80 protein-coding genes (1 of these 80 running past the window's edge) are annotated in these 91,486 nt (G+C 68.6%); 36 read left to right on the forward strand and 44 right to left on the reverse strand.

What is annotated here, in order from left to right:
* The 3 genes from QHF84_RS35230 to QHF84_RS35240 form a co-directional block, all read right to left on the reverse strand.
* Positions 1 to 1,271, reverse strand: partial view of a DUF6029 family protein gene (locus tag QHF84_RS35230; protein ID WP_281317905.1) — the 5' portion only. The gene continues 820 nt to the left of window position 1, outside the view; the window shows 1,271 of its 2,091 coding nt (coding positions 1–1,271); it begins with the start codon at positions 1,269 to 1,271; its stop codon lies beyond the left edge, outside the window.
* A gap of 34 nt (positions 1,272 to 1,305) precedes the next feature.
* Positions 1,306 to 1,833 (reverse strand): TlpA disulfide reductase family protein, encoded by a 528-nt coding sequence (locus QHF84_RS35235; protein ID WP_281317906.1) that lies wholly within the window; start codon positions 1,831 to 1,833, stop codon positions 1,306 to 1,308.
* A 91-nt stretch (positions 1,834 to 1,924) separates the two neighbouring features.
* Complete coding sequence (locus tag QHF84_RS35240; RefSeq protein ID WP_281317907.1) at positions 1,925 to 2,542, reverse strand: TlpA disulfide reductase family protein; 618 nt, start codon at positions 2,540 to 2,542, stop codon at positions 1,925 to 1,927.
* Positions 2,543 to 2,822: 280 nt separating this feature from the next.
* Between QHF84_RS35240 and QHF84_RS35245 the strand changes: the two genes are divergently transcribed.
* The 4 genes from QHF84_RS35245 (at position 2,823) to QHF84_RS35260 (ending at position 8,863) form a co-directional block, all read left to right on the forward strand.
* Positions 2,823 to 4,148, forward strand: coding sequence for a hypothetical protein (locus QHF84_RS35245; protein ID WP_281317908.1), 1,326 nt, complete (start codon positions 2,823 to 2,825; stop codon positions 4,146 to 4,148).
* Between the two features lie 155 nt (positions 4,149 to 4,303).
* A complete protein-coding gene (locus tag QHF84_RS35250) occupies positions 4,304 to 5,548 on the forward strand; it encodes a hypothetical protein (RefSeq protein WP_281317909.1) in 1,245 nt (414 codons plus the stop codon).
* A gap of 176 nt (positions 5,549 to 5,724) precedes the next feature.
* The gene (locus tag QHF84_RS35255; RefSeq protein WP_281317910.1) at positions 5,725 to 6,834 is read left to right on the forward strand and encodes an Mrp/NBP35 family ATP-binding protein; all 1,110 of its coding nucleotides are present in this window, start codon (positions 5,725 to 5,727) and stop codon (positions 6,832 to 6,834) included.
* Positions 6,835 to 6,982: 148 nt separating this feature from the next.
* Positions 6,983 to 8,863, forward strand: coding sequence for a S1 RNA-binding domain-containing protein (locus QHF84_RS35260; protein ID WP_281317911.1), 1,881 nt, complete (start codon positions 6,983 to 6,985; stop codon positions 8,861 to 8,863).
* A 128-nt stretch (positions 8,864 to 8,991) separates the two neighbouring features.
* On the opposite strand, the gene QHF84_RS35265 is transcribed toward QHF84_RS35260, so the two are convergent.
* Genes QHF84_RS35265 through QHF84_RS35280 form a run of 4 tightly spaced genes read right to left on the reverse strand, consistent with a single transcriptional unit; the run spans position 8,992 to position 13,522 of the window.
* Positions 8,992 to 10,221, reverse strand: coding sequence for an ABC transporter permease (locus tag QHF84_RS35265; protein WP_281317912.1), 1,230 nt, complete (start codon positions 10,219 to 10,221; stop codon positions 8,992 to 8,994).
* Positions 10,218 to 11,438 carry an ABC transporter permease gene (locus QHF84_RS35270; RefSeq protein WP_281317913.1) on the reverse strand — a complete coding sequence of 407 codons (1,221 nt, stop codon included), beginning with the start codon at positions 11,436 to 11,438 and terminating at the stop codon, positions 10,218 to 10,220. The genes QHF84_RS35265 and QHF84_RS35270 overlap by 4 nt, the downstream gene beginning before the upstream one ends.
* On the reverse strand, positions 11,435 to 12,199 hold the full coding sequence (locus QHF84_RS35275; protein ID WP_281317980.1) for an ABC transporter ATP-binding protein: 765 nt from the start codon (positions 12,197 to 12,199) through the stop codon (positions 11,435 to 11,437). Before QHF84_RS35275 ends, QHF84_RS35270 begins: the two co-directional genes overlap by 4 nt.
* A gap of 12 nt (positions 12,200 to 12,211) precedes the next feature.
* Complete coding sequence (locus QHF84_RS35280; protein WP_281317914.1) at positions 12,212 to 13,522, reverse strand: efflux RND transporter periplasmic adaptor subunit; 1,311 nt, start codon at positions 13,520 to 13,522, stop codon at positions 12,212 to 12,214.
* A 104-nt stretch (positions 13,523 to 13,626) separates the two neighbouring features.
* On the opposite strand from QHF84_RS35280, the gene QHF84_RS35285 reads away from it, so the two are divergent.
* The 8 genes from QHF84_RS35285 to QHF84_RS35320 are packed head-to-tail and all read left to right on the forward strand — an operon-like array spanning position 13,627 to position 18,847.
* Positions 13,627 to 14,226, forward strand: coding sequence for a peptidylprolyl isomerase (locus QHF84_RS35285; RefSeq protein ID WP_281317915.1), 600 nt, complete (start codon positions 13,627 to 13,629; stop codon positions 14,224 to 14,226).
* A gap of 53 nt (positions 14,227 to 14,279) precedes the next feature.
* Entirely contained in the window at positions 14,280 to 14,591 is a 312-nt protein-coding gene (locus tag QHF84_RS35290; protein WP_281317916.1) for a hypothetical protein, read from the forward strand.
* Positions 14,588 to 14,875, forward strand: a complete 288-nt coding sequence (locus tag QHF84_RS35295) for a DUF1844 domain-containing protein (RefSeq protein WP_281317917.1) — start codon at positions 14,588 to 14,590, stop codon at positions 14,873 to 14,875. The genes QHF84_RS35290 and QHF84_RS35295 overlap by 4 nt, the downstream gene beginning before the upstream one ends.
* Entirely contained in the window at positions 14,872 to 16,065 is a 1,194-nt protein-coding gene (locus tag QHF84_RS35300; protein WP_281317918.1) for a trypsin-like peptidase domain-containing protein, read from the forward strand. Before QHF84_RS35295 ends, QHF84_RS35300 begins: the two co-directional genes overlap by 4 nt.
* Positions 16,066 to 16,107: 42 nt before the next feature.
* Positions 16,108 to 16,944, forward strand: a complete 837-nt coding sequence (locus tag QHF84_RS35305; RefSeq protein WP_281317919.1) for a sigma-70 family RNA polymerase sigma factor — start codon at positions 16,108 to 16,110, stop codon at positions 16,942 to 16,944.
* Positions 16,941 to 17,681 (forward strand): hypothetical protein, encoded by a 741-nt coding sequence (locus tag QHF84_RS35310; protein ID WP_281317920.1) that lies wholly within the window; start codon positions 16,941 to 16,943, stop codon positions 17,679 to 17,681. Before QHF84_RS35305 ends, QHF84_RS35310 begins: the two co-directional genes overlap by 4 nt.
* On the forward strand, positions 17,678 to 18,181 hold the full coding sequence (locus tag QHF84_RS35315) for a hypothetical protein (RefSeq protein WP_281317921.1): 504 nt from the start codon (positions 17,678 to 17,680) through the stop codon (positions 18,179 to 18,181). The genes QHF84_RS35310 and QHF84_RS35315 overlap by 4 nt, the downstream gene beginning before the upstream one ends.
* Positions 18,182 to 18,202: 21 nt before the next feature.
* A complete protein-coding gene (locus QHF84_RS35320; RefSeq protein ID WP_281317922.1) occupies positions 18,203 to 18,847 on the forward strand; it encodes a M23 family metallopeptidase in 645 nt (214 codons plus the stop codon).
* 9 nt (positions 18,848 to 18,856) lie between these two features.
* Here QHF84_RS35320 and QHF84_RS35325 read toward each other — a convergent pair whose 3' ends face one another.
* From QHF84_RS35325 to QHF84_RS35355, 7 genes are all read right to left on the reverse strand, one after another.
* Positions 18,857 to 20,023 carry an ATP-binding protein gene (locus QHF84_RS35325; protein WP_281317923.1) on the reverse strand — a complete coding sequence of 389 codons (1,167 nt, stop codon included), beginning with the start codon at positions 20,021 to 20,023 and terminating at the stop codon, positions 18,857 to 18,859.
* Between the two features lie 69 nt (positions 20,024 to 20,092).
* Positions 20,093 to 22,123 carry a PAS domain S-box protein gene (locus tag QHF84_RS35330; protein ID WP_281317924.1) on the reverse strand — a complete coding sequence of 677 codons (2,031 nt, stop codon included), beginning with the start codon at positions 22,121 to 22,123 and terminating at the stop codon, positions 20,093 to 20,095.
* Between the two features lie 57 nt (positions 22,124 to 22,180).
* Positions 22,181 to 23,209, reverse strand: a complete 1,029-nt coding sequence (gene ruvB / locus QHF84_RS35335) for a Holliday junction branch migration DNA helicase RuvB (protein ID WP_281317925.1) — start codon at positions 23,207 to 23,209, stop codon at positions 22,181 to 22,183.
* Positions 23,210 to 23,253: 44 nt separating this feature from the next.
* Positions 23,254 to 25,158: a HAMP domain-containing sensor histidine kinase gene (locus QHF84_RS35340; protein WP_281317926.1), complete on the reverse strand. Its 1,905-nt coding sequence runs from the start codon at positions 25,156 to 25,158 to the stop codon at positions 23,254 to 23,256.
* Positions 25,155 to 26,735, reverse strand: coding sequence for a HAMP domain-containing sensor histidine kinase (locus QHF84_RS35345; protein ID WP_281317927.1), 1,581 nt, complete (start codon positions 26,733 to 26,735; stop codon positions 25,155 to 25,157). The genes QHF84_RS35340 and QHF84_RS35345 overlap by 4 nt, the downstream gene beginning before the upstream one ends.
* A gap of 58 nt (positions 26,736 to 26,793) precedes the next feature.
* Positions 26,794 to 27,375: a GNAT family protein gene (locus QHF84_RS35350; protein ID WP_272418437.1), complete on the reverse strand. Its 582-nt coding sequence runs from the start codon at positions 27,373 to 27,375 to the stop codon at positions 26,794 to 26,796.
* A gap of 5 nt (positions 27,376 to 27,380) precedes the next feature.
* Positions 27,381 to 30,107 (reverse strand): serine/threonine-protein kinase, encoded by a 2,727-nt coding sequence (locus QHF84_RS35355; RefSeq protein ID WP_281317928.1) that lies wholly within the window; start codon positions 30,105 to 30,107, stop codon positions 27,381 to 27,383.
* 308 nt (positions 30,108 to 30,415) lie between these two features.
* On the opposite strand from QHF84_RS35355, the gene QHF84_RS35360 reads away from it, so the two are divergent.
* The 3 genes from QHF84_RS35360 (at position 30,416) to QHF84_RS35370 (ending at position 33,354) form a co-directional block, all read left to right on the forward strand.
* Positions 30,416 to 30,754, forward strand: coding sequence for a P-II family nitrogen regulator (locus tag QHF84_RS35360; RefSeq protein ID WP_136930265.1), 339 nt, complete (start codon positions 30,416 to 30,418; stop codon positions 30,752 to 30,754).
* Between the two features lie 13 nt (positions 30,755 to 30,767).
* Positions 30,768 to 32,180, forward strand: a complete 1,413-nt coding sequence (gene glnA, locus QHF84_RS35365; protein WP_281317929.1) for a type I glutamate--ammonia ligase — start codon at positions 30,768 to 30,770, stop codon at positions 32,178 to 32,180.
* Positions 32,181 to 32,256: 76 nt separating this feature from the next.
* Positions 32,257 to 33,354: a serine/threonine-protein kinase gene (locus QHF84_RS35370; protein WP_281317930.1), complete on the forward strand. Its 1,098-nt coding sequence runs from the start codon at positions 32,257 to 32,259 to the stop codon at positions 33,352 to 33,354.
* Here the strand turns inward: QHF84_RS35370 and QHF84_RS35375 are convergent.
* Positions 33,332 to 34,315, reverse strand: a complete 984-nt coding sequence (locus QHF84_RS35375; RefSeq protein ID WP_281317981.1) for an STAS domain-containing protein — start codon at positions 34,313 to 34,315, stop codon at positions 33,332 to 33,334. The genes QHF84_RS35370 and QHF84_RS35375 overlap by 23 nt on opposite strands.
* The gene (locus QHF84_RS35380; protein ID WP_281317931.1) at positions 34,312 to 35,085 is read right to left on the reverse strand and encodes a hypothetical protein; all 774 of its coding nucleotides are present in this window, start codon (positions 35,083 to 35,085) and stop codon (positions 34,312 to 34,314) included. Before QHF84_RS35380 ends, QHF84_RS35375 begins: the two co-directional genes overlap by 4 nt.
* A 278-nt stretch (positions 35,086 to 35,363) precedes the next feature.
* Between QHF84_RS35380 and QHF84_RS35385 the strand changes: the two genes are divergently transcribed.
* The 3 genes from QHF84_RS35385 (at position 35,364) to QHF84_RS35395 (ending at position 38,888) form a co-directional block, all read left to right on the forward strand.
* Positions 35,364 to 37,259 carry a myxococcus cysteine-rich repeat containing protein gene (locus QHF84_RS35385; RefSeq protein WP_281317932.1) on the forward strand — a complete coding sequence of 632 codons (1,896 nt, stop codon included), beginning with the start codon at positions 35,364 to 35,366 and terminating at the stop codon, positions 37,257 to 37,259.
* A gap of 120 nt (positions 37,260 to 37,379) precedes the next feature.
* On the forward strand, positions 37,380 to 37,997 hold the full coding sequence (locus QHF84_RS35390; protein WP_281317933.1) for a glutathione S-transferase N-terminal domain-containing protein: 618 nt from the start codon (positions 37,380 to 37,382) through the stop codon (positions 37,995 to 37,997).
* A 108-nt stretch (positions 37,998 to 38,105) separates the two neighbouring features.
* Positions 38,106 to 38,888, forward strand: a complete 783-nt coding sequence (locus QHF84_RS35395; RefSeq protein ID WP_281317934.1) for a hypothetical protein — start codon at positions 38,106 to 38,108, stop codon at positions 38,886 to 38,888.
* A 16-nt stretch (positions 38,889 to 38,904) separates the two neighbouring features.
* Here QHF84_RS35395 and QHF84_RS35400 read toward each other — a convergent pair whose 3' ends face one another.
* The 4 genes from QHF84_RS35400 to QHF84_RS35415 are packed head-to-tail and all read right to left on the reverse strand — an operon-like array spanning position 38,905 to position 43,621.
* Positions 38,905 to 39,453, reverse strand: coding sequence for a peptidylprolyl isomerase (locus QHF84_RS35400; protein ID WP_281317935.1), 549 nt, complete (start codon positions 39,451 to 39,453; stop codon positions 38,905 to 38,907).
* Entirely contained in the window at positions 39,450 to 41,633 is a 2,184-nt protein-coding gene (locus QHF84_RS35405) for a hypothetical protein (RefSeq protein WP_281317936.1), read from the reverse strand. Before QHF84_RS35405 ends, QHF84_RS35400 begins: the two co-directional genes overlap by 4 nt.
* Entirely contained in the window at positions 41,630 to 42,496 is an 867-nt protein-coding gene (locus QHF84_RS35410; RefSeq protein WP_281317937.1) for a PHP domain-containing protein, read from the reverse strand. Before QHF84_RS35410 ends, QHF84_RS35405 begins: the two co-directional genes overlap by 4 nt.
* Positions 42,497 to 43,621, reverse strand: a complete 1,125-nt coding sequence (locus QHF84_RS35415; protein WP_281317938.1) for a hypothetical protein — start codon at positions 43,619 to 43,621, stop codon at positions 42,497 to 42,499.
* A gap of 24 nt (positions 43,622 to 43,645) precedes the next feature.
* On the opposite strand from QHF84_RS35415, the gene QHF84_RS35420 reads away from it, so the two are divergent.
* The 4 genes from QHF84_RS35420 to QHF84_RS35435 all read left to right on the forward strand — a co-directional run bounded on the left by QHF84_RS35420 (position 43,646) and on the right by QHF84_RS35435 (position 48,203).
* Entirely contained in the window at positions 43,646 to 45,619 is a 1,974-nt protein-coding gene (locus QHF84_RS35420; RefSeq protein WP_281317939.1) for an alpha-amylase family glycosyl hydrolase, read from the forward strand.
* A gap of 75 nt (positions 45,620 to 45,694) precedes the next feature.
* Positions 45,695 to 46,330 (forward strand): hypothetical protein, encoded by a 636-nt coding sequence (locus QHF84_RS35425; RefSeq protein WP_281317940.1) that lies wholly within the window; start codon positions 45,695 to 45,697, stop codon positions 46,328 to 46,330.
* On the forward strand, positions 46,327 to 47,553 hold the full coding sequence (locus tag QHF84_RS35430) for a YncE family protein (RefSeq protein ID WP_281317941.1): 1,227 nt from the start codon (positions 46,327 to 46,329) through the stop codon (positions 47,551 to 47,553). Before QHF84_RS35425 ends, QHF84_RS35430 begins: the two co-directional genes overlap by 4 nt.
* Positions 47,554 to 47,648: 95 nt before the next feature.
* Positions 47,649 to 48,203, forward strand: coding sequence for a hypothetical protein (locus QHF84_RS35435; protein ID WP_281317942.1), 555 nt, complete (start codon positions 47,649 to 47,651; stop codon positions 48,201 to 48,203).
* On the opposite strand, the gene QHF84_RS35440 is transcribed toward QHF84_RS35435, so the two are convergent.
* Together QHF84_RS35440 and QHF84_RS35445 are read right to left on the reverse strand one after the other, a co-directional pair.
* Positions 48,143 to 49,018 (reverse strand): methyltransferase domain-containing protein, encoded by an 876-nt coding sequence (locus QHF84_RS35440; RefSeq protein ID WP_281317943.1) that lies wholly within the window; start codon positions 49,016 to 49,018, stop codon positions 48,143 to 48,145. The two genes, QHF84_RS35435 and QHF84_RS35440, sit on opposite strands and share 61 nt — an antisense overlap.
* A 35-nt stretch (positions 49,019 to 49,053) precedes the next feature.
* On the reverse strand, positions 49,054 to 49,794 hold the full coding sequence (locus tag QHF84_RS35445; RefSeq protein WP_281317944.1) for a c-type cytochrome: 741 nt from the start codon (positions 49,792 to 49,794) through the stop codon (positions 49,054 to 49,056).
* A gap of 74 nt (positions 49,795 to 49,868) precedes the next feature.
* Between QHF84_RS35445 and QHF84_RS35450 the strand changes: the two genes are divergently transcribed.
* Complete coding sequence (locus QHF84_RS35450) at positions 49,869 to 50,663, forward strand: methyltransferase (protein ID WP_281317945.1); 795 nt, start codon at positions 49,869 to 49,871, stop codon at positions 50,661 to 50,663.
* Here the strand turns inward: QHF84_RS35450 and QHF84_RS35455 are convergent.
* From QHF84_RS35455 to QHF84_RS35465, 3 genes are all read right to left on the reverse strand, one after another.
* Positions 50,653 to 52,017 carry an NAD(P)/FAD-dependent oxidoreductase gene (locus tag QHF84_RS35455; RefSeq protein ID WP_281317946.1) on the reverse strand — a complete coding sequence of 455 codons (1,365 nt, stop codon included), beginning with the start codon at positions 52,015 to 52,017 and terminating at the stop codon, positions 50,653 to 50,655. The two genes, QHF84_RS35450 and QHF84_RS35455, sit on opposite strands and share 11 nt — an antisense overlap.
* On the reverse strand, positions 52,014 to 53,957 hold the full coding sequence (locus QHF84_RS35460; RefSeq protein WP_281317947.1) for a LodA/GoxA family CTQ-dependent oxidase: 1,944 nt from the start codon (positions 53,955 to 53,957) through the stop codon (positions 52,014 to 52,016). The genes QHF84_RS35455 and QHF84_RS35460 overlap by 4 nt, the downstream gene beginning before the upstream one ends.
* A gap of 204 nt (positions 53,958 to 54,161) precedes the next feature.
* The gene (locus tag QHF84_RS35465; RefSeq protein ID WP_281317948.1) at positions 54,162 to 54,830 is read right to left on the reverse strand and encodes a hypothetical protein; all 669 of its coding nucleotides are present in this window, start codon (positions 54,828 to 54,830) and stop codon (positions 54,162 to 54,164) included.
* A 351-nt stretch (positions 54,831 to 55,181) separates the two neighbouring features.
* Here QHF84_RS35465 and QHF84_RS35470 point away from each other — a divergent pair, with 351 nt between their 5' ends.
* From QHF84_RS35470 to QHF84_RS35480, 3 genes are all read left to right on the forward strand, one after another.
* Positions 55,182 to 57,371 (forward strand): S9 family peptidase, encoded by a 2,190-nt coding sequence (locus QHF84_RS35470; protein WP_281317949.1) that lies wholly within the window; start codon positions 55,182 to 55,184, stop codon positions 57,369 to 57,371.
* A gap of 112 nt (positions 57,372 to 57,483) precedes the next feature.
* Entirely contained in the window at positions 57,484 to 59,484 is a 2,001-nt protein-coding gene (locus QHF84_RS35475; protein ID WP_281317950.1) for a TonB-dependent receptor, read from the forward strand.
* Positions 59,481 to 60,587 (forward strand): HmuY family protein, encoded by a 1,107-nt coding sequence (locus tag QHF84_RS35480; RefSeq protein WP_281317951.1) that lies wholly within the window; start codon positions 59,481 to 59,483, stop codon positions 60,585 to 60,587. The genes QHF84_RS35475 and QHF84_RS35480 overlap by 4 nt, the downstream gene beginning before the upstream one ends.
* A gap of 15 nt (positions 60,588 to 60,602) precedes the next feature.
* On the opposite strand, the gene QHF84_RS35485 is transcribed toward QHF84_RS35480, so the two are convergent.
* Positions 60,603 to 62,507 carry a serine hydrolase domain-containing protein gene (locus QHF84_RS35485; protein ID WP_281317982.1) on the reverse strand — a complete coding sequence of 635 codons (1,905 nt, stop codon included), beginning with the start codon at positions 62,505 to 62,507 and terminating at the stop codon, positions 60,603 to 60,605.
* An 83-nt stretch (positions 62,508 to 62,590) separates the two neighbouring features.
* On the opposite strand from QHF84_RS35485, the gene QHF84_RS35490 reads away from it, so the two are divergent.
* On the forward strand, positions 62,591 to 64,186 hold the full coding sequence (locus QHF84_RS35490; protein WP_281317952.1) for a tetratricopeptide repeat protein: 1,596 nt from the start codon (positions 62,591 to 62,593) through the stop codon (positions 64,184 to 64,186).
* Here QHF84_RS35490 and QHF84_RS35495 read toward each other — a convergent pair.
* Positions 64,175 to 64,822: a hypothetical protein gene (locus QHF84_RS35495; protein ID WP_281317953.1), complete on the reverse strand. Its 648-nt coding sequence runs from the start codon at positions 64,820 to 64,822 to the stop codon at positions 64,175 to 64,177. The two genes, QHF84_RS35490 and QHF84_RS35495, sit on opposite strands and share 12 nt — an antisense overlap.
* A 63-nt stretch (positions 64,823 to 64,885) precedes the next feature.
* Entirely contained in the window at positions 64,886 to 65,707 is an 822-nt protein-coding gene (locus QHF84_RS35500) for a hypothetical protein (protein WP_281317954.1), read from the reverse strand.
* A gap of 71 nt (positions 65,708 to 65,778) precedes the next feature.
* Between QHF84_RS35500 and QHF84_RS35505 the strand changes: the two genes are divergently transcribed.
* Positions 65,779 to 66,309: a mismatch-specific DNA-glycosylase gene (locus QHF84_RS35505; RefSeq protein ID WP_281317955.1), complete on the forward strand. Its 531-nt coding sequence runs from the start codon at positions 65,779 to 65,781 to the stop codon at positions 66,307 to 66,309.
* Here the strand turns inward: QHF84_RS35505 and QHF84_RS35510 are convergent.
* The 3 genes from QHF84_RS35510 to QHF84_RS35520 all read right to left on the reverse strand — a co-directional run bounded on the left by QHF84_RS35510 (position 66,306) and on the right by QHF84_RS35520 (position 71,606).
* Complete coding sequence (locus tag QHF84_RS35510; protein WP_281317956.1) at positions 66,306 to 67,106, reverse strand: DNA alkylation repair protein; 801 nt, start codon at positions 67,104 to 67,106, stop codon at positions 66,306 to 66,308. The genes QHF84_RS35505 and QHF84_RS35510 overlap by 4 nt on opposite strands.
* A gap of 78 nt (positions 67,107 to 67,184) precedes the next feature.
* Positions 67,185 to 69,869, reverse strand: coding sequence for a hypothetical protein (locus QHF84_RS35515; protein ID WP_281317957.1), 2,685 nt, complete (start codon positions 69,867 to 69,869; stop codon positions 67,185 to 67,187).
* Positions 69,870 to 69,941: 72 nt separating this feature from the next.
* Positions 69,942 to 71,606, reverse strand: coding sequence for a nitrite/sulfite reductase (locus QHF84_RS35520; protein ID WP_281317958.1), 1,665 nt, complete (start codon positions 71,604 to 71,606; stop codon positions 69,942 to 69,944).
* Between the two features lie 120 nt (positions 71,607 to 71,726).
* Here QHF84_RS35520 and QHF84_RS35525 point away from each other — a divergent pair, with 120 nt between their 5' ends.
* Positions 71,727 to 72,923, forward strand: a complete 1,197-nt coding sequence (locus QHF84_RS35525; RefSeq protein ID WP_281317959.1) for a PLP-dependent aspartate aminotransferase family protein — start codon at positions 71,727 to 71,729, stop codon at positions 72,921 to 72,923.
* On the opposite strand, the gene QHF84_RS35530 is transcribed toward QHF84_RS35525, so the two are convergent.
* The 4 genes from QHF84_RS35530 to QHF84_RS35545 form a co-directional block, all read right to left on the reverse strand.
* On the reverse strand, positions 72,924 to 74,492 hold the full coding sequence (locus QHF84_RS35530) for a serine/threonine-protein kinase (RefSeq protein WP_281317960.1): 1,569 nt from the start codon (positions 74,490 to 74,492) through the stop codon (positions 72,924 to 72,926).
* A 107-nt stretch (positions 74,493 to 74,599) separates the two neighbouring features.
* The gene (locus QHF84_RS35535; RefSeq protein WP_281317961.1) at positions 74,600 to 76,381 is read right to left on the reverse strand and encodes a radical SAM protein; all 1,782 of its coding nucleotides are present in this window, start codon (positions 76,379 to 76,381) and stop codon (positions 74,600 to 74,602) included.
* Complete coding sequence (locus QHF84_RS35540; protein ID WP_281317962.1) at positions 76,378 to 76,746, reverse strand: hypothetical protein; 369 nt, start codon at positions 76,744 to 76,746, stop codon at positions 76,378 to 76,380. The genes QHF84_RS35535 and QHF84_RS35540 overlap by 4 nt, the downstream gene beginning before the upstream one ends.
* 5 nt (positions 76,747 to 76,751) lie before the next feature.
* Positions 76,752 to 77,459, reverse strand: coding sequence for a hypothetical protein (locus QHF84_RS35545; protein ID WP_281317963.1), 708 nt, complete (start codon positions 77,457 to 77,459; stop codon positions 76,752 to 76,754).
* Between the two features lie 141 nt (positions 77,460 to 77,600).
* Here QHF84_RS35545 and QHF84_RS35550 point away from each other — a divergent pair, with 141 nt between their 5' ends.
* The 5 genes from QHF84_RS35550 to QHF84_RS35570 all read left to right on the forward strand — a co-directional run bounded on the left by QHF84_RS35550 (position 77,601) and on the right by QHF84_RS35570 (position 82,117).
* The gene (locus QHF84_RS35550) at positions 77,601 to 79,280 is read left to right on the forward strand and encodes a hypothetical protein (RefSeq protein WP_281317964.1); all 1,680 of its coding nucleotides are present in this window, start codon (positions 77,601 to 77,603) and stop codon (positions 79,278 to 79,280) included.
* 74 nt (positions 79,281 to 79,354) lie between these two features.
* The gene (locus tag QHF84_RS35555) at positions 79,355 to 80,341 is read left to right on the forward strand and encodes a hypothetical protein (RefSeq protein WP_281317965.1); all 987 of its coding nucleotides are present in this window, start codon (positions 79,355 to 79,357) and stop codon (positions 80,339 to 80,341) included.
* 1 nt (position 80,342) lies between these two features.
* Positions 80,343 to 81,122, forward strand: coding sequence for a protein phosphatase 2C domain-containing protein (locus QHF84_RS35560; RefSeq protein ID WP_281317966.1), 780 nt, complete (start codon positions 80,343 to 80,345; stop codon positions 81,120 to 81,122).
* Between the two features lie 55 nt (positions 81,123 to 81,177).
* Positions 81,178 to 81,420 (forward strand): hypothetical protein, encoded by a 243-nt coding sequence (locus QHF84_RS35565; protein ID WP_281317967.1) that lies wholly within the window; start codon positions 81,178 to 81,180, stop codon positions 81,418 to 81,420.
* Between the two features lie 226 nt (positions 81,421 to 81,646).
* Positions 81,647 to 82,117: a hypothetical protein gene (locus QHF84_RS35570; protein WP_281317968.1), complete on the forward strand. Its 471-nt coding sequence runs from the start codon at positions 81,647 to 81,649 to the stop codon at positions 82,115 to 82,117.
* 12 nt (positions 82,118 to 82,129) lie between these two features.
* Here QHF84_RS35570 and QHF84_RS35575 read toward each other — a convergent pair whose 3' ends face one another.
* The 5 genes from QHF84_RS35575 to QHF84_RS35595 form a co-directional block, all read right to left on the reverse strand.
* A complete protein-coding gene (locus tag QHF84_RS35575) occupies positions 82,130 to 83,260 on the reverse strand; it encodes an alpha/beta fold hydrolase (RefSeq protein ID WP_281317969.1) in 1,131 nt (376 codons plus the stop codon).
* A 21-nt stretch (positions 83,261 to 83,281) separates the two neighbouring features.
* A complete protein-coding gene (locus QHF84_RS35580; protein ID WP_281317970.1) occupies positions 83,282 to 83,752 on the reverse strand; it encodes a hypothetical protein in 471 nt (156 codons plus the stop codon).
* Positions 83,753 to 83,775: 23 nt separating this feature from the next.
* The gene (locus tag QHF84_RS35585) at positions 83,776 to 85,317 is read right to left on the reverse strand and encodes a long-chain fatty acid--CoA ligase (RefSeq protein ID WP_281317971.1); all 1,542 of its coding nucleotides are present in this window, start codon (positions 85,315 to 85,317) and stop codon (positions 83,776 to 83,778) included.
* Between the two features lie 90 nt (positions 85,318 to 85,407).
* Entirely contained in the window at positions 85,408 to 85,665 is a 258-nt protein-coding gene (locus QHF84_RS35590) for a hypothetical protein (RefSeq protein ID WP_281317972.1), read from the reverse strand.
* Positions 85,666 to 85,785: 120 nt separating this feature from the next.
* A complete protein-coding gene (locus QHF84_RS35595; RefSeq protein WP_281317973.1) occupies positions 85,786 to 86,319 on the reverse strand; it encodes a polyhydroxyalkanoate synthesis regulator DNA-binding domain-containing protein in 534 nt (177 codons plus the stop codon).
* A gap of 106 nt (positions 86,320 to 86,425) precedes the next feature.
* On the opposite strand from QHF84_RS35595, the gene QHF84_RS35600 reads away from it, so the two are divergent.
* Positions 86,426 to 87,958: a long-chain fatty acid--CoA ligase gene (locus QHF84_RS35600; RefSeq protein WP_348652910.1), complete on the forward strand. Its 1,533-nt coding sequence runs from the start codon at positions 86,426 to 86,428 to the stop codon at positions 87,956 to 87,958.
* A gap of 13 nt (positions 87,959 to 87,971) precedes the next feature.
* On the opposite strand, the gene QHF84_RS35605 is transcribed toward QHF84_RS35600, so the two are convergent.
* Positions 87,972 to 88,349, reverse strand: coding sequence for a response regulator (locus QHF84_RS35605; protein ID WP_281317975.1), 378 nt, complete (start codon positions 88,347 to 88,349; stop codon positions 87,972 to 87,974).
* 418 nt (positions 88,350 to 88,767) lie between these two features.
* On the opposite strand from QHF84_RS35605, the gene glyQ reads away from it, so the two are divergent.
* A complete protein-coding gene (glyQ, locus tag QHF84_RS35610; RefSeq protein ID WP_281317976.1) occupies positions 88,768 to 89,712 on the forward strand; it encodes a glycine--tRNA ligase subunit alpha in 945 nt (314 codons plus the stop codon).
* 28 nt (positions 89,713 to 89,740) lie between these two features.
* Here glyQ and QHF84_RS35615 read toward each other — a convergent pair whose 3' ends face one another.
* From QHF84_RS35615 to QHF84_RS35625, 3 genes are all read right to left on the reverse strand, one after another.
* Positions 89,741 to 90,574, reverse strand: a complete 834-nt coding sequence (locus QHF84_RS35615) for a Uma2 family endonuclease (RefSeq protein WP_281317977.1) — start codon at positions 90,572 to 90,574, stop codon at positions 89,741 to 89,743.
* A gap of 65 nt (positions 90,575 to 90,639) precedes the next feature.
* Positions 90,640 to 91,200 carry an orotate phosphoribosyltransferase gene (gene pyrE, locus QHF84_RS35620; protein ID WP_281317978.1) on the reverse strand — a complete coding sequence of 187 codons (561 nt, stop codon included), beginning with the start codon at positions 91,198 to 91,200 and terminating at the stop codon, positions 90,640 to 90,642.
* Positions 91,197 to 91,486: hypothetical protein (locus QHF84_RS35625; RefSeq protein ID WP_281317979.1), on the reverse strand; the 290-nt coding region annotated here is incomplete at its 5' end. The genes QHF84_RS35625 and pyrE, both read right to left, overlap by 4 nt.

Below are 91,486 nucleotides of genomic sequence, written 5' to 3' on the forward strand. Positions count from 1 at the left end.
TCGATGTTCGAGCCGAGCGGAAAAAACTTCCGATTATGTTTGGCCTCCAAGGAAAGCTGGAGCTTGCCGAGGCCGAAGTTCGCGTTCGCGTAGACCGCGTACCCCGACACGTCGGCCTGCCGCTCCGTGGCCATGCCTTGCGCGTCGATCGCGCCCACGTGGCCGTCCCGGAGCTGCTGCCCCGCGACCTCCACGTAGAGGTCGCCGATCCCCGCGATCGACGGCACGTTCACCGATCCGCTGAACGTGCGGATCTGGTTGTGCGAGCGCCCTCCGGGCAGGACCGTGAACTCGGGGAACTGCGCGTAGCAGCGATCCACGCACGTCGAGTCGCCCGTGGGGCAGGCGTTCTTGCACGCGAGGTTCTCCTCGGTGAAGGACTTGCGCATCAGCACCGACGCGTTCGCGGCGAACTGGACGGCGTCGATCCCGCCCTCGACGCGGCCGCCGAAGATCGTGTCCTCGAGGTAGCTCGGCCTCGGTTCGGCCACGATCGGCTGCCCGTTGATGGCGTAGGTCGTCGCGGGCTTCGCGTCCGGAAAGCCGAAAAACAAGGGCGAACCTGCGCCGTGCAGGCGCCGGCCGCTCACCTCGTCGAAGCGCAGCGGGTTCATCTGCCCCGCGAGCAAGGTCGCGCCGATCCGCGCGGGCCCGAGCTTCTTGTCGAAGACGACCTTGCCGCCGCGGATCGTCGTGTCGATCGCGAGCTCGTCGATCTTGCGCACGCTGAGCACGAGACCGCGGCCGAGCTGCGCGTAGAAATCGCCGATCGTGACGTCGAGGCCCGGCTGGTTGTATCCGACGTAGAGTTTGGCCGGGTAGATGCTGTTCAGAAACCGCGTGTTGAGCTCGTTGTAGAAGCGATTCGCGTAGTCGATCGTCTGCGGGACCTGGGCGTTCGGATCCGCCTGCTTCACCGCGTCGATCTGCTTCTGCGCGATCACCTGCGCTTCGGTCCGCGTCGTCGTCAGGTAGTAGAGCGCCGAGTCGAGCCGCACGCCCACGCGGAAGCGCCACCACGTGGCCTGCACGTTGAGGCGGTTGATCCACTCGCCGTAGTCGTCGTCGACGATCGGCCGCGGGTTGAACGCCCTTGGATCGTGGTTGCGGTTGTCCCAGCGGTAGTCGACGACCGTGGTGTTGGTGACGTCGAGACCGATCGGCTCACCAGCCGGCCCGGGCAGGTCGAGGGCGCTCGCCGCGGGCGCGATCGCGAGGCTTCCGAGGGTGACGGCCAGCGCGGCTGCGGCGCGACGCGAGGAGGAGCTCACGCGCGCCTTCTACCATGGCGCGCGCGCCGCCCGATCACTCCGCGAGGGCCTTCTCGACCTCAGCGGACAGGGTTTTCTCGTCACCCGCGGTGTATCCGCCGCGCTTGTGCACGATCGAACCATCCTTGCTGATGAGCACGGTGAAGGGCAGCTCGCGCTTCGGGTTGTAGCGTGCCGTCACCACGGTCTCCTCGTCGAGCAGCACCGGGAAGATCATGTCCTTCGAGCGCACCACGCTGCTCACTTGCGCGCGCGACTCCGGCCCGTCGGCGGAGACGGCGAGCACGACGAACCCGCGATCCTTGTGCTTTTTGTAAAGGTCGACGAGGTGCGGCATCTCGATCATGCAGGGGTCGCAGGTGGTCGACCAGAAGTCGATCAGCACCACGCTGTTCCCCTTGTAGTCCGAGAGCCGGACTTGCTTGCCGTCGAGCGACGGCAGCGTGAAGTCGGGCGCCGTCGCGCCGCCGCCGGCCTTCGCGGAAGGCATTTCGCCACCACACGAACTGAGGAGGAGGCCGGCGATCGCGGCGCCGAAGACGTGAGCTTTTCGCGCGTTCATCCGCGCATCATGCCGCAAACGGGGAAAGGGAGCACGCAGGCGGGCTTTGCCCGGCCGAGAGGGGGACGCGAGGCGTCCCCCTCGGGACTGACTAGAGCGTCCCCTTGATGACCTTCTCGAAGGTGTTCCAGTACGTCGCGGGAGGAGGACCCGCGTACGTGTGGACGATCTCCATCGTGCGCGTGTCGATGATGATGTTCGCCGGGAACGAATCGCTCTCCCAGAGCGCCGCGAGCTTGCCGCCCGGATCGGTCACGGCCGGGTAGTCGATGGCGAACTTCTTCACCCACTTCGACAGATCGTCGGGCGTCGCCGGCGAACCGGAGATTCCTTCCGCGAGCGCGAGGAGGAACTCGCCGCCCATCGGGTTGTACTTCGCGCGCAGGCCCGGGAGCACCTCGGCCGCCTCGTACTGGCAAGGGCCGCACCACGAAGCGGAGATGATGATCGCGAGCGCCTTCGGCTTCGGCGTGTCCTTGGGGAACACGGAGTTTTCCGGAAAAACTCCGTCACCCGTCGGATTGTAGAACTCGGCAAAGGAGATGAATCGCACGCCGTCGCCGATATTTTCCTTCGCGTTCGGAAAACCGATCAGCTCGTAATTCTGCGCTATCGAGCCCTTGCTGATGCCGTAAGGACCTGCGGGATACGGGAGAGACCACGATCCACGCGGGAGCTGCCCCGTTTGATCGGGGAACCCCGGTGTCACGTTGGCTTCGCCCTCGTCACCGCCGCAGCCGATCAAACCGAAAGCTGCCGTCAGACCGAGAACCAAGCACCGAAAGAGCACGTCGTTTCGCATGATGCCACCGCGCCTGGAATGAGGTAGGTCGGAATGGTCCTCGCGGGGGTGCGGCGCGTCAAGCGCCCTCCTTGGCAAAAGGCCTCGCCTGGACCCGATCCTTACCCAGGCAAGATGCGTGGAACACGGCACCGTCCCATGCATACCCACATCCACGGAGGGACGGCCCTCCGAGGTCGAGGTCACCATGCAGCATTCTCCCGTTCTCCGTCCGCGGCAGCCCGCGCGCCTTCGATTCGCCGCCGCCCTTTCGCTCCTCTCGCTCCTTTTCAGTGGCGCGCTCGGCGCCTGCTCCGAAGAAGAGGTGCCGTTCTGCTTCGGCGGCTTCGTCACCGCAGACGGTAAATGCGAGGGAAAGTGCACTCCCGACAAGTGCCTGCCCGGCAACACTTGCGTGGGGAACCGCTGCGTCCTCGAGTGCGCCGCGCACAGTGATTGCCTCGCGGATGGAACGCAGGACTGCGTTGCCGCGGTCGAGGACGATACGAACCGCGAACTTTTCGCCTGCCAGCCGAACGACAAGCCCTACGGCTTCGGCTTCAAATGCCCGTTCGGCGACGAGTGCAGCAAAACCCTCTCCTGCCCGGAGACGGGCACGCCTTGCTTCCTCGACCAGTGCGGCGGCGCGCCCGACACCTGCCAGCTCGACACCGACTTCTGTTACGGACGCGCGAACTGCCTCGTCGGGAAATGCCCCGACAAGACGCCGTGCACCGTGCTCACGTGCGCGCCGGGCGAGTGCAAGGCGCCGCTCTCGTGCCTCTCGGCGGCCGAGGGTGACGCCAATGCTTTCTGCACCAAGCAAGATTGCCAGAGCGACGCCGAGTGCCCCGGCGGCTTCTACTGCGGCACGACCCGCGAGGCGCGCGAGCTCTGCGGCAGCATGAATCCGACGAAGGGCAACAACGGCCTCTGCGGCGAGTCGTCCGACCCGTGCATCGAGCCGAGCTCGCTCGGGCAGGGCAACACGATGTTCGAGGGCCAGCTCTGTGTACTCCGGAAGACGTGCATCCAGCGCGACACGTGCGCCCCGTGCAACACTGATCTGGACTGCTCGCAGGTCCCGAACAGCCACTGCATCTCGCTCCCCAAGGACACGACGAAGCGCTGCGCCTCCGAGTGCGTGAAGGACTCCGACTGCGGCCGCTCCTACGAGTGCAAGCCCGTCGACGAGACCAAGCCCGAGGGTCCGAAGGCCTGCTTCCACCGCTTCGGCGCCTGCGTCGGCGAGGGCAACTACTGCGAGCCGTGCGTGACCGACGAGGACTGCGGCCCGCTCACCGGCCTCTCCGTCTGCTTCCAGGCCACCGACGGCAGCCGCGGCTGCGTCGATCTCGCCACCTCCGGCGGAGCCTGCATGTCGAACGACGACTGCCCGCTCGCGCCGAGCGGCAAGCACGCCGAGTGCGATCTCAACCCGGGCTCGCAGAACTACCAGAAGTGCCAGCTCTTCCCCTACACGCTCGCCAACCCGTCGAACCCGGATCAGGGCGGCGAGTCGAGCTGCTGGTAAGTCGCGCTGGTCTGTTTCCGTCTCGATCGATCGCTCCTTGCCGCGCAAACCTTTTCGCGGAGCGCGGCGCGTCTCTTTCGCACCTTCCCCTCCTGAGCCGGCATTTCCGCGAGGGCCCCGGCGATGGACGGGAGGGTGCTCACCTCGCACGTCGCATGGCGCAGAAGCTGCACGTGCGCTTCAACGTTCGTTACTCGCTTCTTCAACAAGGAGAGCTTCGCATGTCGCAGAAAAACAAGTGGATCCGCTTCGCCGCCGCGCCCGCCTTCGTGCTCGGAGTCGGCCTCACCGCAGGCCTCGGTTGCAGCGACGTCGCCGACATCGTCGAGGGGTGCGACGAGTTCAGGGCCGACGCGCAGTGGGGCGCGAACCTCGACGTCGACTTCCGCGTGAAGTCCTTCATGGGCGCCTCGGGCGCGTTCATCACGCTCGCCGATCAGATGATCGCCGACGTCACGGCGGCCTGCGAGGGCATCGCCAAGGCGACGAACCGCGACTCCGCGAAGTGGGATCGGATGGAGGGCTCGGCTCGCCTCGAGGCCGTGTGCAAGGAGGCCGAGGCCGGGTTCGACGAGGTGATCAAGGCGAACGCGAACGTGCAGCTCGTCGCGCTCGTCGAGGGCGGCAAGTGCGAGGCGAGCCTCGACGCGGCCGCCGAGTGCAACGCGCGCTGCGACGTGAGCGGCAAGTGCACGCCGGCGCAGCTCGAAGCCAAGTGCGAGCCCGGCAAGCTCGCGGGCTCGTGCACCGCCGAGTGCAGGGGCTCGTGTACGGCCGACGTCGGCGCCACGGTCGAGTGCAAGGGCTCGTGCAGCGCCGTCTGCAACGGCAAGTGCAACGGCACGTGCTCCACGGGCGACGCGAACAACTGCAACGGCCGCTGCGACGGCACGTGCGAGGGCACCTGCTCGGGCTCGTGCGAGCTCGAGGCCAACGCCGCCGTGCAGTGCGACGGCACCTGCCGCGGCGAGTGCTCCGTCGACTTCCAGGCCCCGCACTGCGAGGGCAAGATCACGCCGCCCGAGTGCGAGCTCGACGCCGACTGCCAGGCGAGCTGCAACGCCGAGATCCAGGCGGAGGCCTCGTGCACGCCGCCCAAGGTCACGATCGAGATCCAGGGCGGCGCGACCGCGGATCTCGAGGCGCTCGCCGCCGCGCTCGAGGAGCACCTGCCGAAGCTCATCGTGAACGGCGTCGAGCGTGGTCAGGCCGCGCTCGACGCGGGCCAGGTCCTCGTCGAGGTCGGCGGCAACCTGAAGGGCGCGCTCACGTCGAGCGGCAAGGCCCTCGTCTGCGCGACGACCGCGGCGAGCGCCGCGCTCAACGCGAGCGTCGAGGTGCAGGTCTCCGTCGAGGCCAGCGCCAGCATCGGCGGCAAGGCTGCCGGCTCCGTCAACTGAGCGCCTGATCGACGCGCCGCCCGGCCGCTCGTCGTGCCGGGCGGCGCGTTTTCTTTTTGTTTCGCCCCGGCCGTTTTTCTCGGCGGCAGCACGCTCGTGCGACGGTGGAACGGGTTGACGACACCCGTGGCTGGTCCTAACAGACCGGCTGCCCCGCGCCTGCCCCGAAGGAAATCATGGCAATCACGGTCGAATCCGCGAAATCTGCGCTCGGAAAGGTCGAGGACCCCGAGCTCTCTCGTCCCCTCGTCGACGTCGGCATGCTGGGCGACGTCAACGTCGAGGGTGACAACGTCACCGTCGGCGTCACGCTCACGACGCCGGCGTGCCCTTACAAGGCGCGGATCCAGGACGACGTGACGGCGGCGCTCAAGGCCGCCGGCGCCGCGAACGTCACGATTCATTGGAGCTCCAACGTTCCCGAGCGCAACATCATGGCCGACGACCCTTGCCCCGGTGTGAAGAACATCGTGCTCGTCATGAGCGGCAAGGGCGGCGTCGGAAAGAGCACGGTCGCCGCGAACCTGACGCTCGCGCTGAACCGCCTCGGTTGCCGCGTGGGCCTACTCGACGCCGACATGTACGGGCCCAGCGTGCCCACGATGCTCGGCGTGATGGGCCGACCGACCTCGGCCGACGGGCAGCACTTCCTGCCGCTCGAGCGCTTCGGCGTGAAGCTCATGTCGATCGGCTTCTTGCTCGAAGACGCGCGTCAAGCCGTCGTGTGGCGCGGGCCGATGATCCAGAACGCGCTGCTCCAGTTCATGAAGGACGTCGACTGGGGCACGCTCGACTACCTCATCCTCGACCTGCCCCCCGGCACGGGCGACATCGTGCTCACGATCTCGCAAAAGCTGCGCACCACGGGCGCGGTGGTCGTGACGACGCCGCAGGAAGTCGCGCTCCAGGACGTTTACAAATCGGTCTCGATGGCGCAGAAGGTGGGCATCCCCATCCTCGGCGTCGTCGAGAACGAGAGTTATTTCATCTGTGACGGTTGTTCCGCGCGTCACGAGCTCTTCGGCTCGGGCGGCGGTCAGAAGATCGCCGAGTTCGCGGGCGCTCCGCTGCTCGGTCAGATCCCGCTCGATCCTTCGGTGCGGGAGTGGGGCGACGCAGGCACGCCCGTCGTGCAGGCGGCGCCCGACAGCTCGGTCGGCCGGGCGTTCCTCGAGGTGGCGCAGCGGCTGGCGGCCAAGGTGAGCGTGCACGACCTCGGTCGCGGGGGCTCCCTCCGCATCGACCGAAGCGGCGGTCAGCAGCGGTTTTTACCCATCGTACGTTGAAAAAGCGTCTCGAAGTTCGAGCGCTGTGCGCGGAGACCTCGCGCCTGTGCGCGAGGTACGTTATGTTTTCCGTCCCCTTCCGAGCTACGCGTCTGCGCGAAGGTCGTCCCCCGACGACGCGCGCCGCGCTCGGGGCCCGAGATCCCGGATGAACACGGACAACAACACCACCGAGGCGGCAGAGGTCCAGAAGGACGCCGCGGCGCCCGAGGCGCAGCCGCAGAATCAAACGCCCGAGGCGAGCACCGAGGCCCAGGCCACCTCGCCCACCGCCGCTCCATCCCGCGAAGAGTGGGAGGAAGAGCAGCCGGGAGACGACATTGGCAACCGCTTGCCGGGTCCCGGCGGCCGTCCGCAAGCGACCCCTGCTGCGGCGAAGGCCGAAGGCCCGGGCGGCGACGCGAAGAAGCGCAAGCGCCGCAGGAAGCGCAAGGGTCCCCCGGGCGCGCAAGGCCCGGGAGCGGAGGGCGCGGCCGAAGGGGCCGAAGGCGCTGAAGGCGCCGAGGCGAGCGGCGAGGAAGCGGAAGGCGAGGACACGGAGGCCGGCGAGGCTTCCGAGGCCCAGGCCGGAGGCGAAGCGCCGCAAGGCAAGCGCAAGGATCGGCGCAAGGACAAACAGGCCGCAGCAGCGGCCGCGGCCCAGCGCGAGCGTCCTGCGTTCAGCGTGGGCGAAGAGGTCTTCGGCAAGGTCTGCAAGGTGACGGACCAGGCGATCTGGATCGACATCGCAGGCAAGGCGACGGGCCTTTTCGATCGGCAGGAGCTCGGCGACGAGGAAGTGCCGGCCGAGGGTGATCAGTTCATCGCGAGCGTGCAAAGCACGGGCGTTCGCGGCGGCATGCTGGTGCTCTGCAAGGGGCAGCCGAAGCCGCTCGACGAGCTGAAGAAGCAGCTCGAAGCCGCGTCGCAGAGCGGCGAGCCGGTCTTCGGCTTCGTGACCGGCGCGGTGAAGGGCGGCCTCGAGATCGATCTCGGGGGCCTGCGCGCGTTCGCTCCGGCATCACACGTCGACCTGCGCCACGGCGCGGATCTCTCGCACCTCGTCGGTCAGAAGCTCGACTTCGTGGTGGCGCAGTACGCGAAGAAGGGCCGCGACATCGTGGTCTCGCGCAAGCGCATGCTCGAAGAGGACGCGCGCCGCGTGCGCACCGAAGCGCTCAGCAAGGTGACGCCGGGCAGCGTGCACAAGGGCATCGTGCGCAAGGTCGTGGCGTGGGGCGTCTTCGTCGCGCTGCCCGAAGCGGGCAACGTCGAGGGCCTCATCCACATGACCGAGGCGAGCCACGATCGCAGCGCGCGCCTCAGCGACCTCTTCCGTCCCGGCGCGGAGATCGACGTCAAGATCATCCGCATCGACGACAAGGGCAAGCTGTGGCTCAGCCACAAGGCCACGACCGCGGATCCGTGGGACACGGTGAAGGAGAAGTACGCGGTCGGCACGAAGCACAAGGGCAAGATCGCGCGCCTGCAGCCGTTCGGCGCGTTCATCGAGCTTGAGCCCGGGATCGACGGCCTCTGCCACACGGCGGACATTTCGTTCAAGCAGGTCGAGCACCCGAGCGAGGTGGTGAAGGTCGGCGACGAGATCGACGTCGTGGTCGCGAGCTGCGATCCGGGCGCGCACAAGATCGGCCTGCACCCCGCGCTGCCGAGCGGCGACGAGGAAGAGCCGCGTCAGCGCGTGCAGCAGTACAAGGCCGTGAAGGTCGCCGTCGTGCAGGCCGTCGAGGGAGGCCTCTCGGTCCGCATCCTCGGCGTGACCGGTCGCGCGGCGCGTGGCTTCATCCCGGCGGGTCACACGGGTACGGCGCGCGGCACGGATCTCCGCAAGGAGTTCCCCGTGGGCACGAAGCTCGACGCGAAGGTGCTCGAGGTCGATCCGCGTCGCGGCGAGGCGAAGCTCTCGATCCGCGCCCTCAAGGAGGACGCCGAGAAGCAGGCCTACCAGTCGTACCGCGCGGGCGTCGCTCGCGAGGCGAAGTTCGGCACGTTCGCCGACCTCATGAAGAAGAGCCAGTCCAGCCATTAGTCGACGCTTGGGGGCTCCGCTTTGACAAGCAGAGCTGCGCCCCCAAACCCCCGGCCCGACTGGCCAAACGATCACGCGCCCCGCGGCCGAGAGGCCGGGGGCGCGTGGCCTTTTGTGGTCCAATCATTTCACTCGCGGCCGAGCGCCTGCACCGGATCCATGCGCGCGGCCCTTCGTGCCGGGAAAAACCCGAAGACGAGCCCGATCGCCGTGCTCGTCCCGAGCGCGACCCCGAGCGCCTGCGGCGCGAGCTTCATCGGCAGATCGAGCGCAGCGCCGAGGCCGACGATCGCGCCGTAGCCGAGCGTCGTCCCCACGATCCCGCCGAGCGTCGCGAGCACGAGCGACTCGACGAGGAACTGCACGAGGATGTCCATCTCGCGCGCGCCGATCGCCATGCGGATGCCGATCTCGCGGGTCCGTTCGGTCACGCTGACGAGCATGATGTTCATGACGCCGATGCCGCCGACGACGAGCGACACGGCCGCGATCCCGACGAGCAGGAGCGACAGGACCCCGTAGATGCTGTCCTGCATCTGCTGGAACTCGGCCTGCGTGCGAATGAGAAAGTCGTCCTCGTCTCCCTCGCGGATGTGATGCCGCTGGCGAAGGATCTCCTCGGCTTGTTTCTTCGCGCGGTCCGTCGTCTCTGGGCTCGTGGCGCTCATCATGATCGCGTCCGTCTCGCCCGGTCGCGTGAAGCGCACGTGAGAGCGCATCGTGGTGATCGGCATGATCACCACGTCGTCCTGGCTCCGACCGAACGGCGACGGGCCCTTCTCTTCGAGTACGCCGAGCACGCGGTACGGATGTCGGCCGATCCGGATCCATCGCCCCACGGGATCGGCCGCGCCGAAGAGATCCTTCGCCGTTCCTGCGCCGATGACGGCGATCTTCTCGGAGACGTTCTCGGCCGAGACCGTCCACGGCTCGCCTGTCTGGAGCTTCCAATTGCGCACCTGGAGGTACGCGATGCGCGAGCCGATCACCTCGGCCTTCGCGTTCTGCCCTTCGTAGACGACCTGCGCCGACGCACGCAGGAACGGCACGGCGGCCTTGATGCTCGTCGACTCGCGTTCGAGCGCCTGACAGTCGGACTCCGAGAGCTTCGAGCCTCCCGTCGTGCGCGCGCCCGAGGCCCGCGCCGATTGCGGAAAGACAATCAGCGCGTTCGAGCCCATGTTCGTGATCTGCCCGTTGATCTTGGCGCGCGCGCCGTCACCGAGCGCGGTCATCGTCACGACGGCCGCGATGCCGATCGTGATGCCGAGGATCGTCAGCGCCGCGCGCAGCTTGTTGCGGAGCACCGCCCGCATGGCGATCGCGATCGCGGAGAAGACGCGAAAGAGCCCGTTCACTCTTGCCGCAGCGCGACGATGGGATCCATCAGCGCCGCCCTCCTCGCGGGGAAGAACCCGAACACGACCCCGATCACCGTGCTCGTCGCCATCGCCGCGATCACCGCGGGCATCGGGAGCTGTAGCGACCACCCGAGCGCGCCGCCGAGCAACTTGATCACACCCGCGCCGATGCCGAGCCCGAAGACGCCGCCGATCACGCTGAGCACGATCGCCTCGACGAGGAACTGCGTCATGATGTCCGCCGCCGAAGCGCCGATCGCCATGCGGATGCCGATCTCGCGCGTCCGCTCGGTCACGCTGACGAGCATGATGTTCATCACGCCGATGCCGCCGACGAGCAGCGAGACGGCGGCGATCGACGAGAGGAGCACGGTCAACGTGCCCACGATCTCCTCGGAGGATTTGCGGAACTCGGCCTGCGTGCGGATCGCGAAGTCCGGTTCTCCGTCGGGCGCGATCCCGTGCCTCTGCCGCAGAATCGCGTTGATCTGCGTGACGGCGCGATCGACGGTCCGCTCGTCCGTCGCGGAGGCGATGAGCTGCTGCACGCGCCCCGGCGGGCTCGGCACCACGCGCGCGCGGAAGCTGCCGATGGGCATGAGCACGCGATCGTCCTGATCCTCGCCGAAGGGTGATTGCCCCTTCGACGTGAGCAGTCCGACGACGCGATACGGATAGCGACCGATGCGAACGTACTGGCCGATCGGATCACCGGCGCCGAAGAGTTTTTCGCGGACCGTCTCGCCGATGATGACGACCTTGGCTTTGAGCAGCTCCTCCGACTCCGTGAACATCTGGCCCTTGCCCACGGAGAAGCCACGCACCGGGAAGTAGCTGCGCGAGACGCCCATCACCTGCGTCACGGCGTTGCGATCGCCCGCGATCACCTGCGCGCCCGTGGAGCTGAAGGGCGCGACGTTCGCGATGCTCGTCGCCTCCATGAGGAGCGCGCGGCCATCGGCCTCCGTGAGGCGATTGACGTCGTTGCTGCGTACGCCCGAGGTCTGCGTCGACTGCGGGAAGATGAAGATGACGTTCGCGCCGAGGTTCGAGATCTGCCCGACGACCTGCGCCTGCACGCCCGTGCCGAGCGCGACCACGATCACCACGGCCGCGACACCGATGAGGATGCCGAGGACCGTCAAGGTCGATCGCAGCTTCGAGCGCACGATGGCGCGCAGCGCGAGCCGGATCGCGGCGAGGATCGCCGTCACGAAGCGGCTCCGTGCTCGTCCTGGACCGGCAGCTCCGCGAGCGCGCGCGCCGCGTCCGTCGGCCTCTCGTTGATGATGTCACGCCGCACCGAGCCGTCGCGCATCTCGATCACGCGGCCTGCGCAGTCGGCGATGTCGCGCTCGTGCGTGACGAGCACGATCGTGATGCCCTGCTCGCGGTTCAGGCGCTGCAAGAGATCGAGCACCTCGTAGCTCGTGCGCGTATCGAGGTTGCCCGTGGGCTCGTCGGCGAGCAGGAGCGGCGGCTGCGTCACGAGGGCGCGCGCGATCGCGACGCGCTGCTGTTGACCGCCGGAGAGCTGGTTCGGCGTGTGATGCAGGCGCGCGCCGAGGCCGACGGCGTTGAGCGAGGCGAGCGCGCGTTTCCTTCGCTCCGCCGCGCTGACGCCTCGGTACACGAGAGGCAGCTCGACGTTCTCGAGCGCAGTCGTGCGGGGCAGCAGGTTGAAGCCCTGGAACACGAACCCGATGAGGTGGTTTCGCACGATGGCGCGCGCGTCGTTGCTCCGCGAGCCGACGTCGATCCCATCGAGGATGTACTTGCCGCGCGTCGGCCGATCGAGGCAGCCGATGATGTTCATCATCGTGCTCTTGCCCGAGCCGCTCTGCCCGATGATCGCGACGAACTCGCCCCTCTGGATCGTCAGGTTCACGCCGCGGAGCGCGCGTACGACGACGGCCTCCGTGACGTAGTCCTTGTGGATCTCGACGAACTCGATGATCGGCGGGGCGTCCTTCATCACGTCCCCCGCCTAGAACGGCCTGCGGCCGCCGCGCCCGCCTGCGGCCCCCGCGTCGGTCTCTTCGGTCACGACCTTCAGGGTGCCGATGTCCGTGCGCAGGACCGTGTACACGCCGTCCGTGATGCCGATGTCGACCTCGCGCATCTCGATCTGCTCGGCGCCCGGCGTCTCGTTCGTGAGCACGTAGATGCGCCCTTTGCCCGCGGGCAGCGGCGGCAGCGGATCCTGCGGTATCGGCTTGCCTTCCTTCGTCATCGGCGGCGACGGCTTGAAGCGCAGCGCCGCGTTCGGCAGGCGCTTGATGCCCTTGGCCTCGGCCGAGTGGATCGTCGCCGTCGCCGTCATCCCGGGGCGCAGCTTGATGTCGGGGTTGTCGACCTCGATCACCGCGGCGTACGTCACGACGCCCGCCTGGTTGACGGGGCTGAAGCGCACCTGGCTCACGAGCCCCTTGAACGACTCGCCGGGGAACGCGTCGACGCGGATGTCCGCGGTCATGCCTTCCTTCAAGCGCCCCACGTCCGCCTCGTCGATGTCCGCGAGCACGCGCATCTTGCGGAGATCCTGGGCGATCACGAAGAGCGTCGGCGTCTGGAAGCTCGCCGCCACGGTCTGGCCGGGATCGACCGCGCGGTTGATCACGACGCCCTCGATGGGCGAGTAGATCTTGGTGAACGCGAGGTTCGTGTTCGATCGCCGCAGCGTGGCGTTGAGCTGCGCGACCTGCGCCTTGGAGGCCGCGACGTCGGCGAGCGCGATGTCGTAGCTGCCTTGCGCGGCATCCAGATCCGCCTGCGATCCAACGCCTTCCTTGAACACCTTGCGCGCCCGCTCGAGCCGCACCTTCGCCGTCTCGAGGTTCGCGTCGGCTCGCTTGACGCTCGCGTTCGCGGCCGCGACCTGCGCCGCGTTCGCGTCGATCTCCGCGCCGAGGAGCTGCGTATCGATCTCCGCGAGCAGATCGCCGGCCTTCACGTGGCTGTTGAAGTCGACGTGGACCTTCGTGATGCGCCCGGAGACCTGCGCGCCGATCTGCACCTCGGTGACCGGCTTGACCTGCCCCGTCGACTGGATCGTCTCGAAAACGTCGCCTTGCGTGAGGGCCGTGCTCACATAACGCGCGGGCGGCGGCGGCTTCGTCTTCTGCAGATAGAACATCCCGCCTGCGACGATGCCTGCGAGGACGAGCAGGATGACGAGCCAGCGGAGCCATTTGCCTCGGCCTTCGACGCGCGACAGCGCTTTGTTCAGGTCGGGCCGCTCGGCCGCGTTGTTCCGAGCCGGTCCGCCCGCGTCGAGGTGCACTCCCGGATTGGCCATGACGGACCCCGTGATAGCACGGAGAAGCCTCCGAGCGCGGCCGTGGCGAAGGATCTTACGCAGGGCTTGATGGGGCGACACCTACGTGGCACATCCACGGGCCCATGCCCCAGCCCGCCATTGGCCCCGATACGCGCGTCTCGCTCTCGTACGTCCTCTTCGACGAGGACGGGGATACGGTCGATCGCGCCACCGAAAGCGAGCCGCTCGAGTATGTCCACGGCTACGCGCAGATCCTCCCGGGCCTCGAGCGAGCGGTCGAGGGCATGCACGCGGGCGAGCGCCGCGAGATCACCGTCGAGCCCGCCGACGCGTTCGGCGAGCACGACGACGAAGGCGTCTTCGAGGTCGACAAGGCCGACTTCCCCGACAGCGAGCACGTGACGCCCGGCGACGAGTTCATCGCGCAGGCCCCCGACGGCGAGTCCATCGCGATGCGCGTGGTCGAGGTGCTCCCCGACGCGTTCGTCGTGGATACGAACCACCCGCTCGCGGGCCAGAAGATCCGCTTCGAGGTCGTCGTGCACGACGTGCGCGCGGCGAGCGAGGAGGAGATCGCGGAGGCGCAGGCCGAGCTCGAAGAGCGCGCCCTCGGCGACGGCGGCGGCTGCTGCGACCACGACCACGACCATGATCACGACCACGATCATGGCCACGCGGCCGAGGGCGGTGGACACCTCGTCCAGCTCTCGCGCAAGCGCTGAAGACGTTTGCACCCGGGGGGGAGCAAGTCCGACCAAGGGAGACACGACGACCGATGAAAGCTGCTTCCGATCAGGGTTACTTCTCCGCGCTTGCCCATGATCTTCGGGTGCGCGAGCGCCTCCTCGCCGCGGGCGTGATCACGCAGGCGGACATCGACCGTTACCTCACCGAGCTCCCCGAGCTCGAGACGCAAGCCGAGGGCCTCGGCATCCCGCAGCCCGCGCTCGTCTCTGCGAGCTCCGCTCCGGCCCCCGCGCCGCAGCCCGCGGCGGCGGCGCCTGCTCCCGCCCCGGCTGCGAGCAGCGCGGCCATCGCGGAGGACGACGACGACGACGCAGCCGACGACGAGGCAGGCGAGGCGTGAGCAGCCAGGGCGATCGTGACGCGGCGCCGGGACAGCTTCCGAAGCTCGACTTCTCGATCTTCGTGATGTCCATCATCGGCTCGGCGCACGTCCACCTCGGCGATATGCCCGGCCCGGATGGGCATTCGGAGCGGAACCTCGACCTCGCGCAGCAGGACATCGAGCTCCTCACGCTGCTCGAGGAAAAGACGAAGGGGAACCTCACGGGCGAAGAGGAGCGGCTCCTCACGCAGGCCCTCGACGAGTTGCGCGAGCGCCTCGCAGAGGTATCCAAAGAGACGTGAGCTCACGTCGTCCGCCGCTTTCGCTCATCGTCCTGATCTCGTGGCTCCTCGTGGCCGCGTCGGCGTGCGGCAAGGGCGGCGGATCGCCGGGCGGTTCGTCCCAAACGGGTGAGCCGACCTCGTCGCTCCCGCCCGGCGCGATCCCGCTCCCGAGCGGCGCTGCGCCCACCGCTCCGCCTTCGGGTCTCGCGCAGACCGCGCCTTCCGGACCGGCGATCGTGACGGCCGAGGGCACGCCGATCTCCTTCGCGCCTCTCGCGAAGAAGGCCGATCCGGCCGTGGCGACGGTGAAAGCGCGCGTCGAAAAAGAGACCTCGTCGGGCCGAAGGCGCGCCGTCTCCGAAGGCCTCGGCACTGCGTTCGTCTACGACCCCGAGGGGTTCATGCTGACGAACAATCACGTCATCGAGGACGCGACGGACATCGTCGTCGGCTTCGTCGATGGCCGTGAAATGCGGGCGACGGTCGTCGGTCGGGACAAGCACACGGACATCGCGGTCCTGCGCGTCGACGAGCGAGGGCTGCCCTCGCTTTCGCTCGGCGACTCGGACGTGATCGACGTGGGCGACTGGGTCGTCGCGATTGGCAACCCGTTCGGCCTCTCGCACACCGTCTCGGCGGGCATCCTCTCGGCGAAGGGCCGCACGCGCGACGACGTGAAGGGCCTCGATCCCAGCGGTTACTTCAACTTCCTGCAGACGGACGCGAGCATCAACCCGGGCAACTCGGGTGGCCCGCTGCTCAACATGCGCGGCGAGGTCGTGGGCATCAACGCGGCCGTCCGCGCGAATGCGAACAACATCGGCTTCGCGATCCCGATCAACATGGTCAAGCAGCTCCTGCCCATGTTGCTCCGGGACGGCAAGATCCGGCGCAGCGCGCTCGGGGTCTTCGTCGACGCGCTGAACCCGATCGAGGCGGGTCGCCTCCGCCGCCCGGATCGCAAGGGCGCGTGGGTGCAGAAGGTGATCGCGGGGGGGCCGGCCGATCGAGCGGGGCTCTCGCCCGACGACGTCATCGTCACCTTCGACGGCAAGCCCGTCTCCGATCCGAACGAGCTCCGGTGGCTCGCGAGCATCGCGGGCGTCAACAAGACGGTGACCTTGCGGATCGCGCGTCTCGAGCGAGTCTTCGACGTCCGCGTGACGCTCGGCGAGCTCGAGCCGATCGACGACCGTGAGGAGCCTTGACCTTCCGGCCGGAAGGCCGATCGCCTAGAGTACCACCTCGCCGTGCCCCCCATTCCCACGCCCCCGGACGAGTCCCTCCGGCCCGAGCCGGCCGACCCGACGGACGACCAGACTGAAGGCGCCCTGGGGCTGCCGGACGATCTCCCTGACGCCCCGCCCCCGCCCGAAGCCGCGATCGGCCGTCTCGGCCGCGTGAATAGGTCTTCGCAGGAGGCGTCCAACAAAGAGGCCCGAAGGCGGGAGGCAGAGGAAGATCGTGAGCTCATCCTTCGGGCACAGAAGGGGGACCAGGCGGCGTTCAGGCGGCTCGTGGAGCGCCACCAACGCCGTGCCTTCGCGATCGCGATGGGGCTCGTCCGGGACGAGAACGACGCACGCGAGCTGGTGCAGGATGCTTTCTTGCGGGTTTACCGCAACCTCAACTCCTTCCAGGGTGGATCGTCGTTTTTCACCTGGCTCTACCGGATCGTCACGAACTTGGCGATCGACCTCATGCGCAAGCCTGGGCGTCGGGATGCCGAGCTCGTCGACGGGCAAGCAGCTTCGGATGAGCCGACGGAGTTTCCGCTGGTCTCTCGCATCGATGGCGCCGACCCGATCGACGTCATGCGCCGCCGGGAGATCGCGGGCCGCATCCAGGCCGCCCTCGATGCCCTGCCCCCCTACCACCGAGGCGTGATTCTGATGCGTGAGGTCGAAGGCATGTCGTACGAAGAAATGGCCGTGGCCATGGGCGTCTCGAAGGGGACGATCATGAGCCGGCTGTTCCACGCCCGGCAGAAGCTCCAGCGCGCGCTCGCGGATTGCTACGCGGAGGAAGGGCGTTCGCGGAGCGGCAATACTGACGAGATCGCAGCCGAGCCGGAGGAGGCGCCGTGACCACGAAGACGATGAACGGAGAAGCGCACGAGACGCGCACGAAGCGGCCGCCGACGGACCTCGAGCTGATGATGTACGTGGACGGCGAGCTCGAAGGCGAGCGCCTCCGCGAGGTTCGTCTAGCTCTCTCGCGCGACAGCGTGCTGCGAAGCAAGGTCGCCGCGCTGTCGCTCACGTCCTCGATCGTCCGGGAGAACGCCGAGAGCGACATCGATCTGGCCGACGGGATCATGGCTCGGATCGCGGCCGACAAGAGCACGACGCATGACGCGCGGGATGCCGCGCCCGCGCCGCTCGATGCGCCGGTCGAGCGCAAGGACGCCGAAGTGAAGCCGCTGCTCCGGCCGGGCCTCGGCAAGACGGCTGCGAAGTCGGCTCCCTCGAACGACAACTCGCGTGGGATCTTCGCGCTCGCGGCCGTCGCGGTCGCGGCTGCGGCGGGCCTCATGATCTGGGGGCGGATGGATGTCGGTACGCCGCATCCGCAAGGCGCGCCAGTGGCCGCGGTCACGACGCCCGCAGAGCTGCCCGCGGCTCCGGCCCCGACGCCGTCGGAGGCGCCTCGCGCGGCCTCGGACGCGGACGACGGTGATGCCGAGCCGGGCGTGGCCGTCGCGGCTGTCGACTTCGGCGCCAAAATCGGCACGATCTTTTACGTGCCGACGGAGGCTGCCACGTCGAACCACACCACCACCGTCGTGTGGTTGGCCGACGATTCCGCTGGAGGAGAACAATGAGGCTCCCGCTGATTGCTTTGATCGTGGCCGCGTTCGGGCTCTCGCTCGGGCACGGCCCCTCCGTGGCGCATGCCCAGGACGCCGCCGCGCAGGCGGACACGTCCGTTTCGATGGAGATCGTGGTCCTCCACGGCACGAACGACGGCACGGGGATCGACCCCAAGATCGGCAAGATGCCCGAGCTCGCGAAGCCGCCGTTCTCCTCGTACAACAGCTACAAGCTGCTCGATCGCTCGAAGCAGACCTCGTCGAAGGCGAGCCCCTCCACGCTGAAGCTCCCGAACGATCGGGTGCTCAAGGTCTCGCTGAAGGACGTGGTTCAGCCGAGCAAAAAGGGCGAACCGAAGCGCTACGTGATCAGCGCCAGCATCCAGAAGCCCGGCGGCAGCGACTTTCTCCCGCTGCTCGAGGTCAACGCGAAGGCCGGCGAGACCTTCTTCGTGGCCGGCCAGAACCACAAGGGCGGCGTCCTCGTCATCGGGATCAAGGTCAATCCCTGAACTCGGTATAGTGAAGGGCGGATGCTCCCCCGCTCGTCTTTCTTCGCTCCTCTCCTCATCGCCGGAAGCCTCCTGATCTCGGCCTGCGGCGGAAGCGCTCCTCCTCCGAACATGCCGCGGTACGCGCCCGGGACGGTGCTCTACAGGCTCCCGGTCGTCGGGAAGTGGCGCGTCTACCGCACGCACTACGGCGCGAACAACGACCAGGCCTACGCGCTCGATCTCGTGATCGACGACGACATGCCGCGGTCGCAGCGCAACGAGGACCATCCCTCGTACAACCAGCCGATCGTCGCGGATGCGCCGGGCGTCGTGGTGGTCGCGGTCGACGGCGTGCCCGACAACGTCCCGGGGCGCGCGAACAAGTACGACATGCACGGCAACTTCGTCGTGCTCGACCATCAGAACGGCGAGTACTCGCTCTTCGCGCACTTCATCCCGGGCACCGTGCGCGTGCGCAAAGGCATGTTCGTCCCGGCTGGCACCGAGCTCGGTCGATGCGGCAACTCGGGGCACTCGTTCGCGCCGCACTTGCACTGGCAGATCATGACGGACGCGGACGCGAGCTCCGCGCGCGGCGTGCCGCCGCGGTACACGCCCTACGAGCGCAACGGCGCGATGTCGGTCGAGCTCCCGCAGAAGGGCGATCGATTGCTCGCGAAGTAGCGCGCGCCGTCAGCGCTGCGGGGGCTCGCTCGGAGACGCGGCGAGCGGGAGAGCGAGCTCGAAGATCGTGCCCTTCTCCGGGTGCGCGTGTGCGCGGATCTTGCCGCCGTGCGACGCCACGATGTTCCGCACGATGCTGAGGCCGAGGCCCGAGCCCGTGCCGTCGGTCTTCGTCGTGAAGAACGGCTCGAAGATCTTCTCGAGGTGCGCAGCGTCGATGCCGTGGCCTTCGTCCTGGATCGTGATGCGTACCGCGTCGCCTGCCTCGGACATCGCGGTCTTGATGATCAAGCGTCCGCCGCTCTCGCGCATCGCGTGCGCGGCGTTCGTGAACAGGTTGACGAAGACCTGCGTGAGTTGACCCGCGACGCCGCGAACGAGACGCACGTCGCCGAACGCGCGCTCGACGACGACGTTCATCTCGCCGAGCACGTGATCGCAGAAGACGAGCGCGCGCTCGATCGTGTCGTGAATGGCGACGGGCGCGGGCACGGACGCGGTGGGTCGCGAGTACGCCATGAGGTCGCGCGAGAAACGCAGGATGCGCTCGGCGGCCTCGTTGATGCGCGCGAGGCGCTCGACGTCGGCGGGATCCGCCTCCGTGCGCAGGGCCTTTTTGTGGAGGTAGTCCGAGTACGCGACGATCGACGTGAGCGGGTTGTTGAGCTCGTGCACGATGCCGGCGGCGATCTGACCGAGCGAGGCGAGCTTGCCGGCCTGGATGACCTGCGCTTCGAGCTCCTTCACCTCGCTGTCGTGCGCGCGCGCCGCGCGATGCACGCGCGCGTTGCGCAGAGCCGCGCCGAGCGCGAGCGCGAGGCGATCGACGAATGCATCCATCGAGCCCGTGCCCGAGAAGCGCGCCTCGTCGTCGGAGGCGAGGTGCAACGTCGAGCCCTCATCGCCGTTGATGACGACGACACGCTCGAACGTGTACTCCGGAAAGAGCCGCGTCGGATCGGGGGATTCGGCGCCGTCGCTGCGCGCCCCGCGTCGCACGACGACCTGCCCTTCGCTGCCGCCGGGCACGCACACGCCAATCGCCGCGTCGGACAGCACTTCGAAGGCTGCGGCGACGAGCGACGTGGCTGCTTCCTCCGCGCTCGCGTCGGGCGGGATTTCGCACGAAGCGACGAGCAGAGCGTCGATCCACTCGACGGGGAGATCGCGACGCATCGCCTTCCTTTGCGTGATCGGGATCTGAGATTCCCGTATCGGAGCTTCGAGACCTTCAGCACCCATCTCTCACCCGAGCGCTTGGTTGGGGTCCTCTTCGCTGGACCGGTCCAGGTCGATGATCTTCGCCGCCCCCACGTACGCCTTGGTTTCGTAGCGCGTGATCTTGCCGATTTTCCGGACGATCTCGGCCATTCGTTCGGCCTCCCCGAGGATCGTCGACGCCGCAGAGCGGACGGACGCCGGGTCCTCCGCCCTCCGGTTGATGAGCTCCGCATAACCGAGCACGCTCGTGAGCGGCTGGTTGAGCTCGTGCGCGGCCGCGCCCGCCAGCTCCGCGATGAGCGCCTGTTTTTCGCGCGCGCGGAGCTCGTCTTGCGCCTTCGTCAGTTTCGCCTCCATGCGCAGGCGCTCACGTAGATCGGTGAAGAGACCGACCGAGCCGACGGGTCGATCGTCCTCGACGATCAGCGCGGCCGAGAGGAGCACCGGGATCAGCGTGCCGTCCTTGGCGAGCGCGTCCGTCCGGTAGCCTTCGAGCCTCCCGGGGCCTCCGTGCTCCGGCGACTTGATGAGCCGCATGATCTGCGAGGCGCGGTTCGGCGCGTAGAGATCACGCACGTTCATCACGCCGATGACCTCGTTCGCGCGGTAGCCGTAGATGCGCTCCGCGGCGCGGTTGAAGAGACGGATCACGCCCTCGTTGTCGGCCGAGATGATCGCGTCGACCGAGCTCTCGATGACGCGCTCCAAGAACTCCTTCGTCTTCTTCAGCTCGGCCGCCGTCGCGCGATCGTCGGTCACGTCGCGCAGGCTCACGAGGATCGCGCCGCCGTCTTCGCGGAGCACCGAGCTCGAGCTCACGCTGATGATGCGGCGCTCGCAGGCGATCTCGCTCGAACGGCGGATCGTGATGTCGACCATGTGCGTGAAGATGTTCCGTTTGAAGCTCTTGCGGATCCGAGCAAGCGTCGGGAGGTCCTTCGGATCGATGACGTCGGCGAGGCTGCTCGCGGCGAGCTGCTCCTCCGTGAGGCCCGTGATCTCCCGCGCGCGCGGGTTCGAAAAGAGGATCCGACCGTCGACGTCGAAGACCAGGATGCCGTCCGCGGCCGAGTGGAAGAAGTCGGCGTAACGTTCGAGCGCGGCGAGGCGGCGCTCGGCCTCGAAGCGGGCGACGTTGATCTCCTGCGTCTGATCGCGGAGCGACTGGAGGATCTTCGCGTTGCGCAGCGCGATGGCCGTCGCGTTCGCCACGGTGCGCGCGAGGGAGAGCTCGTGCTCGCGCATCGTCCCCGGCTGCCGGGCGCGCAGGAAGAGCACGCCCATGGGTTTGTCGTCGTAGACGATCGGGACGAGCGCGAGCGAGCGGAACGAGTTCTGCGGCAGATCGGCGCGGACGACCTCGAAGAGCGGGTGCGTCGCGGCGTCCTCGATCACGAGGACCTCGCCCGTTTCGAGGGTCCTTCGGATCTCGGGGTACTTGTCGAGGACGATGGGCAGGTCGCGTAGATCCCGATCGTCGCTCGCGGCCACGACATAACCCGTGTCGACGTTGTCGCCGACGAGCACGATGCTGCATCGATCGACCCGCGCGACCTCGGCGATACGGCGCACGACCGTGAAGAGGATGTCGCGGAAGTCGAGCGTCGACGAGAGCGCCTGCGTGAGCTCGAGGACGACACGCGCGTCCCGCTCGCGACGCCAGAGCGCGTCGACGTACTCGCGCATGCGGAGCTGGCCGCGGATACGCGCGAGGAGCTCTGCGGGGCGGAACGGCTTGCGTACGAAGTCGTCGGCGCCTGCGTCGAAGGCGCGCGTGATGTCGTCGTCGGTGTCGAGCGCCGTCAGCACCACGACGGGGACGTCGCCGATGCGCGTGTCTTCGCGCAGATGACGGAGCACCTCGAAGCCGTCGGGCGGCGGCATGACGAGGTCGAGCAAGACGAGCGACGCGTCTCGCTCGGCGAGCCATGCGAGCGCCTCGGTGCCGGACGCCGCCGTGGCCACGGGGATGCCGGCGCCCGCGAGCGCCTGCGTCAGCACGTGTCGGCTGACGGCGTCGTCGTCGACGACGAGCACGGGGAGCGCGGGGAGCACGGAACGAGATTATCCGCGGTCGCGCGGGAAGGGAAACGTGCAGCGGCTGCTTCCGCCTCAGGAGAACAGATCGCCCTGCGGTGTACCTTTTGCGGGCATCGGCTTACCCAGGTGCTCGTAGGCCTTTCGCGTGGCGATACGCCCGCGCGGCGTGCGGCCGAGGAAACCCTGCTGGAGGAGGTACGGCTCGTAGACATCCTCGATCGTGTCGCGCGGCTCGCTCAGCGCGGCCGCAATCGTGTCGATGCCGACCGGTCCTCCGTCGTAGTGATCGATGATCACCATGAGCAGCCGCCGATCCATCTCGTCGAGGCCCGCGGCGTCGATCTCGAGGCGCTCGGCGGTCATGCTGGCGATCTTCGCGGTGATGCGGCCGGTGCCGAGGACCTCGGCGAAGTCACGCGCGCGGCGCAGGAGGCGGTTCGCCACGCGCGGCGTGCCGCGTGCGCGCGCGGCGAGCTCACGAGCGCCCGCGTCGTCGATGGGCACCTCGATGAGGCGCGCGCTGCGCGTGATGATGCGCTGGAGGTCCTCGACGGGATAGAAGTCGAGCCGCACGACGTAACCGAAGCGCGAGAGCAGCGGCGCCGTGAGCAGGCCCGTGCGGGTCGTCGCGCCGATCAGCGTGAAGGGCTTGAGCGCGAGCTGGATCGTCGTCGCGTACGGGCCGTCGCCCGTCATGATGTCGATCTTGAACGCCTCGATCGCGGGGTAGAGGCTCTCCTCGACGGCCGGCGTGAGCCTGTGGATCTCGTCGATGAAGAGCACGTCGCGCGCTTCGAGCTTCGTGAGCAGGCCGGCGAGCGCGCCCTTGTGCTCGATCGCCGGGCCGCTCGTGGCGTGCAGGTTCACGCCCATCTCACGCGCGACGATGTGCGCGAGCGTCGTCTTGCCGAGGCCGGGCGGGCCGCAGAAGAGCGTGTGATCGACCGGCTCGCGCCTGCGCTTGGCGGCCTCGACGAAAACCTTGAGGTTCTGCCGGTGTTTGTCCTGCCCGACGTACTCGTCGAGCGAGTCCGGCCGGAAGAGCCGATCGAAGCGGTCGTCGTCCGCAGTGGACGCCGGAGAGATCACGCGCTCGGACATGCGCAGGACGTAGCCCGTACGAAGGGAGGAGGGAAGGCGCCGGTTCAGCCGAGAGCAGGCTTCGAAGAGAGCCGCGGGCGGCTGCCCGGGATCACGAGGGGGAGCCAGCACTGTATGACGGGTGCGCCGTCGGGGGTGTCTTCCACCCTCACGGAGCCGCCGTGCAGCTCCATGATCGACTGCGCGAGGCTCAAGCCGAGGGTGAGGCCGCGGCCACGCGAGGTGGCGCGACGTGCGAAGAGCGCTTCGAGCTCGGCGCGTGTGGTGTTGCGGCTGCCGAGCTCGACGTCGATCCGCACGGCCTGGCCCGGTTCGGCAGGACGGAGGGCGCGCACACGAACCGCGCGGGAGGCCGTGTCGGCCGCGGACGTCCGGATCGCGTGCGCCACGACGACGGCGATCGCGCGCGCGGCGTAGGCCGGATCCACGGGGATCGTCGGCAGCCCTTCCGCGACCTCGAGGACGACGTCGCTCTGCGTGTCGCCCGCGAGTTCGCGCGCCTTGCGCACGGCCTCCGTCGCGAGGAGCGCGACCTCGGTCACGCGAGGCATCAGCGTGAGCTGACCGGCCTCGACGCGCGCGGTGTCCAGGATCGACTCGATGAGGCCGAGCAGCTCGCGGCCACGGTTCGCGATGAGCGCAAGGCTCTCGCGCTGGCTCACGGTGAGCTCCTCGCGGCCGACGAGATCCGCGAAGCCGAGGATCGCGTTGAGCGGGCTCTTCAGGTCGTGGCTCACGCTCGCGAAGAGCAGGCCTCGCATGCGTTGCGCGGCCTCCTGCGCTTCGAGCGCGCGCTCTTGCGCGCCCGCGAAGATGCGGAAGCGCTCGGCGAGCACCTCGATCGCGCGACCGAGCCGCGCGACGAGCTCGAAGCGCGCGGGCCGCGCGATCTGCGTCACGCCGCGCAGCACGCTCTCCGTGCCGAGCAAGCGCACGCGGTGCGTCGCGAGCTTGAGGTCGTCCGCGAGGGCCCGGCCGATGAGCACGCCGAGCAGCGCCGCGAGGAGGACGAACGCGAGGGCGATCGCCACGCCCTCGGTCGTCACGGCGGGATTGAGCTCGGCCGTGAAGCGCACGTCGGCCTGGCCCTCTTCGAGCGGCACGCTGAGCACGAGCTCGCCGTCGACCTCGCGCCGGAACGTAGGATCTCCGTCGCGCCGCGGGCCTGTGATCCGCGCGAGGAACCCGTGCTCCGCGGCCGCGGCCACCGCGTCCTCCCGCGCGTTCTTGTTGCCCTGCACCGGCCCTGGATCGAGCGCGATCTTCGCGAGGAGCAGCGCCGTGTTTTTCCGGCTCTGCTCGGTGAGCGTGCGCATGTGCGCGTGCGTCGTGAGCACCGCGCCCACGCCGACGAGCGCGACGGGCGCGACGACCGCGATCAAGAACTTCTGCAAGAGCCTGCGTCGCGGGATCTGGTGCAGCTCCTGCGATTCGAGCAGCGTCGTGATGGGCTCGATCGGGACGAGCTCGAGCAGACGCACCGTGGCCGCGCGGATGAACACGTACTGGATGAGCGACGCGGCGCCGACGATGGTGATCGTGAGGCAGAGCAGGCTGATGGCGCGGCCCTGATCGAGTTTGTCCGGGCGGACGCCGGGCGCGAGGCCGATGATGGAGACGACCGCGCCGACGACGAAGGTCCGCATCGTGATCGCGCTCGGCAGCGAGGCGAGGTCGCCGAAGTCCTGCGCGCGTACGGTCGCGGTGCCGCCCGAGAGCACGCGGAGGAGCGCGCGATGCTTGCGGACCCGGAGCAGCGTCACGAGCAGGCACAGGCCAAACGCGACGACCGCGAGCGCGGCGCCGATGACGAGGACGTTCTTCGTCATCGACCAGTCGAGCACGATGAGGTTCGGCGCGAGCAGCGCGATCGCGAAGAAGCCCCCGAGGCCCGTGAGGAGCTGGCGGCCCAGGATGTTGCGCGTGAAGGTGCGGGCGACGTCGCTCATTGATCACCCTCCTTGGGCGGGCGCGGAAGCGGCATCGGCGGCGGCGTCATCGAGTCGAGCAGGCGCGCGGGGCGCGGCGGCGGATCCGAGGACAGATCGATCACGCGCGAGTCGCTCGGCGACTCCACGATCGTGCCCGGATCCGCGAGGTACGGCAGCGTCGCGGTGAACGTCGAGCCGCGCCCCATCTCGCTGCTCACGTCGATCGTGCCGCCGTGCATGTGCACGAGCCGCTTGGTGATCGCGAGGCCGAGGCCCGTACCTCGGCGGCGCGACTGCGCGTCGCCGAGCTGCCGGTACTCCTCGAAGATCGCCGCCGTCTGCTCGCGCGGAATGCCCGGCCCCGTGTCGCGCACGACGATCGCGACGAACGAACCGCGCGCCTCGATGGTCACCGTGACGGATCCACGGGCCGTGAACTTCAACGCGTTCGAGACGAGGTTCGTGATGATCTGCCGGACCCGCCGTTTGTCCGCGTACGCGTAGAGGCGGCTCTCGCCCATGACTTCGAGCCTGAGCGGTTTGTCCTTGATGGTCGCGGTCGACTCGCGCGCGACCTGCTCGGCGATCTGACGGACATCCACCGGACCACGCGAGAGCTGCAGCGTGCCCGTCTCCAGCGCGGAGAGCTCGAGGATGTCGTCGATGAGCTGCCGCAGGTGCTCGCCGCTCGTCCGGATCACGGCGAGCGACTCGCGCGCCTCGTCGCTGAGCGGGCCGTCGACCTCGCTCTCGAGCACGTGCGCGAAGCCGAGGATCGCGTTCAGCGGCGTGCGCAGCTCGTGGCTGAGGCCCGCGAGGAACGCCGAGCGGTCCTTGTCCATCTCCGAGGCCTGGAGCAGATCCGCGCGATAGCTGCGCTCGGCGGCCGCGAAACGCGTGACGAGCAGGTTGAACGCAGCCGTCAGCACGCCGACTTGATCGAGCGAGCGGATCGGGATCGGCTCGCCCGTCGGCGCCGCGTCGGGTCGCGCCATGTCGACGATGCGCTCACGCACGTACTCGACGTCGTCGCTGAGCTGTTTGGTGAAGGCGACCGCGACGGAGACGGCCACGCCGAGCAGGAGCACGGTCAGCGCCGCGACCGCGTTCACGAGCGGCACGTAGCCCGGCGGCGGGCTCGGCGCCGAGACGAACGCGAGCACCGCGATCCCGTCGAGCGGCGGATCCAGCGGACGCGCGGCGAACCGCACGCGGCCGAGCGCCGTGCGTGTCTCGCCGCTGCCGGCCGCGAGCAGCCGCTGCACCTCGGCCTTGTTCGGCGGGCCGAAGCTCTCGTCCACGAGGATCTGCCCACCTTGCTCGACGAGCAAAAGCTCCGTGCCGCTGCGCCTCGCCGCGCGCCCCACGATCTCGGGTCGCTCTTCCACCGTCGCGACACGCATCCGCGCGGCGAGCGTTCCCGCGATCGCCGCGGCGCGCAGCGATGACGCGTCGTCGCTGATCCGGCGTAGCTGCGCGATCCCGAGCAGCGCGATGGCGAACGCCGTCGCGATGCCGATCACCAGCACGAGCACCGGCGCCACCGGCAAGAGCGGGAGGCTGCCGCGGAACAGTCGAAACGGGATGCGCCGCACGTTCGTCCTCCCCGCGGACGAGCATCGTCCGCCCGCGTACGACCTTCAAGGGGAAGGCTCAGGTCGGACGCGGATCGGTCGCGAGGAGCGCGAAGACCGCGTGATCGAGCCAGCGGTTTTCGCACCACTCGGCCTGCCGCGCGATGCCCTCGAAGCGAAAACCGAGCCGCCCGATCACCCGCAGCGAGGCGTGGTTGTCCGTCGCGGCCGCGACACGCACGCGATGCGCGCCCATGTACCGGAACGCGAACTCCACCGCCGCGCGCGCCGCCTCCGTCATGAGCCCGCGACGCATGCTCTCCTTGCGCAGCCAGTACCCGAGCTCGCACGAGCGGTGCATGTGCACGCACGACTCGAGCCCCACCACGCCCGCGAACGTACGCCCCGCGCGCTCCCGGATCGCGAAGCGCACCGCGCGCCCTTGATCCCAGTCGGCCACGCACGCCTCCGTGAAGCGCACGCTCGACGCAGGCTCCGTGTAGTACTGCACCCACGGCAGCCACTTCGAGAGCATCGGCCGCGAGCCGTTCACCGCGAGCCACACCTCGGGCGAGTCCGAAGGATCGACGGGCGCGAGCAAGAGGCGCGGCGTCTCGATGGGCTGGGCACGTAGGTCGGCGCGCGGCGGGATGACCAGCATGCGCGTCACTTGCAGACGAAGCGCGCCGCGTAGGGTTCGAGCTGCCCCGCTTCGAAGTCGAGCCACGCGATGAACCACTCGCCCGGCGCCTTGCCGGCGATGATCGCGGGGCTCGGCTGCGCGCCGCTCACGCGCGCGATCTTCGTGGAAGGACCGACGCCGTCGCGGCTGATCGGCGCGGTCATCACGCCGCCCTTCTCGAACCACACGATGCGCGCGTTGCCCGAGGCGTCCACGCCGACCGACGGGTGACCGCCCACCTTGCTGAAGCGTTTGTCGCGCCAGAGCGGCTGCGCGTTCGCCGCGTCGAGGTACGCCGCCGACACGCCCGAGCTGCTCTCGCCGTCCCACACGAGGAAACACGCGTCCTTGCTGCACGCGATCCCCGTCATGTCGGCCTTCGACTTGTCGGTGTTCACCACGATCGTGTCGCCGATCCAGAGATCGTTGCGGTCGCCCTTCTTGCGCGGCGCGACGCCCTTGCCCACGTCGGCGAGCGGCAGGCGCATGTGGTACGCGACCTGGTTCGGCGTGCGCTCGAGCCGGAACGACACGTGCGCGGCGTCGCCCGCGATGCCGACCATCGGCGAACGCACGCGCGGCTTCTGCGGGCCCGCGGGCACGAAGTCCGTCGCGCGCACCGCCTCGCCTTGGGGTTCGAGCTTCGCCGAGAGGCGCCGCAAAAAGAGCTCGTCGTTGCCCGTGTCGGTCTCGGCCGTCCAGGCGACGACGAACGTGCCGTCCGGCGCGCGCTGCATCGACGTGCCCGAGCTCGGCCCGCGCAGCGGCGCGATGTTCACCATCGGCCCGCCGATCCGACCGTCGGGATCGAGCAAACGCGCGTGCACGCCCGCCTCCGTCCCGTGCCCGTCCGCGTAGAGCAGCACGAGCTGATCGTCGAACGACATCACCACCGGCCGCGTCACCGCGCCGCCCTCCGGCGTCACGTCGATCGGATCCGAGAGCGGCCGCAGCGCTTCATCGAGCGCGACCGCGAACGCGTGCTCCGGGCCCTCGTGCGTGTCGGTCCAGACCATGATCGGTCCGCGCGGACCGAGCGCGATCCAGGGCCGACCCGCGGCGACGCGACGCGGCTGCGCTGTTCCGAGATCGTACGATCGCGGCCGCGCGAGGCCCGTGAGCGAGCACGGCGACTTCGCCGCGTCGCCCGAGATCGCCACCTGCACGTGCTCGAGCATCGTGCGCGGCACGCCGTGGCCGCCCTTGTCGAACGCGTCCTTGAGGAGCTTCAGCGCGCCCTTGTGATCACCCTTCGCGAGCGTCGCTTGTGCGTCTCCGACGATCGGCCTCCACGGCAGCGTCGACGCGGACGTCGAGGGCTCCGTCGACGCCGGGCGCACGCTCGACGACGACGGCGGTTGCGGCGCCGCGACGCTCGCGCTCCCGCTCGCCATGGCCGACGACGCGGTCCCGACCTCGCCGCCCTTCGAGCTCGGACCGAACTTCGACCAGGCCGCGTATCCGCCGCCCACGAGCGCGACCAGCACGATCGCCGTCACGATGCCGAGCGCCGCGGTCCTCGGCTTCGGAGGCACCTGCGACAAACCCGGGCCGAGCGGCTCCAGCGTGCCCGGCGGCGCTTCGAACGTCGACTTCGTGTGGCGCGGCGATGCGCCATCCGACGGCGGCCCTCCGCGCACCGACGGCGGGATCGACGGGAACGGGTTCGGCATCGTCGACGACGGCGGCGACATCGACACCATCGGCAAGTCGCTCCCCGTCGCGGTCAGGCCCGACTTCGAGGGCGGCGGCGCGGGGACGGTCCTGCCCATCGAGTTGAGCTGATCGGCGGGGAAGAGCCCGGAGAACTCGGGCCGCGCCGTTTCGAACGCGGCCGAGAGCTCCTCGGCGAACTCGCGCGCCGTCTGGAAGCGATGATCGATCTTTCGATCGAGCGCCTTGTCGAACCACGCCTTGAACGTCGGCGGCAGGTCGGGCCGGTAGACGAGCGGATCGGGCGGCTGTGCGCTCGCGATCTGCGCGAACGTCATCGCCACGCCTTGCTCCGTTTGCCACACGGTCCGTCCCGTGAAGCACTCGTAGACGATGCACGCGAGCGCCCAGAGATCGGCGCGATGATCCACGGCGCCTTGCCCGCGCACCTGCTCGGGGCTCATGTACGCGGGTGTTCCGAACACCGCGCCTTCACGCGTGAGCCGCGCTTGTTGCGCCCCGCCCGATCCGTCGAGCGGCGTGTAGAACTTGGCGAGACCGAAATCGAGGATCTTCGCGAGGAGCTGCCCGTCCTCGTCCTTGCCGAGGAAGATGTTCTCGGGCTTGAGATCACGGTGGACGATGTTCGCGGCGTGCGCCTTCGTGAGGCCGCGACAGACCTGCGTGACGATCGCGAGTGTCGTCGGCACGTCGAAGTAGCGGACCTTCGTCATCCGCTCGTAGAGCGACTCGCCTTCGAGCAGCTCGAGCACGAGGAACGGCGGACCGTTCTCCAGACGACCCGAGTCGTACACGTCACAGATGTACGGGCTGCGGATCGCGGCGGCGGCGCGCGCTTCGCGGAAGAAGCGCTCGACCACCACCATCGAGGTGGTCAGCTCCTGCGCGAGGACTTTGATCGCGATCCGCTTGCCGATGTCGATGTTCTCGGCCTCGTAGACGGCCGCCATCCCACCACGGCCGATCTCGCGGGTGATCTTGTACTTCCCCGACAGGATGGTACCTACCGGTAGCTTCGTCGAGGTCGGTGAGGCCATCAGGTCATCGGCGACGAACGGAAAAGGGCGAACTCGCCCGCGAGGGTAGGCGAGGTGGAACCCGCCGACAACTCTACGACGTAGGCGGATGCGGATTGCCCTCGGAATGCGTGGAAGAGCGGGCCTCGGCCGAACGCCTCCACGTGGGCTCTTGTACTCCGAGGCCGTGTGTTGGCGACGAAGGTCACCAAATTTCCGTCCTCCATGCGGGGGGCGCTGAAATTCTCGCCCCTGGCGTGGCCTGAAACATTCCCGAAACGGAGGGGGCCGTAGACCACGTCCGGCCCCCCGAGCGAGAGGTCCGAGAGATGAAGAAGGTCGAGGCGATCATCAAGCCGTTCAAGCTCGACGAGGTCAAGGATGCCCTCGCAGAGGTCGGCATCCAGGGCATGACCGTGACCGAGGTGAAGGGCTTCGGTCGCACCGGCGGCAAGAAAGAGGTCTACCGCGGCTCGGCGTACGTCGTCGACTTCGTCCCCAAGGTGAAGCTCGACATCGTCGTCCCGGACCACATGGTCCAGAGCGTCATCGACGCCATCGAGAAGAGCGCGAAGACCGGTCGCATCGGCGATGGAAAAATCTTCGTCGTCCCGGTCGACGAAGCCGTCCGCATCCGCACCGGGGAGCGCGGCGAGGACGCGATCTGACGGAGAACAAATCATGAAGCCGAAAGACGTCATTCAATTCGCGAAAGATCACGACTGCAAGTTCGTCGACCTCAAGTTCATCGACCTGCCGGGCATCTGGCAGCACACGACGATCCCGGCGAGTCGGCTGACCGAGGACATGTTCGAGGAGGGCATCGGCTTCGACGGCTCCTCTGTGCGCGGCTGGCAGCCCATCAACGCGTCGGACATGTCGATGACGCCCGATCCGACGACGGCGAAGATCGACCCGTTCCACGCGCAGAAGACGCTCTCGCTCATCTGCAAGATCTCCGACCCGGTCACGGGCCAGCCCTACGGCCGCGACCCGCGGTACATCGCGCAGAAGGCGGAGAACCACGTCCGCGCGACGGGCATCGCCGACACGACGTTCTTCGGCCCCGAGGCGGAGTTCTTCGTCTTCGACTCGGTCCGCTACGAGAGCTCGCCGCGCGGCGCCTTCTACGAGATCGACTCGGACGAGGCCGTGTGGAACACGAGCAAGGCGGGCCCGAACCTCGGCCACAAGCTGCGCTCGAAGGAGGGCTACTTCCCGGTCTCGCCGAGCGACTCGCTCGGCGACGTGCGCGGCGACATGATGACCACGCTCATCGAGAGCGGCGTCTCCGTCGAGGTCGGCCACCACGAGGTCGCGAGCGCGGGCCAGTGTGAGATCGGCGTGCGCTTCGACAAGCTCACGACGATGGCCGACACGCTCATGTGGTTCAAGTACGTCGTGAAGAACGTGGCCAAGCGCCACAACAAGACCGCGACGTTCATGCCGAAGCCGCTCTTCGGCGACAACGGCAGCGGCATGCACTGCCATCAGTCGCTCTGGAAGGACGGCAAGCCCCTCTTCGCGGGCGACGGTTACGCGGGCCTGTCGGACATCGGCCTCTGGTACATCGGCGGCATCCTCAAGCACGCGAAGGCGCTCGCGGCCCTCACGAACCCGACGACGAACAGCTACCGCAGGCTCGTCCCCGGCTACGAGGCGCCCGTGAACCTCGCGTACTCGAGCCGCAACCGCTCGGCCGCGATCCGCATCCCGGTCGCCGCCGGCAACTCGCCGAAGGGCCGCCGCATCGAGGTCCGCTTCCCGGACGCCTCGTGCAACCCCTACCTCGCCTTCGCCGCGATGATGATGGCGGGCCTCGACGGCATCCAGAACCGCATCGATCCCGGTGATCCGCTCGACAAGGACATCTACGCGCTCTCGCCGGAGGAGCTCAAGGAGGTGCCGAAGTGCCCTGGCTCGCTCGACGAGGCGCTCACGGCCCTCGAGCGCGACCACGAGTTCCTGCTCCGGGGCGACGTCTTCACGCGGGACATCATCCACACGTGGATCGAGTACAAGCGCGAGCGCGAGCTCGACGCCGTGCGCCTCCGCCCCGTCCCCTACGAGTTCTTCCTCTACTACGACACCTGAACCGTAGGACGACAACGCCCGCCGCGCGTCTCTCGGCTACGCCGGCGGGCCGAGCTTTGGTATCCTCCCCAGCCGGTTGAACCCTGGCGATCTCATCCAGTCACGGTACCGCCTCGTCCGGATGCTCGGATCCGGCGCGAGCGGCACCGTTTGGGCTGCAAAGAACGAGCTCATCGACCGCGAGGTCGCGCTCAAAATCCTGCACCCCGACGTCGCGGCCGACGCCGTGTCGCTGCAGCGCTTCTTCAACGAAGCGAAGGCAAGCGGCCGCGTGCGCAGCCCGAGCATCGTCGAGATCCTCGATCTCGGGCAGGCCGAGGATGGATCGCCCTTCCTCGTCTTCGAGCTGCTCCACGGCGAAGGGCTCGATGCGTGGATCGCGCGTGAGCGCATGCTCGACCCGGCGATGCTCACCGAGCTCTTCGTCGGCGTGGTCCGCGCGCTCGACAGCGCGCACCAGCAAGGCATCATCCACCGCGACCTCAAGCCCGCGAACCTCTACGCGCATCGCGCGCAGACCGGCGAGCTCGTCCTGAAGATCCTCGACTTCGGCATCAGCAAGATGCTCGAAGGCAACCCCGAGCATCTCACGCTCACGCGCACGGGCACCGTCGTCGGCTCACCCGCGTACATGAGCCCCGAGCAGGCCGCGGGACGCGACGACATCGACGGTCGCGCCGACGTCTGGTCGCTCGGCGTCGTCATGCACGAGGCGCTCACGGCGACGCTCCCGCACGAGGCGCCGAACTACAACGCGCTCATGGTCCGCATCATGACGCGCGACGCCGACCCCGTGGCCTCGCGCCGTCCGGACCTTCCGCCCGCGCTCGCCTCGATCATCGACGACTGCCTGCGCCGTGATCGTGACCGCCGCCCGACGGCCGGCGTGCTCGCGGCGCGCCTCGAAGCGGCCCTCCACGAGATGCAGCCGATGCGTTACGCCTCGCAGGCGAGCACGCACGGCGGCATGCGCCTGCCGAGCGTGCCGCAGAGCATGCCGCGCCCGAACCTGCCGTCAGCGCCGGCGCCGCACGCGGCGCCGATGCCGATGGATCCGATGGTCGCGCCGAACGCGCAATCGAGCGGCCGCGGCGTCTTGTTCCTCGCGGCGGGCATCGGCGTCGCGCTCGGGATGATCGCGCTGTTCGTGCTCAGCCGGTTCCTCTTGCACTAGCCGCGTCCCCCTCCTTCCACCGCATGCACGCCTTGAGGCCGTGCTTCAGGTTGCGAAGCGTCACCAGTTTGCCGAACGAAACCCCGAGTTCGACCAGCGTCTGCGCGACCGACGGACGCACCCCGCTCAGCACGCAGCGCGTCCCGAGCAGCTCCACCGCGCGTACGATCTTGAGCAGGTGATCGGCCGTCGCCGTATCGAGCACGTCCACGCCGGTCACGTCGAGGATCACGTACCGGCCCTTCATCCGCACCACCGACTCCAGAAGCGTCTCCATCACCTGGGCCGACCGCTTCGAGTCGACGACCCCGATCAGCGGAAGCGCCAGCACGCCGTCCCAGACCTCGAGGATCGGCGTCGACAGCTCGTGCACGGCGGTCCGCAGACGCTCGAGCGTCTCGTTTTTCTCTCGCTCGGCCACGAGCTGCTGCGCCATCTCCCGCTCGTGCCGCTTGCGCTCGGTGATGTCGCGGAAGACCACCACGGCGCCGATCCGCTCGCCTCGCTCGTCGCGGATGGTCCGCGCGGTCGTCTCGATCAGGATCCCTTCCGGCTTGTGAGGGCTTCGGACGATCATCTCCACGCTGTCGACCGCTTCGCCGCGCGTCGCGCGATAGAGCGGAATGTTCTCCCTCGGGTACGGCGTCACGCCGTCCGCGCAGAAGATTCCGTACTTGTTCTCCCAGTCCTCGGCGGGAGCGACGTCCGCCCCGGTCCACCCCATGATCAACGCCGCGGCCCGGTTCACGTGCGTGATACGCCCCGACGTGTCGCACACGACCACCCCGTCGACGATGCTCCGCAGCGTCGCCTCGAAGACCTGCGCGCGCGCCGACAGATCCGCGACGAGCTGCTCCATCCGCTGCACGCGCTCCCCCGCGGCGCGCTCGTGCTCCGCGAGCAGCGCTTCGAGCGTCGCGACCCGGGCCCTGAGGACCGCGGTCTCGTTGTCGAGCGTCACGGGGCGCAAGAGACCACCTCCTCCCGGACGCGCCGCGCCTCGCTCGTCGCGGGGTCCTCTTGCTCGGCGAACGACCACGGCAGGATCGCGAGCTTGATCGCGAGCGCGAGCGGCCGGAAGAGCTGCGCCGTCGCCGGCGCCACGTGCACCTTCGAGAACAAGAGCACGGCGAACATCTGCCCGCTCGGCAGCACGCCCCCGCAGCCGATGACCGAGCGGATCCCGTGACGCTCCACGAAGCTCGCCTTCGCCGGCACGTAGGGGCTCTCTGCGGCGTGCTCCACGTGGAACACGTCGTACGTCCGCTCCGCGAGCTCCGTGAACCGCGCGGGCTTGAGCACCGAGCTCGTCGCGATCCCGAGCTGCGCGCAGAGCCGCGCCATCATCGGCATGCGCGCGATCGCCTCCTCGCTCGGCAGCGGAATCGCGAGGTGCGCGGCCGACGCCGTCGGATCGTTCCAGGCCGGCTCGTCGCCTGCGCTCGCCAGCAATTGCATGCACGTCGTGTCCGGCGCGAGCGCGGCTCCAGCGGCCATCCGCAGCGCGAATCTCCGCTGCTCTGCCGGCAGCGCGTCGAATCGTTGGGTCTCGAAGAATCTCACGAGCGCGCACGAGCGCGCGCCCGCCTGTGGGCACGCGAGGTTCTCGTAAAGCGCGCGAACGACCCGCCCGGCCGTGTCTTCCATGCTCCGGGCGCCCTCTCCGAGGCCGCGCAGCATTGCGCCGGCGCTGATCATGTCGTCGAGCGAGAACGTCGAAAGGTCGTGCATCGAAACCTCCCCCCGGAGTCTCCGCACTCGTCGCGTATCGTTCGTCCGTGAAAATCCTGCTATCGCGCGGACAAAAAGCGACATGTCGAGATTGATTCGAACACCAACGGAGGACAACGAGTGAAGGCCACGGTTCGTGGCTCCGGCGAGGGCGCGCATGGCCTGCGTGCTTTCCCGACGGCGATCGGCGTTTCTCCCGATCCGCGCCGTTCGTGACGCAAAGCGGGCTCCAAATTCCCCGTTCGCCATGCTTTCATCCCGCCTCGAACGGAGGATTCATGGCCCACGCCCGCGACGCTTTTTTTGCCTGCATGTTCGCCTCGACCGTGGCGCTCGCCGCGTGTGGAGACGAAGGCGGATCCACAGCCACGTCGAGCTCGAGCAGCGGCACGGCGGGCGCAGGAGGACAAGGCGGCATTGGCGGCGTCGGCGGCAGCGCTGGCGCGGGCGGCGTCGGAGGCGAAGGCGGCGCGGGCGGCAGCGGCGGTGTCGGAGGCGCTGGCGGTAGCGGTGGTGCTGGCGGTAGCGGTGGCGCAGGCGGTAGCGGCGGCGTCGGCGGCAACGGTGGCGCAGGCGGTAGCGGCGGTGTCGGCGGCATGGGTGGCACCGGCGGCATGGGCGGCGCGGGAAATGGCGGCGCCGGTGGCCAAGGCGGTGCCTCCTTCGTTTGCGGCAACGACGTCATCGAGCCGGGCGAGACCTGCGACGACGGCAACGCCATGCCGGCCGATGGTTGCTCCTCCCAATGTCTCCTCGAGCCCGGCACCATCTGCGGCGACGCCGTCGATCTGCTCGCCAAGGGCCAAAAGCAGGGCGATACGCTCGTCTATGCCGGCACCACGATGGGCTCGCCCGTCGTCGGGTTCGGCACGCCGACCTGCTCGGCCGGCGGCACCATGGCGCCTTCCATCGTGCACCGTTACATCACGGGCGCGTCGCCCTCGCGCGTCACCTTCGAGACCACCGACATCGGCGGCGCGCTCGCCGATACCGTCGCCTGGGCTTACCTCGACTGCCTCGACACCAGCGCCGAGCACGCTTGCGACGACGACAGCGGCGACGGCCCCCTCGCGCGCCTCGAAACCGCGGTCTTGCCGCCCGAGACGCCCGTTTTCCTCGTCGTCTCCGGTTATGCGGCGGCGAACGTCGGCCCCTACGAGCTCCGCGTCACCGAGCAGCCTTTCGCCCTCGCCGCAGCCTCGGGCACCTGCGGCATGCCCTCTGCCATCGGCGGGGGCAACCAAGCCGGCACCACGCTCGACACGGACGGCGCCGTCCTCTCCGCGAGCTGCACCGGCGGCGGCCCCGAGGCCGTTTATGCGCTCACGCTCCCCGGCCCGGCGGATCTCTCGGTCCGCGTCGCGCCCTCCTCGCCCCTCTTCGACGTCGGCGTCTACCTGCTCGACGCTTGCTCCATGAATGCGAGCGAACTCGCCTGCGCCGACACCCAGCTCGGCGGCCATCCCGAGTCGTTTGACCTGACGAACCTCGCGGCCGGCACGTATTACGTCGTCGTCGACGGCTTCAGCGCCATGGATTTCGGCGCGTATGGCCTCGAAGCCGTGGTCCGCCCCGTCCTCGCCCCGGGCCTCGCCTGCGATCCGTCTGGAAAGACAAACCGCTGCGACACCGGCGCCGCCTGCGTCGATCTCGGCATGGGCCCGAAATGCGCCATGGTGACGAGCCTCCTCGTGCAGGACTTTTCCACCGGCTTCGAGCCGTTCGTCGTCGTCGACGCCGGCAGCGACGGCAAGGGCTTCTACCGCTGTGATCCGCTCCTCGGCTGCCCCCAGGACAACACCACGGGCAGCGCCTCGGGCGGCGCGTACATGCTCGTCAAGGACGAGAGCAACGTCGCGCTCGACGGCGAGATCCTCGCGACGCCGACCCTCGACGCGGGCCCCTTCACGCGCGTCTTCCTCGAATTCGATCACGCCTTCGACCACTGGACCTCGGCCACGGACCGCGCCAGCGTCGAAATCTCCGTCATGGGCACGGTCAGCCCCGTCGCCACGTACACGCTCGACGCCTCGGGCCACGTCCGCCTCGACCTCTCGGCGCTCGTCGCGGGCAAGCCCTTCGTCGTCCGCTTCCATTACGACGACCAGACGGCCGGGGGAGACGCCTTGGCCGAGGAATGGCGAATCGACGACGTCCGCGTTTACGGATTGTGACGCTCGCGCCCGACGCACCGCACAATCACGCGCGGTCTTGCGCGACGGTGGACGGCGCTATCCAGGGGGAGTATGCAGCGGGGCGAAACGTCCCGTTGCGTGACGGGGAGGAGGATTCTCATGAAGGTCTACGGTCATCCGGCGAGCACGTGTACGCGCAAGGTTCTTTGTGCTCTGGCAGAGAAGGGCGTGAATTACGAGTTCGTGCTCGTCGACATCATGAAGGGCGAGCAGAAGAGCCCCGAGCACCTCGCCCGTCAGCCCTTCGGCGTCGTGCCCGTCCTCGAGGACGACGGCTTCGTGCTCTACGAGTCGCGCGCGATCCTGCGTTACCTCAACGCGAAGCTCGGCGGCCTCGCGCCGACGGACGCGAAGGACCTCGGGATCATGGAGCAGTGGATCAGCGTCGAGCAGTCGTACTTCAGCCCGCCCGCAATGAAGGCGATCCTCGAGATCTTCTTCTCGCCGATGAAGGGCACGACGCCGGATCAGGACGTCGTGGCGAAGGGCAAGGCGGACGCGGCGAAGGCCCTCGACGTGCTCGAGCGCGCGCTCGTCGGCAAGGAGTTCATCGCGGGTTCGTTCTCGATCGCGGAGATCACCTACGCGCCGTACTTCCAGTACCTCTTCGACACGGGCCTCGGCGACATCGTCAAGGAGCGCCCGAACGTCGCGGCGTGGTGGAACCGCATCAGCGAGCGCCCGTCCTGGCAGAAGGCGATCGGCAAGGCCCGCTGAGCATTCTCTCGCGCCGGTGAACGAGGGCGCGTCTCCCTGCGCGGACGACGCGCCCTCCCCATTTTCATCCCGAGGAACCAGATCCTGATGAGATTCGATGCACGTGGCATGGCGCCCCTCCTGGGCGTCCTCGTCTCCGGCTGCGCGATGCTGGGCGGACAGCCCGAGGCGCCGGAGCAGCAGACGCCGGAGCAGCAGGAGGCGCAGATCCGCGCCCAGTACGGCGACCAGATGCTGGAGGACGTCAAGGCCCTCCAGGCGCTCGGCAAAGGCCCGCAGACGTCCGGCGTGGCGAGCTGCCTCAAGATGTACGGGCAGGCCGTCGACATGGAAAAACGCGCGCAAGGGGACGCGAACCCGGAGCGCCTCGAGAGCGGCGTGGCCCAGCAATACCGCGCCTGCGCGAGTCATTGCGGCGAATCCCACCTCCCGATCGGGACGGCCGACGCCGCGCGCCCCATCGCCGCGCGCTACGAGGCCATTTGCAAGGAGAAGTCCGGCAAGATGGACTCGGTCGGTCACATCGAACGCTTCCACGCCGCCATGGACAAGCTCCCGACGACCGTCGGCGCCTTGAACATCCGCCAGGTGATGAGCGAGGCGCGCGGCGCGCTCGAGCAGGCCAAGGAGGGCGCCGGGGAATCGGCGTTCCTGGCCGAGCAGCAAGAATTCGATGCGGCCGAGGCGAAGCACAAGGACGCCGTGCAGAAGGCCTCCGCCTTCCTGCAGCGGCCCGACGTGAAAGAGCTCGAGGACCGCAGGAGGACGTTGATGGCGCAGATCGCCGATTACGAGCGCATGGGCATGAAGGCCCAGGCCGAGAAGGCCAAGGGCGACCTGCGCGGCGTCGAGGCGAAGTGGTCCTTCCTGGTGAAGGAAGCGGGCCTGTAGCAGGCCCTCCCGAGGTTCACTCCGTCCGGACGATCAGGTGGAACCCGAATTCGGTCTCCACGATATCGCTCATCTGGTTGACGGATAACTCGAACGCCGCGTCCGCGAACGGCTTGACGACCTGGGAACGCTCGATGGCCCCCACGGAGCCGCTGCGCGTCGCCGCCCCCGGCTCCTCGCTGTACTCCTTCACCACCTCGTCGAAATCCGCGCCCTCGCGCAGCTTGTCGCGCGCCTCCATCGCCCGCAGGCACGCCTCCTCGCGCGTGCGCTTCAGGGACGCGTCGGCGTTCTTCGACCCGGCGTACTTCACCAGGATGTGCTTGACGGTCACCTTCGGCGGCTCGCCGCTGAACTTCGCGCGCTGCGCGTTTGCCGTAGCAATACATAACGCGACCTTCTCCGCGTCCGGCCCGGCCGGCGCCGCTTCGGGCTTCGGCGCCTCGACGACCTTCTCGGGCGCCTTCTCCGCGGGCGTCACGGGCTCCGGGGCTGCGCCGCCACACGCCACGAAGAGCGTCGCGGCGAGGAGCGACACGAAACCGCCTTTGCTTGCCTTCATCATCCCTCTTCTCCTTCCTTGTCCTTCGGCGCCTCGACGTTCGCCGCCTTCGCCTCGGCCGGCGGCGGCGCCGCCGCGCGGTCGATCCGCTCGCGCAGCCGCCGATATCCGTCCTTCATGCGCCCTCGATGCGCGCTCACCACGATCGCCAGACCCACGAGCCAGAGCACCGCGATCGGCGCGACAGCCGTGTCCGTCACGTACACGAGCATCGGCCGGAATGGCCGATCCTTCGTCACGAGCTCGCGGCTCGCGCTCATCGAATGCCGATAATCCGGCAGCGGCAGCGGCACCGGCGTCACGCCCTCCAGCACCCCGCCGCCTTTGTCTACCCACCCATTGCCCGCTCGATCCTCGTCGAGTTTTCCGCCGCCCAGCGTCGACGCCGGCGCGGCGGCCCGCTGCGGCGGCGGCTCGTAGCTGATGTCCGACGATTTCACCGGCGACCGCGAGCTCATGGCCGCGAGGCCGATGAGCCCCACGAGCCCGAGCCCGCCGATGAGCACGACCGTCGCCGCCGCCCGCGCCGCTCCCTTCGCGAACACGCCCACGAGCCAGATGAGCCCCCAGAGCCCGAGCGCGATGAGCGAAAGAATGAACCCCGGCTCCCACAGGAACCAGAGCGACGCGAGCACGATTCCCCCGAGAATGCGCAGCGTCCGCAATCGCGACGGGCTCGTCCCCTGCCCCGGCCGCACCGCGGCCCACCCGGCCGCGAAGCCGATGCCCGACACCAGGAGATCACTGCCCTCCACCGCCCATTTCGGCCGATCTCCGCCGAGCAGCGCCAGCGGGAACACCCCCGCGGGCAATCCCACGGTCAGATGCACGCGGCTCGCCGTCAATGCATACGACGGCATCGGCACCGTCACCGTCCCGAAGAGCGGCTTCAGCCCCGTCTGCGAGAGCGATTGCACCTGCACCGTCTGGCTGCCCGTCCGGAGCGGCACCAGGATCTCCTCCGCATCCGCACCCTGCCGCATGATCCGCTCGGCCTTGCCCGACGTCGACAGGAAGATCGGCCGGCCCGAGGGCGCATACGCGAGGTAATCAACGCCGTTGTTCTCGTAGTTCACGTGATCCTGCGAGACCACGTCTCCACGCGCCGTCACCACCACCGTCCGCTGATGCGATTGCACCACCGCCGCGAGCGCATCGACGGCCGCGAGCGGCGTCACGGTCGCCTCCATCTTCTGGCCTTTTTGCATCAGAAACAGCCGCGACGTCGATTGCGACCGCGGAATGGGCGACTCCGCCGAGTCCACCTGCCGCGCGTCCCCGGTCACGGCCACGCGATGCTCCGGATCACTCTCGATGAGCCACCACTCGTAACCCGAGCGCGCGTCCGGCGCCATCGCCGCGAGCTTCGCGAGCGTGCCCGTGATCGTCATCTCCGCCGTCCGCCCCGACGTCGGCAGGACGAGCTCATTTCCCTCGACGCGGAACCCCGTCGCGCCCGTCACGTCGAGCACCTTCTCGTCGAGCGTGAGCGGCAATCGCACGACCCCGAGGTCCGTCCCCGAGCGCATCACGAGCCGATATTCGAAGCTGATCTCCCGCCCCACCCGCACCGCGCGCGAGAGCTGAAACACCGTGGGCCCGGCCTCGGCCGCCTTGTCCTGCCGATTTAGGTGGATCGTCGTCCCCACGATTCCGGACAAACGCGCTCCTTCGACCACCGCGCCCGACGCGAGATCCGCCTCCAGCGTGTTCAAGGGCCCGGGGATTTGAAGCGTCAAATCACTCCCGAGCGTCATCTTTCCTTTGAGCACGAACCGTTTCGCGGCCGTGTGCAGGAAGTACCGATCGCCCTCGAACCCGATCGCCGCTTCCTTGTCGTTCTCCGTGACCGCTTCGAGCCGCACCTCTTTTGGTGGCCCGAACAGCGGCACGTCGACGGCCCCGTCCGCGAGCACCCGGCCCACGAGCTCGAATTCGAGCGGCCCCTCCCCGACCCGACCCGAGAGCTTCAGCCGTTCGAGCGTGTAACACCGCGCCGCGCACGAAGTCCCCTTGCCGCGGTCGGCGATCCATTTCGACAGCGCATCGAGCTCGCCCGCCCATCCGCCCGGGGTCGGCGCGGTCTGGATCGGACCCGGCGCCGCCGGCGGATCGGCCGCGAGCGCCGCGCCCGGCGCGAGCATCAGCGCCGCTGACAGGAGCCCGAGCGAGCGCCGCTTCAAGCCGAGAGAATCGCCTCGATCGGCAGCGCTCGCCCCAGGATCCGCTCGATCGTCGCGACCGGCGTCCCCGCGGCGGGCCTCACGTACCGTGCATTCTGGTGATCGTCCGACGATGCCGTCCAGCATTTTTTGTGCTCCTCCGCGAATGCGCGGAACGACTCGGCCACCTCCGACTTGTGGCGCGACGTGTAAACTTCGATCCCGCTCGCCCTCCGCAAAACCGCGTGTGTCCGCTCCTTGTCGCGGTACCGGCCCGGGTGGGCCACCACGTCGAGCGCGCCGTCCTGCCGGATGCAATCGATCGCCTCCTCCGGCGTCCAGCCGAAGAGCTCTCGATCCTCCTCCCAGAACCGCACGTGATGATCACGGAACGCCGGAAACAGCGTCGTCCGCGAGGCGACCCGATCCAGCATCGATTGCAGCGCCGGAAAATCGGCCGGCGCGAGCGCCTCGAATGCGCCTTCCGGATCGATCGCGCGCCGCGCCTCCTCCGTGATCCCTTCCATCCACGCCAGCACGAACGCCTTCCATTTCGCCTGCACCCGCTCGCCCCGCCGGAACAGCGCCGTCTGCCGGAGGAGCGGCAGCACCGAGAAGCGCGGCGGAAAATAGGCGAGCACGTGAAACTGCTCGGCCCGGCCCGTCCCGAAATGCAGGAAGGAGGTCACCTCCAGGGCCGGCAAGAACATGAGCCCCACGTCCGCCGCCGCCCGCGCGGCGCGCGGCACGGCGGCGAGCACGTCGTGATCCGCCACGGCGATCACACGCATCCCGATCTCGCGACGGAAATCCACGTACGCCTCCGGCGTCGCGCGGCCGTCCGAGAACAACGTGTGCCCGTGCAGGTCCGTCGGGAGGAGCATTCAGGGCAAGAGCGAGTTCGCGATCGAGAACGAATAATTCGTGAAGGCCCCGTTCGGATTGTCGTACTTGTCGGCCTTCAGCATCTTCTCATTATCGGGGTACCACTTCTCCGTGATGTTCGCGATGCCCGTGTAATCGGCGACGAGGTACGTCTTCACGTGCGTGTACATCATCATCCGCCGCGCCTTCGCGGGCACCTGGATCGCCCCCTCGTACGTCGTGCGACCCGATCCCAGGAAGCGCGAATTCGGTTTCTCCGTGAGCATCACCTCGGGCCGCCAGTCGAGCCCGTCGTCGAAATGCACCCCGTAGGAGACCTCGTGCACGATCTTGCCGTAAATCGGGATCGTCACCCAGCCGAACCGGCTCGCGCTCTGCGCCTTGCCGATCTGCGTGTCGATCAGCGATTTGTCCACGATCACGTCGGCCCGCCAGTCCGACACCGCGAGCAAGAGCTCCGCCCCCGCGATCGGATCGTCGCCCTCGATGATCCGGTTTCGCTTCGTCGCCTGCGCCCAATCCATGAACAGGCTCTTGTTCGGCAGCTCCCCGCCGAAGATCGCGAGCGTCGAAAGCTCCGCCGCCGTGATGCTGGCGCTCGAACCCCCGGGCGCGAGGTCCGTGATCGTGATCGCGAAGTTGATCCAGTCGGCCTTCGACGGCACGATGAACGTCTTCGTGATCGCTTTGAACCCATACGAATCCATGCCGCTGTAGGTCTGCACCGGGACCTTCAGCGCGGAGATCGTCGTTGCTTTGTCGATCGCGCTCACGGTCACGGTCGCCGTGATCTTCTGGAGCCGCGCGAGATCGGTCGGCAGCGGCGACCCCGGATAGAGCTTGTCCCAGAGCATCCACACGGGCAGCTCGATCGTGAGCGCCTGACCGGCGCGCAGGAACTCGTCCGTGTTCGCGTTGACGAGCTTCACGTTGAAGCTCCCCGGGAAGCCGTCGAGCGCGAGCGTGCCCGTGCCCGGCGAGAGCTCGTCTTCGGCCTCGGCGATGGACTCGTCGCCCGGCTCGATCGGCTCGGCCACGCACCCCGTTTGCGCCCCGGAAAGGGCGATGAGCCCCGACGCCGCGGCGACGCCCGTCCCCGCCTTTCGCACCCTCACCTTGATCATTGGCCGAGGGTAAGATGAAGCCGCGTGCCGCGACAAGACCCGACCACACCCCCGCCGCTCGATCCCGCCTCTCGGCCCGATCTACGTTCCGTCCACCTGCGCGCGCGCGGCGCCTTCCCCGGCGCGAAGCCCGGCGCGACCGTGGAGATGCTCGGCGAGGTCTGCGACTGGCAAACGGGGATCCCCCTCGACGCGGCGCCGGCGAAAACGCCCGGCGAACGAATCGCCGAGGCCACGCTCGACCTCCCCGTCGGCATGTATTCGTACAAGCTCCGCGCCGGCGACCGCTGGTCGCTCGACCTCGACAATCCGCGGACGCGCTCGCGGGATCACATTCGGAACAGCGTCCTCTCCGTCGGCGGCGCGCCCGAGCCGCTGCTCTTCGCCCCCGCGCCGCCTTTCGTCGTGCGCGCGCCCGAAGCCGACCATTTCATCCTCAGCGCCGGCCTGCGCCGCGGCCACGGGGAGCACTTGCGCATCTCGTGGGAAGGTGGCGACATCGAAATGACCCGCGTCGCGGAAGAGGACGAACACGTCTTTTTCCGCGCCGAGCTTCCGGGCCCGACGAGGCCCCTTCGAATCCGATTCGATCCCGGCCCAACCGAAGCTTTTTCCATCGCCCCCGCCCCCGCGGACGATCTCCCCGCCTGGTGGAAAGACGCCGTCCTCTACACCATCTTCGTCGACCGTTTCGCCCCGCGCCCCGGCGCCTCGTGGGGCCACGATCCCGGCCGCGATCGCCCTGCCGGCGGCCACCTCGACGGCATTCGCGTGGTTTTGCCTCGCCTCGCCGACCTCGGCGTCACCGTCCTCTACCTCACCCCCACGATCGTCGCCACCTCCTGCCATCGCTACGACCTCGTCGATCCCCTCCGGATCGACCCCGCCGTCGGCGGCGAACCCGCCTTCGAACGCCTCGTCGCGGAGGCCCGCGCCCGCGGAATCCGCATCCTCGTCGACCTCGCCTTCTCCCACGCCGGCCGCGGCTTTCCGCCCTACGAGGACGTCCGCGCCCGCGGCCTCGACTCCCCGTTCGCCGCCTGGTTTCACTGGACAACCCCCTCCCGAGGCGCCCCCAAGCTCCGCCATTACGGCCGGCGCAAGGACGCCCCATTGCTCGACCTCGATCACCCCGAAGTCCGGGCCCTCGTCCTCGCCGCCACCTCCCGCTGGGCGAAACGTGGCGCCTCCGGCCTGCGGCTCGACATGGCCGCCGAGGTCCCGCACGACCTCGCCGTCGCCATTCGCGACACCTTCCGCCGCGAAAATCCCGACAGCGTCGTCCTCGGCGAGCTCGTGCCCGCGCACGCCCACCGCTGGACGAGCCGCGGCGCCCTCGATTGCGCAACCGATTTCGGCTTCCACGATGTCCTCGTCGATTTCCTCGCGAAACGCGCCGTCCCCGCCGAGCTCGCGGCCCAGCGCCTCGCCCTCCTCGATCTCGACCGCGGCGCGCCCGGCGCCCGCTCGCTCCGGTTCGTCTCGACACACGACCACCCCCGCTTCGCCAGCATCGCCCGCAAGCACGGCGGCCCCTCGCGCCATGGCCTCCTCGGTCTTTTCGTCCTCCTCGCGTGGCCCGGCGTCCCTTCGCTTCTTTATGGCGAGGAATACGACCTCTTCGCCGAGACGCCCGTCGCCGAGCCCGAGGACGTCTGGCCCGATCGAATGCCCCTACCCCTCCGCCCCGACCCCGCCGGCGAGCGCGCATTCTCGATCGTCCGCTCGCTCCTCGCCCTCCGCGCCGCACACCCCGCGCTCCGCCGCGGCGGCCTCGAAATCCTCTTCGCCGAAGGCAGCCTCTTCATCTTCCGCCGCACGCATGGGGGCGAAGTTTTCGATGTCGCCGTCAATCTCGGCGCCCCCGTCGACGTCGACCTCGAAGACGACGAATTCCCCGCGGCGTCGCTCCTTTTCTCCCTCGGCGAGGCTCGCCTCTCGCGCCAGACGCTCACGCTCGCCGCGGACGCGGCGGCCCTCGTCCTTCGTGCCCGCTGAAGGCCGCGCTGGCCCCGGGCGCTCGATGCGCTACGCTCCGAGGAGCCACGGGCCGCGCGCCGAACGGAGCTTGCCATGAAAAACCTATTTCATCTCGCCCTTTTGATCCCGCTCGCCTCGGTATCCCTTTATGCCTGCGATCACGAGGAGGAGGAGGGCGTCCCCGCGGGATACGAGGACGTCGTCTACGGCGGCACCACCACGGACGAAGCGCTCGCCGCCTTCCTCGCCGCCACCGAAGCGAGCCCGCCCGCGAACGTCGCCTCCCAGGCGCCCACGCTGATCTCGCCCGCGGCCGGCACAATGCTCTCGGCCTCCACCATTCCCACATTTTCCTGGCTCGTCGGCGGCACCTCACGCCTCACGCCGCCCGGGCCACCGTCCTTGCTCCCCGCCGAGCCGCACGCCGAGCCCCTCCTCGCCCCGCTCGCCGCGCTCCTCGGCCCCGTCCGCGCGGCGCACGCCCACGGCACGCCGTTCACGGGATATGCGACCTGGCTCGTCGTCTCTTCCGACGCCGATCCCAAGCTCGCCCGCGTCTTCACGAGCGAGACCTCGTGGAAACCCACGGACGCGATCTGGGCACGTATCACCGCGGCCAAGGCGCCCATCACGGTCGAGCTCCAGGGCGCGCAGCTCGTCGACAATCGCATCGACATGGATGGCGGCCCCTTCCAGGGCAGCAAAACCACCTTTACGATCACGCCATGAGCGCTCCTCACTTTCGCGCCCTCGCCGGCGCCGCCCTGCTTTTCGCCCTGCCTGCGTGCGGAGAAGCCCCCGTCGAGTATCGCTACGATGCGTACACGGGCGAAGCCTTCCCCGATCGCCGCGAGCCCGTCGCCGTCCCTCCGGGCGGACTCGGAATCGTCACGGACAGCCTCTCGGATACGCTCTCGCTCGTCGACCTCGGCACCGGCGCGAGAATCGGGCACGTCCCGGTCGGCCGTGATCCCGTCGGCCTCGACGGCCCCCACCACATCGCCGTCGATCGAACCGGCGGATTCGTCTACATCGGCCTCTCGTACCCCGTCGTCGCGACCGGCGGCCCGCACGCCTCGCACGGCAGCAGCGTCCAGCCGGGTTACGTGCAAAAGCTCGCGCTCGACGATTTCCGCATCCTCGGCCAGGTCCGCGTCGACGCGAATCCCGGCGAAATCGTGGCCTCGGACGACGGCCGCCGTGTCGTCGTCTCCCATTACGATCTCCAGCGCGCCATCAAGAACGCGGGCAACCTCGACAAGGCGCGCGCCACGATCGCCCTCGTCGACCCCGAGGGCGTCCTTCTCACCGGCTCGGCCGATCCGCCGCGGATCACCACCTGCGTCGCGCCGCACGGCATGGCCCTCTCGCGCCCCGACGGCGCCCGCGCCTACGTCGCCTGTTATGGCGAAGACTCCGTCGCCGTGGTCGACCTCGACAAACGCGAGGTGCTCGATCGCATCCCCGTCGACGCCGCCGGCGGCTCGATCGGCGATCCGCAATATGGCCCCTATTCAGCCATCCTCTCCCCCGACGGAAAAACCCTGGCGCTCGGCAACACGGTCTCGAAGGACGTCCGTTTCTTCGACATCGAGGCGAATGCGATGGATCCGGACCGCCAGATCGACACGCTCGGCGCGCCCTTCTTCCCGGCCTTCTCCGCGGACGGCAAGCGCCTCTGGATCCCCATGCAATCCCCCGACGCGCTCGTCCTCTGGGACCTCGAAAACAACCAGGAGATCACCCGCCGCGATTTCATGGGCGACGAATGCAAATGGCCGCACGTCGTCGATCGTCTCGACGACACGCGCATGATCCTCATCTGCGAGGGTGATCACGTGGCGACAGGCAAAATCCTCGTGCTCGACGCGGAGACACTCGCGACGAAGAGCGAGGCGATCGCCGGCGTGTATCCCGACGGCATCGCGCAGATCCCGGGCGCGGGGCCCTGAGCCGACGCTGCCACCGGAGGTGCTGCCGGACGCCCGCATGGATCGGCAATTGACACCCTGCCCATGGCCGTGATACCGGCCACCACATGCCCCAAATGACGGAATTTCTCGAGCGCAGGCTCGCACGACGCTTTCGCGCTCACGACCATGATCTCAATGGTTTTTTGCAGCGCTCTGACTTCGAGATATCGGCCGTGCGTATGGCCGAGGAGTTCGGCCACGGGCCCGAGTCTGCCGCCCGGCAACGGCTCGTCGAGATCAGCTTGGGCTTGTGGGAGCACCTGCGGAAGGTCGCCGACTTCGACGCGGACGACCGCATCAGCTTGGCCGAGTACAAGGCCGCGTTCGCGGCGGGCATGCTCGAGACGCCCGAATCGTTTGATCAGAGCTATGTCCCCTACATCAACGCGGTGATGGATGTCGTCGATCTGGATCGCGACGGGAAGCTCACCGTTTCCGACGAGGTTCGCTGGATGGGATCGTTGATGCGCGTGCCCGAAGACATCGTTCGAGCTGCGTTCCACCGCATCGACAAGGATAACGACGGCTTCATCACCGTCAGCGATCTGGTCGAGACCATTCGTGGTTATTACTTCGACGAATCGCCCGACTCCCCCGGCCACTGGCTCCTCGGCCCGCTCGAAGTCTGACCTCCCGGTTTGCGGCCCCAAACCTGAAAGAACAGGTGCGAAACGACCAGTGTATCGGGGTCGTCGCAATGGCGCTTCAGGTCTTGCGTGAGCGCGTTCAGCTCCTCGTCACTGGCGAAGCCATCCCTGACGAGCTCGTCGCGGACATTCTGGACGAAGTCGAGGAAGATGCTCCGGCGGTTATGGCCGTGCGGGTAGACGTGGATCACTGGATTTACTTGAATGCCCACGATCCCGGCGTCACGCAGCATCCGGTGGACTCTCCGCCCGACGAACAGGTCGACGCCCTTTGCGCGCGTATATGCCTGAAAAATCTCGCGCAGACGATCCCAGGCAGGAGAAGGTGGGTCGCACATGTGCGGTAGATAGTCCGCCTCGTGGCTCGCAATGACGCCTCCCGGACGCAGCAAGGAGACCATCTCTTCGACGACTCGTTCTGGCTGAGGAACGTTCACGAGCAGCAACCGACAGAACACCACGTCGAACGATTCTTTGGGGAGGTTCGTGGCCCTCGCGTCCCCTTGCACGACCTCGACGTTGGTTCTCCGTTGCTCCGCCATGTGCTTGCGCGCCGAAGCGACGAAGGCCTCGTTCTTATCCAGCCCGACCACGGTCCCAGACGGCCCCACGCGCTCGGAGAGCAGCTCGAGCACCCCCTGCGGCCCGCAGCCGAGCTCGATGGCCCTTGTGCCCGGGCGAATCTCGAATTGATCGAGCAACCACCGGGCCTCACCCGCGAGCTCCTGGATCTGCTTGCGGAGACGCTCTTCCTCCCGCGCGCTGCTCCCGAGCAGATAGAGGTCGGATTCCGACATCGTGAATGCCATCTCCTGAACGGGTGTCGGGTCTGTCAAGGAACCCCGAGAAACGCGAGCAGATCCCCCATCTGCTCGTCCGAAAGCACTTCCATCGAGAACGGCGGCATCTGCCCGCCATACCCTAGAAACCCGCCGTGCCGCGTCTTCTGCACGAAGACGAGCCTGCGTTGCTCCGGCGTGTACGTGCCGAGCGGGTGATCGGCGAGCGTCTGGTCGGGCAGGATCGGCGCCCGCGCCACGAGGCGGCCCTCGCCCGTCTTCACGGTGCCGTGACAGCTCTCGCAGGCGCGCCTGTAGACGGACGCGCCCGCGGTCGCGTCGCCCGCGGACGGCGCGGTGATCTGCACGGGCACCGTGAACGGCCATTCCTGCTCGTCCTCCGGCCCGGCGGGCAAAGCGTCGAGGTACGCATAAAGCGCGCGGCCCCGCTCGTCCTCGGCCGACCAGGATTTGCTCGACAGCATGAAATAATAAAGGCAATGGTTCATCGAGCGGAGCAGCTCGCGCTCCATTCCGCCCCAGTACGAGGCCCGACGCGTCACCCCCGCGAGCGGCGCGCCGGGCAGGATGGGCCCGTCCGCGGCGGGCTTCGACGTCGGGTGGCACGTCGCGCAGGAGAACGCATTCGCCTGGGTCTCGGTGATCGTCGGGTCCGAAAAAAGCGCCTTGCCGTGGTCCTCCGCCGAGCCCTCCACGATCTCGGGCTCCGGCTCGCACGCGCAAAGGAGCCCCGAAAGGAGCGAGGCTCCGGCCAGAAATGACATCCATCGCATAGAGCCCATCGTAGCAGCCGCCCCTCGAGCTGGCTTGTGCACGGCGCGCAGGCTGTAGTATCACCCCGGAAACCGTGCTCACGTACACTGGCGACGCCACCTACGACCTCGCCCTCTCGATCGCGCTCGGCTTTGCTCTGTTCGTCGCGATCGCCGCGTGGTTCGTCCCCTCGCCGTATGGCCGCTTCGCGAGCCCGCGCTTCGGCGTCGCGCTCGATCCGCGCCTCGGCTGGTTCCTCATGGAGCTGCCCGCGACGCTCTCGTTCCTGTACTTTTACATTCGTGGCCCGCACCGCGGCGAGCTCGTCCCGCTCGTCTTCCTCGGGATGTGGCTCCTCCATTACGGCAACCGCGGCTTTTATTTCCCGCTCTCGATGCGCGTCCCGAAGGGCCAGCGCTCGAGCTTCGGGCTCCTCGTCGTGGGCACGGGCGTCCTCGTCACCACGATGCACGGCTATCTCCACGCCGATTTCATCACGCGCCTCGGACCCCACTACGGCCCCGAATGGCTCACGGACCCGCGTTTCCTCGTGGGTTTCGTGATCTATTACATTTCGCTCGGCCTCACCCTGCACTCGGACTCGATCCTCAGGAACCTGCGCACCCGCGAGGAAATCGACAGCGGCGAGCGGATCTACCGCATCCCCCGCGGCGGTCTCTTCAAGTGGGTGACGAATCCGAGTTACCTGACCGAGCTCACGGGCTGGGCCGGGTTTGCCCTCTGCACGTGGTCGCTCGCCGGCGTGTTCATCTTCGCCATCAGCGCGGCGAACCTCGTGCCACGCGCGTTCGCCACGCACACCTGGTACCGCCAGAAATTCCCCGAGTATCCGGCCGAGCGCCGCGCCCTGATCCCGTTCATCCTGTAGGAACGACGATCCCGCGCTCCACGAGCGCCTGCAATCCGACGAGCAAGCGTCGATCGCCGAGCGGCGCGATCACCTTCAGCGCCGAGAGCGCCTCGTGCGCGGGCCGCGGGCTCCGGAGGAATTCGAGCACCCGCTCGATGGCCAGGATCGGCAAAACCCCTTCGATCGGCGCGATCAACCGCCGATCCGGCTTGCTCCCGTCCCAGCAGAGCGGCTCCGTCGGATCCAGCCCGATCGGCTCGTTTTGCCAGTCCAAACCATGGCGCCGCATCCAGAAGAGCGAATCGGGCCATCGCTGCTCCGCGCGATAATACTGCAAACGTCGATCGAGGTGGCCCGCGAGCCACGAAGGCGCATCCGCCGCCCCCGCCGGCGCCACGTCTTCCGCGCCCTCTGCGAGCGCGCGGTCGATGTCCGCGGCCGCTGCGAGCGCCGATCGCAGCCCCCGCGTGACCCCATCCCCGGCGAGCGGATCGCCGGCGACCGACGCATCACCGACCGCGCGAAAACCCGGGCCTCGATCCGGCAGCATCATTCCAGGACAGGCCAGCACGATCCGCGGCGCGTCCTCGAACGTCCCTCCATCGGCGAGGGCCCGCGCGTGCCTCGTCCGCGCGAGCGCCTCCTGCAATCGTGTCGCGAGCACGGCCGGGCTCCGTCCGGATGCCATGATCTCGTCGTCGCCGTCCGTGAGCAGCACGAAGAGCAGGTTTCCCTCGGGCTGCGGCGCGACGTACCACCAGCCCTCCTCCACCGATTCGAGGAAGAGCCCGGGCTCGACCTCTCGCCCCGCGGGGAGCGAAAGCCGCCACAGAATGCCCACGGTCCGATCACACGGGATCCATTGCCGCGTGATGGGGCCCAGCGAGCCCACGGGCGCATAACGGCCGGCCGCGATCACGAGGAATCGACACGAGATCGGGTCGCCCCCTCGCACGAGCAATTGCCACGGGCCCGGGCCCCCCTGCACCTGCGTGACGCCCACGTCCTCGAGAATCGTCACGCCCGCCCGTTTTGCGGCGGCCACGAGCATTGCGTCGAACCGCGCGCGATCCACGTGAAACCCTTCGCCGAGCGGGTTCACGATGGACGAGCGCTCGACGATCTCGTCCGAGCCCCAGGCCGAACGCACGCCGCGATACGCCACGGACGCCACGGCCCGAAAATCGTCCCAGACCCCGAGCGTGCCGAGGGGCGCCGCGATCTCGGGCCCGAACGTCTCGCCGACGCGCGGACGCGTGAGCGGGAATCGTTCGAGGACGACCACGCGATGTCCGCGCGCGGCGAGCGCAATGGCGGCGGCGAGCCCGGAAGGCCCGCCGCCGAGCACGACCACATCGTAGGTTTGCGTCACGGGATTTGCTGCGACCGTTCGGTCTCGATTTGCGCGCCGCCCTGCTCCACGACGAACCCGAATTTGTACCAGTGCTCTGCCATGTCGGCCTTCGTCGATTCGCGATTGCCGCCGGCGAACCGGTCCGTCGGCCGGGCCCAGGGCACCTTCTTCGTCGCGCTCGCCGTGGGGTACACGTCATCGGGCCGCGTCGCGGGCCACCAGGCATATTGACCCTCGTTCGCGCACTCGTTGAAATCGGCTTGCCAGGGCAGCGCCATCTGCCGCGTGAAATGCCCGGGGCCGATCTTCTGGTTTTCCCCGACGTACTGGCTCATCGCGTTCAGGTCGAGCCGGAACGGCTCGATGTAGAGCGCGGCATTGCGGATCTGCCAGCTCACCTCCATCCCCGGGAAAAACGCGCCGCCGCTCACCGCCTCCAGGCTCGCCCGATCGAGCCCGTGCGGCGTGATCACCACCGCCTGCGACGCCGGCGGCCCCGAGGCGAACTTCCCCTGGCACCAGTTGCGGAGCAGCCCGTATTGCGTCCGCGTCACGGCCAGGCGATAAACCGCCTCGGCGGATTGCGGGTTGTACGGGTCGTCGCCGAGCATCCGCGGCATCGAGCCCGTGCCCGAGGGCGCCTGCGCGCCGAGCGCCGGCCGCATGCTCTGGAAAAACGTGCTGCGCGTCTTCGCGAACTTCGGGCTCGGATCCGAGAGCGTCGGCGACACGAGCGAGTCGTGCTTGCTGTTGTTCACGAGCGCCGTCACCCAGCGATACTCGAACCCGCGCTCGAAGATCGGCCGGATCTCCTTGTCGTAATCGGGCCGGTAGGACGGGAACTCCACGGGGCCGAGCGGATCGAACTGCGACGCGAGGATCGTGAGCCGCGCGAGCTCGCCGCCATTCGTGTAGAGGGCGTTGTCCTCCGGAATGGGGAGCTGCCGCACGGCGAGGTCGTAGAGCACGTCGTACAGCGTGACCGCGCTGAACACGCCCGGCGCGAAATCGGGCGGGCCCACGATCACCCACGCGCCTCCGGCCTCGTCCACGGGCACGTCGATCGTCCCGCCATTGCCGTCGTCGATCGTCACCACGGCCGTGACCGGGCCGTCCGACACGTCGTCGAACCAGTTGTCGTTGTTCGCATAGGAGACGAGCTCGGGCTTCGCCGGCGTGCTGTAATTCGCCCGGCCCTGCCCGCCGATCACGATGAGCCGCCCCTCGGCGTCCGTGCGGAGCTGACCGAGGTAATCGATCACGGGCTGACCGTTCGCGCCGATCGGATAAGCCTCGGCCGCGGGATTGCTGCTCGACCCGACCCGGAACTCCGACGGGCCCTGCGACGAGCCGCCGATCGTGCGGGGGCCGAAGTCGATCTCCAGCGAGCGCCGGTTTTGCACCGCCGCATTACGCAAGGCCCCCGGTGGCGTGGACTCGCCCGCCGGCCCCTGGAACCTATGGAACGACGCCTTCTTGTTGGCGAGGTGCGTGGTCCACTTGATCCCGACCACGCCGGGCGTGTCCAGGTTCACCTCCCGCACGGGCGTCAGGCGACCATTGATCGACTGGTATTCGTAGATGCGGAACCGCGCGGCCTGGGGCTTGATCTTCCCGTTCACCTTGTAGGGGGGCGCGCTCGTACCGGGCGGCGAGCCGAGCGGCGGCAGGCCTGGCACCTCGGGGCCAATGAAGAAGGTGTCGGGGTCGGCATTCCCGACGCGGGCGATTCCGATCGCCGGGTGGATCCGGTAAACCGGGGTACCACCGCCGCCGGCGGCGAGCGCGCGGCGCCCGAACACCGCGGCGATCATGCCCATGCTGCCGGCGAGGAAGCCTCGCCGTGTCGGGTTCGCGGCCGCGTCGATCTGGTAAAGCTCGTCTTGCGAGCCGTTCACCCCCAGCGTCCCCGCTTCGAGGGTCCCCCCGACGACAAACCCTTCGGGGATCCCTCGCACGCCCCTTTCGGTCGTGGGAGCCTCGCTCGTTGGAGGTAGATCGGTGGAGCGAACGGAGTCGACGCTGGGTTCGGCCATTCCAATAGGCTACCGGCCTCCTCTCTTACCCGTCAATCCGGGATCGAGAGCGGTGGCCGCGCCAATCTCGTGACACCATTGCGTGTGCCTGGGAGGGCACCGCTCGGTGTGGAATTTTGCGACGCCTCAAAAATACGGCCGGAAGAGCACCATGCCGTACGGCGCGGCGGTGTAGGCGCCGCTGCCGAAGGCCTGCGCCTGGGCGCCGGCTTCGAGGGCGAGGCCGAGGATGTCGGCGATCCGCACGCGATAGCCGACGCGCCCCGCGCCGCCGAAACCGTAGATCGAGTCGACGCCCCAGAGGAACGCGAGCCCGGCCGTCGCGCCGAGGTAAAGGCCGTCCTTGCCAAAGGGCGAAAACTCGACGCGTGGCCCGAGCGTGCCGAAGACCGCCGTCGTGTTCTTCACCCAGCCGCCGAACGGAGGCGGCTCGCAGTTGTTGCACCCCGCTTGCGGCGCGAGCCCCGGATCGAACGACTGGAAGGGCCCGTTGCGCCCCATGTTTTTCTCGATCGTCGTCACCTCGAAGCCAATCGAGAGCCGCTCGGTCACGTTGTAGCCCGCGTGCAGGCCGAGCGTCGCGGCCGCGTACTCCGTGGGGATCACCATCGGCACGCGCACGGTGTGGTAGGCGACGCCGCCCGAGATGCCCACGTGGAACAGGCGGGGCTTCTCGGGCACGATCGGCGCGTCCGCAGGCGCGTCCGCAGGCACGTCGGCGGCGCTCGCCGTGGAAGCGGTCACGAGGGTGGCGAGGAGCGCGAGCTTCGAGGCGACGATGAGGGAGATTCGCATGCGGTTACCTGCCTGTGGACCTGCACGGGGTCGCTGGGGGACGCGCATCCTGGCCGTCCCATGGGACTTCGTCCGGACGATCGGCAATGACCGTGCCCGGCCTCGCTCCCCTGGTAAAGCCCCGGAAAGTCCCTGACGCCTTGCGCCATTTGCGCGAATTGTGAAGCGCCCGTTGCGCAATTCGCGCAACCCGACCCCCGGCCCGTTGCACAATCCGGTCAAACCGTAGCCGACATCACACAAGCTCACGTTCCGCCCTCTGCGTCGTCTTCCTCGGGCGTGGTCGCTCGCGTGGAGTTTCCCGCGGCGATGGTATACGTTGCGCGCCACGCTCACCCGGGAAGAACCACGATGTCCGATACCCAAACCGACGCCCCGAAGGCCCTCGAAGCCGCCGAGGGCACCCTCGCCGTGGAGGAGGTCGCCCGCCACCCGCTGCCGGGTATGGCGATCCCCGATCAGGTTGCTTTCAGCCCCGACGATCGCCTGATCACCTACCTGAAGAGCCCCGAGCGCAGCCTCGTGCGGCAGCTCTTCGTCTTCGACCCTGCGACGAGGAAGGAAAGCCTCTTCGTCTCGCCGCCCGACGGCGGCACCACCGAGGAGAACGTCTCGCTCGCGGAGGCGCTCCGCCGCGAGCGGCTGCGCCAGCGCGAGATCGGCGTCACCACGTACGCGTGGGCGACCCGCGCGAGCCGCGTGCTCGTGCCCATCAAGGGCGATCTCTACGTGCAAGACGGGCCCGGCGCGCCGCTCCGCAAGCTCGTCGCGTCCGGCGGCGCGCCGATCCTCGACCCGCAGCTCTCGCCCGACGGCGCTTCCGTCGCGTTCGTCCGTGACGCCGAGCTTTACGTCGTCGACGCGGCCGGCGGCTCGCCGCGGCAAATCACCTCGGGCGCGCGGGGCACGGGCAAGACGCACGGCCTCGCCGAATACGTCGCGCAGGAGGAGATGGCGCGGCACCACGGATACTGGTGGTCGCCGGACGGGAAATGGATCGCGTTCGCCGAGGTCGACGAGACGCACATCCCCATTTATCGCATCGTCCACCAGGGCAAGGCCACGACGGGCGCCGAGGCGGAGGAGGACCACCATTATCCGTTCACCGGCAAGGAGAACGCCCGCGTGCGGCTCGGCGTCGTCTCCGTATCGGGCGGCGCGCCGGTCTGGATGGATACGAGCTACGGCGAGGAGGTGTACCTCGCCCGCGTCCATTGGCTCGCGGGCGGCAGGCTCGTGGCGGAGCTCCAGAATCGGACGCAGACCTGGCTCGAGCTCGTGGTCTTCGACCTCGCGACGGGCGCGCGGACGCGCCTCTTGCGCGAGGAGACGAATGTCTGGATCAACCTCCACGACCTCCTCCGCCCGCTCGCGGACGGCGGATTCTTGTGGGCCTCCGAGCGGACGGGGTATCGACATCTCTATCGGTACGACCTCGTACGAAACCTCGTCGCCGAGCTCACCCGCGGGGCGTGGATGGTCGACGACGTCCGCGGCGTCGATGAAAAGGGCGGCTTCGTCTATTTCACGGCCACGGCCGCGGGCCCGCTCGAAAGCCACCTCTATGCCGTGCCCCTCGAAGGCGGCGAGATGCGGCGCATCACCACCGAGCCCGGCATGCACGTCGTCACCTGCGACCGCGCTTGCCGTCGATTCGTCGACGTCCATCACGCGAAGGATCGCCCGCCCACCGTAAAACTCCGGTCGATCGAGGACGGCGCCGTGCTCGCCACGATTCATGACGAGCCCGATCCTCGCATCACCGCGCTCGGCCTCACGCCGCCCGAGCTCGTCTCGTTCCGCGCGCGGGACGGCGAGACTTTGTATGGCTCGCTCTATCGCCCGCCGGCGCATTTCGGCAAGGGCCCCTTTCCGACGATCGTCTACGTTTATGGCGGCCCGCACGTGCAGCTCGTGACGAACGGCTGGAACATGACGGTCACGATGCGCCCGCAATGGCTGCGCAGCCTCGGGTATCTCGTCTTCATGGTGGACAACCGCGGCAGCGCCCGGCGCGGGCTCGCCTTCGAGGGCGCGATCAAGCACCGCATGGGCTCGATCGAGGTCGACGATCAGGTCGACGGCGTCCGCTGGCTCGTCTCGCAGGGCCTCGCGGATCCGGCGCGCGTCGGCGTTTATGGCTGGAGCTACGGCGGGTACATGGCCGCGATGTGCATCGCGCGCGCGCCGGAGACGTTCAAGGTCGCGGTCTCCGGCGCTCCGGTCACGCATTGGGACGGCTACGACACCCATTACACCGAGCGGTACATGGGCATGCCGTCGGAGAACACGCGCGGCTACGAGGAGAGCAGCGTGATGCGCCACGTCGAGGGCATCCGCGGCAAGCTCATGCTCGTGCACGGCCTCATCGACGAGAATGTTCATTTCCGACACACGGCGCGGCTCATCAATGCCATGATCGCCGCCCGCAAGCCGTACGACCTCCTCCTCTTCCCGGACGAGCGCCACATGCCCCGCCGTCCGCAGGACCGCATCTACATGGAGGAGCTCATTCGCGATTATTTCGTGCGGAACCTCTGAGACACAGCCAACATCAGAAGCGGGGGACCGTGCGCGAGCGGACGTCCTCCGCTTGTTCTTGACTTCTTCAGCGCGTCCGTCTAGAAGTTGAAAGTCACTTTCATCTACGCAGATGAGACTTTCGACCTCGGCCGTCCTGCTTCTAGGGGCCGCGCTGCTGCCTCCGGCGGCGGCGCGCGCCGAGGAGCCTGCGCCGAGCGGCAAGGACAAGGACAAGGGCGCCGAGGTCGTCGTCACGGGCACACGCATGCCCGAGCAGAGCCAGCGCGCCACGGTGCGCGTCGACGTCGTCACCCGCGAGGAGGCCGAGCGGCGCGGCGCGACGAACGTGGCCGAGGCCATCGCGGGGCAGCCCGGCGTCCAGATCAATCCGGCGGCGTACGGCGACATCGGCAATCCGAGCGCGATCCAGATCCAGGGCCTCGACAAACAACGCGTGCTCGTCCTCGAAGACGGCGAGCGCGTCATCGGCGACGTCGGCGGCGCGATCGATCTCTCGCGCATGCCGCTCGGGGACGTCGCCCGCGTCGAGGTCGTCGCCGGGCCGATGAGCTCGCTGTATGGCACGAGCGCGATCGGCGGCGTCGTCAATGTCGTCACGGGACAACCCCTGCACCCGGGCTTCAGCGGGCGAGCGCGCCTCGAAGGTCGCAATCGTTACGGGGTGATCGCCCAGGGCAATGCGTCCTGGCGCGGCGAGCGGGCCTGGGCTTCGCTCGACGGCAATTTCTACCGCACGGACGGGGTCTCACTCCTCGAAGACGCGGTCGACCTCGCGATGCCCTCGCGCCTGCAAGGAATGGTCGGGCTCCGGGTCGGCGGAAATCTGAATTCCCGCACCCGCCTGCAAGGCCGCGTGCGCTGGATCCACGACGCCTCCGAGGGCCGGCAGAGCCAGGTCGTCCCGGGCCTCGGGACGTACCGGATCGACCTGCCGCAACGCACCGATCGATTCGCCCTGCACCTCGTCGAGCTCGTCGATCTCGGCCGCGGCGGGGCGCTGCGCCTCGCGCTCGGGCAACAATGGGCATTCGACACGACCCAGAAGGACCGTTACGAATCGCCGATCGACGAGACCCGTGACCGCGAGGCCTCGCTCTCCAGCCTGGAGGCGACCGGCACGTTCGCGGACGGCCGGCGCACCTGGGTCGTGGGCATGCGCGCCGAGGTGGAAAAACTCTCGCAATCGCTCACGCGCGCCGAGCTCATCAGCGGCAGCGTGCAAACGAAGACGATCGAGGAGCTCGTCCCCGTCACGCTGGGCAGCGTCGCGGGGTATGCGCAGCTCGGCTGGAAGCTCTTCGATTCGCTCACCCTGCTCGCGGGCGGCCGCGCGGAGATGCACCTGCGTTATGGCGGCGTCGTGGTGCCGCGGCTCGCGCTCTCGTATCAGCCCTGGCCGAGCGTCACCGTGCGGGCCTCCGTCGGGCGTGGGTTTCGCGCGCCGGCGGCGAAGGAGATCGGGTTCGCCTTCGATCACGGCGCCCTCGGCTACCGCGTGCTCGGCAATCCCGACCTCGGCCCCGAGACCTCGTGGGGCACGAGCGCGGACGTGAGTTATCGTGCGAAAAACGGCTTTCTGGTCCGCGGCAGCGTCTTCGCGAACTGGATCGACGGCCTCATCGACATCGACATCCGCCCCGCGGCGAGCCAGGGCGGCATCGACGATTACACGTACCGCAACATCGGCCGCGCGCGCACGTTCGGCGCGCAGATCGACGGCTCGTACACGCTCGCGGGCGTGCTGCGCGCGGAGGCCGGGTATTCTTACCTCTGGACGCGCGACGACGAGAACCAGCGCCCGCTCGAAGGCCGCCCGCCGCATACCGTGGTCACCGCGCTCCGTGCCGATTTGCCGCTGCGGCTCGAGCTCGTGCTCCGGTATCGCATGGTCACCGACGCCTTCCTCGACGAAGGCTTGCGCACGCCCGGCTTCCAGACGATCGACGCGCGGATCGCGCGCCCGATCTTTCGCGGGGCCCGCGCCTATGCCGGGGTGCTCAATGCGCTCGGCGTCCAGAAAGACCCGAGCCGATTGGGCGACCAGCGGCCGGTCCAGGGGCGGACCCTCTACCTTGGCCTCACGGCCGACTTTCCCGCGGAGGAACCATGAAACGATCATTTTTGGCCGCAGCTATTCCGCTCCTTCTTTGCGCCTGCAGCGAGGAGGTGGGCAAACCCTCCACGACCGGGCAGCAGCCCCCGGACGGCGAGGACGGCGCGACGCTCGAGGTGCCCGTCCCCGCGCAGGGGCGCGTCTACGTCGCGCTCGAAAAACCCGAGATCGTCGTGCCCGAGGGCGACGCTTCCGCCTCGACGGCCTGGGATCTCGCATTCGAAAAATACGACGTCTTCACGAACAGCGGCGCGTCCGGGTCCGGCGAGGGCGGGGCGTTCGGGCCGCTCGACGCGGCGACGTACGCCGACGGCATCGCGCCGGCGATCCCGTTCATGACGAAGGACGAATCGGGCGGCGCGTTCCGCGATTTCTGGGCGTACGACCCGAGCGTCCACGTGCTCTGGGTGCGTTATCACGTCTACGGCGTGCGCGACGGCGACAAGCAATGGAAGGTGCAGGTCCTCGGGTATTACGCCGAGCAGCAAGGCGCGCCGGTGGCGGCCATTTATCGGGTCCGGTGGGCCGAGGTCACGTCCGCCGGCGTAGGCCCGACGCAGACGCTCTCGGACCTCGACGGCACGGCGGGCGGCTCGCAGGCGCCCGAGGACGCGCCGAGCGAATGCCTCGATCTCGGCACGGGCGCACGGACGAAACACACGCCGGCCGAGGCGCTCACCACGAAAGATTGGCACCTCTGCTTCCGCCGCGCGTCGGTCAGCGTCAACGGCGAGCTCGGCGGGCCGCGCGGCGTGACCGCGGTCGATCTGCACGCGGCCGAGACGAAGAGCGAGACGCTCGACATCGTGAAAACGCGCACGGACGACTCCGAGCTCCCGCGGTTCGACGCGGTCGGGCATGCGGAGCTGTCCGATCCGAAGCTCGTCTGGCGAGGCGATCGGATCTTCAGCGCATTCTCGGAATACTGGATCGATCGAGCGGCGGAGACGCCTGCGCCGACGGACGCCACGTGGCTCGTGCAATCGGCCGCGGACGGCGTTTCGCGTTACCTCCTGGTCTTCGACCGCTTCGACGGCCCGACGGCCGACGGGCCGGGCAAGGTGGTCCTGCGCGTCAAGCCGGAGGGCGTCGTGCAGTGACGAGCGAGTGCGCGCCTATTGCGCGCACCGCGCCGCCTCCCCGGGCACCGGGAAAAACCCCACGCCGTCGATCTTCTCGGCGCCCGCTTTCCGCGTGACCTCCACGGCCACCGGATATCGCTCGCACGAGAGGCCGAAGCTCGCGCGCGCAGCGCCGTCGCCCCCGATCACGTCGCCGATCCGGCACGCCCCGCGAATCTCCTTCAGGCTCGCGAGGGATGCCTTCATCCGCCCGAGGTCCACGCTCGTATCGAAGAGCTCGGCCGCCGCGGCGTCGTCCCATCGATTCACGAGCCGGACGAGTTTGTCCCCGCCCGATACGAGCGCGCTCGGCGGCGGCAGCACGTTGTGGAAATGGAGGGATTGGATTCGCGGCGGCGAGGTCGGCGCGAGCGTGAGCGACACGCCGATCCATCCTTTCTCGCATCCGAGCCGGAACGTGCCCCGGAGCGCGTTCTCCGCCTCGATCGTCCCCTCCTCCCGGCACGCCCCGTGCGCCGCGCGGAGCGCGTCGAGGTCCGCCGCCCATCGCGCGCGTGGTTTGTCGAGGTAAAGCGAATCCGCGAAGATCGCGTCCGCCTCCGCGTCAGACCATTTCGCGACGAGGCGGCTCGTCGCGTCCTTCGCCCGCGCGAGCGCCTCCGAGGGCAAGAACACGCGCGGCTTCAGTGCGCCCGTCTCGTGCAGGCGCCGCAGCGCCTCACGCGCGATGCGCCACATGGGCGCGTACGTGAGGTTCGACATGGCGATCACCCCGACGCCATGGTCGGGCAAGAACTGGATCACCGACCCGTACCCGGGCAAACCCCCGGTGTGCGAGACCCCTCGCGAGAATTCGCACGTCTCGAACGTGCCGAGCCCGAACGTATAACCCGTCGCGCGCACGGACGGCGGCTCGTCCCCGAGCCCCGGCGAGGCCCAGAGCCCGGTCGCGCGGCCGATCTCGTGCATCTCGCGCAGCGTGCTCCGCCGGACCGGACCCGCCTCCCGCTCGTCGCGCGGCGGCCAGGCGGCGAGGTGATAGGACACGTACCGCGCCATGTCGGCGAGCGACGAATAAAGCCCGCCCATGGCCCCGAACGCGCCGTGCGGCAGGTTCACCTCGGGCACGAGCGAATCGCCTTCCTTTCGATAGCCGCGGGCGAGGTGCTTCGTTTCGACCATCCGCTCGTCGAGTACCGTCCGGTTCATGCCGAGCGGCGAGAGGATCCGCGTCCGCAGGTAGTCCGCGTAATCGATCCCCGAGACGTTCGTGATCACGCGCCCGAGGATCGCGAATCCCGTGTTCGAATACTCGAACGTCGAGCCGGGGGACGTCGAGAAGGGAACCCCCTCGCGCAGCATCTTCGAAAATTCGGCGTCGGACATGCCGAGCTGCCGATCGCCCCAGGGATTGTCCTCGGGGAACCCGGCGCCGTGCCCGAGGAGGTTCCGGAGCGTGATCGGCGCCGCGTCGCGCGTGGGATACCGGAGGCCGGCGAGCTCGGGGACGTATTTCGCGGCCGGATCGTCGAGCGAGAGTTTTCCCTCGTCCCGGAGCTGCAAAACGGCCATCGCCGTGAAGCTCTTCGTCAGCGAGGCGATCCGAAACACGGAATCCTTGTCGACGGGCGCCTTCGTCTCGACGTCGGCCACGCCGAATCCCTTGGCATACGCGAGCTCGCCGTCGATCACGATCCCGACGGCCACGCCGGGCAACCCCCGGCGCCCGACCTCGTCCGCGACATATCGCTCGATCGCGGGGAAAGCCGCGGCGAGTTTCTCTCTCCGCTGCGGATCGAGGAACACGGGCGGCTGTATCGAAGGGCGGGCGAACTGCATGTCGCGGCCCTCGACCTTCGCCACTTCGGGCGGCTTCGAGGATCCGCAGGCCGAGGCGAGCAGCGCAGCGAGAGGCAGAATATGGCGGGCTGGCACCATCACGGCGCATCTTGGCCCTGCCGGCGCGCGCGTGACAAGCTTTTGCTTTACGCCGGACATCACCCGACGTATCGAAGCGCCTCGTGACGATCGACGAGGGGCGCCAAGCGGGGACGCGCGCAGCCTGGGAAACGCTCGGGCGCCACGATCCGGCCTCCGCCCGCGACGTGAACCAGGCGCTCGAAGCCGCGCGCCTCGCGTTTCGCCTCGGCGACCGGCGCCTCGTCGACGCATGGATCACGCAGGCGCTCGCGCTCGCAGCGGCGGAGGGCCCACGCGCGGCGGCGAAGGTTCACCTTGCCGCGGCGAGCTTCGATCGCAGCGCGGGGCGGTTTTTGGGCTGCCAAAGGCACGTCGAGCGAGCGCTCGCGCTCGCTCCCGACGAACCCGCGCTGCGCGAGCGCGCGGACGTCCTCCTGCACGCGTTCGGCTGGCCAAACGAAAAAGGTTCTTCGGAGACGCACAATCCTCGGTCTGCGGAGGCCGAAGCGCTCGTGATGCGCGCCCGCGAGAAGAGCGCGAGCGGCGATTCGCGCGGCGCCATTCGTGATCTGCTCGCGGCCAAACACATCGCGGACGAGGCGCAGATCTGGGTGATCGATCTCGAGCTCGTCGCGCTCGGCCGGCGGCATTTCGGGTTCCTCGACGTCGAGGCGCTCACGGCGATCGGCCGTGGCCCGGACGAACCCACCCGCAAAGCCGAAATCGAGCGCGCGCTGCATCGACGATTCGTGGCCCCTGTCCTCGATCGCGCCGCGCCCCTCGTGAACCGCGCCTGGGACGCGCTCCCGGAGGCCGCGCTCGCGCCGCTCGCGTGGCGGCTCGGCGACCGATTCCGCGAGGAAGAAGGCGAGCTCCCGACCCCGCGCGCCCTGCGGCTCCGCCTCCTCGCGCGCCTCTTTCCCGAGGCCATGCTCGCCCGGCTCGGCGACCTTCACGACCTCCCGCTCCGCAGCTCGGCGCGGCACCGCGCCAAGGTCGTGCAATGGTCGATCCGCAGCCGGCCCCCCGCGGACGTGCTCGGCGAATTCGACGTGATCCGGCAAGCGCATCCGCGTTCGCATCACCCGCATGCCTACCGGGGCGAATTGCTCCTCTGGCTCGGGCGCGTCGACGAGGCCGAAGAGGATTTCCGTCGTGGCCTCGCCATCCAGCCCCGCGCCCGGTGGTTGCACATCGGCATGGGCGCGGTGCACGTCCTCCGGGGCGAATACGCCGCGGCGCTCACCTGTTTTCAGCGCAGCATCGATTGCGCCCCGGCGCTCGTGGGTCCCACGCTCTACGGCGTTCGTGGCGAGGCGCATCGATTGCGAGGGGATCTCTCCGCAGCCGTGGAGGACCTCGCGCGCACCTGCCGCGACACGCCCTCTCGCGTGAGCGCCTGGGTGAACCTGTGGCTGACGGAGGACGATCTCGGGCACGCCGAGGCGCGTGACGCGGCCTGGAAAGAGCTCACGCGCCGCGCACCGTGGCTCCTCGCGGACGCCGCCGAGGAGGCGCTCGGGCTCGCTTTGCCCGCGGTCGAGGACCAACCCGCCCGCCGCGCCACGCTGGAGCATGCACTCCGGATGCTCCGTGGCAATCGCTCCTCGTCCTGCGTCACCTATTTCACGCGGGAAGGCGAGTTGCGCACGGTCTTCGACGTTGGTTCGTCCCGCCAAGCCAGTTCAGAACCGTAAACGCACGCCTGCCGATCCCGGCCCGATCAAGAGCTCCGGCACGAGCGCTTCCTGGGGCTTGATCGTATCGGTTCGCTGCAAGAAATCCTCTTTCCACGCGACGCCGGTGATGAGCAGCGCGGCGCCGGCGATCTGCGTCAAACCGTCGAGCAAGAACACGGTCCGCAGGCCGCTCGGCAAGTCGTCCCTCGCCACGCCGACGGTGATGAAGGGCCCGGCGACGGGGATGTACATGGTCGCGAACCGGTCGTCCCCCGAGAGCACCGCGGTCGTCGCGCCCATGAGCGAGATCGAGTAGGCCGTCGCGAACAGGACCGAGCCAGCAATGACGAGCTTCCTGCGATTTCGCTGGATCCGCGTGTATTCGGGCGGGATCGGCTTGCCTTCTTCGTACGCGATGACGTCAGGCAGGGGCTCGACGCTCGGCAGACGATATCCGTAGGGCGGAGGTGGATACGGATAAGGATATGGATACGGGTACGGAGCAGGATATCGCGGATCGGGCTGCGCAGTGACCGGCGTCGGCTGCGGCTGCGGCTGCGAGGGCGCATCCTCGGCCCTCGCCGCGGAGGAAGCCACGACGAGCGAGAGGCTCGCCCCCAAAGCCACGTACGTTCGTTGCCCATGACGTTTCATCGCCCGATGCACCTCGATCGTCGGGACATCGTACCGCCGTTCGTTTCGCGCTCGCAACAGCGCTCAAGCCGCCCCGGAGGCGCGCTCGCCGGCCACGAGGGCTCCGACGGCGCCGCAATACGCGCCGCGTCGAAGGAAACGGGCGGAGAGCCCCGTGAGCTCGAGCGTCTGCGTGAGGACCTCGACGAGCGCCGGGTTCTCCGCGAGCGTGGAGCCGCCGAGCACAACCATGTCCGCGCCGGCGAGCCGCGCAATCCCCGCGCAAACGAGCGCGATGTTCTCCCCCACGAGCCCGACGAGCGCATGCGCGAGGTCGGCCGGCTCCGTCGAGGCGAGCTTCGCGAAATTGGAAGCCGTGAGGTGCGCCGGAATGGGCGCGCCTTGCGAATACACATCGCCGACGAGCAGGTCCACCGAACCGCGCTTGCCGCGCGCCGCGAGCGCCGAAAGCTCGGCGAACGAGGCCGCGCCCACGAGCAACCTGCCGAGCCCGACGAGCGTGCCCCCGCCGAGCCCCGTCCCGCCCGCACGTACGGCCGAATCACCGTCGACGACGAGCACGGACGTGCCCGTGCCCGCCGAGACGAGCAGGTGCCGCGCGGGCAAGGCGAGGCCCTCCTCGGCGGCGAGGGCCGCGGCGCCGAGCGACCAGGCCTCGAACTCGGAGAGGCCCTCCACGGCCGCGCCGAGCGCGCTCGCGCCGAGCACGGCCGCGCCTCCGCCCGTCAACACGATGCGGCGAGGAGCGAGCTCGACGATACGCGCGCGGACGGCGTCGAGGTCACGCGAGGGCCATCGCTCGGTGTGAAGCTCGCCCGCCCGAAAGGCGATCTTCGTGAGGGTCGCGCCGAGGTCGAGGCCGAGGACGGGAAGAGCAGGCGGCATGGTGGACCCACGATATCACGGTTCCCTGGACAAACCCGCGGGCGAGACTAGAATCCGAGGCGTTTCTCGTCATGCCCTCGTCCAAGCAAGCTACCCCCGACATCCTCGCTCCGGACCTCGACGCCTTGTTCATCGGGATCAACCCGGGGCTCCTCTCGGCGCAGAAGGGGCACAACTTCGCAAATCCGGCGAACGCGTTCTGGAAATTGCTGCACGAGAGCGGCCTCGTCCCGGAGCGCCTCGCCCCCGAGGAGGAGATGCGCCTGCTCGATCATGGCCTCGGCTTGACGAACCTGGTCGCCCGCGCGACGCGCGGCGTGATGGATCTCGGGCGCGAGGACTACGACGCGGGCAGGCGCGCGCTCACCACGAAGATCCGGAAGGTTCGGCCCCGCATGGTGGTCTTCGTGGGCATCACGGTTTGTCGGAGTTATTTCGACAAGAAGGCCTCGGAGCCCATCCCCTGCGGCGAGCAGCCGGAGAAGATCTGCGGCGCGCGGGTCTTCGTGGTCCCGAACCCGAGCGGGCGGAATGCCCATTTTTCGTACGCGGAGATGCTCGAGCATTACCGGGTCGTGGCCCGCGCGCTCGACCGCGTTTAGCTGGCCTTCGCCTTCTTCGCGGGCGCTTTCTTCGCCGCCGCCTTCTTCGCCGGCGCCGCTTTCGTTGCCTTCGCGGCCGCGGTGGGCTTTTCGGCCTTCTTCGTGGCCGCAGGCTTGGCGCCGCCCGCGCGTTTCGCGGCGTGGGCGACCATCTTCGCGATGTATTCGGTCGCGTCCGGCGTCTTGCAGTTCGTCTCGCCGTGATCGACCTCGACCTTGCCGATCACGCGCGCCGCTTCGAGCGCCTGCGCGCGGAGCGGCTCGATGTAGCCGCCAATCGAGATCAAAGCATTGTTCATGCCGTATCGCGTGCGGTTCTGCGAGCCGTGGATCTTCTTTTCGATGCGCTTCAAAAGACGCGCCGCCTCTTTCTCGGGCAGCTCGCCCCGCGCCGCCACGCCCGAGAGGACGAACCAGCCGGCCGTGCTCGCGAATTCACCCGGAAGGTCGATCCAGCGCAGCCCGATCGCGAGCGCGTCCTTGCGGCGCGCGGCGAGCGTGGCGACGGCGCCCTCGATCACGTAGTCCAGCGCGACGGCGAGCCACGCGTCGAGCTCGTCGTGGGAGAACGCCTCGGGATCGGCGATCTTCGTGGCGAGGATACGCGCGTCGTGGTTGCCGGTCGCCCAGAGCGCGAGCGCGAGGACGTGGTTCTGCTTGATGGTTTTGACGAGCTTTTCGAGGTCGCCGTACGAGACGCCGAACGTCGGGTCCTTGACGCCGTGGCGGGCGTAAATTTTGGCCGTATTCGGTTTGCCCTTCTCGCGCAGGGTCGAAAGGACGGTGTCGAGATCCATGACAGGCTATCCTCCTCCGCGGCAAAACGCGAGAGCGAGGCTAACCCATCATGGACGCCCGACGGAACGGAAAAACGCCTACGGCGCGAGGCAGGGCATGGCCCCGCAGGGATCGATGACCTTGCCGGTCGAGCGCAGGAACTCGGAGATCTGAAGACGCGCGCCGGGCTGCACGCGCGGAACGCCGTGCGGATCGACACCGTCGCGCAGCGGCTTGTTCTCGACCGGCGGCGGCGGCGTGCCCTTGTTCAGCATCGCGTCGAACGGCCCGGTATCCCAGACGAAGACCGCCGATCCGAAGTGCGGATAACTCGCGATCGGCTCGATGCCGAAATAAGGCGTCGTATCGGTGGAGCGCCCCGGATTCAGGATGGGCACGTGGATCCCCGCGCCGATCGTGCGCGCCTCGACGTCGGCCGACCATTGCGTGACCTGATGATCGGCGAACGCGTTTTGCATGAGCACCGCGTGGGGCGGCGTCTTCGGGAGCGGATCGTTGCCGATGTGCCACGCATATCCGTTCGTCTCGCCGCGATCCCAGAGCATTTGCATGGAGGAGAAGACGATGCGGCGGTCGAGCTCGTTCGTGTAGGCCTGGTCGAAGAAGACCCGGAGCTGATCGAAGCCCGTGGCGCGGTCGAGCAGGAGGCTGTAGTTCATGCCCGTGACGCCGAGCACGCCGCGGCGGATGTCCTGCGAGATCGCGACGAGCGCGCCGCCGAGGATGCCGCCCTGGCTGATGCCGTAATAAAAGACGTCGCTCGTGTCGATGAGCGGCTGGTTCTGCGGGCCGCCCCGGAACGCCGGATCCGAGATGAAGCCCTGCGGGTGGATCATGAGGCGCGCCAGGAACAGGTTGTTCAGCAGGCCCTGCTGGAGCCGGTCGGCGAGGGTGTTGATCCTGCCAAACTCGGTGACGAGGCGGAGGATGTTTTCGTTGTCGCCCGAGGACATGCCGATGAAGTCCGTCGCGCAGAACACGAAGTTGTACGTGTTCGAGAGCTCGCCGGTCGCGGCTCCGCCGTTCACCTGGCTCGCCGATCCCTGCTGGCCGTGGCCATAAAGCGCGGCGCGGCCGGGCACGACGGGCGACGCGGAATCGTTCCCGTCCGGGAGGGCCGAGCGCGGGATGTTGCAGATGAAGTTCGCCTGGAGCGTGCCATTGCCATCGAATTGATCGGGGAGCCCGTCGTCCGGCGCATCGTAATTGAAGGACGCACCCGCGACGCCGTTCGCCATGTTGAGGTAGTTCGGGACGGTGAACGTGCCGATGATGCGGCGCGAGCGGTTCGCGTCGGGGTTCTGGAGGACCTGGTTGATCGTGAACGTGGGCGCGGCATTGCCGAGTTTTTCGAAGGCGTCGTCACGGATGCGGAGCATGCGGCCGGCGAGGCTGTTCGCGCTGGCCACCGTGAAGTCCCAGGCGAGGTAGAGCTCCTTGCGCTCGATGCCCGCGCCCGCGAGGGCGCCGAAGATCTTCTCCATCGACTCACGACGGGCCTCGATCGCCGGCACGTCCGAGGGGATCGCGTCGCGATAGACCTGGAACGCGTCCGAGGCTTCGAGGATCTGCCCGGCGCTGTCCTTCAAATTGCGCAGCGCCACGACGTACCGGTGTCCTTCGCGGAAATTCACGCCGGCGCGGATGATGAGGGCGCGCGTTTCGTCGCTCGTCGCATACGAATCGAGCTCGCCCCAGACGAGGTGGCGTTCGAGGGTGTCGGCGTCGATCACCACGAGCGGCGAATCGGCTTCGAGCGAGCGCTCCATGTGCGTGATCGGGCCGATCCCGGTCTTGCCGAGGTCGAGCGCCGGTACATACGTGAGCAGCATCTGGCCCGGGGAAAAACCATCGGCGCGGTTCCAGTCCGTCGGATCCATTCCGATCCCGCCGGGGCTCACGATCGTGCCCGCCGGTGCACCCACCGCCGGGGAGAGGTCGACCTCGGCATTGACGGGCATCGAAAGCGGGTGGAGCGCGACGCGGCGGCCCGTGCTCGTCGTGGGGTCGGCCACGGTGAAATGGTCGTTCGGCCACGGGAAGAGGCAATGGGCGGCGTCCAGGAAATCGCAACGATCCGCATTCGTCACGTCGATCGTGCTGGGATCGACGTTGAAGACCGGCGGATCGTCGGTGCATTTCACGAGGACGCCCTTCACGTCGGCGCCGTCCACGGTCCCCTTCCCCGCCTCGACGGCGCACGTCTGCGCGGGATTCGTGGGCTGCGCGGAGACGGTGACGTCGTACGCCTCGCCGTCGGTCTGCGGCGTCGTGAACTGGAAGGCGCCGTCCATCACGACGGAGAGGTCGTCCTTGCCGTTGTTCTGGAGGACGAGGCCCGTCCCTTTCAGGCCCGAGACCTCGCCGCCAATCCAGCGCGGATTCGGCGGGAGCCTCACGCATTCGACGGAGACGCTTTTCACGTCGGCGCCGGCCACGACGCCCTTGCCCCCCGTGATGGTACAGCTCTGCGCGGGATCCGCGGGCTGCACGGCCACCGTCACCTCGTAACCGTCGCCGTCGGCGAGCGCGGGCTTGAAGGTGAATTGCCCGTTCGCCTCGATCTCGAGGTTCGAGAAGAGATCGTCGGGAAGCGCGACCTCGAGGACGAGGCCCTTCCCTTCGAGGCCCTTCGTGGTGCCTCCGAGGCTGTATTCGGTGGACGCGACCGGCGGGGACGTCCCCGGCGCGGGTTCCGAGCCGCACCCGGCCGCGCCGAGGGTGGCGAGCACGAGCGCGTAGGCAAGACGAGTTCGACGCATGGCAATGATCCTCCAGTGGCCCGCGAAGGTATCACGGAGGACCGTCCTGCCGATACGAGGCCGGCGCGCGCGTCAGATCACGTCGGTCGCCGCCGCGAATCCGATGCGCCCGATCTCGCTCGCGCCTTTGCGCACCACGAATTCGCGGAAGCTCTCGCCCTCGGCGCGCTCGGCCACGTAATGCCTCGCGATCGCGGCGATCACCTTGGGCGTCTCCTCCTCGGGCACGCGGCCGTCGAGGCGGTCGCCGATCTTCGCGTCCGGGCCGCAGCCGCCGCCGACGCGCAGCGAATAATGCGGGCGCTCGACGCCGTCCTTGCCCTTCACCATGAGCCCCGTCATGCCGATGTCGGCCACGTGGTGCTGCCCGCACGAGTTCGGGCAGCCCGAGATCTTGATGTCGAACGCGCCGATCTTCTGCACGAGATCATCGGCCTCGGCGCGGTTTCCGCTCTCCGAGAGGTGATCACGCACGAGGGCGCCGACGCCCATGCTCTTCGTGATCGCGAGCGAGCAATAATCGGCGCCGGGGCAGGACACGATGTCCGTGATGTGCCCGGCGTCGGGCTCGGCGAGGCCGATCTGCGAGAGCGCGCGGTGCAAGGCCACGAGGTTGCCCTCGGGGACGAACCGCATCACGAAGTTCTGCGTGTTCGTGGTGCGAACCTCGCCGTTGCCGTACTCGCGCGACAGCGCCGCCAGCCTGCGCATCTGCTCGGCCGTGATGTCGCCGAGCGGGAGCTTGATCGTGACGACCCGGTAGCCGGCCTGCGTCTGCACCAGCGTGTTCGTCCTCTTCCAGCGCGCGAAGGCGGCGTCGCCGATCGCGTCGCCGCCCGGGGCCGGCGGAGGCGCCTCTTCGGTCTTGTATTCGCCGAGGTATCGATCGAGGTCCGCCTCGATCTTCGCGCCCTCCTCGGCCTTGATCTTCGCGAGCTCGTCGTCGAGCCGCTTCATGAACTCGGCCTCGCCGAGCTTGCGGAGCAGGAACTTGATGCGCGCCTTCTTGCGGTTCTTGCGCTCGCCGTCCCGCCAGAAGACACGGATCACCGCGTCGCACGCGGCGAGCACGTCCCGCTCCGGCACGAAGTCACGCCAGAGGTGCGCGATCTCCGGCGTCGAGCCGAGTCCGCCCGCGACGTACACCGCAAAGCCTCGCCCCGCGTCGGTGACGCGCGCCAGCAGGCCGAGGTCGTTGATCATGATCTGCGCGTGGTCGCGCGCGCTGCCCGAGAGGCCGATCTTGAACTTGCGCGGGAGCTTGCGGTTGTGCGGGTGGAACAGGAAGTACTGCGTGATCGCATGCGCGTGCGGCGTCACGTCGAAGACTTCGTCCGGGGCGACGCCCGCGAGGTGCGACGCGGTCACGTTGCGCACCGTGTCGGCGCAGGCGCCCACCGTGGTCACGTCCGCTTGCGCGAGGACGCGCTGCAGCTCCACCGTCTCCTCGATCTCCAGGTGGTGGAGCTGGATGTCCTGACGTGTGGTGACGTGCGCGAGCCCGAGCGCCCAGCGCTCCGTCACCTCCGCGACCGCCTCGAGCTGCGCCGCCGTCATGCGCCCGCCCGGCACCTTGATGCGCTGCATGTGCTTCACGTGCGCGAGCTGCGCGTACACGCCCATCCCCAGGCGAAGCGGGCGAAACTGGTCCGGCGTGAGCTCCCCCCGCTTGAAGCGCTGGATGTTCTCCGCGTACTCGTCGAGCGCGGCCTGCATACGTGACGCTGCGTCAGCCATGGCAGCGAACTTTATCCCTCACTTTTCCGACGCGTCAAGTGTGACAATCTTTCGAAGCTGGGGACCCCGGGAGGATGCTCGGCCCTTCGCGCCGGGTGCCAATTCCGCTAGGACGGTCCCGTGAAGACCGCCCTCCCGACCAGCACGGACTCCGTTCACGCAGGGGAACGCGTCGATCGCCCGCACCACACGCTCGCGCCTTCGATCGCGCTCACGGCGACGTACACGTTCGCCGACTCGGACGACCTCGAACGGTTCATGCGCGGCGAGGATCCGGACCCGGGGCGGCTCGACTACGGCCGCTACGGTAACCCCACCGTGCGCGAGGTCGAGGCGCGCATCGCCGCGCTCGACGGGACCGAGGACGCGCTGCTCTTCCCGAGCGGCATGGCCGCGCTGACGACGACGATCCTCTCGCTCGTGAAGTCCGGCGACGACGTCGTGCTCTTCCGCGACACGTACAGGAGGACGCGGCAGTTCGTGGTGAAGATGCTGTCGCGGCTCGGCGTGTCGCACACGTTGCTCGAGCCCGGAGACCTCGACGGGCTCGCCGCCGCGATCGGGCCGAAGACGCGGCTCGTCATCACGGAGATGCCGACGAACCCGTACCTGCGCTGCGTCGACGCGGAGCGGCTCGCGGACATCTGCAAGAAGACGCGGGCGAAGACGCTCGTGGACGCGACGTTCGCCACGCCCGTCAATGCGATGTTCTCGGCCGTGGGCATCGACCTCGTGGTGCACAGCGCGACGAAGTACCTCGGCGGGCACAACGACGTGCTCGGCGGGAGCGTGTCGGGTCCGTCGTCGCTGCTCTCGCTCGTGCACGAGGCGCGCGACGTGCTCGGCGCCGTGTCCGATCCCCACGCGGCGATGCTCATCGGGCGCGGCATCAAGACGCTGTCCTTGCGCGTCTCGCGGCAGAACCAGACGGCGCTCGCGGTCGCGCGCGCGCTCGAAGCGCATCCGGCCGTGGAGCGCGTGTATTACCCGATGCTCGAATCCCACCCGGATCACGTGATCGCGAAGAAGCACCTCGCGGGCGGCGGAGGCGTCGTGTCGTTCGTGGTCCGCGGCGGCAAGGACGGAGCGCGTCGCGTCGTCGACGCATGCAAGCTCGCCCGGATCGCGCCGAGCCTCGGCGGCGTGGAGACGCTCATCGAGCAGCCCGCGATCATGAGTTATTCGGAGCTCGGACCCGAGGAGCTCGTCGCGGTCGGGATCGCGCCCGGGCTCGTGCGGCTCGCCGTGGGAATCGAGGAGACCGAGGACGTGGTCGCCGACCTCTTGCAGGCCGTGGACGCGGCCGCGGGCGCTTGATCAGCGGTTGAAGGGCTTCAAGGCGAAGCGGGCGCGGTCGAGGGCGTCCATGCCCGAGCGGTCCGTGAGCCAGCATTGCGAATAACCGCCGCGGATCTCGGGCAACTCGTCCCGGCCCGCGAGCTGCTTGCCCACGAATGCGAGGATGTCGCGGGCCTCGCTCGGCGAGAGCGTGATGCCGAGCGAGGCGCGGACGACGACCACGATCGTGCTGCTCGGCCAGCGCCCGATCGTCGACTTCTCCGGGCCGAGCGCGCGCGCGAGGTGGACGAGCTCGCCGATCGTGCGCTCGAGCCCCCAGCCCGTGAAGGGCCGCGCGCGGGGCCCCTCCGGCTTCGGAGGCTCCTGGACCTGGAACACGAGCACCGAGAAAGGGATGCCCGTGCTCGCGCTGAATTGGTACTCGGCTTCGAGGGCCTCGGTGAGCCCCGGCTGGTCGAGCACGCCCTTCACCTCGCTTCGCAAGGTCGGCTCGTACGTCACGGGCGCGTCGCTGAACCGGGACCTCGGCTTCGTGCTGCCGGGCGCGGGCGCGCTCGGGGGCGGCGTCGGGTCGTCGCGCAACCGGTCGCGGCTCGAACGGGGCGCGGGAATGGCCATGGGCGGGCGCTGGGAGATGCGCCGTGTCGCCACCTGCGAGGGCGGCGGCAGCTCGGAGAGCGGCAGGATGGGCCCGGACGGGGGCACGGACACCGGGACCCGGAAGAGGTCGGCGAGCTGGCCGATCGCCGTCGTCGCCCGCTCGGGTCGCTCCTTGGGCTCGCGCGCGCCGACCTTGCGGAACCAATCGTCGAATCCCGCCGGGAGCTGGACGCCGCGCCTCGCCGCGCGTGTCGTGGGCGGCTCCGGCAGCTCGCCGGCGATGATCTTGCCGAAGAGCGCATACACGGACGGGAGCTGCAAGAGCTCGGGCCTCCAGTATGCCTCGCCGACGAGCAGCGTATAGGCGACGTGCGCGAGCGAATAAATATCGGCCGATGCCCGGATCCCGCCATCGCCGTGAATTTGTTCCGGCGCCATGTAGAGAGGCGTACCGACGACGGCGGTGGTGTGCGCGAGGGTCGTGGCGACGGCGACCTTGGCCACGCCGAAGTCGAGGATCTTCACGCAGGGCCGGCCGTCGTCGCGGGTCGTGACGAAGAGGTTTTCCGGCTTGAGATCGCGGTGGACGATGTTCGCGGCGTGCGTCTTGTCGAGGGCGAGCGCGACCTGGGAGAGGTAGAGCACGACCTCGGGCTCGGGCAATGGGCCGCGGCGCTTGACCATGCCGCCGAGCTCTTCGCCGACGAGCAGCTCCATCACGAGAAACGGGAGTTGCGTCGACGTGTCGACGCCCGCGTCGAGGACCTGCACGAGGTGCTCGCTCTCGATCCCGCCGGTGACCGTGGCCTCCTGGGCGAACCGGCCGCGCATCACCGAATTCTCGAGCACCGCCGGGTGCATGACCTTGAGGGCGCGCCTGCGGTTCGTCGGCTCGTCGTGGACCTCGAACACCGCGCCCATCCCGCCCGCCTTGATGCTGCGGACGACGCGGTAACGGTCGTGGAACAAGGCGCCTTGGACGAGCATGGAGGTGACCGGCTCGCGCATCCTAGACCAAATGCGCGGCTCGTTGAAAGGGGTTCTGGCAAACAGGACCGGTCCGTCCGGCCGCTTGCAAGCGATCTAGCGCAGTTTTACGTCGCTTCCACGAGCTCGCGCAGCGAGACCGGCCGAAGCTCGTCGATGCCGTGGATCTCGGCATAACTGCGCAGGATCTCGCCCGGACAGGCGGAGGCGAGCACGCAGCGGGCCTCGTGAGGACACCCGATCGCGGAAGCATGGAAGGCCGCGTGTTCTGCCTCGCCGGCGCGGTGGCGGAAGCGTGGGTCGCGGTACTCGGTGCCCGGAAGCGGAGGCCGCTCGGCGGGCGCGTCGAGCCAGGCCCGCGGCGGCGCGCCGCTCTCGCGCATCCGGCGAAAAACCACACAAGGGACGACGCCCTGCACGTTCATGCGCACGCCGCGCGCGAGTGCCCGGGACATCACGTCGGCCACGTCGGTCATGCGCGGCGCGGACGAAAAATACCGATCGGCGCGTGATTCGAAGCTCGGGTAGGGCATGTGCGGGTAGAAGGACAAACCTCGCGCGGCGGCGAATCGCGCGACGCCTTCGAGCTCGCCGAGGCCCTCGCGCGTGGCGACGCAGAGGATCCACACGGATTCGGGCGACACGCGGGCGAGGAGGTTGCCTACCGCGCGGATGACCTCGGCGTGCGCGCCCTTCCGGCCGACGATCCGGTCGTGCGCGTCGGGCGATTCCGAATAAAGCGGCACGTGGAAGCGCGTTTCGTCGGGGAGCGCGGCGACGACGGCGTCGCAGAAGGCCGGGTCGGCGAGGCGCGTGCACGGGGAGAAGACGTGCGCGGTCCGGTAGCCGAGGTCCTTCGCGCGCCGGAGGACGTCGAGGATCCGCGAATGGGCGAGCGGATCGTAGCCATTGATGCGGACTTTGCGCACGCCGCGGCGGCGGTTCGATTCGAGGTCGGCGTAGAGCCGGGCGAGCACACGATCGCCGCCGTCCTCGGGCGGGGCCGTCTCCTTGATCGAGCAGAACGCGCAGGATTGCCCGCAATCGGCGTCGATCGCGAGGTTCAGGACCTCGCCGTCGGCCGAGGGCTCGGCCTCCTCCGGCGCGGACGGCAAAAGGAGCGTCGGGGCGACGTCCGAGAGGATGTCCGGAAAAACGACGTCGAGGCCCTCGTGATCGCGCAATTGCAGGACGAACGCGACGAGCGCGCGGAGCTCGTCGCCGCCGGGAGGATCGACCGCGCCGAGCGAGAGGTGCTTGATCGAGAAATGCGCCGTCACGGCGAACGCGGGCTTGCTCTCGTCGCGGCGCCCGACGATCACGAGGAGCCTGCGCGCGTCCGATTCCCGGCGGAAATCCAGCACGAGCTCGAGGCCTCCTTCGTGCGATTTTTGCAGGTACGAGCTCGGATAGACGTCGACCAGGGAAAACCCCGCCGCGGCGGGCGCGCCTTCGACGATCTCCGGCGAGAGCAGGGCGCGCAGGCCGTCGCGGCCGAAGATCAGGCGGCCTCGTTCGCGGGAGCGGCCGAGGGCCTCGGCGATCGTCTTTCCTGGGCTCCGTTCGAGCAGCGCGTCGATCGAGGCCGCCACGGCCATCACGAGCCGCGAGACCTCCTCGCGCCGCTCGGGCGTGCGCTCGGCGATCGCGCCGCGATATCGCACAGCGCAGCGCGCGAGCCGCCGGAACACGGGGCCGGGCGCGCCGAGCGGCAGGACCGTGACCTCGACCCAGTCCGCGCTGCCCTTCGCCTCGAACCGCGCCGTGAGCCGGTCGTCGCCTTCGAGCAGGATCGCCTTGCAAGTAAATCCCCCGAGCCGGAGCGGTACGAGGGCCACCTCCATCCCCGACGCCTCGGGCCGCGTCAGGGCGGTTTCGTTCGTGCTCAAACGGATCCCCCGCCGGCCTGGTCCCAGGCCTTCACCCAGGCCACGAAACGATCGATCGTGACGCGGTCGCGGGCATAAATGCGCGATTGCTCGTTGTCGGGCACGTCCTCGGAGAAATACACGATATCGTACCGGGACGAACGGCGATACGCGGGCTCGGCCGGATTCGTGGGCGTGACGATGAACGAGAGGGTTCGTCCCGCCATTTCGAGCTCGACGACGGGCACGGTGCGGCGGAACGTGCGGAGGCGGGCGCCCTTGTTCCGCCAGCCCTCCGGGTTCGGGAAGGCGGGGCCGCCAAAATCGCGGGAAAACGCCGCGGAGAGGGCGTCGACGAGGTGTTGCATCACGTCGGGTTCGGTCATGTCGTTCATCCGGAGGCGCGCGTGTCGCGTTCGAGATCCTGGATGGCCTTGCCGAAGGCCTCCGGATCGAGCTGCCGCAAGGCGAGGAGCGCGGCGACGCGGTGCAGGCGCGCCTCCGCGAGGTCCGACCGAACGAGCGCCTCGCGCGCCGATTGCGCCTGGCCCGCGCGGATCCGCGCGGTCGCGCGCGCGAGGGCGAACGCGCCGAGCAAAAGGAGAAGCGCGCCGACGCCGAGGAGGAGCGACACGAAGAGCGCGCCATCCGGAGCGAACAGGGCCCGAAACCCTGCAATGGCGGCGAGGACGACGATGCCCACGAGCGCGACGACGGCGCCGATCGCGCCGAGCCGATCCATCCACGCCGCCCGCGCGTGCTGCCGCATGGCGATCCCGCGGTGCAGATCGGCCTCGCGATCGAGCCGGATCGCGAGCTCCGCGAGCGGGTCCTCGCCCGAGACCGTGGGCAGATCCGCCTGCGCGAGGATCTCCGGAACCTGGAACGCCGTCGGATCTTCGAGCGCGCGCAGGGCCGTGCCCGCGCCGCTCTTCACCGCCTGCGCCGCCCTGTCGGCCGCGGGCGCGACGTGCCCCTCGATCGCCGCGCCCACGCCACGCGCGATCGTCTTCGCGCGTTCCTTGATCGGCTGTGCTTTCAGCTCGACGTCTTCGACCTCGGCCACCTTGCCCCAGCCCCCGCGCTCGGCTCTCGTCATCTCTTCCATGGCTCGCGCTCGCTGCCCCACGATCGGGGCGGAAACGATACAGAAACGTCCCTCGAGTGCCAAGCGCCGCCGTTCGCAGGGGGCGAACCGCCTTGCGACGAAGGGCCCGACTTCGATAGAGTCGCGGATACCATGTGGGCACGAGCGCAATTTTCCGTTCTGCCGCGCGCCTTCGCGCTCGTGGCCGCGCTCGGGCTCGCCGGAGGCCTCGTCCAGGCCTCGGGATGCGGGCTCCGCGTCGCCGACAGCCCGACGCAGCCGCTCCCGTGTTTCAACGTGATGGACTGCCCGCCCTCGAACGATCCGTGCATCGTGTCGACCTGCTTCGAGCAGCAGTGCGTGATGGTGGCGGCCGCGCAGAACACGGTGGTGCGTGAGCAAAAAGCGGGCGATTGCCGCATGCGTGTATGCGACGGCAATGGCCACGTGATGGAGATCGACGACGGCGTCGACGTGCCGGCCGACGACGGCAACGAGTGCACGGCCGCGGCCTGTAACGAGGGCGAGGGCGTGCACGAGCCGGTCGAGGTCGGCGAGTCGTGCGGCGAACGCGGCGTGTGCAACGGCAAAGGCACGTGCGGGGCGTGTTTGCCCGGGGCCGAGCGTTGCGAGGGGAACGCGGTCGCGACGTGCAGCGAAGAGGGCGCGTGGAAAGAAGCCGCCTGCCCCGAGGGACGCCCGATCTGCAAAGGAAAGGCGTGCGTGAGGATCCGGCAAATCGCGGCCGGCGGGGCGCATACCTGCGCGCTCTTCGAGGATGGATCGGCGTCTTGCTTCGGCGCCTCGGGCGTGCGGCGGGGCGCGTATGGAGCGCCGCCGGTCCCGGGTGTCGTGGGCGCGGTCGAGCTCGCGCTCGGAGGCGCGCACGCCTGCGCGCGGCGGGCCGATGGAACCGCGCTTTGCTGGGGTCACAATGCATTCGGGCAGGTCGGCGACGGCACGACGGAAGGGCCACGCCCGCCGACCGAGGTCCTCGGCCTCGCGGGCGCGACCGCAATCGCGGCAGGCGCGGCGCATACCTGCGCGATCGTGGACGGCGGCAAGATCGTATGCTGGGGACGCGGCGATCGCGGGCAGCTCGGCGGAAAACCCGTGGGAGCCGCGGGCAAACCCCCGGCGATCGAGGTCCCCTCGCCGCTGCCTGCGTCCGCGGGCGGCGCGCCGTCGCCCGTCGCGGGCCTCTTCGGCGCCACGAAAATCGCGCTCGGCGGCCGGCACGCGTGCGCGCTCGGGCCTGGCGGCCAGGTCGCTTGCTGGGGTGAAGACGAGAGCGGCGAGCTCGGCAATTTCCGCCCGTCGTCCCCCGCCAAACCCAAACCCGGCCCGCGCCCCACGCCGCGCCTCGTCTCCGTCAAGGGCATCGAGGGGGCGAGGGCGATCGGGCTCGGCGCCGCGTTCGGCTGCGCGCTGCTCGAAGACGGCTCGGTGCGCTGCTGGGGCGACAATGCGGCGGGACAGCTCGGTGATGGAACGACGGACGCACGGGCGGAATCGGTCGTCGTCAAGGGCGTGACCGGCGCGACGGCGATCGCGCTCGGCGCCGAGCACGGATGCGCTCTGAAGGAAGGCGGCGCGGTCGTGTGCTGGGGCAAGAACGATCGGGCGGAGCTCGGCGACGGCACGACCGAGGCCCGACGTTCCCCCGCGCCCGTGCCCGGTCTCACGGGCGTGCGTGCACTTTCCGCGGGCGGCGCGCACACGTGCGTGATGCTCGAAGGCGGCGCCGTGCGATGCTGGGGCGGAAATGGCGCCGGCGAGGTCGGCGATGGCACGACCACGGATCGCGGCGCCCCCACGGCTGTGACCTGGTGACGATTTTATGACCGCTCGCGCCTATCGCGGACGGCGCGCTCGGATATACTGCCCTCGGCTCGGAGGTGAGCGACATGAAGCTTTTCTGGGGTTGCTTGAGTTTGCTTACGATCGGTCTCGCCGTTGGCTGCAGCGCGACGGGGGGCGGCAGTCAATTCGATAACGAGGGCGGCAGCTCGGGCGACGGCGGCTCGGGCGCAGGGAACCAGGGCGGCGGCGGCGGCGAGGGCGGCATCTTCAACCCGGGCTCGGGCGGCAGCGGCGGCGGCGTGCCCAGCGACGATTGCAGCGACGCGGCGAAGCTGATCTACGTGCTCTCCGACGCGAACGAGCTCTACAGCTTCGATCCGCCGGCGAAGAAGTTCACGAAGATCGGCACCCTCGGCTGCAACACCGTGATGCAGCCGAACTCGATGGCCGTCGATCGGAACGCGGTCGCCTGGGTGAACTACGTCGACTCCGACCCGTTCCTCGGGGAGGACATCGACGGCGTGATCTACAAGGTGAGCACGAAGGACGCGAGCTGTGACGCGGCGCCCACGGTGCAGCTCGTCTCGAATTGGTACCGCCTCGGAATGGGTTTTTCCACGAACGAGGGCGGAATGGGCGAGACGCTTTTCGTGACGGGCACGGGTACGATCGGCGGGACGGATAGCCCTGGGCTCGGGAAGATCAACCCGCTCTCGTTCAACGTCGAGCCGATCGCGAATTTCTCCCCTGGCACGTTCACGGGCCAGAGCGCCGAGCTCACGGGCACGGGCGACGGCCGGGTCTACGGGTATTTCACGACGTCCCCGGTGCAGGTCGGCCAGATCGACAAGGTGACCGGCGCCGTGACGAACACCAAGGCGATCTCGGGCCTCGCGACGCCCTCGGCGTGGGCCTTCTCGTTCTGGGGCGGGTCGTTTTACCTCTATGCCGCGTCGTCGCTCGCGAATTCGAACGTGACGAAGTACGACCCCGCGACGAACACCATCGACAATGCGTACATGACCGACATCGGCTTCCGGATCGTCGGGGCCGGCGTCTCCACGTGCGCGCCGCTCGAACCGCCGAAGTGACATGACGATCGGGCGCGGGGTCGAGGCCTTCGGGGTCACGCAGCGCGGAGTGCGGTTTCAAAACGACGACGCGTTCCGAATCCTCCGCGGGCCTTCCGGCCACGTGTGCGTCGTGGCGGACGGGATGGGCGGGCATGGCGCGGGGGACGTCGCCTCCGGGTTCGCCGTCTCCCTCACGACCGACCTCCTCGTCGCGCCGGGCGAAGGCTCCGCGCCCGATCGCATTCGAGCGGCCATCGCCGCGGCCAATCGCGAGATCTTCCACCGGAGCAGCACGGACCGGCGGCTCTGCGGCATGGGGTCCACGGTCGCGCTCCTCTTCCTCCCGCGCGAGGGCCAGGTCGCTCACGTCGCGCACGTGGGCAACAGCCGGGTCTACCTCTATCGAGAGGGCGCACTCCAGCGCCTCACCGAGGACCATACCTTCCGCAGTTACTTGCAGGCGAACCCGGCCGCGCTCGAGGCGTTCGTCGAGAGCGGGATGGACGCGCCGCTCGACAACATCCTCACGCGCTCGCTCGGCATCCAGGAGACCGTGGAGATCGACGTCGCGGAGGTCGAGGTTTGTCCGAACGACTTATTGCTCCTCTGCACCGACGGCCTCTGGGAGCCGGTCGGCGACGCCCGCATCGCCGAGATCCTTCGGGAGGGCGGGGACGACGTCGCGGCGACCTGCGCGAGGCTCCTCCGGGAGTGCCAAACCGTGCCAGTAACAGAGCGGACGGACGAACGGTTCAGCCAAGACGACGTGGCGTTGATCGTCGCGAGGGTGTTGACTTGAGCCCCGTCTCGGACGTAGCGTTCGCCTGGTCTCTGTCGGAGAAAGGATCCCAGGAGTGCAACAGAATCCCGGTTATGGTGGTGGCTACGCTGGCGCGCAGGCTGGCGGCGCTTCGTTCCAGGTCATGACGATCGACGCTGGCTGCGGCGGCACCGTCGAGCACAGCAAGATTTCGGACCTCGCGAACCAGATGGGTGCGCAGGGCTTCGTGCTCTCCCACGTCTTCATGGACGTGCGCAGCGCGTTCGGCCCGTTCTGCCCCAAGCGCTGTGCCGTGCTGGTCTTCAAGCGTGGCTGATCGCGCATCCCCGCGCAGGCTCGAGCTCGCGGGGGTCCCTCCGGCTGCGTTCGCGCTGAGCGAGCTCGGCCGTTATCCTTCCTTCGCTCATCATCCGACCTGCGGGCGGCACGATCATCACCTCGTCCGCCCGTTTGGCGTGCCCCTATGCCTGGGTTGCGCCTGCATGTACCCAGGGCTAGCGGTCGCGCTGATCGCCCTTTTCTTCGTTTCACCCGCGCACGACATGGCGACCGCTTTCTGGGTCGCCATGGCGGCCCTCGGCTGCGCCGTGCCGACTTTCTTTCAGCCCTTCGTCCAGCGCCGCTGGTACAAGATCCCGGCGCGCTTCGTCCTCGGCGTGGGCTTCGGCCTCGTCGTGGGCGCTGCGTGGCTCGTCCCGAACACCCTCGTGGGCTGGGCGATCCGCGCCGCGCTCGTCGCGACGACCCTCGGCCTCGGCACGGCGGCTTTGCGCCTCCGCGCCAAACGCCTCGACGACCCTTGCAAGAATTGCCCCTGGGGTGCTTTCCCGGTCTGCGCGCACAACCTGCCGGCGCTGCGTCGCATCCGGGAGCAGCAGGGGCCCGACCCGTTCGTTGATTCTCTGATCGCGGAGCTCGAGCCTCTCGCGCCCTACCCGCCTCGCCTCGGCGAGATCCCCCCGGTCCCGCGGCCGGGGCAGTTCCAGTTCCACGCCCCGCCGCCGAACCCCTGATCGAAGCTTAGATCAGGTTTCTGTCCACGGATCGGACCGCTTCGCGATCCATCCGGCGACCTTCGGCCAGATCTGCTTCGGGCCCTTGCTCGACGTGGACAAACCGATGTGCCCGACCTGGAAGCGCATGATTTCCTTATCGGTCGAGCTCACGATCGTGTTCAGGACCTCGCTCGACTTGGGGGGCGCGATCGTATCGTTCTCGGCGATGATGTTGAGCAGCGGGACCTTGATCGTCGAGAGGTCCACCGTCTGCCCGGCGACCTTCATGCGGCCCTTGCAGAAGTTGTTGTACTGGTAGCAATCCTTGATGTATTGCCGATAAATCTCGCCGGGGAACTGCACGTTGTCCGACGCCCAGTGCTCCATGCCGAGGAACGTGGTCACGAAGTCGGGGTCGTCGATCCGGCGGAAGACCTCGAGCCATTTCGTCATGCGCTGGATCGGGGCCATCGACGAGAAGCCCGTCTCCATGAGCTCGATCGGCACGTTGCCGTAGGCGTCGACGAGCGCGTCGACGTCGAAGCGGTTCGGCTTCGTCCATTCGGCGAAGACGCCGCCCTCGTGGAAGTCGACCGGCGTCGCCTGCGCCACGAAATTGCGGAGGCCCTGCGGGTGCAGCGCCGCATACGCGAGCGCCATCGTGCCGCCCATGCAGTAGCCGTACATCGTGAGGTCCTTCGCGCCGCTATGGCGGAGCGCCCACTTCACGGCGTTCTTGATGAGCACGTTGAGCACGTCGTCCCAGCCGATCCGCCGCTCGGCCGAGCCGGGCGTGCCCCAGTCGATCGCGTAGACGTCGAAGCCCTGCCCGACCATGAATTCGATGAGGCTTCTGCCGGGCAGGAAGTCGAGGATGTAATAGCGGTTGATGAGCGAATAGACGAAGAGGATCGGCGTCGCGTGCTTGCGCACCGTGGGCTCGAAGCGGAGCAGGCGCATCTTGCCGTTCGTGTAGACCACCTTGTGCGGGGTCGGCGCGAGCGGGGGCTCGCCGACGTCCGCGGCGCGGAGGATGAACGGTTTTACGTAGTGGTACGGGCTCATCGAGCCCTTCTGCGCGGCCTGCATGAGCTCGCGCGAGAGCTCGATCTGGCCCGCCACGAAGGAGCGGAGGCGCTGGCTGGTCGATTGCGTCGTCATGGTGTTTCCCGTCCTTCCTCGTCAGGAGGGGCGACCGGTCGTCGCGCTTCCGTTCGTGTTCGTCCGGCCAACCTCGACGCCCTGGCCCTCGCGGCGGCCCTTTTCGAGCGCCTCGACGACGAGCTCGAGCTGCGACGAGAGCGCCTCGATCTGGTTTTTGACGTCGCGCACCTCTTCGCGCAGATCGTCCATCTCCGTCGACGTGGGCAGGCGGAGGAGGTGGAGCCAGTTCTCCTGGGCCTCGACGTACGCTTTGCGGGTGCGCAGGGCGCGGTTCAGGACGCCGCCGACGAGGTTCAGATATCGCTCGTTGCTGCCGAGCTTGTCGAACGCCTTGGTCATGCCTTTTTCGGCGGCGACGAACGCCTTGCCCGTCGGCGTCTCCGGCCCGAGCCAGTGCCCGAGGCCCTTCACCACGCGGGTCAAGAGCTTCGGTTGTTTTCTACGCTCGGGCTGTGCCCCCGAACCCCCATTCGTGGTCTCTTTTGCCACGGCATCCCTCTCCCTCTCGCGCCTCACCGCGCGTACTTTTCCTTCAGCTCTCTCTTCAAGATCTTGCCGGCCGCCGAGATCGGCATCGCGTCCACGAAGACGACCGATTTCGGCACCTTGTATTTCGCGAGGTGATCACGGCAATGGGCCAGGATCGCCTCCTCGGTCGCGCTCTGTCCGGGCTTCAGGATCACGATGGCGCGGCCGACCTCGCCCCATTTCTCGTCCGGGACGCCGATCACCGCGACCTGCGCCACGGCCGGGTGCTCGTAGAGGACCTTTTCGATCTCGGCCGGGTAGACGTTCTCGCCGCCCGAGATGAACATGTCCTTCTTGCGATCGGCGATGTAATAGAACCCGTCCTCGTCGACGCGGGCCATGTCGCCCGTGTGGAACCAGCCCTCCGCGTCCACGGACGCCTTCGAGGCCTCGGGGTTGTTGAAATACCCCGAACACGCGCTCGGGCCCTTGAGCACGAGCTCGCCGACCTCGCCGGCGGGCAAGGGGCGGTTATCGTCGTCGACGATCCGCGCGTCGATGAAATAGTTGGGCTTGCCGATGCTGCCGGCCTTCGTCTCGGCGAATTCGGGGTCCATCGAGAAGATGCCCGGGCCGAACTCGGTCATGCCGAAGCCCTGCTTGAAGACGACGCCGTGTTTTTCCCGGTACGCGCGGATGATCGGCACGGGCAGGGGCGCGCCGCCGCTCGTCAAGAAGCGCAGCGAGGAGAGGTTCGCCGTTTCGAATCGCGGCGATTGCATCATCATCTGGTATTGCGTCGGCACGCAGAAGAGCACCGTCGCCTTCTCGCGCTCGATGAGCGAGAGCATGTCGTCGGCGGTCCATTTCCGCATGATGACCACGGTCCCGCCGAGCGTGAGCAGGGGCAGCGTGTAGACGAAGAGCGCGCCCGTGTGGAACATCGGCGTGTGCGTGAGCGTCACGTCGCCGCGCGAGAGCTCGTGGATCACGGTGTTCAGCGTGTTCCACGCGATCATCCGGTACGAGATCTTCGCGCCCTTCGGCAGGCCCGTCGTGCCGCCCGTGAAGAGCAGGCAAACGATGTCCTCGGCCTCGACGGCGTCGTTCTTCACAGGATGCGCCTCGCGCGCCTGCACCGTGGCCCCATACGGGAGGCTCCCCGCAATGCCCTCGCCGTCGAGGTGCAGCCACGTCTTGACGGACGCACATGCGGCAAGGCCTGCGATTTCGCTGATTCCGGCGCGGAAATCGTCGCCGAAGATCATCACCTTCGGCTCGGTCTGGCTCGTGAGCTCGGCGATTTCGCGCGGATGGCTGCGCCAGTTGAACGGGACGAGCACGGCGCCGAGCTTCGCGCAGGCGAAAAACGCGTCGAGGAATTCGACGCCGTTCATGGCCAGGATGCCCACGCGATCGCCCTTGCCGATCGCGGCCTCGCTCTGCAGGAAGCCGGCGAGGCGATTCGCGCGGCGGTTCATTTCGCGATACGAAAAGCGGCCCGCGTCCCCCTTCGCGACGTCGACGACGGCGAGCGATTCCGGGAAATACCGCTCGCCGCGCTCCATCCAGTCCCCGATGTACATGCTCTTTATCTCCGCTCGCCGGCGCGTTGGTTCCTGGTTTCGCCCGGACAGAACGAGTTTACGCGAGCTCGGCTTTGCTTGGAAGGCCGCTCAAAGGAAAGGCGCGCCGAACGTATCGCCCGCGCGTTCCGTCGCCTCGAGCGCCATCCGCTGCCATTCCGCGGCGACACGCGCGCCGTAGAGCACCGACGCCTGCCCGATGCGCGCCATGCCCCGGAACACCACGCCGATCTGCGCCACGCCCGCCGTCTCCAGCGCAGCGAGCTCCTCGAACACGTTCGCGAGCGCGCTCCGTCCCGAGGAGACGTCGCGGTTTTGCTGCACCTGCGAATCCACCCGTTCGCTCATCGTCTGCTCCTCACCCCTGCAGGATCGCCTTGATTTCAAGGTGATTCCCGGCTGTCGGGAGCCGAACCTAAACCCCGACTTTCCCCCTGTCAAGCGAACGTTGTTGCACTGCAACAAAGCTCAGAGCTCGCGGCGCTTCTTGCCGACGATGCGCTTGAGCTCTTCGAGCTCGCGGCGGAGCGCGGCGATCTCCTCGGCCTGCTCGTCGCGTTCGTTCGTGTCGGGCGGAGGGACCTGCTCCTCGGGCTCGGGCTCGCGCGGCTGAGACCACGGCACGTTCTTGCCGCCGCCGAGCATCGCGTTGAGGAACGGGAGCGCGCCGAGAGGGCCGATCGGAAAGACACGCGCGCCCTTCTTCGCGAGCAGGTAGATGTCGAGCGCCCAGATCACGGTGCGCTCGAAGAACTCGGCGAGCGCGTCGTCGCCCATGCGGATGAGCTGGCGCAAAAGCGGCACCGGCAAGAGGCGCGCGGCGCCGCGGCTCTCCAGGATGATCTGCGCCAGCGTCGCCTGCGTCAGGTCGCGGCCGGTCTTCGCGTCGACGACCTCCACGTCGTCGCCACGCCTGACACGCGCCTCCACCTCTTCGAGCGTGACGTAACGACTCGCCTCGGTGTCGTACAGCCTCCGGTTGCCGTACTTCTTCACGACCATGCGGACGGTCGTACACCCCGATCGTCCAGATCGCAATGGCTTGCTGCGCTGCAGCAATGCACACGAGCCATTCCAGCGCGCGCGCGGCTTTGCTACGCAGGGCGCCATGCACCTCGGCGACTGGCTCGGACGACGCGCGGCGTTAACCCCCGACAAGGTGGCGCTCCTCGACAACGGCGCAGGCGGGCGGGCCGTGACGTACCGAGCGTGGGATCGCACGGCGAACCGCACGGCGCATTTTCTGAAGGAGCGGCTCGGGGTGCGGCGCGGCGACAGGGTCGCGGCGCTCGCGATGAACGACGTCGCGATGCTCGATCTCTGGTTCGCCTGCGGCAAGCTCGGCGCGATCTTCACGCCGCTGAACTACAGGCTCACGCCGGGCGAGCTCGGTCGGTACCTCGCCGCGACGACGCCGGAGGTGCTCGTCTACGGGCCGGAGTTTTCCGCGACGACCGAGGCGATCCGACGCGAGGCGAGCTTCGTCCCGCGTGTCTTCGTGGCGATGCAGGGCGCGTCGCGGATGCGTGGGGACGACGTGGATCTCGGCGAGCGCGACGCGGCCGCCGACAGGCCGCCGCCGGCGCTCCAGATCGGCTGGGACGAACCCTGGGTGCTCTGCGGGACGGGCGGGACGACGGGCACGCCGAAGGCGGCGATGCTGACGTACCGGTCGATCACGGCGAACGCGGTGAACACGATCTCGAGCTGGGGCCTCTCATCGTCGGACGTGGCGCTGCTCAACGCGCCGCTCTTCCACACGGGCGGGCTCAACGTGTTCACGGCGCCGCTCGTGCTCGCGGGCGGCACGTCCGTGGTCTGTCGCGCCTTCGATCCGGACGAGGTGTACACGGGCGTGCGGGATCAGGGCGTCAGCGTGTTCTTTGGTGTACCAACGATGTTCCTCTCGCTGTCGCAGCATCGCCGGTTCGGCGAGGGCGAGCTCGGGAGCTTGCGCATCTGCATCAGCGGTGGCGCGCCGTGCCCCGAGCCCTTGTTCCACACGTACTGGGAGCGAGGGATCGATCTGAAGACGGGTTACGGGCTGACGGAAGCCGGGCCGAACAATTTTTGGCTGCCGCCCGGGGACGTGCGTCGCAAGGTCGGATCCGTGGGCGCGCCGCTGTTTTTCGTGGAGGCGCGGGTCGTCGACGCGGCGCGTGAGTCGGTTGCTCCGGGCGAGGTGGGCGAACTCGAAGTGCGCGGGCCGCACGTCTTCGGCGGCTACTGGGGCCGGCCCGAGGAGACGGCGAAGGTGCTCGATGATGGGTGGTTACGCACGGGCGATCTCGCGCGCTGCGACGACGAAGGGCATTTCTACATCGCGGGACGCAGCAAGGACCTGATCATCTCCGGCGGCGAGAACGTGTATCCGGCCGAGGTCGAGGCGGTGCTCGCGGGGCATCCGGCGATCGCGGAGGCGGCGCTCATCGGCGTGCCGCACGACAAATGGGGCCAGGTGGGCCGGGCAATCGTGGTGCTCGCCCCGGGCGCGTCGCCCGACGCCGAGCCGATCCTCGCGCACTGTCGCGCGCGGCTCGCGAAGTACAAGGTTCCGCAGTCGGTCGTGTTCGTCCGCGAGCTGCCGCGTACGGGCGCGGGCAAGATCGACAAAAAGGCGCTGGAAAAGCAGCACGGCTGAGCGCCGCGCGGGATCAGGCCGTGGCGCGCGGCGGGAGCGCGGCGCGCACCTGGTCGACGAGCGCGGCTTCGGGCAGGTGCTTGGGGACGGCGCCGTGCACGCCCATCACCTTCGCGAGGCGCTCGAGGGGCCCGGGCTCCATGTCGCTGCAGAGCAGGACCTTCACGCCGCCGCGGCCGAAGGCGTCGCGGATCATGCGGACGAGCAGGGGACCGTCGAGCTTCGGCATGTTGACGTCGAGCAGCACGACGTCGCAGAGCGTCTCGCGGATCGCCTGCAAGCTGCCGAAGGGGCCGCGGTGGAAACGCGCCGAAAAGCCTGCGCTCTCCAGGGTCCGCACCGCGCTGGCGCCGAAGACCGCGTCGTCGTCGATGATCAGGATGCGCGGCATCGGACCGTCCTTCCGTGGGCGTGCCCCGGCCCCGACCAAGCTGACCGACCCATGCCGACGGGCACGACCTTGCTCGGGCCGAACCACCGAGAGCCGTTCTGTGCCTCCGCCCCCAAGGTAACTAACCAAACGGGCGTCACTTGTTTGGCGCCTGGTCATTGCGGGTATCGCTCCTCCGTTGGGGCGTCAAGCGCGTTTTCCGGCCGGAATCAATGTTCTACGTTTGTACAACCTTCAACCAGCTTGTTCAATGTTTAGATCGCCCACGCGAGCGGATTCTGGCGCAATTTTCGGTTTGTGACGGTTCGTACCAAATGACTGGACAGGCGCAACGGGGGCCGTACGCCCCGGGCGCCATGGGAGGTGCGAGGTGGGCGTCGACGAGCGGTCAGGCCTGGGGTATGGCTTGCCCGTCGCCATGACGTTCCAAGACATCATCCTGACGCTCCAGCGCTTCTGGGCCGAGCGCGGCTGCCTCATCGTGCAGCCCTACAACTCCGAGGTCGGCGCAGGCACGTACAACCCCGCGACGTTCCTCCGCGCGCTCGGACCGGAGCCGTGGAACGTGGCCTTCGTGGAGCCCTCGCGCAGGCCCTCCGACGGCCGCTACGGCGAGAATCCGAACCGCGCGCAGCAGTTCCACCAGTTCCAGGTGATCCTGAAGCCGAGCCCGCTGAACATCCAGGAGCTCTACCTGGAGTCGCTGCGCGCGCTCGGCACCGACCCGCTGCAGCACGACGTGCGTTTCATCGAGGACGACTGGGAGTCGCCGACGCTCGGCGCCTGGGGCCTCGGCTGGCAGGTGTGGCTCGACGGGCAGGAGATCTCGCAGTTCACGTACTTCCAGCAGATCGGCGGCATCGACTGCAAGCCGATCTCGGGCGAGCTGACCTACGGGCTCGAGCGCATCGCGATGTACCTGCAGGACAAGGACAGCATGTACGACCTCGTGTACTCGAACACGGGGGGGCAGATCGTGCGCTACGGCGAGCTGTTCCAGCGGGCCGAGTGGGAGTGGTCGACGTACAACTTCGAAGAAGCCGACGTGGAGGAGCACTTCGCAGCGTTCGACAAGTGCGAGTCCGAGGTGAAGCGGCTGCTCTTCCGAGGCGTCGACGCGACGGCGAAGGGCGCGAAGCCGGACCCGAAGAAGGCGCTCGTGCTGCCCGCCTACGACTTCGTGGTGAAGGCGGCACACCGGTTCAACGTGCTCGATGCGCGCGGCGCGATCAGCGTGACGGAGCGGCAGAGGTTCATCGGCCGCGTGCGCGCGCTCGCGAGGCTCGTGGCCGAGAGCTACCTGGCGCAGAGGGAAGCGCTCGGGTATCCGCTGATGCCGAGGGTGGCCGAAGCGGCGGAGTGAAGCGTAGAGGGGGCGGTTGCCGAAGGGGTTACCGCCCCTTGAGCTTCTCCAGCTCGGCGAGGGCCTCGGCGAGGCGCGCCGCCATGCGTTGCTTTTCCGCCTCGGCCGCGTCCGCGCGCTCCTTCTCCGCCTCCGCTCGCTTCCGCTCCTCCGCAACCGCCGCTTCGGCTGCGAGGTGCTTCTCCACGAGCTCGTCCACCATCGCGTTCAGCCGCACGACGAGCTCGTCCGCCTCGAGCAGCGGCGCATTCCCCGCGTAGAACCGCAAACGCTCGCCCTCCAGCACGAGCTCGAGCCCGAGCACCTCCGACGCCCACCGCCCGCCCTGCGGCACGATCGGCCGATACACCCGCGCCCCTGGGCTCTCCAGCCGGTACCCCCGCAGCGACCTCTTCCGCCGGTCGAACAGAAAATACTCCGGGATGCGGAGCCGCGCGTACCGCTCCACGTTCGCCTCGAAGTCCTTCGCCCAATCGCCCCCCACGTGAACTTCGAGCACGAGATCGAGCCCCTTGCCCTCCGCGTTCACCACCCACTTCATCCGCTCGTGCGGATCGACGTCCACGACCGCGAGGAGGTCGGGCGAGAACATCGGCTCGCCCGGGTAGTACACGGCAAGGTCGCTGGAGAGGTACACACGCCGCCCCATCTTCCGGAAGAACGTGTCGAGCGCGTCGAGGGCACGATTCTTCGCCGTGCGGTGCGGATCGCCTTCGGGCTGGAAAATGCCGAGTGGAACCTCGTTCGGGAGCATGCCCACGACCCGCGCACGCTCCTCCGCGCTCATGCGCGCCCACGTCTCCTCCGAAGGCGCGCGAGGATCGTTCGGATCAACCACGTACGCGGGATCGGGCGGCGCCATATGCCTACCCTACCCGCCTCCTCCGCCACTGTCCACGGGTCGTCCCTCCCTGGACAAACGCGGGGTCACGTGTCCGGAATGAAATCCCGCCGCGTGCAGATCGAGACCACCGGCAAACCCGCCTCACGGATCGCCTCGGCCCCGCCTTCGAGCCGATCCACGATCGCCACCACGCCCACCACGCGCGCGCCTGCCGCCGTGATCTTGTCGACGGCCTTCAGCGTCGATCCGCCCGTCGTGATCACGTCCTCCAGCATCACGACCGACATCCCCGGCACGAGCGCGCGATCCCCTTCGATGAGCCGCTTCGAGCCGTGGTCCTTCGCCTCCTTGCGCACGTAGAGCGCAGGGAGCGGCCGGCCGCGGACGAAGCTCGTCAGCGAGACGGCGCTCGCGAGCGGGCAGCCGCCGAGCTCCACGCCCGCGACCGCGTCGCATCGCGGCAGGCCGTCGAGCGCGTCGAACATGAGCGCGCCGAGGAGGAAGTGCCCCTCGGCGGTCAAGGCCGTTTGCTTGCAGTCGATGAAGAAGTCGCTCTCGCGCCCGGAGGCGAGCACGACTCGTTTGCGTTCGAATGATCGTTCGCGGAGCAGCTCGACGAGCCGCTCCCGCTCGGTTTTGCTCACTTCGCGCCCTTGCCGCGCCTGATCTGCGCCTTGGCACCCTTGGGCACCGCGGGCACGACCGGAGGCGGGGGGCCGCCCGAAATTTCGGCGGGCGCGCTCTCCGGCGCCTCTTCCGCGGCAGCCGACTCGGACTCGGCGGCAGCGGCAGGCGGGGGAGGAGGCGCAGCAGGCGCCGGAGCCGGGCGCGCCGGAGCCGGGCGAACCGCAGGCGTAGGCGCGGGGCGAGCCGCAGGCGCAGGCGCGGGGCGAGCCGCGGGCGCAGGCGCGCGGGCCGGGGCCGGAGCCG

It is taken from the genome of Polyangium sp. y55x31, from assembly GCF_029946505.1.
Taxonomy (GTDB): domain Bacteria; phylum Myxococcota_A; class Polyangia; order Polyangiales; family Polyangiaceae; genus Polyangium.

Excerpts from the sequence above, each read along its gene's own strand:
- QHF84_RS35235 (WP_281317906.1), bottom strand. The coding sequence starts at position 1,833 with ATGAACGCGCGAAAAGCTCACGTCTTCGGCGCCGCGATCGCCGGCCTC.
- QHF84_RS35245 (WP_281317908.1), top strand. The coding sequence starts at position 2,823 with ATGCAGCATTCTCCCGTTCTCCGTCCGCGGCAGCCCGCGCGCCTTCGA.
- QHF84_RS35250 (WP_281317909.1), top strand. The coding sequence starts at position 4,304 with ATGGCGCAGAAGCTGCACGTGCGCTTCAACGTTCGTTACTCGCTTCTT.
- QHF84_RS35255 (WP_281317910.1), top strand. The coding sequence starts at position 5,725 with ATGGCAATCACGGTCGAATCCGCGAAATCTGCGCTCGGAAAGGTCGAG.
- QHF84_RS35260 (WP_281317911.1), top strand. The coding sequence starts at position 6,983 with ATGAACACGGACAACAACACCACCGAGGCGGCAGAGGTCCAGAAGGAC.
- QHF84_RS35275 (WP_281317980.1), bottom strand. The coding sequence starts at position 12,199 with ATGAAGGACGCCCCGCCGATCATCGAGTTCGTCGAGATCCACAAGGAC.
- QHF84_RS35280 (WP_281317914.1), bottom strand. The coding sequence starts at position 13,522 with ATGGCCAATCCGGGAGTGCACCTCGACGCGGGCGGACCGGCTCGGAAC.
- QHF84_RS35285 (WP_281317915.1), top strand. The coding sequence starts at position 13,627 with ATGCCCCAGCCCGCCATTGGCCCCGATACGCGCGTCTCGCTCTCGTAC.
- QHF84_RS35290 (WP_281317916.1), top strand. The coding sequence starts at position 14,280 with ATGAAAGCTGCTTCCGATCAGGGTTACTTCTCCGCGCTTGCCCATGAT.
- QHF84_RS35315 (WP_281317921.1), top strand. The coding sequence starts at position 17,678 with ATGAGGCTCCCGCTGATTGCTTTGATCGTGGCCGCGTTCGGGCTCTCG.
- QHF84_RS35320 (WP_281317922.1), top strand. The coding sequence starts at position 18,203 with ATGCTCCCCCGCTCGTCTTTCTTCGCTCCTCTCCTCATCGCCGGAAGC.
- QHF84_RS35325 (WP_281317923.1), bottom strand. The coding sequence starts at position 20,023 with ATGCGTCGCGATCTCCCCGTCGAGTGGATCGACGCTCTGCTCGTCGCT.
- ruvB (WP_281317925.1), bottom strand. The coding sequence starts at position 23,209 with ATGTCCGAGCGCGTGATCTCTCCGGCGTCCACTGCGGACGACGACCGC.
- QHF84_RS35340 (WP_281317926.1), bottom strand. The coding sequence starts at position 25,158 with ATGAGCGACGTCGCCCGCACCTTCACGCGCAACATCCTGGGCCGCCAG.
- QHF84_RS35350 (WP_272418437.1), bottom strand. The coding sequence starts at position 27,375 with ATGCTGGTCATCCCGCCGCGCGCCGACCTACGTGCCCAGCCCATCGAG.
- QHF84_RS35355 (WP_281317928.1), bottom strand. The coding sequence starts at position 30,107 with ATGGCCTCACCGACCTCGACGAAGCTACCGGTAGGTACCATCCTGTCG.
- QHF84_RS35360 (WP_136930265.1), top strand. The coding sequence starts at position 30,416 with ATGAAGAAGGTCGAGGCGATCATCAAGCCGTTCAAGCTCGACGAGGTC.
- glnA (WP_281317929.1), top strand. The coding sequence starts at position 30,768 with ATGAAGCCGAAAGACGTCATTCAATTCGCGAAAGATCACGACTGCAAG.
- QHF84_RS35380 (WP_281317931.1), bottom strand. The coding sequence starts at position 35,085 with ATGCACGACCTTTCGACGTTCTCGCTCGACGACATGATCAGCGCCGGC.
- QHF84_RS35385 (WP_281317932.1), top strand. The coding sequence starts at position 35,364 with ATGGCCCACGCCCGCGACGCTTTTTTTGCCTGCATGTTCGCCTCGACC.
- QHF84_RS35390 (WP_281317933.1), top strand. The coding sequence starts at position 37,380 with ATGAAGGTCTACGGTCATCCGGCGAGCACGTGTACGCGCAAGGTTCTT.
- QHF84_RS35395 (WP_281317934.1), top strand. The coding sequence starts at position 38,106 with ATGGCGCCCCTCCTGGGCGTCCTCGTCTCCGGCTGCGCGATGCTGGGC.
- QHF84_RS35400 (WP_281317935.1), bottom strand. The coding sequence starts at position 39,453 with ATGATGAAGGCAAGCAAAGGCGGTTTCGTGTCGCTCCTCGCCGCGACG.
- QHF84_RS35410 (WP_281317937.1), bottom strand. The coding sequence starts at position 42,496 with ATGCTCCTCCCGACGGACCTGCACGGGCACACGTTGTTCTCGGACGGC.
- QHF84_RS35415 (WP_281317938.1), bottom strand. The coding sequence starts at position 43,621 with ATGATCAAGGTGAGGGTGCGAAAGGCGGGGACGGGCGTCGCCGCGGCG.
- QHF84_RS35425 (WP_281317940.1), top strand. The coding sequence starts at position 45,695 with ATGAAAAACCTATTTCATCTCGCCCTTTTGATCCCGCTCGCCTCGGTA.
- QHF84_RS35430 (WP_281317941.1), top strand. The coding sequence starts at position 46,327 with ATGAGCGCTCCTCACTTTCGCGCCCTCGCCGGCGCCGCCCTGCTTTTC.
- QHF84_RS35435 (WP_281317942.1), top strand. The coding sequence starts at position 47,649 with ATGACGGAATTTCTCGAGCGCAGGCTCGCACGACGCTTTCGCGCTCAC.
- QHF84_RS35440 (WP_281317943.1), bottom strand. The coding sequence starts at position 49,018 with ATGTCGGAATCCGACCTCTATCTGCTCGGGAGCAGCGCGCGGGAGGAA.
- QHF84_RS35445 (WP_281317944.1), bottom strand. The coding sequence starts at position 49,794 with ATGCGATGGATGTCATTTCTGGCCGGAGCCTCGCTCCTTTCGGGGCTC.
- QHF84_RS35465 (WP_281317948.1), bottom strand. The coding sequence starts at position 54,830 with ATGCGAATCTCCCTCATCGTCGCCTCGAAGCTCGCGCTCCTCGCCACC.
- QHF84_RS35470 (WP_281317949.1), top strand. The coding sequence starts at position 55,182 with ATGTCCGATACCCAAACCGACGCCCCGAAGGCCCTCGAAGCCGCCGAG.
- QHF84_RS35475 (WP_281317950.1), top strand. The coding sequence starts at position 57,484 with ATGAGACTTTCGACCTCGGCCGTCCTGCTTCTAGGGGCCGCGCTGCTG.
- QHF84_RS35480 (WP_281317951.1), top strand. The coding sequence starts at position 59,481 with ATGAAACGATCATTTTTGGCCGCAGCTATTCCGCTCCTTCTTTGCGCC.
- QHF84_RS35485 (WP_281317982.1), bottom strand. The coding sequence starts at position 62,507 with ATGGTGCCAGCCCGCCATATTCTGCCTCTCGCTGCGCTGCTCGCCTCG.
- QHF84_RS35495 (WP_281317953.1), bottom strand. The coding sequence starts at position 64,822 with ATGAAACGTCATGGGCAACGAACGTACGTGGCTTTGGGGGCGAGCCTC.
- QHF84_RS35500 (WP_281317954.1), bottom strand. The coding sequence starts at position 65,707 with ATGCCGCCTGCTCTTCCCGTCCTCGGCCTCGACCTCGGCGCGACCCTC.
- QHF84_RS35505 (WP_281317955.1), top strand. The coding sequence starts at position 65,779 with ATGCCCTCGTCCAAGCAAGCTACCCCCGACATCCTCGCTCCGGACCTC.
- QHF84_RS35510 (WP_281317956.1), bottom strand. The coding sequence starts at position 67,106 with ATGGATCTCGACACCGTCCTTTCGACCCTGCGCGAGAAGGGCAAACCG.
- QHF84_RS35515 (WP_281317957.1), bottom strand. The coding sequence starts at position 69,869 with ATGCGTCGAACTCGTCTTGCCTACGCGCTCGTGCTCGCCACCCTCGGC.
- QHF84_RS35520 (WP_281317958.1), bottom strand. The coding sequence starts at position 71,606 with ATGGCTGACGCAGCGTCACGTATGCAGGCCGCGCTCGACGAGTACGCG.
- QHF84_RS35530 (WP_281317960.1), bottom strand. The coding sequence starts at position 74,492 with ATGCTCGTCCAAGGCGCCTTGTTCCACGACCGTTACCGCGTCGTCCGC.
- QHF84_RS35540 (WP_281317962.1), bottom strand. The coding sequence starts at position 76,746 with ATGACCGAACCCGACGTGATGCAACACCTCGTCGACGCCCTCTCCGCG.
- QHF84_RS35545 (WP_281317963.1), bottom strand. The coding sequence starts at position 77,459 with ATGACGAGAGCCGAGCGCGGGGGCTGGGGCAAGGTGGCCGAGGTCGAA.
- QHF84_RS35550 (WP_281317964.1), top strand. The coding sequence starts at position 77,601 with ATGTGGGCACGAGCGCAATTTTCCGTTCTGCCGCGCGCCTTCGCGCTC.
- QHF84_RS35555 (WP_281317965.1), top strand. The coding sequence starts at position 79,355 with ATGAAGCTTTTCTGGGGTTGCTTGAGTTTGCTTACGATCGGTCTCGCC.
- QHF84_RS35560 (WP_281317966.1), top strand. The coding sequence starts at position 80,343 with ATGACGATCGGGCGCGGGGTCGAGGCCTTCGGGGTCACGCAGCGCGGA.
- QHF84_RS35570 (WP_281317968.1), top strand. The coding sequence starts at position 81,647 with ATGGCGACCGCTTTCTGGGTCGCCATGGCGGCCCTCGGCTGCGCCGTG.
- QHF84_RS35575 (WP_281317969.1), bottom strand. The coding sequence starts at position 83,260 with ATGACGACGCAATCGACCAGCCAGCGCCTCCGCTCCTTCGTGGCGGGC.
- QHF84_RS35585 (WP_281317971.1), bottom strand. The coding sequence starts at position 85,317 with ATGTACATCGGGGACTGGATGGAGCGCGGCGAGCGGTATTTCCCGGAA.
- QHF84_RS35590 (WP_281317972.1), bottom strand. The coding sequence starts at position 85,665 with ATGAGCGAACGGGTGGATTCGCAGGTGCAGCAAAACCGCGACGTCTCC.
- QHF84_RS35595 (WP_281317973.1), bottom strand. The coding sequence starts at position 86,319 with ATGGTCGTGAAGAAGTACGGCAACCGGAGGCTGTACGACACCGAGGCG.
- QHF84_RS35600 (WP_348652910.1), top strand. The coding sequence starts at position 86,426 with ATGCACCTCGGCGACTGGCTCGGACGACGCGCGGCGTTAACCCCCGAC.
- QHF84_RS35605 (WP_281317975.1), bottom strand. The coding sequence starts at position 88,349 with ATGCCGCGCATCCTGATCATCGACGACGACGCGGTCTTCGGCGCCAGC.
- glyQ (WP_281317976.1), top strand. The coding sequence starts at position 88,768 with ATGACGTTCCAAGACATCATCCTGACGCTCCAGCGCTTCTGGGCCGAG.
- QHF84_RS35615 (WP_281317977.1), bottom strand. The coding sequence starts at position 90,574 with ATGGCGCCGCCCGATCCCGCGTACGTGGTTGATCCGAACGATCCTCGC.